At 65.1% G+C, this 106632-nt stretch carries 101 protein-coding genes, 2 tRNA genes and 3 pseudogenes (1 of these 106 running past the window's edge); 59 read left to right on the forward strand and 47 right to left on the reverse strand.

Going from position 1 to position 106632, the window contains the following annotated elements; genetic code table 11:
* The 5 genes from AC5JCN_RS24935 to AC5JCN_RS24955 form a co-directional block, all read right to left on the reverse strand.
* Positions 1–963 carry the 5' portion of an aldehyde dehydrogenase family protein gene (locus tag AC5JCN_RS24935; RefSeq protein ID WP_495757843.1) on the reverse strand. It extends 501 nt beyond the left edge of the window, so only the first 963 of its 1464 coding nucleotides appear in the window; its start codon is at positions 961–963; the stop codon falls past the left edge of the window.
* 37 nt (positions 964–1000) lie between these two features.
* On the reverse strand, positions 1001–1822 hold the full coding sequence (locus tag AC5JCN_RS24940) for an SDR family oxidoreductase (protein WP_495757844.1): 822 nt from the start codon (positions 1820–1822) through the stop codon (positions 1001–1003).
* 1 nt (position 1823) lies between these two features.
* Positions 1824–2891: an N-acetylneuraminate synthase family protein gene (locus AC5JCN_RS24945; protein WP_495757845.1), complete on the reverse strand. Its 1068-nt coding sequence runs from the start codon at positions 2889–2891 to the stop codon at positions 1824–1826.
* A gap of 129 nt (positions 2892–3020) precedes the next feature.
* Positions 3021–4946 carry a thiamine pyrophosphate-binding protein gene (locus AC5JCN_RS24950; RefSeq protein WP_495757846.1) on the reverse strand — a complete coding sequence of 642 codons (1926 nt, stop codon included), beginning with the start codon at positions 4944–4946 and terminating at the stop codon, positions 3021–3023.
* Between the two features lie 25 nt (positions 4947–4971).
* Positions 4972–5748, reverse strand: a complete 777-nt coding sequence (locus tag AC5JCN_RS24955) for an acylneuraminate cytidylyltransferase family protein (protein WP_495757847.1) — start codon at positions 5746–5748, stop codon at positions 4972–4974.
* A gap of 124 nt (positions 5749–5872) precedes the next feature.
* On the opposite strand from AC5JCN_RS24955, the gene AC5JCN_RS24960 reads away from it, so the two are divergent.
* The gene (locus AC5JCN_RS24960; protein WP_495757848.1) at positions 5873–7543 is read left to right on the forward strand and encodes a capsular polysaccharide export protein, LipB/KpsS family; all 1671 of its coding nucleotides are present in this window, start codon (positions 5873–5875) and stop codon (positions 7541–7543) included.
* A gap of 3 nt (positions 7544–7546) precedes the next feature.
* Here the strand turns inward: AC5JCN_RS24960 and AC5JCN_RS24965 are convergent, their stop codons facing one another.
* Positions 7547–8641: a glycosyltransferase family 4 protein gene (locus AC5JCN_RS24965; protein ID WP_495757849.1), complete on the reverse strand. Its 1095-nt coding sequence runs from the start codon at positions 8639–8641 to the stop codon at positions 7547–7549.
* A gap of 143 nt (positions 8642–8784) precedes the next feature.
* Here AC5JCN_RS24965 and AC5JCN_RS24970 point away from each other — a divergent pair, with 143 nt between their 5' ends.
* Positions 8785–9132, forward strand: a complete 348-nt coding sequence (locus AC5JCN_RS24970; RefSeq protein ID WP_495757850.1) for a hypothetical protein — start codon at positions 8785–8787, stop codon at positions 9130–9132.
* An 18-nt stretch (positions 9133–9150) separates the two neighbouring features.
* Here the strand turns inward: AC5JCN_RS24970 and AC5JCN_RS24975 are convergent, their stop codons facing one another.
* The 3 genes from AC5JCN_RS24975 to AC5JCN_RS24985 form a co-directional block, all read right to left on the reverse strand.
* Positions 9151–10245 (reverse strand): hypothetical protein, encoded by a 1095-nt coding sequence (locus tag AC5JCN_RS24975; protein ID WP_495757851.1) that lies wholly within the window; start codon positions 10243–10245, stop codon positions 9151–9153.
* Positions 10246–10345: 100 nt separating this feature from the next.
* Complete coding sequence (locus tag AC5JCN_RS24980; RefSeq protein ID WP_495757852.1) at positions 10346–11794, reverse strand: MBOAT family O-acyltransferase; 1449 nt, start codon at positions 11792–11794, stop codon at positions 10346–10348.
* Positions 11795–11902: 108 nt separating this feature from the next.
* Entirely contained in the window at positions 11903–12718 is an 816-nt protein-coding gene (locus tag AC5JCN_RS24985; RefSeq protein ID WP_495757853.1) for a sialate O-acetylesterase, read from the reverse strand.
* 358 nt (positions 12719–13076) lie between these two features.
* On the opposite strand from AC5JCN_RS24985, the gene AC5JCN_RS24990 reads away from it, so the two are divergent.
* Positions 13077–15629 (forward strand): M10 family metallopeptidase C-terminal domain-containing protein, encoded by a 2553-nt coding sequence (locus AC5JCN_RS24990; protein ID WP_495757854.1) that lies wholly within the window; start codon positions 13077–13079, stop codon positions 15627–15629.
* Between the two features lie 126 nt (positions 15630–15755).
* On the opposite strand, the gene AC5JCN_RS24995 is transcribed toward AC5JCN_RS24990, so the two are convergent.
* The gene (locus AC5JCN_RS24995) at positions 15756–16367 is read right to left on the reverse strand and encodes a pyridoxamine 5'-phosphate oxidase family protein (protein WP_495757855.1); all 612 of its coding nucleotides are present in this window, start codon (positions 16365–16367) and stop codon (positions 15756–15758) included.
* A gap of 363 nt (positions 16368–16730) precedes the next feature.
* Between AC5JCN_RS24995 and AC5JCN_RS25000 the strand changes: the two genes are divergently transcribed.
* Positions 16731–17642, forward strand: a complete 912-nt coding sequence (locus tag AC5JCN_RS25000) for a DMT family transporter (RefSeq protein WP_495757856.1) — start codon at positions 16731–16733, stop codon at positions 17640–17642.
* A 27-nt stretch (positions 17643–17669) separates the two neighbouring features.
* Here the strand turns inward: AC5JCN_RS25000 and AC5JCN_RS25005 are convergent, their stop codons facing one another.
* From AC5JCN_RS25005 to AC5JCN_RS25020, 4 genes are all read right to left on the reverse strand, one after another.
* Positions 17670–19301, reverse strand: a complete 1632-nt coding sequence (locus AC5JCN_RS25005; RefSeq protein WP_495757857.1) for a GMC family oxidoreductase — start codon at positions 19299–19301, stop codon at positions 17670–17672.
* Between the two features lie 72 nt (positions 19302–19373).
* On the reverse strand, positions 19374–19805 hold the full coding sequence (locus AC5JCN_RS25010) for a YccF domain-containing protein (protein ID WP_495757858.1): 432 nt from the start codon (positions 19803–19805) through the stop codon (positions 19374–19376).
* Positions 19806–19879: 74 nt separating this feature from the next.
* Positions 19880–20725 carry a sugar phosphate isomerase/epimerase family protein gene (locus AC5JCN_RS25015; protein ID WP_495757859.1) on the reverse strand — a complete coding sequence of 282 codons (846 nt, stop codon included), beginning with the start codon at positions 20723–20725 and terminating at the stop codon, positions 19880–19882.
* A gap of 4 nt (positions 20726–20729) precedes the next feature.
* The gene (locus AC5JCN_RS25020; protein ID WP_495757860.1) at positions 20730–21749 is read right to left on the reverse strand and encodes a fatty acid desaturase; all 1020 of its coding nucleotides are present in this window, start codon (positions 21747–21749) and stop codon (positions 20730–20732) included.
* 231 nt (positions 21750–21980) lie between these two features.
* On the opposite strand from AC5JCN_RS25020, the gene AC5JCN_RS25025 reads away from it, so the two are divergent.
* Positions 21981–23159 (forward strand): YbfB/YjiJ family MFS transporter, encoded by a 1179-nt coding sequence (locus AC5JCN_RS25025; protein ID WP_495757861.1) that lies wholly within the window; start codon positions 21981–21983, stop codon positions 23157–23159.
* On the opposite strand, the gene AC5JCN_RS25030 is transcribed toward AC5JCN_RS25025, so the two are convergent.
* The 5 genes from AC5JCN_RS25030 to AC5JCN_RS25050 all read right to left on the reverse strand — a co-directional run bounded on the left by AC5JCN_RS25030 (position 23150) and on the right by AC5JCN_RS25050 (position 28440).
* On the reverse strand, positions 23150–24205 hold the full coding sequence (locus tag AC5JCN_RS25030; RefSeq protein WP_495757862.1) for an acyltransferase family protein: 1056 nt from the start codon (positions 24203–24205) through the stop codon (positions 23150–23152). The genes AC5JCN_RS25025 and AC5JCN_RS25030 overlap by 10 nt on opposite strands.
* Positions 24202–25275, reverse strand: a complete 1074-nt coding sequence (locus AC5JCN_RS25035; protein WP_495757863.1) for a tartrate dehydrogenase — start codon at positions 25273–25275, stop codon at positions 24202–24204. The genes AC5JCN_RS25030 and AC5JCN_RS25035 overlap by 4 nt, the downstream gene beginning before the upstream one ends.
* A 64-nt stretch (positions 25276–25339) precedes the next feature.
* Complete coding sequence (locus AC5JCN_RS25040) at positions 25340–26665, reverse strand: TRAP transporter large permease (RefSeq protein WP_495757864.1); 1326 nt, start codon at positions 26663–26665, stop codon at positions 25340–25342.
* A 1-nt stretch (position 26666) separates the two neighbouring features.
* Complete coding sequence (locus AC5JCN_RS25045) at positions 26667–27314, reverse strand: TRAP transporter small permease (protein WP_495757865.1); 648 nt, start codon at positions 27312–27314, stop codon at positions 26667–26669.
* Positions 27315–27432: 118 nt separating this feature from the next.
* Positions 27433–28440 (reverse strand): TRAP transporter substrate-binding protein, encoded by a 1008-nt coding sequence (locus tag AC5JCN_RS25050; protein WP_495757866.1) that lies wholly within the window; start codon positions 28438–28440, stop codon positions 27433–27435.
* A gap of 127 nt (positions 28441–28567) precedes the next feature.
* On the opposite strand from AC5JCN_RS25050, the gene AC5JCN_RS25055 reads away from it, so the two are divergent.
* Genes AC5JCN_RS25055 through AC5JCN_RS25065 form a run of 3 tightly spaced genes read left to right on the forward strand, consistent with a single transcriptional unit; the run spans position 28568 to position 32382 of the window.
* Positions 28568–30550 (forward strand): two-component system sensor histidine kinase NtrB, encoded by a 1983-nt coding sequence (locus AC5JCN_RS25055; RefSeq protein ID WP_495757867.1) that lies wholly within the window; start codon positions 28568–28570, stop codon positions 30548–30550.
* On the forward strand, positions 30547–31176 hold the full coding sequence (locus AC5JCN_RS25060) for a response regulator transcription factor (RefSeq protein ID WP_495757868.1): 630 nt from the start codon (positions 30547–30549) through the stop codon (positions 31174–31176). The genes AC5JCN_RS25055 and AC5JCN_RS25060 overlap by 4 nt, the downstream gene beginning before the upstream one ends.
* Before the next feature lie 60 nt (positions 31177–31236).
* Positions 31237–32382 carry a glycosyltransferase gene (locus tag AC5JCN_RS25065; protein ID WP_495757869.1) on the forward strand — a complete coding sequence of 382 codons (1146 nt, stop codon included), beginning with the start codon at positions 31237–31239 and terminating at the stop codon, positions 32380–32382.
* A gap of 2 nt (positions 32383–32384) precedes the next feature.
* On the opposite strand, the gene AC5JCN_RS25070 is transcribed toward AC5JCN_RS25065, so the two are convergent.
* Positions 32385–33176, reverse strand: a complete 792-nt coding sequence (locus tag AC5JCN_RS25070; protein WP_495757870.1) for a DUF2189 domain-containing protein — start codon at positions 33174–33176, stop codon at positions 32385–32387.
* Positions 33177–33398: 222 nt separating this feature from the next.
* On the opposite strand from AC5JCN_RS25070, the gene AC5JCN_RS25075 reads away from it, so the two are divergent.
* The 9 genes from AC5JCN_RS25075 (at position 33399) to AC5JCN_RS25115 (ending at position 43671) form a co-directional block, all read left to right on the forward strand.
* Positions 33399–33974 carry a methylated-DNA--[protein]-cysteine S-methyltransferase gene (locus tag AC5JCN_RS25075; RefSeq protein WP_495757871.1) on the forward strand — a complete coding sequence of 192 codons (576 nt, stop codon included), beginning with the start codon at positions 33399–33401 and terminating at the stop codon, positions 33972–33974.
* 170 nt (positions 33975–34144) lie between these two features.
* On the forward strand, positions 34145–35197 hold the full coding sequence (locus AC5JCN_RS25080) for a FecR family protein (protein WP_495757872.1): 1053 nt from the start codon (positions 34145–34147) through the stop codon (positions 35195–35197).
* 95 nt (positions 35198–35292) lie between these two features.
* Positions 35293–37488: a CHASE2 domain-containing protein gene (locus AC5JCN_RS25085; RefSeq protein WP_495757873.1), complete on the forward strand. Its 2196-nt coding sequence runs from the start codon at positions 35293–35295 to the stop codon at positions 37486–37488.
* 97 nt (positions 37489–37585) lie between these two features.
* On the forward strand, positions 37586–38491 hold the full coding sequence (locus AC5JCN_RS25090) for a DMT family transporter (protein WP_495757874.1): 906 nt from the start codon (positions 37586–37588) through the stop codon (positions 38489–38491).
* Between the two features lie 306 nt (positions 38492–38797).
* Positions 38798–39088, forward strand: a complete 291-nt coding sequence (locus AC5JCN_RS25095; protein WP_495757875.1) for a hypothetical protein — start codon at positions 38798–38800, stop codon at positions 39086–39088.
* The gene (locus AC5JCN_RS25100; RefSeq protein ID WP_495757876.1) at positions 39067–40290 is read left to right on the forward strand and encodes an undecaprenyl-phosphate glucose phosphotransferase; all 1224 of its coding nucleotides are present in this window, start codon (positions 39067–39069) and stop codon (positions 40288–40290) included. Before AC5JCN_RS25095 ends, AC5JCN_RS25100 begins: the two co-directional genes overlap by 22 nt.
* 144 nt (positions 40291–40434) lie before the next feature.
* Positions 40435–41751 (forward strand): UDP-glucose dehydrogenase family protein, encoded by a 1317-nt coding sequence (locus AC5JCN_RS25105; RefSeq protein ID WP_495757877.1) that lies wholly within the window; start codon positions 40435–40437, stop codon positions 41749–41751.
* Positions 41752–41868: 117 nt separating this feature from the next.
* Positions 41869–42165 (forward strand): hypothetical protein, encoded by a 297-nt coding sequence (locus AC5JCN_RS25110; protein WP_495757878.1) that lies wholly within the window; start codon positions 41869–41871, stop codon positions 42163–42165.
* An 81-nt stretch (positions 42166–42246) separates the two neighbouring features.
* Positions 42247–43671 carry a mannose-1-phosphate guanylyltransferase/mannose-6-phosphate isomerase gene (locus AC5JCN_RS25115; protein WP_495757879.1) on the forward strand — a complete coding sequence of 475 codons (1425 nt, stop codon included), beginning with the start codon at positions 42247–42249 and terminating at the stop codon, positions 43669–43671.
* A 13-nt stretch (positions 43672–43684) separates the two neighbouring features.
* Here the strand turns inward: AC5JCN_RS25115 and trhA are convergent, their stop codons facing one another.
* Positions 43685–44350 carry a PAQR family membrane homeostasis protein TrhA gene (trhA, locus tag AC5JCN_RS25120; RefSeq protein WP_495757880.1) on the reverse strand — a complete coding sequence of 222 codons (666 nt, stop codon included), beginning with the start codon at positions 44348–44350 and terminating at the stop codon, positions 43685–43687.
* Positions 44351–44660: 310 nt separating this feature from the next.
* Here trhA and AC5JCN_RS25125 point away from each other — a divergent pair, with 310 nt between their 5' ends.
* From AC5JCN_RS25125 to AC5JCN_RS25135, 3 genes are read left to right on the forward strand one after another with little or no spacing between them, the layout of a single operon-like run.
* Positions 44661–46409, forward strand: a complete 1749-nt coding sequence (locus AC5JCN_RS25125; protein WP_495757881.1) for a sensor histidine kinase — start codon at positions 44661–44663, stop codon at positions 46407–46409.
* The gene (locus AC5JCN_RS25130; protein WP_495757882.1) at positions 46406–47317 is read left to right on the forward strand and encodes a response regulator; all 912 of its coding nucleotides are present in this window, start codon (positions 46406–46408) and stop codon (positions 47315–47317) included. Before AC5JCN_RS25125 ends, AC5JCN_RS25130 begins: the two co-directional genes overlap by 4 nt.
* 23 nt (positions 47318–47340) lie before the next feature.
* Positions 47341–47685, forward strand: a complete 345-nt coding sequence (locus AC5JCN_RS25135; protein ID WP_495757883.1) for an MmcQ/YjbR family DNA-binding protein — start codon at positions 47341–47343, stop codon at positions 47683–47685.
* An 89-nt stretch (positions 47686–47774) separates the two neighbouring features.
* On the opposite strand, the gene AC5JCN_RS25140 is transcribed toward AC5JCN_RS25135, so the two are convergent.
* A complete protein-coding gene (locus tag AC5JCN_RS25140) occupies positions 47775–47981 on the reverse strand; it encodes a hypothetical protein (protein ID WP_495757884.1) in 207 nt (68 codons plus the stop codon).
* A 570-nt stretch (positions 47982–48551) separates the two neighbouring features.
* Here AC5JCN_RS25140 and AC5JCN_RS25145 point away from each other — a divergent pair.
* Positions 48552–49013, forward strand: a complete 462-nt coding sequence (locus AC5JCN_RS25145) for a response regulator (protein ID WP_495757885.1) — start codon at positions 48552–48554, stop codon at positions 49011–49013.
* 2 nt (positions 49014–49015) lie between these two features.
* Here the strand turns inward: AC5JCN_RS25145 and AC5JCN_RS25150 are convergent, their stop codons facing one another.
* The 4 genes and pseudogenes from AC5JCN_RS25150 to AC5JCN_RS25165 all read right to left on the reverse strand — a co-directional run.
* Positions 49016–50146, reverse strand: coding sequence for a glycosyltransferase family 4 protein (locus AC5JCN_RS25150; RefSeq protein WP_495757886.1), 1131 nt, complete (start codon positions 50144–50146; stop codon positions 49016–49018).
* An 83-nt stretch (positions 50147–50229) separates the two neighbouring features.
* A complete protein-coding gene (locus tag AC5JCN_RS25155; protein ID WP_495757887.1) occupies positions 50230–52050 on the reverse strand; it encodes an ABC transporter ATP-binding protein in 1821 nt (606 codons plus the stop codon).
* A 148-nt stretch (positions 52051–52198) separates the two neighbouring features.
* A complete protein-coding gene (locus AC5JCN_RS25160; RefSeq protein WP_495757944.1) occupies positions 52199–52435 on the reverse strand; it encodes a globin domain-containing protein in 237 nt (78 codons plus the stop codon).
* A 786-nt stretch (positions 52436–53221) separates the two neighbouring features.
* Positions 53222–53407, reverse strand: a pseudogene (locus AC5JCN_RS25165) (globin domain-containing protein); the annotation flags it as partial.
* Positions 53408–53738: 331 nt separating this feature from the next.
* Between AC5JCN_RS25165 and AC5JCN_RS25170 the strand changes: the two are divergent.
* The gene (locus AC5JCN_RS25170; protein WP_495757888.1) at positions 53739–54923 is read left to right on the forward strand and encodes a DUF2778 domain-containing protein; all 1185 of its coding nucleotides are present in this window, start codon (positions 53739–53741) and stop codon (positions 54921–54923) included.
* 41 nt (positions 54924–54964) lie between these two features.
* Here AC5JCN_RS25170 and AC5JCN_RS25175 read toward each other — a convergent pair whose 3' ends face one another.
* Positions 54965–61261 carry a two-partner secretion domain-containing protein gene (locus AC5JCN_RS25175; protein WP_495757889.1) on the reverse strand — a complete coding sequence of 2099 codons (6297 nt, stop codon included), beginning with the start codon at positions 61259–61261 and terminating at the stop codon, positions 54965–54967.
* A gap of 118 nt (positions 61262–61379) precedes the next feature.
* The gene (locus AC5JCN_RS25180; protein ID WP_495757890.1) at positions 61380–63071 is read right to left on the reverse strand and encodes a ShlB/FhaC/HecB family hemolysin secretion/activation protein; all 1692 of its coding nucleotides are present in this window, start codon (positions 63069–63071) and stop codon (positions 61380–61382) included.
* 754 nt (positions 63072–63825) lie between these two features.
* Between AC5JCN_RS25180 and AC5JCN_RS25185 the strand changes: the two genes are divergently transcribed.
* The 9 genes and pseudogenes from AC5JCN_RS25185 (at position 63826) to AC5JCN_RS25225 (ending at position 71603) form a co-directional block, all read left to right on the forward strand.
* Positions 63826–64167, forward strand: a complete 342-nt coding sequence (locus AC5JCN_RS25185; protein ID WP_495757891.1) for a helix-turn-helix transcriptional regulator — start codon at positions 63826–63828, stop codon at positions 64165–64167.
* Positions 64168–64210: 43 nt separating this feature from the next.
* Positions 64211–65476, forward strand: a complete 1266-nt coding sequence (locus AC5JCN_RS25190; RefSeq protein ID WP_495757892.1) for a type II toxin-antitoxin system HipA family toxin — start codon at positions 64211–64213, stop codon at positions 65474–65476.
* 151 nt (positions 65477–65627) lie between these two features.
* Positions 65628–66890, forward strand: a complete 1263-nt coding sequence (locus tag AC5JCN_RS25195) for a tyrosine-type recombinase/integrase (RefSeq protein WP_495757893.1) — start codon at positions 65628–65630, stop codon at positions 66888–66890.
* A 23-nt stretch (positions 66891–66913) separates the two neighbouring features.
* Positions 66914–67657, forward strand: coding sequence for a hypothetical protein (locus tag AC5JCN_RS25200; RefSeq protein WP_495757894.1), 744 nt, complete (start codon positions 66914–66916; stop codon positions 67655–67657).
* 261 nt (positions 67658–67918) lie between these two features.
* Positions 67919–68068 (forward strand): helix-turn-helix transcriptional regulator, encoded by a 150-nt coding sequence (locus tag AC5JCN_RS25205; RefSeq protein WP_495757895.1) that lies wholly within the window; start codon positions 67919–67921, stop codon positions 68066–68068.
* Between the two features lie 66 nt (positions 68069–68134).
* Positions 68135–68551: pseudogene (locus AC5JCN_RS25210) on the forward strand (bifunctional DNA primase/polymerase); the annotation flags it as partial.
* A gap of 122 nt (positions 68552–68673) precedes the next feature.
* Positions 68674–69885, forward strand: a complete 1212-nt coding sequence (locus AC5JCN_RS25215) for an AAA family ATPase (RefSeq protein ID WP_495757896.1) — start codon at positions 68674–68676, stop codon at positions 69883–69885.
* A gap of 81 nt (positions 69886–69966) precedes the next feature.
* Positions 69967–70311 carry a hypothetical protein gene (locus AC5JCN_RS25220; protein WP_495757897.1) on the forward strand — a complete coding sequence of 115 codons (345 nt, stop codon included), beginning with the start codon at positions 69967–69969 and terminating at the stop codon, positions 70309–70311.
* A gap of 365 nt (positions 70312–70676) precedes the next feature.
* The gene (locus tag AC5JCN_RS25225; RefSeq protein ID WP_495757898.1) at positions 70677–71603 is read left to right on the forward strand and encodes an HNH endonuclease; all 927 of its coding nucleotides are present in this window, start codon (positions 70677–70679) and stop codon (positions 71601–71603) included.
* 57 nt (positions 71604–71660) lie between these two features.
* On the opposite strand, the gene AC5JCN_RS25230 is transcribed toward AC5JCN_RS25225, so the two are convergent.
* Complete coding sequence (locus AC5JCN_RS25230) at positions 71661–71870, reverse strand: helix-turn-helix domain-containing protein (protein WP_495757899.1); 210 nt, start codon at positions 71868–71870, stop codon at positions 71661–71663.
* An 88-nt stretch (positions 71871–71958) separates the two neighbouring features.
* On the opposite strand from AC5JCN_RS25230, the gene AC5JCN_RS25235 reads away from it, so the two are divergent.
* The 6 genes from AC5JCN_RS25235 to AC5JCN_RS25260 all read left to right on the forward strand — a co-directional run bounded on the left by AC5JCN_RS25235 (position 71959) and on the right by AC5JCN_RS25260 (position 79806).
* Entirely contained in the window at positions 71959–72240 is a 282-nt protein-coding gene (locus AC5JCN_RS25235; protein WP_495757900.1) for a hypothetical protein, read from the forward strand.
* A gap of 284 nt (positions 72241–72524) precedes the next feature.
* On the forward strand, positions 72525–72962 hold the full coding sequence (locus tag AC5JCN_RS25240) for a hypothetical protein (protein WP_495757901.1): 438 nt from the start codon (positions 72525–72527) through the stop codon (positions 72960–72962).
* The gene (locus tag AC5JCN_RS25245; protein ID WP_495757902.1) at positions 72963–74675 is read left to right on the forward strand and encodes an NACHT domain-containing protein; all 1713 of its coding nucleotides are present in this window, start codon (positions 72963–72965) and stop codon (positions 74673–74675) included.
* A gap of 212 nt (positions 74676–74887) precedes the next feature.
* Positions 74888–78799, forward strand: a complete 3912-nt coding sequence (locus AC5JCN_RS25250; protein ID WP_495757903.1) for a hypothetical protein — start codon at positions 74888–74890, stop codon at positions 78797–78799.
* A complete protein-coding gene (gene avs3b, locus AC5JCN_RS25255; RefSeq protein ID WP_495757904.1) occupies positions 78687–79436 on the forward strand; it encodes an AVAST type 3 anti-phage protein Avs3b in 750 nt (249 codons plus the stop codon). The genes AC5JCN_RS25250 and avs3b overlap by 113 nt, the downstream gene beginning before the upstream one ends.
* Positions 79437–79536: 100 nt before the next feature.
* On the forward strand, positions 79537–79806 hold the full coding sequence (locus AC5JCN_RS25260) for a hypothetical protein (RefSeq protein ID WP_495757905.1): 270 nt from the start codon (positions 79537–79539) through the stop codon (positions 79804–79806).
* Positions 79807–80313: 507 nt separating this feature from the next.
* On the opposite strand, the gene AC5JCN_RS25265 is transcribed toward AC5JCN_RS25260, so the two are convergent.
* Positions 80314–80389: transfer RNA gene (locus tag AC5JCN_RS25265), tRNA-Phe, on the reverse strand.
* A 211-nt stretch (positions 80390–80600) separates the two neighbouring features.
* Between AC5JCN_RS25265 and AC5JCN_RS25270 the strand changes: the two genes are divergently transcribed.
* Positions 80601–81287: a Crp/Fnr family transcriptional regulator gene (locus AC5JCN_RS25270; RefSeq protein ID WP_495757906.1), complete on the forward strand. Its 687-nt coding sequence runs from the start codon at positions 80601–80603 to the stop codon at positions 81285–81287.
* A 12-nt stretch (positions 81288–81299) separates the two neighbouring features.
* On the opposite strand, the gene AC5JCN_RS25275 is transcribed toward AC5JCN_RS25270, so the two are convergent.
* Positions 81300–83159 (reverse strand): AsmA family protein, encoded by a 1860-nt coding sequence (locus AC5JCN_RS25275; protein ID WP_495757907.1) that lies wholly within the window; start codon positions 83157–83159, stop codon positions 81300–81302.
* 189 nt (positions 83160–83348) lie between these two features.
* Between AC5JCN_RS25275 and AC5JCN_RS25280 the strand changes: the two genes are divergently transcribed.
* Entirely contained in the window at positions 83349–85307 is a 1959-nt protein-coding gene (locus AC5JCN_RS25280) for an acetoacetate--CoA ligase (protein ID WP_495757908.1), read from the forward strand.
* Here the strand turns inward: AC5JCN_RS25280 and AC5JCN_RS25285 are convergent.
* Together AC5JCN_RS25285 and AC5JCN_RS25290 are read right to left on the reverse strand one after the other, a co-directional pair.
* Positions 85297–87030, reverse strand: a complete 1734-nt coding sequence (locus AC5JCN_RS25285) for an ABC transporter permease (RefSeq protein ID WP_495757909.1) — start codon at positions 87028–87030, stop codon at positions 85297–85299. The two genes, AC5JCN_RS25280 and AC5JCN_RS25285, sit on opposite strands and share 11 nt — an antisense overlap.
* 3 nt (positions 87031–87033) lie before the next feature.
* A complete protein-coding gene (locus tag AC5JCN_RS25290) occupies positions 87034–88071 on the reverse strand; it encodes an extracellular solute-binding protein (RefSeq protein WP_495757910.1) in 1038 nt (345 codons plus the stop codon).
* Positions 88072–88296: 225 nt separating this feature from the next.
* On the opposite strand from AC5JCN_RS25290, the gene AC5JCN_RS25295 reads away from it, so the two are divergent.
* Positions 88297–88722: a hypothetical protein gene (locus AC5JCN_RS25295; RefSeq protein WP_495757911.1), complete on the forward strand. Its 426-nt coding sequence runs from the start codon at positions 88297–88299 to the stop codon at positions 88720–88722.
* A 30-nt stretch (positions 88723–88752) separates the two neighbouring features.
* Here the strand turns inward: AC5JCN_RS25295 and AC5JCN_RS25300 are convergent, their stop codons facing one another.
* Entirely contained in the window at positions 88753–88974 is a 222-nt protein-coding gene (locus tag AC5JCN_RS25300; RefSeq protein WP_495757912.1) for a hypothetical protein, read from the reverse strand.
* 174 nt (positions 88975–89148) lie between these two features.
* Here AC5JCN_RS25300 and AC5JCN_RS25305 point away from each other — a divergent pair, with 174 nt between their 5' ends.
* The 5 genes from AC5JCN_RS25305 to AC5JCN_RS25325 all read left to right on the forward strand — a co-directional run bounded on the left by AC5JCN_RS25305 (position 89149) and on the right by AC5JCN_RS25325 (position 91705).
* The gene (locus tag AC5JCN_RS25305) at positions 89149–89466 is read left to right on the forward strand and encodes a hypothetical protein (protein ID WP_495757913.1); all 318 of its coding nucleotides are present in this window, start codon (positions 89149–89151) and stop codon (positions 89464–89466) included.
* A gap of 233 nt (positions 89467–89699) precedes the next feature.
* A tRNA-Gln gene (locus AC5JCN_RS25310) sits at positions 89700–89773 on the forward strand.
* 89 nt (positions 89774–89862) lie between these two features.
* Positions 89863–90201: a nucleotidyltransferase family protein gene (locus AC5JCN_RS25315; protein WP_495757914.1), complete on the forward strand. Its 339-nt coding sequence runs from the start codon at positions 89863–89865 to the stop codon at positions 90199–90201.
* 418 nt (positions 90202–90619) lie between these two features.
* Positions 90620–90889, forward strand: a complete 270-nt coding sequence (locus AC5JCN_RS25320; protein ID WP_495757915.1) for a DUF6894 family protein — start codon at positions 90620–90622, stop codon at positions 90887–90889.
* Positions 90890–91489: 600 nt separating this feature from the next.
* Positions 91490–91705 (forward strand): hypothetical protein, encoded by a 216-nt coding sequence (locus AC5JCN_RS25325; protein ID WP_495757916.1) that lies wholly within the window; start codon positions 91490–91492, stop codon positions 91703–91705.
* Positions 91706–91884: 179 nt separating this feature from the next.
* Here AC5JCN_RS25325 and gp17 read toward each other — a convergent pair whose 3' ends face one another.
* The 4 genes from gp17 to AC5JCN_RS25345 form a co-directional block, all read right to left on the reverse strand.
* Positions 91885–92274, reverse strand: coding sequence for a tail completion protein gp17 (gene gp17 / locus AC5JCN_RS25330; RefSeq protein WP_495757917.1), 390 nt, complete (start codon positions 92272–92274; stop codon positions 91885–91887).
* The gene (locus AC5JCN_RS25335) at positions 92274–92444 is read right to left on the reverse strand and encodes a hypothetical protein (protein ID WP_495757918.1); all 171 of its coding nucleotides are present in this window, start codon (positions 92442–92444) and stop codon (positions 92274–92276) included. The genes gp17 and AC5JCN_RS25335 overlap by 1 nt, the downstream gene beginning before the upstream one ends.
* Positions 92441–93010: a hypothetical protein gene (locus AC5JCN_RS25340; RefSeq protein WP_495757919.1), complete on the reverse strand. Its 570-nt coding sequence runs from the start codon at positions 93008–93010 to the stop codon at positions 92441–92443. Before AC5JCN_RS25340 ends, AC5JCN_RS25335 begins: the two co-directional genes overlap by 4 nt.
* Before the next feature lie 205 nt (positions 93011–93215).
* Positions 93216–93872 carry a glutathione S-transferase family protein gene (locus AC5JCN_RS25345; protein ID WP_495757920.1) on the reverse strand — a complete coding sequence of 219 codons (657 nt, stop codon included), beginning with the start codon at positions 93870–93872 and terminating at the stop codon, positions 93216–93218.
* Between the two features lie 138 nt (positions 93873–94010).
* Here AC5JCN_RS25345 and AC5JCN_RS25350 point away from each other — a divergent pair, with 138 nt between their 5' ends.
* Entirely contained in the window at positions 94011–94517 is a 507-nt protein-coding gene (locus AC5JCN_RS25350) for a DUF1345 domain-containing protein (protein WP_495757921.1), read from the forward strand.
* Here the strand turns inward: AC5JCN_RS25350 and AC5JCN_RS25355 are convergent.
* Entirely contained in the window at positions 94412–94864 is a 453-nt protein-coding gene (locus tag AC5JCN_RS25355) for a recombinase family protein (RefSeq protein ID WP_495757945.1), read from the reverse strand. The two genes, AC5JCN_RS25350 and AC5JCN_RS25355, sit on opposite strands and share 106 nt — an antisense overlap.
* On the opposite strand from AC5JCN_RS25355, the gene AC5JCN_RS25360 reads away from it, so the two are divergent.
* Together AC5JCN_RS25360 and AC5JCN_RS25365 are read left to right on the forward strand one after the other, a co-directional pair.
* Positions 94769–94987, forward strand: a complete 219-nt coding sequence (locus AC5JCN_RS25360; RefSeq protein ID WP_495757946.1) for a hypothetical protein — start codon at positions 94769–94771, stop codon at positions 94985–94987. The two genes, AC5JCN_RS25355 and AC5JCN_RS25360, sit on opposite strands and share 96 nt — an antisense overlap.
* Before the next feature lie 432 nt (positions 94988–95419).
* Positions 95420–96109: a helix-turn-helix domain-containing protein gene (locus AC5JCN_RS25365; RefSeq protein WP_495757922.1), complete on the forward strand. Its 690-nt coding sequence runs from the start codon at positions 95420–95422 to the stop codon at positions 96107–96109.
* A gap of 13 nt (positions 96110–96122) precedes the next feature.
* On the opposite strand, the gene AC5JCN_RS25370 is transcribed toward AC5JCN_RS25365, so the two are convergent.
* Positions 96123–96320: a hypothetical protein gene (locus AC5JCN_RS25370; protein ID WP_495757923.1), complete on the reverse strand. Its 198-nt coding sequence runs from the start codon at positions 96318–96320 to the stop codon at positions 96123–96125.
* A 226-nt stretch (positions 96321–96546) separates the two neighbouring features.
* On the opposite strand from AC5JCN_RS25370, the gene AC5JCN_RS25375 reads away from it, so the two are divergent.
* The gene (locus AC5JCN_RS25375) at positions 96547–96687 is read left to right on the forward strand and encodes a hypothetical protein (protein WP_495757924.1); all 141 of its coding nucleotides are present in this window, start codon (positions 96547–96549) and stop codon (positions 96685–96687) included.
* Positions 96688–96742: 55 nt separating this feature from the next.
* A complete protein-coding gene (locus tag AC5JCN_RS25380) occupies positions 96743–97144 on the forward strand; it encodes a response regulator (protein ID WP_495757925.1) in 402 nt (133 codons plus the stop codon).
* Positions 97145–98237: 1093 nt separating this feature from the next.
* Here AC5JCN_RS25380 and AC5JCN_RS25385 read toward each other — a convergent pair.
* A complete protein-coding gene (locus tag AC5JCN_RS25385) occupies positions 98238–98459 on the reverse strand; it encodes a DUF6894 family protein (RefSeq protein WP_495757926.1) in 222 nt (73 codons plus the stop codon).
* Between the two features lie 843 nt (positions 98460–99302).
* Here AC5JCN_RS25385 and AC5JCN_RS25390 point away from each other — a divergent pair.
* Together AC5JCN_RS25390 and AC5JCN_RS25395 are read left to right on the forward strand one after the other, a co-directional pair.
* Entirely contained in the window at positions 99303–99572 is a 270-nt protein-coding gene (locus tag AC5JCN_RS25390) for a hypothetical protein (protein WP_495757927.1), read from the forward strand.
* A 257-nt stretch (positions 99573–99829) separates the two neighbouring features.
* Entirely contained in the window at positions 99830–100000 is a 171-nt protein-coding gene (locus AC5JCN_RS25395) for a hypothetical protein (protein WP_495757928.1), read from the forward strand.
* Between the two features lie 50 nt (positions 100001–100050).
* On the opposite strand, the gene AC5JCN_RS25400 is transcribed toward AC5JCN_RS25395, so the two are convergent.
* From AC5JCN_RS25400 to AC5JCN_RS25425, 6 genes are all read right to left on the reverse strand, one after another.
* Positions 100051–100314, reverse strand: coding sequence for a hypothetical protein (locus AC5JCN_RS25400; protein ID WP_495757929.1), 264 nt, complete (start codon positions 100312–100314; stop codon positions 100051–100053).
* A gap of 249 nt (positions 100315–100563) precedes the next feature.
* Positions 100564–100734: a Flp family type IVb pilin gene (locus tag AC5JCN_RS25405; RefSeq protein WP_495757930.1), complete on the reverse strand. Its 171-nt coding sequence runs from the start codon at positions 100732–100734 to the stop codon at positions 100564–100566.
* Positions 100735–101086: 352 nt separating this feature from the next.
* Positions 101087–101314: a hypothetical protein gene (locus AC5JCN_RS25410; protein WP_495757931.1), complete on the reverse strand. Its 228-nt coding sequence runs from the start codon at positions 101312–101314 to the stop codon at positions 101087–101089.
* 129 nt (positions 101315–101443) lie between these two features.
* Positions 101444–101629: a hypothetical protein gene (locus tag AC5JCN_RS25415; protein WP_495757932.1), complete on the reverse strand. Its 186-nt coding sequence runs from the start codon at positions 101627–101629 to the stop codon at positions 101444–101446.
* A 634-nt stretch (positions 101630–102263) separates the two neighbouring features.
* Positions 102264–102704, reverse strand: a complete 441-nt coding sequence (locus AC5JCN_RS25420) for a hypothetical protein (RefSeq protein WP_495757933.1) — start codon at positions 102702–102704, stop codon at positions 102264–102266.
* Positions 102705–102990: 286 nt separating this feature from the next.
* Entirely contained in the window at positions 102991–103161 is a 171-nt protein-coding gene (locus AC5JCN_RS25425) for a hypothetical protein (protein WP_495757934.1), read from the reverse strand.
* A 219-nt stretch (positions 103162–103380) separates the two neighbouring features.
* On the opposite strand from AC5JCN_RS25425, the gene AC5JCN_RS25430 reads away from it, so the two are divergent.
* The 7 genes and pseudogenes from AC5JCN_RS25430 to AC5JCN_RS25460 form a co-directional block, all read left to right on the forward strand.
* Positions 103381–103959, forward strand: a complete 579-nt coding sequence (locus AC5JCN_RS25430) for a GAF domain-containing protein (RefSeq protein WP_495757935.1) — start codon at positions 103381–103383, stop codon at positions 103957–103959.
* Between the two features lie 215 nt (positions 103960–104174).
* On the forward strand, positions 104175–105134 hold the full coding sequence (locus AC5JCN_RS25435; RefSeq protein ID WP_495757936.1) for a helix-turn-helix transcriptional regulator: 960 nt from the start codon (positions 104175–104177) through the stop codon (positions 105132–105134).
* 146 nt (positions 105135–105280) lie between these two features.
* Positions 105281–105478: a hypothetical protein gene (locus tag AC5JCN_RS25440; protein WP_495757937.1), complete on the forward strand. Its 198-nt coding sequence runs from the start codon at positions 105281–105283 to the stop codon at positions 105476–105478.
* Positions 105475–105702: pseudogene (locus AC5JCN_RS25445) on the forward strand (response regulator); the annotation flags it as partial. The gene AC5JCN_RS25440 and the pseudogene AC5JCN_RS25445, both read left to right, overlap by 4 nt.
* A gap of 115 nt (positions 105703–105817) precedes the next feature.
* The gene (locus AC5JCN_RS25450; RefSeq protein WP_495757947.1) at positions 105818–105979 is read left to right on the forward strand and encodes a hypothetical protein; all 162 of its coding nucleotides are present in this window, start codon (positions 105818–105820) and stop codon (positions 105977–105979) included.
* Positions 105980–106082: 103 nt separating this feature from the next.
* A complete protein-coding gene (locus AC5JCN_RS25455; RefSeq protein WP_495757938.1) occupies positions 106083–106439 on the forward strand; it encodes a hypothetical protein in 357 nt (118 codons plus the stop codon).
* Positions 106440–106444: 5 nt separating this feature from the next.
* Positions 106445–106632 (forward strand): putative quinol monooxygenase (locus AC5JCN_RS25460; RefSeq protein WP_495757939.1); only part of this gene is annotated, 188 nt, incomplete at its 3' end.

Here is a 106632-nt window from a genome sequence, read left to right on the forward strand (position 1 = left end):
GCAGTCATCGCCGACGCCCAGCTTCAGGGTCTTCGCCGCCGCGACGAAGGCCTCGACGAAGCGGTCATGGACCGCATCGAACACGATCATGCGGCTCCCGGCCGCGCAGCGCTGCCCGGCATTGGAGAAGGCGGCGAGACAGGCCCAGCGCACGGCATTGTCGATGTCGGCATCGTCGCAGACGACGAGCGGGTTCTTGCCGCCGAGCTCCAGCGACACCTTCTTCATGCGGCGCCCGGCACTCTCGGCGATCAGCCGCCCGACGCGGGTCGAGCCGGTAAAGCTGATGACGTCGAGCCCGTCATGCTCGACGAGCGCCCATCCCGCCTCTTGGCCGTAGCCGTGCACGACATTGAGCAGGCCTTTCGGCAGTCCCGCTTCCTCGCCCAGCTTCGCCAGGAACAGGCTGGACACCGGAGTGTCCTCGGCCGTCTTCAGCACGACGCCATTGCCGCATATGAGCGCCGGGAACACCTTCCAGGCGAAGTTGGGAGCGGGTGTATTGGCGGCAATGACAAGGCCTGCGACACCGCAAGGGCGGCGCACCGTCATGGCCCAGCGCCCGGCCATGCCGCTGGTCATGGTGCGGCCGAAGAGGCGCTGGCCCTCGCCGGCAAAGAAGCGCGCGCATTGCACGGCGGCCCCTGTCTCGCCGCGAGCGTCCGGCAGGCGCTTTCCCGCCTCGGCCGCGACGATGGCAGAGAGCTCCTCTGCGTGCTGCTCGATCAGGTTGGCATAGCGGTGCAGCACGGCGCCGCGCTGCACGCCCGGCGTCGCAGCCCAGGTGGCCTGTGCCGCGCGGGCGGACGCCACCGCCCGGTCCACGTCCGCGGCGTCCGAGCGGGCGGCCCGCGTCAGCTCCGCTCCGTCATGCGGGTTCAGCACGGGAAGCCAGCCAAGGCCCCCCGGAGCGTCTTCGCCGCCGATCAGGTTCTCGACGCGCGTCGGGATGGAGGCTGGCATGGCTGCGTCCCCGGTAACTGTGGAGGGGAGGGGCCCCTCAGATGGCGGTGAAGCCGCCGTCGATGGTGATGGTGGAGCCCGACATGTAGGCCGAGGCATCCGACATCAGGTAGACCATGGCGCCGGTGTAATCCGCGGGAGATGCCATGCGCCCCAGCGGCACCTTCGGCAGGTAGCCCTTCAGGAAGGCGGGATCCTGGTTGTTGAAGACGCCGGCCAGCGTGAGGATGTTGACCCTCACCTGCTGCTTCGCCCAGTACACGGCCAGATACCGGGTGAGATTGTAGAGCGCCGACTTCGAGATGCTGTAGGTCGCGGGCTTGAAGAAGGTCTCGCCCCGCTCGCGGCGGTACTCGTAGAGGTTCTGGTCCGGCGAGAGCACGCCGTAGATCGAGCCGATATTGGCGATGGATCCCCGCCCGGCCTTGGCCATGGCACCGCCGAACACCTGGCTCGCCAACACCACGCCCTTCACGTTGACGTCCATCACCCGCTGGAAACCAGCCTCGTCGAGATCCTCGAACGGGCCATTGTCGGCGGCGGCGGCATCGGGCGGGCTGTCGATGGCCGCATTGTTGACGAGGCCGAAGGGCGTCTCCCAGCTTCTCGTTACGGCAGCCAGCGCGTCTGCCAGCGACGCCCTGCTCGTCACGTCGGCCTGCACCGGCATGACGCGGTCGTGGAAAGCGGGCTCCAGCAGCCCGCCAAGGCTGGGATCGAAGCCGGAGGGAACGACCCGATCCAGCACCGCGACGCGCGCGCCATGCCGCGCGAGCTCGGCCGAGAAGTTGCGGCCGAGCTGGCCGAAGCCACCGGTGACGACGACCACGCGCCCGGAGAGGTCGAACAGCCCAGCCACGTCAGGCGACGAGCGAAGGCGTCAGCAGCTCGTCCTCGGCCACGGCGCGCTTCAGCACCTTGCCGATGATCTGGTCCGTCTCGAACGGGCGTAGCGTCTCGGCCGTGATCTTGCGGCCGACGGGGATTTTGAAGGCGAGATGCTCCTCGCCGATCCGTGTGCCTTCCGGCAGGTCGCGGACCGCAACGACGCGCTTCACCATTTTGCTCAGCGGCGACGTCTCGGACGGGTACGGCCGCTTGATGCCGTCTCCCAGCGAAATGCGCGTGCGCTCGAGGTCGCGGACGACGCGGCGCAGGCCGCTCGGTTCCAGCGAAAAGGCCTGGTCCGTGCCCTTCCAGGTGCGGTTGAGCGTGAAGTGCTTCTCGAACACGCGGGCGCCGAGCATGTAGCCGACGAGCGGCATGGCGATGCCGCTGTCATGCGAGGAGAAGCCGATGATGATGTCGGGGAACTCGCGCTCGAAGGTCTCGATGACCTTGAGGTTGAGCTCTTCATGCGCCGGCGGATACCCCGAGGTGCACTGCATGATGCAAAGGTTCGGGTTGATCGGCATGATCGTCTCATAGGCGCGGCGCACCTCGTCCAGCGTGCCTCCGCCGGTCGAGACGATGATCGGCTTGCCGTAGCCGGCGACCTGCTTCAGCAGACGAAGGTTTGTCAGGTCGCCGGAGGCGATCTTGTAGGCCTGGACGCCGAGGCGCTCCAGCATCTCGCCCGACGAGCTGTCGAAGGCCGTGGAGAAGAACAGCAGGCCGAGCGACTCGGCATACTTCTTCAGCTCGGTGTACTGCTCGTCGTTGAACTCCAGCTTGTCGCGATGCTCGCCATAGGTCGGCGCATACGCGTTCTCGCTGTCGTAATGGCTGTCGTACATTTCCTTGGTGAAGAGCGCCTTGTTGTCGCGCTTCTGGATCTTCACCGCATCGGCGCCGACCTCGGCCGCAGCCTTGAAGATGGCCTTGCACTTCTCGATGTCGCCCTGGTGGTTGTGGCCCACCTCGGCGATCACGAAGGACGGGCTGTCCTTGGTGACGACCTTGCCGCCGATCCTGAATTCGCGTGCCATGACGACCTCGTCCCGTGCCGGCCTCTACAACTTCTGGTCGGCATAAGAGGGTGAAGACTAAAGATCAAGGTCGGCGCGCAAAGTTAACGCGAGCGACCCTGGGGGGACTGCTCCAAACGCGGCGGCCGGTCAGTGCCGCGTCGCGAGGAAGCTCCCGAGGCTTTCCGCGATACCAGCAGCGTCGAGACCCAGAAGCGCGAGAACCTCGTCGTTCCGGCCGGACGGCGGCACGTCCTCGAGCCCCAGCGACAGGATGCGCGGCATCCGTGCGGGGTTGGCCGCGGCGAGTGCCGCGAGCACGTGCTGGCCCTGTCCGCCCAGGCGAAAGTGGTTGTCGAGGGTGATAATGGCAGGGGTTCGCTCTGCCAGAGCCTTGGCCCAGCCCGAATCGACCACGTTGAGCCAGGGCAGGTTGACCACTTCCACCTCGATGCCCTGGGCCGACAGGCGCTCGGCCGCTCCCAGCGCCTCGGCAACCATCACGAGGCCGGACGTGACAATGGTCGCGTCCTTGCCCCCGCGCACGGTCACGCCGGTGCCCCTGCGCGGCGTGTAGCCATCCGGCAGTCGCACGGCCGTGGGCCAGGGTACGGAAACGAGCCGGAGGAAGCTCGGTCCGTCATGTTCGGCCAGGCACCAGCGCAGGAGCGGCCCGACCTCGTCGGGATGGCAGGGCTCGACCATGACCAGGTTCGGAATGCCGCCGACGGCCGAGATCTCGCGCACGCTCTGGTGCGAGTGGCCGGGGCCGGCAGGCACGACGCCGGAAAGGCCGCCGACATAGACGATGCGCGTGCCCTCGGTGGCGTTGTTGTAGATCTGCTCGTTCGGCCGCGTGGAGAGGAAGCACGAGAAGGAATGCACGACGGGCGTGAGCCCCTTGAGCGCCATGCCGCCTGCCTGGCTCACCATGTCCTGCTCGGCGATGCCGCACTCGACATAGCGCTCCGGGAAACGCTGGGCGAAGTTCAAAAGCCCCATGTCGAGGGCGAGGTCGGCGTCGAGCGCGATGATGCTCTTGTCCGCCTCCGCCGCGGCCTCCAGCGCGGCCGAATAGGCCGGGAAGAGGCGCTGCGCTCCGGCAGGGGCCGGCGCCACGGTCGGCCGCTCGGTCTTCTCGACCTGCACCGGCTCGATGTTGATGGCGGCGCAGCGGCGGGCGAGGCGGGCCTCGATCTCCTCCACGGCGAGCCGGTACTCGTCGGCCTTCGGCGCGCCGGAGTGGTAGCGGAACATCTCGACGTCGCTGTCGATCGAGGTGCCCTCCATGAAGGACACGCCCTTGCCCTTCACCGTGTCGGCGATGACGACCTTCGGCTTGTCCGTGATCTCCGCCAGCATGCGGAAGGTGTGGGCCAGCGCGACCGGGTCGTTTCCGTCGATGCGAACGGCGTGGAAGCCGAAGGCGGTGAACTTCGCAACGAGGTCGCCGAGATCGGACGTGCGGGCGACCGCGAAGTCCGACTGGAACTTGTTGTGGTCGACCACGACCGTCAGATCGGCGAGTTTAGCATTGGCGGCCGAGACCAGCGACTCCCAGATCTGCCCTTCCTGCAACTCGCCGTCGCCCGTCATGACGAAGACGCGTCCGCTCTTCCCGGCGAGCCTGTTGGCCGCCAGCATGCCCTTGGCCTTGGAGATTCCCATGCCGAGCGAACCGGTGTTGGTCACGAGGCCCGGGATCGAGATGTCGGGATGCCCGGGCAGGCCGCCGAGCCGTCTCAGCCCGTGCAGCTTGTCCTCCGGCAGCACGCCGGTGGCGATCAGCACCGCGTAGAGCGCCGGAGCGTCATGGCCCTTGGAGGAAAAGAACACGTCACCCTTGCCGAGTTCGCTCAGATAGAGGTGCGTGATCACGTCGAGCGAGGAGAAGGACGAGCCGATATGGCCCGAGCCCGCCTTGGCGATCATGTAGAGCGCGTTGAGCCGCGCCATGTCGGCGGCGAGCGCGATCACTTCGGCCGGAGCGGCATTGGCGTTTCGCACGCGGTCGAACTCGCGCTTGCCGATGTAGTAGAGTTCGGTCTCGACGACGTCGCCGATCAGATCGCCCACATGTCTCTCCTTGCAGCCTGGCGGGTCAGCGGAGGCTGAACACGGCCGGATCGAGCTGGATTGCCGGGCGATCCACCGGCGGCAGAACGGCCTCGCCGCGCGCCAGCAGGTGGGTCGCGTACCACCAGTCCTTCTCGTTGTTGATGTCGAGGCCCTCGTCTCCCTGGGTGAGGAAGGGCAGCATGATCGTCCCCGCGATGGTGCCCTTCTCCAGGGCCGTGCGCGTCCATGCGATCTCGAGGCTCGCGTTCTGGACGAAGACGGTGGGCAGCGAGGCATATTGCTGGCTGTGCCAGGGCAGGTCCTCGGGGGTGAGCGGCATCAGGGGCAGCAGCCGGTCGCCGCGGATCACCCACATCTTGCCCGGGTGCTGCTCGACCTTCTCCACCGCGCGCAGCGAATCGATGCCCTCGGCCGCACAAAAGGCCGCGAAGGCCCGCCGGATGGTCTCGGCCTTCCGGAAGGGGGAGGTGGGCCGCAGGATGCTGAAAGCCTCGAAGGGCTCGCCCTCGTCCTGCAGTCGCTGCAACGTGTAGCGGATCCATTCGATGTCGGGCGAGGTGTCGCCGCTGAACTCGGGCGGGCGCAGGAACGGAACATCGGCCCCGTAGTGGCGGGCCACCTCGGCATAAAGCTCCGAATCGGTCGACACGATCACGCGCGAGAACACGCCGGAGTCGATGGCCGAGCGGATCGAATAGGCGAGTGCCGGATGACCCGCGAGGTCGCGGATGTTCTTGTGCGGCACGCGCTTGGAGCCGGACCGCGCAGGGATCAGCGCGACGCTGAGGGGAGGGGTCATCGGGTTCAACCGAGAGTTGTGACAGGCGGGGCTATAGCCGATCGCGCATCCCGCGCCAATCCGGGGCTCTCCCTCATGGCGCGGGAGGCTTGCTCCGCGCCGGGATTGCCCCTACCAGCGGCGCGTGTCCGCCGCCCGATCTCTCCTCGGCCGTGTCCCCGGCTTCGGCCTTGCCCGCCTGCTGCGCCTGAACGTGCTGGCGCGCGGGAGCGCGCACCAGCATCTGGAAAACTTCGCGGGCCGTGAGCGCCCGCCGCTCGCGCCGGGCGCGAAGCGCGTGTTGATGGCCACCAATATCGGCGGCCAGTTCGCCCTGGCCGGGATCGACAGGATGCTGGCGCTGACGCTATGCGAGCGCGGCGCGTCCGTGACGAGCGTCCTGTGCGACGCTGTGCTGCCGGCGTGCCAGATGTGCGAGATATCGCTTGTCGGCGGACCGGAGAGTATGGCTGCCAAGGGCCCACCGGCGCTGCTGTGCTCCTACTGCCATCCGCCGGCCCAAACGCGGCTGGAGGCTCTGTCGCTGCCGGTCGTCAGGCTCGGCGACGTGCTGACGGAGGACGACAGGCGCGAGGCCGCGTCGATTGCCGCAAGGACTCCGCCGCAGGAAGTGCCTCACCTCGTCTGGGGCGGCATGGCGGTCGGCGAGCATGCCTCGGCCGGCGCGCTGCGCTTCTTCGCCAAGGGCTCCCTCGCCGACGAGCCGGCCGGTCCCGCCGTCCTGCGCCGCTATGTGGAAGCCACCATTCTCGCCGCCCGCGCCTATGAGCGGCTGATCGAGCGGGAGAAGCCTGACGTCGTCGTCGCCCATCACGGCATCTACACGCCGCAGGGGGCAGTCAACCTTGTCGCCCGCAAGGCGGGCGTGCGGCTGGTGACGTGGAACCCCGCCTACCGCAAGCACTGCTTTATTTTCAGCCACGACGACACGTACCATCACACGCTCATTGACGAGGACCAGTCACGCTGGGCGGACAAGCCGCTGACGCCTGAGCAGCGCGAGCGCATTTCCTCCTACCTGGCCAGCCGCCGGGAAGGCGGAGCCGACTGGATCCGCTTCCACAAGGATCCCGACTACGCCGCCTCACAGGACATTGCGCGCTTCGGCCTCGACCCGGCCAAGCCGCTCGTTGTCGCCTATACGAACGTGTTCTGGGACGCGCAGCTGCACTACCCCCGCAACGCCTTCGCCAGCCAGCGCGAGTGGCTGGTCGAGACGATCCGCTGGTTCGCTGGACGTTCGGACCTGCAACTGCTGATCCGCATCCACCCCGCCGAAATCTCCGGAAACCCGCGATCGCGCCAGCTGGCGCAGGACGCGATCCGCGAGGTGTTCCCGGAGCTCCCGCCCAATGTGGCCGTGATCGGCCCGGAGAGCCCGGTGTCTTCTTACGTGCTGGCTGAGATGGCCGACAGCGTGATCATCTTCGCGACGAAGATGGGCGTTGAGCTCTCGGCGACGGGCAAGGTCGTGATCGTCGCGGGCGAGGCCTGGGTCCGCAACAAAGGCATCACCCGCGACGCCGCGTCGCGTGAGCACTATTTCGAGCTGCTCGGCCACTTGCCGGTGCGCGGCGGGCTCGACGAGGCGACCAGGGAGCGCGCGCTCGCCTACGCCTACCACTTCTTCATGCGCCGGATGATCGAGCTGCCCTTCGTGCAGCCAGATCCGGGCCCGAGGCGCTTTACGATCGCGCTTGAAAGCGTCGACGGTCTGAAGCCCGGGTTTAGTCCCGGCCTCGATGCTGTCTGTGACGGGATCCTGGAAGGCGCGCCGTTCGAGATGCCGGAGTAGGCGTCAGCCGAGGGCCACCTGCTCGAGGCGCTTCAGGAAGACCTGCATGCTCAGGGGTTCTCGCGTCAGCGCAATCCCCCGGCGAAGCTGCTGAAGCAGAACCGGCTCGGCCGAAAGCCTCCGCAACACAGCCGCGAACGCGCCGGGGGTCGCTGCCTCGGCGACGAGGCCGGTCACGCCATGCTCGACTTGCTCCCTCAAGCCTCCAACCGGAGTCGCGAACATCGGCATCGTGGCCGCAAGGGCGAGGCCGGCCACGCCGGACTGGCTCGCCTCGACATAGGGAAGCAGCATCGCGTCATGCGTCGCACAGAGCCGCGCGATTTCGGCTTCGTCCAGCCAGTGATTTCGGACGTTCGCGCCGAGCGCCGCCAACCGAGGAGCCAGCGCCGACAGATCGCCTTCGCCGGCCACTGTCAGCGGGAACCTGAGCCCCTCCGGCGCGAGGCTTTCGAGGGCACCCACGGCAAGGTCCAGCCCCTTGTAGGGCATGATGCGGCCGACGAAGAGCAGGCGCGGTAGCTCCCCGGCCTTCCTTTCAACGCGGCCCGTGTCCGGGTCGGTGCCCACCACGGGATGGAACAGGGTGGTGATCTTCGCCGACGGCATCCCCGACGCAACGAGGCTTTCGGTGACATGACCGCTTAGCGTGACGATCCTGTCCGCGTACGCAGCATCCCGCATCAGCCAGCGGTTCAGCTTGGCCGTCGGATCGCCGGGATGGGGAGCGGCGTCGTGCACGATGCTGACCGTGCGGACGCCCTGCCGCTTCAGGCCTGGCGTGACGAGTGGTGACCACACGTGAGGCATCATGGTCACCATCGCGCGCGTCCCCGTCTTGGCGACATGACGCGACAGATCCCTCCTGAGCGCCAGGAGCCGGTCGACGCGAACGAACGCCTCCCAGCTCCGGTCGAACGTCCCCACGGGGAGGATCGGCACCCCTGTCTTTGCAATAAGGCCGTACAGCTCATTGGAGGTGGATATGGACAGCGCCGTTCCCGTGTCGTGTCCATCCGCGGAGAGTCGGGCGATATCGAGCATCCAGCGCGCCAGCGCGCCGCGGCGCCCCCAATAGGCGAGAAGCATCACCGCCATGCGCTCCCGCAACGCCGCTCCGGGCGCGCTGCGACAGCCAGATGAAACTCAACCATTTGCGAGCCGTTGTAAGCTGAACAACTCATTCCGTTGCCGTTCAGGTTCCGCAACCTATCGTGATGGCTCAAAAGGAGTCCTGTCCCATGCTCAAGCGTAACCTCATCATTCTCCTCGGGGCCACCGTAATGGCGATCGGCGCTGCAGGTGGTGCGAACGCCGGAGCGTCGACGGGCACCTGGCAGAACTGCCGCCCCTATTGTGGCGATGGCCAATATGACGGGCGCGACGGACGCTATCAGGGCCGGGACGGCTATGGTGGCCCTGACGGGCGCTATTCCTACCAGAACCGCTACTACCGGCGCGGTCATCGCGACGGTAGGGGAGGTCCCGACGGTCTTTATGGGGGCCGCGACGGTCTGTATCAGGGCCGCGACGGTCTTTATGACGGCCGGCACCAGCCCCGCCGCCGCTACTACTACGAGGCATACTGACCTGACGGGCGGCGCGGCCTAACGCGAAGTCGGGGGGCATGTCCCCTCGGTGACGCCGGCGGCCCGCGCCGCTTGCTCATAGGCGAGGATCTGCCGGTCCGCCCCGCCCACGTCGAAACGCCGCGCGAGATCGGGCGGAAGGGAGCTTGCCACCGCCCGGATAATCCTGGCCCACCCAGTCGTGGTGGCGTGGAAGCCGTCTTCGATGAACTGACAGTCGGTCAGGCCATACCTCCCCGAGTCCATCATGTCGAACGCGAGCGGCAGCGCCGCGAGACGGCTTCTGAGCTCTGCGAGATAGGCATACTTCCGGGTGTCAGCCATGGCGGCTGCCACGCTGGGAGCCACCGGCGGAAGAATGATGACCACCGGCACGTGTTCGGCTTCCAGCCCCCCGAGCATCGCCATGAGGATCGACCATCGATGGGGATCGACGCTGTCCCCGTATTCGAACCGCTTGCGACCTGTTTTCACCCTGTCGAGCGTTTCCGAAAAGTCGTGCGAGACCGGGCCGAGCGGCTGGTCCAGCCAGGTGAAGGCGCCCTGCGCGTCGTAGCCCTGGCCTGAGAGAAGAGCCTTGAGCCCCAGTCCGGTACTGCCGACCGTGAGCGGATTGAGCGTGAGGAAGCGGACGAAGTCTCTTTTCGAGATCGTTTCGGCCGCGAGCCACGAGTAAGGCGCCAGGACTCTCCGAACGCTCCAGTGCGGCAGCCGGTTGGGAGGCGGCGCCGTGCGTGGCAGGTCGTCATAGGCCGCGTTGAACCACCAGAAATCGAGCACGAACACGACGAGCCCGGGGCGGCGAATGCGCAGGATCTCGTCCAGCAAGGCCGTGCCGTAGGATATGTAGGGCATGCTCCTGCCGAGATTCGCGAACGATCCGGCCACGTACTGCCCGGTGATGGGCAGCGGCAGGGATGATCCGATCACGATGGTATCCGCGGGGGCGCGCGCGAAGATGTCCTTCTTGTAGGTGAACTCGTCGATCTCGAAGAAGGGAAGGTAGGGAACGCGGCGATCCGCCTGAATTGTCGCGACCTTTTGGAGCGGCAATGCCTCGCCGACGTTCCACATCACCAGCGCGGCTGGCGCGGACACCAGCAAGGCCAGCATGAGAAGGATCGCGACATCACGGATGAGGGCTCTTCCGCGCCTTTCGAGATCAGGGGTGGGATTGAGCGGCACCAGCATACGCGAGACGGTCTCCAAAACGTCAGAACTGGAAGTAGATGAACTCCGTGGGCTGATCCAATGAGAACAGCCCCGCCAGCAGCAGGATCGAGACGGCAAGAGCCGCGGCCCGCAGGAGCCACGGGCTGGCAAGCATCTTGGACTGGAGTGCCGCCACCCATTGTTGCGAGTTCGGCAGGAGAACGGCGATGGCCAGCGCCGCCGCGATCCACGAGTGTTCCCCTCCGCTCAGGAGAAGACGCCAGCTTCCCGCATCGGCCACGAGCCGGCCTGCCTGCCCCGGCGATGCCATGGCAGACAACAGGGTGGTGGCGGTCGCAAAGTCGGCTGACCTGAAAAGCACCCAGGCTGTCGTCACGGCGAGAAAAGTGAGGAGCCAATAAACCGGCGTGAGCAGCCGGCCCATGCCTGGAGAGATCAGGCCGGCGGCAAGCGCGCGCCACGCGTGGGCGACGCACAGGAACAGCCCGTGAGCGGCTCCCCAGGCGACGAACGTCCACCCCGCACCGTGCCAGAGGCCGCCAAGAAGCATCACGACCATCAGGTTCGTGTATCGGCGGACGGATCCATGCCGGTTTCCGCCGAGCGGAAAGTAGAGGTAGTCGCGAAGGAAGCGGGACAGCGTGATGTGCCAGCGCTGCCAAAAATCGATGATCGACACCGATTTGTAGGGACTGTCGAAGTTGAACGGCATCCGGATGCCGAACATCAGGCCGAGACCGACCGCCATGTCCGAATAGCCGGAGAAGTCGAAGTAGAGCTGGAAGGTGTAGGCGAGCGCCCCCCTCCATGCATCGTTGAACGAGACCGGGCCGCCTATAGCTGCCGAGAACACCGGAGATGCAATCTGGGCGAGGTTGTCGGCGAGGACGACCTTCTTCGCGAGCCCGATGGCGAAGAAGGCAAGCCCGGCGGCGCCGGCCGTCCAGCTCACCTGCCGCGCGAGGTTGCGCAGCTGGGGCACGATTTCGTCATGTCTGAACAACGGCCCGGCGATCAAGTGCGGGAAAAAAGTGACGAAGAGCGCGTAGTCCCGCGGCGAGGACCGCCCGGTGCGCCGCATCGCGAGATCGACCAGGAAGGCGATCTGCGTGAACGTGTAAAACGAGATTCCGAGCGGCAGATCCAGCGGCTCTCCCGTGTAGTGCCCGCCCCAAAGAAGACCCGCGTTCGACAGGATGAAGTTGCGGTACTTGAAATAGGCCAGCAGCAGTAGGTTGGCCGTGATTCCAGCGGCCATCGCGGCCCTGCCGGGCCAGGCGACGATGGCTGCCGCTGCAGCGTAGTTCATGGCGATCGAGACGCCGAGGATCCAGAGGTTGGCCGGGTTCCAGAATCCGTAGAACGCGACGCTTGCCGCGAGCAGAAACCAGAGCGACGCCTTATTGGCCCCCATGCGCCGCATGGCGTGGAAGCCACCCAGCACGATGGGAAGAAAAACGAAGAGGAAAACTTCCGAATTGAAGAGCATCGTGCCGATTGCCAGGCTGCGGCCTCAGGCGAGCCCACGCCGCGTGTGAACGAGTTTCGCACCGTCGCCATCGCCGCCCCGGGAACCACCCGGAGCCGCGGCGAAAGTTTACTGAGTAGTCTGGGAAGGCACCCCGCGGAGCAGTTTCATCATCGCCTCGGCGTACCGCTGACCCAGAGTGAGGTAGGAGGGCGTCGTCAGGTGAACGTCCTGGTCGGCGACCTCCAGATCAGACGCCGATACCCTGGCGACACCGGCAGGAAGGCGCATGTTCCGCTGCATGTCCTGAAACGACGCCCACGCGTCGAGTGAGAGATCCGACTTCGTCGGGCCGAGCACCGTCATGACGACCGGCAGGCCGGGAACATCGAGATCCTTCCTGACATTCGCGACAAAATCGGAAAAGTCCCCGGGCCAGGTGTTCTCGATACCCGGCAGGCCGACATCGGCTTCGCCCTCATACCAGAGCAGCCCGGCGATCCGGCCATATTCGCTCGCCTCGCGCGCGCGGGCGATCATCGAGCCATAAAGGGTGGCGCGGCTCAGGTCGCGCTTCCAGGCCTCGATGCCGACCGATCCGCGGGCGCATGGAACGAGGCCGATCTCGACGCCAGGGTTCAGCGCGGACATGCGGTCCCCGAACGCCATGCCTGGCCCTACCTTCGCGGTGGGATCCAGCGATACGGGGTCCACCTGTCCGACGGGATCGTCCACTGGTTCCCAACCGCGCGTCCACTTCGCCGAATTGCGGTAGACGAAAACCATCCTTGCATTCTGGAAGTCCGGCAGTCCCTCCATGGGACCTCTGCCGGACATGTTCGACTGTCCTGCGAGAATGAAGATGAGACGCTCCCGCATCATGGAGCACGAACTGCTCATCAATGCGAAAAAGCAGATCGCGACAAAGCGAAGAGCGCATCTCATGCATGGGGGTTAATCGAAAGCGGCGCGTCGCTCAACCGGCTCGCAAAGCCTCCGCCAGCGCCGGACCTGTATTTGTTTGGCGGCAGTCCGAGGCATCATCGCCACCCTGCAAACGGGAGGTTAGCCCGGAGATGCGGTGGCGGCGAGCCCGCGAACGTCCGGTCGATCGCGTTTCCATTCCGGGAAACCTGAATTTAAGCCGCTCTCCGGGTTCGAAGGAACCACCCCTTTACGAAGCCGCGAGAAGGCAGGGTCTTTCCCCCCGATCCAAGGCCGCTGGAGACAATTTGACGGATCCGCTTGAGCTTCCGATCAGCCGGCCGATGCTGTCTGTCCGTGCGAAACAGCGGATCAGACCATGGCCAAGCCCGTCTACACCACTGCCCAGATCATTGCCCAGCTCGACAGTGGCTCCCACTGGTCGGGCAGCAGCCTGACATACGGCTTCCTGTCGTCGGCGAGCTGGTTCCCCTATGGCGAGGCCGCCGGGTTCTCCCAGTTCACGGCCTCGCAGAAGGCGGCTGCCACGCTGGCCATCTCGCTGTGGGACGACCTGATCCAGCCGGACTTCTCGCTCGCAACGAACGCACAGACCGCCAACATCAAGTATGCGAGCACGACGACCAACATCTCCTACGCCCACGCCTATTATCCCGGCGGCTGGAGCGGCGCCGGGTCGGTCTGGATGAATTCCGCCTACGGCGCCAACAGCGGGACGAACGACATCGTCACGCCCAAGGTCGGCCAGTGGGGGTTCATGACCTACCTGCACGAGACCGGGCACGCCATCGGCCTCGACCATGCCGGCGACTACAATGGCGGCTCGCCCACCTACGCGACCAACGCAGCCTATTTCCAGGACTCGCAGCAGTTCACCCTGATGAGCTATTTCACCGCGTCCAACACGGGCGCGGACTGGGTGGCCAGCGACGGCCGCACCTACTACGCCCAGACGCCGATGCTCTACGACATCGCTGCCGCACAGGCGATGTACGGAGCCGAGACGACGACGCGGGCCACGGGCACGGTCTACGGGTTCGGCGCGACCGCGGGCATCACCTGGGTCTACGACTTCACGCAAAACCAGCATCCCGTCCTGTGCATCTATGATGCCGGCGGCTACGACACGCTGAACCTGTCGGGGTTCACCTCCGCCTCCGTCATCGATCTGACGCCCGGAAGCTTTTCCGACTGCGACATGATGACGAAGAACATCTCGATCGCCTTCAACACCTGGATCGAGGCGGCGGTCGGCGGGTCGGGCAACGACACGATCACCGGCAACACGCTCGACAACGACCTCAAGGGCGGAGCCGGCAATGACAAGCTGTTCGGCGGCGCAGGCGCCGACCTGCTGACCGGCGGTGCCGGCGACGACACGCTCGACGGCGGCGACGGTATCGATGTCGCGATCTTCCAGGGCCTTCGGGCGTCATACACCATCACCTTCGACACACTCGCCGCGGTGTTCTGGGTGGCCGATCTCGTGCTCGGCCGTGACGGCACGGACACCATTTCAAAGGTCGAGCAGTTCCGGTTCTCCGACGGTCTCTTCGAGGCGGCATCGCTGGTGACGCCCGGGATCGTGGGAACCGCGGGCATCGACACTCTGCTCGGCAGCGCCGGCGCCCAGTCGCTGTTCGGCCTCGCCGGAGATGACACGCTCGACGGCGGCGCTGGCGCAGACCGCATGGAAGGTGGCGTGGGCAACGATACCTATATCGTCGACGATGCCGGCGACGTGGTGGTCGAGGCGCTCAACGCGGGCACGGACACGGTCCGCAGCACCATCGCCTACACGCTCGCGGCCAATGTGGAGAACCTTGTCCTGCTCGGCGCCGATGCGATCAACGGCACGGGTAACGCTCTTGCCAACATCATCACCGGGAACGCCGCAGCAAACATCCTCGATGGCGGTGCCGGGGCGGACCGGCTCATCGGCGGGGCAGGGGACGACACCTACTATGTCGACAACGCCGGTGACGTTGTCGTGGAGACTGCCGGCCAGGGCTACGACACGGTTTACGCCTCGGTCAGCTCCACTCTCGCCGCCAATGTCGAAAAGCTGGTCCTGACCGGCTCGGCCCTCGGCGCCACCGGCAACGCACTCGACAATCATCTCGTCGGCAACCAGTTCGCCAACGTCCTCAACGGGCTCGGCGGCGCCGACCGCATGGAAGGGCTCGCGGGCAACGACACCTATGTGGTCGACAACGCCGGCGACATCGTCGTCGAGAGCGCCGGCGGCGGAACCGATACGGTCCAGGCCGGAATTTCCTACACGCTGACCGCGAACGTCGAGAACCTCACGCTGACCGGGACCAGCGCCATCAACGGCACGGGCAACGAGCTCAACAACAGCATCACCGGCAACGCCGCCGCGAACGTGATCAATGGCGGCCTTGGCGCCGACGTAATGTCCGGTGGCAATGGCAACGACACCTACATCGTCGACAATGCCGGCGACCAGGTGATCGAAACCTCGACCGGCGGCATCGACACTGTCATCTCGTCGATCAACTACACGCTTGCCGCGAACGTCGAGAACCTGACGCTGAGCGGGACCGCCAGCAACGCGACGGGCAACTCGCTCGCCAACAGGATCATCGGCAACGACTCGGCCAACATCATCGACGGCGGCGCTGGCAACGACACGCTGACGGGCGGACTCGGCTCGGACACCTTCGTGTTCAAGAAGCTGTGCGGCCGTGACATCATCACCGACTTCAATGTCTCGGCTGCCGGACACGACGTGCTCGATGTCTCGGCCTGGTACCAGAACGCCGCGACGGCACTGGGCAGTGCGAAACAGGTCGGCGCGGACGTCGTGCTGACGTTCGACCTGTCCAACAGCGTGACACTGAAGAACATCGCCCTCGGCTGGCTCAGCCAGGACATGCTGCACGTGTGAGGCGGTCAGGTGCGAGGCGGTCGCGGCGCGGACAAATGACCCCGCCGCGGCTACTCGAAGCGGTGCCGTCCGGTGTCGTGCCGGGACCATGGATGACGCAACACCGGCCTGTCCCGTGACGGCCTGTCAGTAGAGCTTGTGGACGTAGTCCGACTCGATCGCCGCCTCCGCATCCTCAGCGGAGCACTGGCCTGTCTGCTCGGCGATGATCTTGCCGAGGCTGGGGAAGGCTTTCCGCTCAACCCGGTGCTCGGCGCTCCAGAGCTTGGAGCGTTTCAGGGCCTTGCCGCACTGAAAGAAGACTTCCTCCACGGTCACCAGGATGCCCGCCCGGGGTGCCTTGCCGTTGACCTCGGAGCCCGCCAGGAGAGCCCCGTCCAGGGTCACCGCAGCGGTGCCGTTGACCCGGAGTGTCTCGTCCAGCCCGGGGACGAAGAACAGCATGCCAATTCCAGGGCAGGCGAGCAGGTTCGAATAGCTGTCGACACGGTTGTTGCCGCGGCGATCCGGGATCAGCAGCGTGGTGCTGTCGATGACCTTCACGAACCCCGGCGCGTCACCCCTCGGGCTCGCGTCGAACCGGCCGCGGCCGTCACCTGTCGAGATCACCAGAAGCGGCGAGAGCTGGATGAAGGCGGCGCAGTAGCGATCGATGGCCGGCAGCACCTTCCGCTCGGCCAGCGGACTAATCGTCCCGTAGTGGGCGCGAAGCTCTTCAACCGTGGTGATCGTGCTCATGTGGTCCCCCGGTGAGCAGAGACTAGCACGAGAAAGGGTCTGCGTCGCATCAGGCGTCGTCCGAGAGCCAACCGGACGGCTGGCCTCGAGCGAGGTCGCTGCCGAAAGATGATGCATCCAGGGCGGGTTTGAGCGACCTTGCGAGACATCCTGCGATCCCCTTCGACGGTCCGAGTATCCCCATCAGCCGCGAAATCCCTGGCGCACCCGTCCACGTGTCTTCGGATGTCACCGCAGCCACCATGTTGCCGGGGCGCCGCGGGGTTCCGGAGCTTTGAAGGAAGCGGTTCGCAGTGGCGCCGGGAAGTGAATCGGCTGGGGAAATCTGGCCGGCCGAACAACAAGAAAAGTGGGGAGGGGGACATGGGTTCAGGCACGGTCGTCAACGTCGTCATGCTCGTAGCGGCGGGCGTCCTCTACGGCGCCATCTTTCCCACAAACCGGCTCGCCGCCGAGGCGGGGTGGCCGCCGGTATCCTTCGCCTTCCTGCAGGCGCTTGCCGGCTTCGTCGTGCTGGCGGCTATCGTGCTGGCAACCGGGCGGCGCCTCGTGCCAAGCGTGCGGCACGCGGTGTCCTATCTGATCATAGGAGCGCTCGTCATCGGGCTGCCGATCGGCCTGCTGACCAAGGCCGCCCTGCACGTGCCCGCCTCGATTCTGACGTTGATCCTGGCGCTGTCGCCCGTTTTCACGCTGGCCTTCGCCACGCTGTTGAAGCTGGAGACGTTCCGGCTGCGGACCGTCATCGCCGTCCTGCTGGGCCTTGCCGGTGTCGTCGTCATCGCCTGGCCGGGCGCCCAGTCTGGCAGCACGGGGTCGACCTTCTGGTTCCTGCTCGCTCTGCTGGCGGCGGTGATGTTCGCGGCGTCGAACGTATCGGCCCAGGTGCTGCGGCCACCGGCAACGGATTCGCTGACGATGGCGGCGGGGATTCTCGGCGGCGCCGCCGTGGTCGCCGGTCCGGTGGCCTACTTCGCCGACGGAGCGCTGCTGCCGCCTGAACCGTCGGGCATCGGCTGGCTGGCGCTCGGCGCTGCCGCAGCCATCAACGTCGTCTTCTTCATCCTCTTCTTCGAGATCGTGCGGCGGGCTGGGCCCACCTTCTTCTCCACCTTCAACTACATCGCCATCATCTCCGGCGTTGCGTGGAGCATCCTGATATTCGCGGAGACGCTCTCCCCGGTGTTCTGGATCGCCCTGGTGTTCATGCTCGCCAGCGTCTTCACGGCCGTCGGACGCTCGCCGGGTGGCCAAGCCGCGCAGCCCGCGGGGTGAAGCAGGAGCAGACGCAGACCTGCGGCCTTACGCGAGGATCAGGTCGCTCGCGCGTTCCGCGACGGCGATGGTGGCCGCGTTGACCATGGCCTGGGGGATGGCCGGGATGACCGACGCGTCCACCACCCTCAGCCCCGCGACGCCATTCACCCGCAGCTTGTCGTCCACCACCGCCCCCATGGCACAGGTACCGACCGGGTGGTGAAACGACGTCGTGGCGCGCGAAAGGAACACGCGAACACCTGCCGCACTGGTAACGGCCGGGCCTGGATGAACCTCCTCCGTGCGCCACTCCGAGAAGGCGTTCGATGCGCCGATCTCACGGGCCAGCGCGACGCCGGCCGCAAGCCGGCCTACGTCGGTCGGCTCTGCCAGGAAATTGGGATCGATCACCGCGGGCGCCGTCGGATCGGCCGATGCAAGCCGGATCGAACCGCGGCTTTCCGGCTTCATCAGGCAGGGCACGAGCACATAGGCCGGGGCGGGCAGGGGGCCGACGGTCGGCAGCACGAAGGGCAGGGACAGGCACATGACGAGAATATCGGGGCTCTCGGCGGCATCGTCGTGCGGCACGTAGAGAACCGCATCGGCATGGTTGTAGTGGGACCGCGGCACCGGCTTGCGCGCTGCATAAGCGACACCGGCCAGAAGCGGATGGTCCTGCAGGCTGGCGCCGACATCCGGGAGATCGTGCGCGACGGGAACGCCCACCTCATCCAGGTGCTCCGCGGGCCCGATGCCGGAAATCATCAGCAGCCGCGGCGAATCGACGGCTCCCGCGCACAGCAAAGTGTCGCTGTCCGGCCGGACCACCCGGCCCGGCAATCGTATACCGAGGCATCTCCCCGCCTCGATCTCGAGGCGCAGCACGGTCGCGCCTGTCAGCAGGTCCAGGCCCGGAGCGTCGAGATCGGCCAGATAGGCTGTTGCGGCGTCGTCGCGCCGGTTCCCGCGGATGCTGAGCTGGTTCCAGCCCACGCCAACGGGTATCTCGCCACCGAGATCGGGGGTCATGGCAAAGCCGTGCTCCCGGCAGGCCTCGACGAACGCGCCCGCGACCGGCGTCCGGTCGTCGACGTCCGCCAGCGAAAGGACATGCAGCGGGCCGTCTCCGCCGCGCCACGAATTGCCGCCTCCCGAGAAGGTTTCGGCGCGCCGGAAATAGGGCAGGAGGTCGTCGTAGCGCCAACCGGCAGGCCATCGGTCGTAGGCCGCCCGGTGGCCGCGCTGGTAGGCGAGTGCGTTGATGGCGCTCGACCCGCCCACAACCTTGCCGCGGGGATAGGGGATCACCCGGCCGCCGAGATGGCGCTGCGGCACGGTGGAGTACCGCCAGTCGACCGCGCTGCCCTGCAGCTCAGGCCAGTCCGGCGGATCGAAAATGGCCGGCAGATTTGCCGGTCCCCCGGCTTCGACGAGCAGGACACGGCGGCCTCCCTGAACGAGCCGGTGCGCCAGCACGCAGCCGGCCGAGCCGGCGCCGACGATGACGTGGTCGTAGCGCGGCGCCATCTGCTCCGCCGATGCGAGCACACGGACGCTGCCGCTGGCGAGCGCCCCGCGCACTGCGCCGGACAGAGCCAGGCTCCCGCCCAGCGTGGCGGCAATCGCATGGCGGCGGGTGATGACGGAGTGCTGCGGGGGCCGGCGGGAGCGCATTCCGGGTTGCTTCCGGGAGGGACTGGCCACCGATTGTAGGCGAGCGCCGGCTCCACGCCAGCGCGCAGCGGCTCAGGCCAGCCTCAGCCGTTCCGCCTCCTGCTGGCTGATCACCGTGCGGCCCACCGGCCACAGCGAGAAGCCGGCGAGCTTCACGTGCGCCCAGGCGAAAGGCAGGCCGACGATGGTGATGGCGAGCCCCAGCGCCGTCACCAGATGGCCGATCGCCAGCCACCAGCCGGCAAGGACCAGCCAGATCAGGTTTCCGATCATGCCCAGTGCCCCCGTGCCGGATCCCGGCACGCCGTCGACACGATCACGCGACACCACGGTTTGGCCGAAGGGCAGGAGGGTGTAGGCCGCCATCATCAGCGCGGCGCGTGCCCAGGGCAGGCCGATGATCGTGATGGCCATGATGATCGCCGCCAGCAGCCATCCAGCCGCCATCCAGGCGCCGCCGAAGACGATCCAGAGAATGTTGAGCAGCAGGCTGACCGGGGACATCGCTTTTTCCTCAGCGGCCTCTCCGGCCGCACCCAGAGGATGTGGCCCTTGCAGGCCGGGGTATCAATGCCACCTCAGCCGCCGGCCTGAAGGGTCTTCCACCGCTCGCGCACCATGGCCCTGATCGCCTTCGCCTCTTCGCGCCGGTCGGAAAGCTCGTTCCCGTCCGCGCCGGTGATGGCGTATTCCGGCGGCCCGAGTTCGCACAGGAAGATGGCCGTAGCGTCCGGGCCGGATCGCCGGCTCCACGAGGCGAGCCCCTGTGTCCACCAATCCAGGAAAGTCTGCACCCACTTGGCGTGCTGCGGAAAACCGATGGGCAGCTGCACCTGGTTGCGCGAGGCGACCCGGCCCTGGAAGCTGTCGGACCGCTCGAGGATCCGGGCGACAAGGGCCTGATACTCCGGACGGATCGGGTGCAGCATCTCCCGGTCGACGACGTAGTGCGAGAGGTCGGCGGCCATGCGCATCTCCGGCACGGCGTCGAGGAGCTGGATGGTGGCGAACAGATCGTTGGTGATGCTGTCGCGGTGCGTCTCGAACTGGATGGGCACTCCCTCCTGCCGCGAGATGGCCAGCCATTCCCGGATGACGGGCACCATGCCCGCGACGCTGATCGGCATCACCTGCCCGACGACGACGACGAAGGGAGCTCCGATGTCCTTGGCGAGGTGGAGCGCGGGCCGCAGGTCCTCGATCGAGCGTGGGAACGCCGTGAGCAGGCCAGCCAGCCCGGTGCGCCGGAACTCCGGCACGGTGGCCCGGGCGGCCTCGATCGTCATGGCCCCGAGGTCGACCGCCATGCCCTCGTAGCCGTCCCCGGCGACGAGGTCGAAGCGCTCTTCCACCGGGCGCTCGGCGACGCCGGGCCTGCGCATCTCCGTCGCCCAGAGCGACTGGTAGAAGTGCAGCTGCTGCATAGCCTCAGGCCTTCAGGCGCAGGCCGGTCGGGTCGTCTGGAGACGCGGGAGCGGACGGGGAAAGATCCGTCTCGTCGGAGATCCACACCCGGTCGTCGGGATAGTCGCGCTCGCTGCGACCCCCGCGAAACGCCTTCAGGACGGCAGCCTGGAAGCCGAGATAGGTCATCTCCGGCGGCCGGCGCCCCTTGGATACGAAGATCGTCCTGTGCAGGTCTGGCAGGCGGTTGAAGGGCACGCCGGGGAAGGCATGGTGGGCGGTGTGGTACTGCATATTCCAGCACAGCCACCGCATCAGCGCGTTCGTCCGGGTCGAGCGCGTGTTCAGCGTCACATCGTCGACATGCGGCAGGCCGAGATGCTCAATCGTGTTCTGCAGCTGGTGGACGACTTTCGTCACCATCATCGGCGCCAGCCAGTGCGTGACAGCAAACCAGCTGCCGGCCGCGACCGAGACGGCCGCGATCGCGCCGTAGCCGGCAAGGTGCCAACGTGCCTCGCGGATCACGTCCGGCTTGCGGGCGTCGGGGATGTAGGGCTCGGTCACGATCCCGGCCGAAAAGCGCAGGATCCGCCGGATCCGCGTGTACCAGTAGGTCGGACCCGCCATCCACAGCAGGTAGGAGGCAAGCGCATAGGGCGGGCGCTGCAACTCACCGTCCTTCTCCCAGTCGTTCGTATAGCGGTGATGGGCGAAGTGCTGGATCTGGTCGAAATCGCGGGGATAGAACAGTACGAAGCCGAAGAGGCGCCCGAAGATCTCGTTGAGCTTCTTCGTCCTGAACACCGTCCAGTGGCTCATCTCGTGCTGGCCGGCATAGAGGAAGTTGATCAGAATCCCGTGCACCAGGAAGACGGGCACCGCCACCCACGTGCCCCAGGTCAGGCTGAGCAGGATTCCGGTGACCACGATGGCGCCGACATGGGTCCCGAGCTGGACGAAGCCCGCAAGGTCCGACTTCGCCGTGAGGCCGCGCAGTTCAGCCGGCGTGATCATCTCCCTGCGCCCGAACACCTCGTCCATGCCGTCCTCTCCGTCCCGATGCCGCCGCCGAAGGGCTAGCAAGATACACGCCGCTCCCGATGGCGCGACAGGAAAGGGATGGGGATGGCGCGGCCGGCCATGACGGTCATGACGGCCACCGCATGGACCGGGAGCCTTCCCAATGCTTTCCTGCACACCATGCGGCGAGCGGAGGAGCGCGTGCAAAGGGCAGGGCCTGCGGAAACGGCGTCGCCGGGTGACGCGGGGGTCATGCGCGAAGCGATCGCCATCCTCGTGCTCGCCATCGCGCCCGCGGTCGGCCTCGGCATTGGCCGCTTCGCCTATGCGCTGATCCTGCCAGACATGAAGGCGAGCCTGGCCTGGAGCTATTCCCAGGCCGGCTTCATGAACACCGCCAATGCCGCCGGCTACCTGCTGGGCGCCATCGCAGCGGCCTGGACCGCACGGCGCGTCGGCGAGTTCGCCTGCGTCATGGGCGGCACGCTCGCCTGCGTGGCGGGACTTGCCGTGTCATCCGCCACAGGTGACTTCGTGCTCCTCACCGCGGCTCGGCTCATCACCGGCTCGGGAGCAGCCATCGCCTTCGTCTCGGGGGGCGCGCTCGCGGCTGCCATCGCCCAGCGCAGGCCGAAGCGCGCGGCATTCCTGCTCGGGCTGTTCTATGTCGGTCCGGGGATGGGCATCGTTGCGTCAGGCGTGCTGACCCCGGTGCTGCTGGGCATGCTCGGCCCGGGCTCGTGGTGGGCGGCCTGGGCCATGCTCGCGGCGGTGGCGGCCGCAGCAGCGTGCCTCCTGCCCTTCGCCCGCAACACGGCCGGCTTGAACGCCACGTCCGGCAACGGATCGGGGAAGGCGTTTCCAATCCTCGCCGCGCTCCCCGTTCTCGTCGGATATGCGGCGTTCGGCGTCGGCTACATCGCCTACATGACCTTCATGATCGCCTTCGTGCGGGACGGTGGCGCCGGGCCGGCATTGCAGGCGGCGTTCTGGGCCGTGCTCGGCGTCGGCGCGATCGCGTGGCCGTGGGTCTGGTCCTGGGCCATCGCGCGGATGACCGGGGGCAGGGCGGTCGGATTTCTCACGGCGGTCACCGCTTTCGGTGCGCTGCTGCCGCTGGTCAGTCTCGCGATCCCGATTCTCTTCCTGTCCGCCCTCGTCTTCGGGAGCGCCTTCTTTGCGGTGGTGGCGGCGACAACCGCCTTCGTGCGCCGCAACCTTCCGCGGCAGGCCTGGCCTGCCGGCATCGGCATGATGACCGTGAGCTTCGGGCTGGGGCAGACGTTCGGTCCCGTCGGGATGGGTGCGATCACCGACCTGTCCGGCGGCCTCTCCGCCGGCATGTGGGCCTCGGTGGCGGTGCTGGCACTCGGCGCCGGGCTGGCCGCTTTGCAGCCCGACCTTCCCCGCGACGACGCCGGTCAGCGCTGACTGAACCTTCCCGCAATGCTGCGGGCGGCGCGGATGCCGGGCTTTTCCACCACGCGCCACGCGACCTCCGCCGCGGCCATGAGCACGGCGAGGTAGACACCCGTGAACACGATCAATCCAGAGGAGGACTGCAGGACCGGCAACCGCCGCAGAACCTGCAGGAAGGCGATCAGAAGCGGCGCGTGCAGCAGGTAGACCGAATAAGAAACCTTCCCCAGCCATGCCGCGGCGGAATGGGCAAGGACCCGCCCGGTCGCGGTTGCCTCCGGAGCGGCAAGGCCGGCCACGAGCCCCACGATGGGCAGCACCGCCGGCCCCGGCAGGTTCATGGCCAGCAGGGCGACGATCGCGAGCGCGCACAGGCCCGGCGCCCGGGCCAGCCGCCCGATGCCGCCCAGCTTTAGCGACGCGCCGGTGGCGATCCCGAGAAAGCCGCGCAGCAAGGCCGGCGGACCCTCGTGCGGCAGGTCGTAGACGTGCACCACCAGCGCCGTCGCGACCGCCAGCACGCCGGTCAGGGCCGGGAGCAACCGGTCTGGGAGGCGCATGAGGCCGGCCATGGCCAGCGGAAACAGCAGGTAGCCGGCGAACTCCACGCTGAGGGACCATGTCGGCGCATTCCACCCGATCGGCAGACCGAACCATATGAAGGTCAGCGTCGCGTGCTCCGGCAGCACGCGGAAGTCGAAGAACGACATGTCGCGCGTCTGCACGCCCGCGCGCAGCATCGCCCACACGCCGATTGCCATGCCCGCCAGCACGACGAGGTGGAGGGGGAAGATGCGGCCGATCCGGCGGATCCAGAAGGCGGCGACAGGCTGGCCTTCCCGCCACGTCAGCGCCAGCACGTAGCCGCTGAGCACGAAGAAGACGTCCACGGCAAGCTCCCCGCCGCGGAGCAGGTTGCGCAGAAGGCCGTCCGAGAGGGAGACGAAGCCGGAGAGATCGAGGTTTCCGGCGAGATGCAGAGCCACGACCCACAGTGCCGCGATCCCGCGCAGCGCCGTCAGCGGTACGATCTCGCCGGGCTGTGTTCTCGCCTTCAATCGTTGGCGCCGCGGATCGCCGCGACGACGGCGCCGGTCACCTCCCGGGTGGTCGCTGTGCCGCCGACATCGGGCGTCAGCACGCCCGCCCCGGTCACGTGCTCGACCGCCCGCATCAGGCGGGCGGCGGCGTCGGGCTCCCCGAGATGCTCGAGCATCTGCGCCGCGGTCCAGAACGTGGCGACGGGGTTGGCGATGCCCTGTCCCGCAATGTCGAAGGCCGAGCCATGGATGGGCTCGAACATCGACGGAAAGCGCCGCTGCGGATCGATATTGGCCGTCGGCGCAACGCCGATGCTGCCCGCCAGCGCCCCCGCGAGGTCGGACAGGATGTCCGCGTGGAGGTTAGTCGCGACGATGGTGTCGAGGCTCTGCGGCTTCATCGTCATGCGCACGGTCATGGCGTCGACCAGAATCTTGTCCCACGTCACGTCGGGGTAGTCGCGCGCCACCTCGGCGGCGATCTCGTCCCACATCACGAGGCCGAAGCGCTGGGCGTTCGACTTGGTGACGACGGTGAGCAGCCTGCGGGGGCGCGAGCGGGCGATGTCGAAGGCGAAGCGCATGATGCGCTCCACGCCGGTGCGGGTGAACACGGCCACCTCGGTGGCGACCTCCTCGGGAAGGCCACGATGGACCCGGCCGCCCACCCCCGCATACTCTCCCTCGGAGTTCTCGCGCACGATCACCCAGTCGAGATCGCCGGGCCTGGCATTGCGCAGGGGCGAGGGAATTCCCGGAAGAATGCGCGTCGGCCTGACGTTCGCGTACTGGTCGAAGCCCTGGCAGATGGCGAGCCTGAGGCCCCAGAGCGTGACATGATCGGGCACGTCGGGGGCTCCGACGGCGCCGAAGAAGATGGCATCGAAGCCGCGCAGGCGGTCGAGCCCATCCGCCGGCATCATCACGCCGTGCCGCCGGTAATGCTCCGAGCCCCAGTCGAACTCCGTGAAGTCGAACCGCACGCCGGGCAGGCGCTCCTGCAGCGCCCCGAGCACGTTGACGCCCGCTGCGATCACCTCCGGCCCGATGCCATCGGCGGGGATGACGGCGATCCTGTGCGAACGCATGTGCTTCTCCTTGCGCCGCCTCCGCCGCGGACCCGGAGCACCGCACCGGACCCGCCGACGCGGTTCACATCATGCCGAGAAGCCGCGGGAGAAACAGCGAGATTGCCGGAATGTAAGTGACGATGAGCAGGAAGGCGAGCATCGTCAGCAGCCACGGCATCACCGCGATGGTGAGCTCGGTGATGCCCATCCGCGTGATGCCCGAGGCGACGTAGAGGTTCAGGCCGACAGGGGGATGGCACATGCCGACCTCCATGTTGACCACGATCATGATGCCGAAATGCACGGGGTCGATGCCGAGCTTCACTGCGACGGGAAACAGGATCGGCGCCATGATCAGCACGATGGAGGACGGCTCCATGAAGTTGCCGGCCGCGAGCAGGATCAGGTTCACGGCGATCAGGAACATCCACCAGGACAGCCCGGTCGACACCATCCACTCGCCCAGCGCCTGCGGAATGTTCTCGTGCGTCATCAGGAACGAGAACAGGACCGCGTTGGTGATGATGTAGAGCAGCATCGCGGACATGTTTGCCGAGGAGAGGAGCACCTTCGGCACGTCGGCCAGCCCCATGTCGCGGTAGACGAACACGGCGATGACGAAGGCGTACACCGCGCTCATCGCCGCCGCCTCGGTGGGCGTGAACACGCCCGTGTAGATGCCGCCAATGACGATGACGATGAGCAGCAGCCCCCAGATCGCCTTGCGGAAAGCGACCCAGCGCTCCCGCCAGCTGGCCTTCGGCAAGCGCGGATAGTTGTTGACCCGCGCCCGCCACCACGTCGTCAGGCCCAGCAACGCCGCCAGCATCAGGCCGGGGATCACGCCTGCCATGAAGAGCTGCCCCACGGAGGCGGAAGAGACGACCTTGCCGTCGGGCCCGGTGACCTGCATGCCCGAGGTCGCGACGGCATACATCACCATCACGATCGAGGGCGGGATGAGGATGCCCAGCGCCCCCGACGTCGTGATCACGCCCGCCCCGAAGCGCTTGGGAAACCCCTGCGCCACCATGGCCGGCAGAATGATCGAGCCGATGGCGACGACGGTGGCCGGCGACGAGCCCGACACTGCTGCGAAGAGGGCGCAGGCGATGACACCAGCCAAGCCCAGCCCGCCATGCAGATGCCCCACCATCGACGTGGCGAAGTTGATCATCCGGCGGGCGACGCCGCCATGTGTCAGGAAATTGCCGGCGAGGATGAAGAACGGGATCGCCATGATCTCGAACTTCTCGATGCCGGTGAAGAGCTTGAGCGCCACCGTGTCGATGGGCACGGACGTCATCGTGAAGAGGAAGGCGAGGACGGTCAGGCCGAGCGCGATCGAGATTGGCATCCCGGTCAGCATGAGGGCGACGAGGCCGCCGAAGATGAGTGCGCCGTTCATTTCAGGCGTCCTTCGGCGTGAGCGGGCTGTGCGCGATGGCCGCCGCCGCGGCGTCCTCGTCGACCCCGTCGACATGGCCATGGTCATGGTGCGGCAGCTCGCCCGTCCTGACGAAGTGCCACGCCACCTGCAGGAAGCGGAAGCACATCAGATAGGAGCCGAGCGGGATGGCGAGGTAGACGATCCACATCGGCAGCTCCAGGTCGGCCGAGGTGGCGTCGGTATGGGCCATGTGCCAGACGAAATTGGCACCCAAAGACCCGATGACCCCTGTGAAGAAGGCACCCGCGAGCAACCCGAAGAGGACGAACGCCTTTCGGCGGCGGGGCTCCATACGGTTGATCAGAACGTCAACGCCGACATGGATGCCGGTGCGCACCCCGTAGGCTGCGCCGAACTTCGCCATCCAGACGAAGAAGATGATGCAGAGCTCCTGCGCCCAGACGAGGTTGACGGAGCGCAGCGCAAAATAGGCCGACCGGCTCGGCGCCATCAGCCATGTGATGTCGTTCTTGCGCGAGATCGAGACGAGGTCGGCCAGCAGCCCCAGCGCGTAGCGGTGCGTGACGGCCACGAAGATGATGAGGGTCGCCGCCGCGATCAGCGTCGCGATCAGCACCTCCTCCATCCTGTCGAGGAAGCGGAGCATCGTGTGTTCCTCCGTGGCGCACGCAAAGGCTCGGCCCCGCGCCGCGGGCCCTTCGTCCGGCCAGAAATCGTCGGGCAGAAAAAGAGCGGCGGCTCGATGGGCCGCCGCAGGGGGAGGATCAGTTGACGCCGGTCGCGGCGCGCACCTTCTTGATGAGGTCGGCGCCGATGCGCGATGCCATGGCGTCCTGGACCGGCAGGAGCGTTGCCATCCAGGCCTTGCGCTCGTCAGGCGTGAGCTCGTGGAACTCGGTCTTCCCCGCGGCCTTCATCGCCGCGAGCGCCTTCTCGTTTTCCTCATTGGCGATGCCGTTGGCGTACTCGGTCGCGTCGGCCATCGCCTTCTCCAGCTTGCCGCGGATGTCAGCGGGCAGGCCGTCCCAGAATTTCTTGTTCACGATCACGGCGTAGCCGAGATAACCGTGGTTGGAGAGCGTGGCGTGCTTCTGCACCTCGTGCATTTTCTGGGTGTACATGTTGGATGGCGGGTTCTCGGTGCCGTCGACGACGCCGGTCTGCAACGCCTGGTAGACTTCCGAGAAGGCCATCACCTGCGGAACTGCGCCCAGCGCCGCCATCTGTGCCTCCAGCACCTTCGAGGACTGGATGCGCATCTTCAGGCCGAGGAAATCGTCGGGCGTCTTGAGAGGCGAGTTGGCGCTCATGATCTTGAAGCCGTTGTCCCAGTAGGCGAGGCCGGTGATGCCCTTGGCCTCCAGAAGCCCGAGCAGGTCCTTGCCGACTTGCCCGTTGGTGACCTTTCGCAGCGCCGCCGCATCCGGGAAGATGAACGGCAGGTCGAAGACCTCGAACTCCTTCAGGCCGAGCGGCCCGAACTTGGCCAGCGAGGGCGCGAGGATCTGCACCGCCCCGAGCTGCAGGGCCTCCAGCTCCTCCTTGTCCTTGTAGAGCTGCGAGTTCGGGTAGACCTCGATCTTCACGGCGCCGCCCGTGGCGGCCTCTGCGAGTTCCTTGAACTTGAGCGCGCCCTTGCCCTTGGGCGTGTCCGGCGCGACGACGTGGCTGAACTTGATCACGACCGGATCGGCCGCGAGGGCTGCCCCGCTCGCCAGGGCGAGGGTGCCGGCCGCGGCGAGACCCGTGAAAATGCGGCGGTTCAGGATCATCTGTCGTCCTCCCTGTCCGTGCGGCATTGCCGCTTCGTTCCATGCCCAGGACTAGCTGCCGGCGGCGTGCCTCCGCTATTGTGGATTTCCGAAATGCCGGGTCGGCATCGCGACGAACGAGGGTGGAGTGGCGCTCGGGACACTGGATCGCGGCGCTGGGACGTTGTCGGCGGGCTCTCGCCGGCGCGACGTCCTGTTCGCCGCGATGCCGGCTGCGGTCGTCCTGCTGCTCGTCTCCTCCATCGGCCTGCTGCTCTGGCTCACGGCACGCGACGCACGCGAGACGGCACAGACGACGCTGATCGGCGATGCGCTCTGGGTCGAGCAGACGCTGCGCTTCCAATTGGCGACCGACGAGGACACGGTGGCCCGCCTCGCCTATGACGCGGGCCAGGATGCGGGGGACACGCGGGCCTTCCTCCAGCGCGCCCAGCTTTTCATTTCCAATAATCCGGAAGCCTTGGCGGTCTCCTGGATCGCGGCCGACGGGTCCGCGCTGGCCTCCCTGCCGCACGGGGCGGCGCTGCCGGAGGCGGGGAAACTGCGGGCCCTCGCTCTGGCGCGCCGCTCGGCACGGCCTGTCTACGGCGACCTGCGGCACGGGCCGGACGGCGCCCTTCTGGTCGATCTCGCCGCTCCGCTGCCGGGCCCCGGTGAAACGGGCACCGTCATCGCCACACTGTCGCTTGCGACTCTGCTGGCGCGTCACGTGCCATGGTGGATCGCCGAGAAGCACGCGGTGCGCATCGTCGATGCCGCCGGGGCCGTTCTCACCGAGAAGGCCCATGTCGATCCGATCGACCCCGGTCTGGTCCACCGCATCGCCTTCGATCCGCCCATCCGGGGCACCCTGCTGGAGATCGCGCCCTACAAGCCGCCTGTCGCGCGGGGGCCGGGCCTCGTCACCGCGGCGATTATCGGCCTTTCCGTTCTGGTCCTCGCGTCGCTTCTGGCCCTCCAGCGCCACGTAAGCCGGCGCCGGAGGGTTGAGGAAATGCTGCGTACCGAGACGGCCTTCCGGCGGGCGATGGAAGACAGCCTCACCGTCGGCATGCGGGCGCGCGACCTCGACGGCCGCATCCTCTACGCCAACCCCGCCTTCTGCCGCATGGTGGGCTTCGAAGCGCCGGAACTGATCGGCCGCGCTCCCCCCATGCCGTATTGGGTGCCCGAGCGCCTGGCCGAGACGACGGCGAGGCACGACGCCTTGCTGCACGGCGGCAGGAAGCCACACACGTTCGAATCGCGGTTCCGTCGTCGCGATGGCAGCGAGTTCGACGCGCTGCTCTACGAAGCGCCCCTGGTCGATGCCGACGGGGTGCATTGCGGGTGGATGGGCTCGATCATCGACATTACAGACCGCAAGCAGGCGGCTGAACTGGCCCGAAGGCAGGCGGACTCCCTGCAACGCACGGCACGCCTGACGACGTTGGGCGAGATGGGGTCGACGCTCGCCCATGAGTTGAACCAGCCCCTCGCCGCGATCTCCAGCTACGCGACGGGATCGCTCAACATGCTGCGGTCGGGCGAAGCGGACACCAGCGCGCTGGAAGACGCGCTGGAGCGCATGGCGACGCAGGCGAGGCGCGCCGGCCTCGTCATCCGCCGCATCCAGGATCTCGTCCGAAAGCGCGAACCCCGCTTCGGGCCGGTCGACATGCGGGACGTCCTCGCCGACGTCGCGTCCTTCGCCGCGGCCGAAGCGCGGAGCCTTGGAGTGCGGATCACCAGCGAAAACGGCGCTGCGCCGCCGCCGGTCGAGGCCGATCGCATCCTGCTGGAGCAGGTGCTCCTCAACCTGGTTAGGAACGGCATGGAGGCGATGGCGACGAGCCCCGCCGACCAGCGCGTGCTCGACCTGTCGCTCGAAGCCATTCACGGCACTGTCTGCGTCCGGGTCGCGGACCGGGGTTGCGGCATCGCGCCCGACCTCGCCGACCGCCTTTTCGACCCCTTCGTCTCCACCAAGGCGGAGGGAATGGGGATGGGCCTGAACATCTGCCGTTCCATTGTCGAACTGCACAAAGGGCGGCTGTCGCATGCGCCCCGCGAGGGCGGCGGGACGGTGTTCACGGTCGCGCTCCCCGTCCGCGAAAGGGCGGCGGCATGAGCGGGTGCCAGGACGTGCCGGACGGTGCCCGCGTTCACATCGTCGATGATGATCCGGCGATAAGGGACTCCCTGGCCTGGCTGTTCCGCTCCCGCGGTGTGCGGCCTTGCCTGTGGGAGAGCGGTGAAGCCTTCCTCCAGGGCCGGCCGGAGCCAGCCCTGTCCTGTGCCGTGCTCGATATGCGCATGGAAGGGATTTCCGGCCTCGAAACGATGGAGCGGATGCGGGCGGTGGGCTTCGATATTCCGGTCATCTTCCTCACCGGCCACGCCGACGTGCCGCTGGCGGTCGAGGCGCTGAAGCGGGGTGCCGTCGACTTCGTCGAGAAGCCCTTCAATGACAACGCCCTCGTCGACACGGTCGTCGCCGCCATCCGCGTGGCCGAGGCGGCACGGTCTGCGACGCGGGGCAGGGCTGAGCTTGGCCAGCGGCTAGAAAGCCTTACCGCGCGGGAGCGGCAGGTGCTGGATCTGATGCTGGACGGCCGCCTCAACAAGCAGATCGCCGACGACCTCGGCGTCTCCATGCGCACCATCGAGGTGCACCGCTCCCGCGTGCTGGAGAAGATGGGCGCGCGCAATGCGGTGGAACTCGCGGCGGCCCTGGCCGGGATTAGCTCGCGCTAGCCCGAGCCAGGATTGCCAGCGCGCGGTGCGCGGGTAAAAGGAACCGCTTTCCCGGACAGCGTGCAGGACCAGGTGGCGGGCGGACCGAAGCTTCTCTACGTCGTGACGGAAGACTGGTTCTTCTGCTCGCACTTCCTGCCGATGGCGCGAGCCGCGCGGGCAGCAGGGTTCGACGTCGCCGTGGCCTGCCGGCTGCGCGAGAAAGAGGCGGTGCTGCGGGCGGAAGGGCTGCGGCCTATTTCCGTGGAAGCCGAGCGCGGCGACAAGGGCATCGCGTCGCTGGCCAGCAACGCCCGCCAGCTTGCCGCGGTGTTCGCGGCGGAGAAGCCGGACATCGTGCATTTCATATCGCTGCGTCCGGTCCTGCTGGGCGGCCTCATTGCCCGGCGCGCCGGAGTGCGCCGGCGGGTCTATGCCGTCACCGGGCTGGGGCCGCTGAACGGACCGGCTACGGCCGCCCGGCGGCTCGCTTTTGCCGCCGTCAGGGGCTGCATCCGCCTGATCGGGGGGCGCGGCTCGCGCTTCCTGTTCGAGAACCGCGACGATCCGCCGAAACTCGGCCTCGACCCCGACGATCCCGCGGAAGTGATGGTGATCGGCGGCGCCGGCGTCGACCCCGACCTGTTCGCTCCGTCGCCGGAGCCGCCTGCACCACCCCTGCGGGCCGCCATCGTGGCGCGCATGCTCTGGACCAAGGGCATCGATGCCGCGGTCGAGGCGGTCGGCCGCGCCCGGCTGGAGGGGGTCGACGTCGAACTGTCCCTCTACGGCGCGCCCGACCCGTCGAACCCGGCTTCGATCCCGGAGGAGGTGCTGGCGGAGTGGGCGTCACGCCCCGGCATCTCGCGCCACGGACCCACGGCTGACGTGGCGTCCGTCTGGCGGACGCATCACCTCGCGGTGCTGCCCTCGCACGGCGAAGGTATGCCGCGCATGCTGGTCGAGGCGGCGTCGAGCGGCCGTCCTATCGTCGCGACCGACGTTTCGGGCTGCCGAACCCTCGTGCGCGACGGTGTCGAGGGCTTCCTCGTCCCGGTCGGGGGCGTGCAGGCCATCGCCGAGGCGCTGTCCCGGCTTGCCGCCGATCCCGCGCTGCGCGCCCGGATGGGCGCCGCCGGACGCGCCCGGGTGCTGTCGGGTTACACCGAGACACAGGTCGGCGACGCCGTCGCCGCCCTTTATGCCGCCCTGATGGCCGAGGACTGATTTCAGGCGACGAGCTTCCGGTAGAGATGCCACGTCGCGTGGCCGAGCACCGGGAGGACCACGGCGAGGCCGATGAAGAAGGGCAGGGAGCCCAGCATCATCAATGCCGCGATGATCACCGCCCACAATGCCATTGGCGCAGGATTGGCGAGAACGGCGCGAAACGAGGTGGCGATCGCGTTACCGAGACCGGCGGGACGGTCGACGAGGAGCGGGAAGGATACCGCACCCAGGCAGAATGCCAGCGCGGCGAACACCAGGCCGACGGCATGCCCTGCCACGATGAGAGTCCAGCCGGGGGCGGTCGTGAGCACCTCGTGCACGAAGGCCGGGATACCGCCGTCCGGCGCCTCGCCGATCGTCAGGCGGTAGATGGCCATCGCGGCCACGAGCCAAGCCACGAACAGTAGCGTAAGCAGCAGGGCCAATTCCGCGATCGCTCCGATGGACGGCGACCTCAACACCTGCAGCGCCTCACCCACCCCCGCCTTTTCGCCTCGCTCACGCCGGCGGCTCACCTCGTAGAGCCCGATCGCGGCGAAGGGCCCGAGGAGTGCGAAGCCGGCGACGAGCGGGAAGAACAGCGGCAGCAGGTCCGCCTGGGCAGAAACTGCGCCGAGCAGCAGCCCGACCAGGGGATAGATCAGGACGAGGAAGATGACGTGGCTCGGTCGGGCCATGAAGTCGCGCCAGCCGGACTTCAACGCGTCGATCACGTCGCTCGTGCCGATGCGGCGGATTGCGGGTGCTTCGATCCTGGCCGGCTGCGCCGGAATTTGGGCAAAGTCGGTCATCGCTCCGTCTCCGGTTTCGATGCCCCCGTCCCCTGGCTACTTTCCGCGCCGTTGAGCGACGGTAGCCCCGCATGCCGGGTCTGTCTTCCCGCCGTGCTACACGATCCCGCGATTCGGGGTTCGTCCCGGTTCGGACGAAGGGTCGGCTGCACGGGTCCAACCTTGCCATCCCGCCATCACCGCACCAGTCTCGTATCGCTCGCCACTGACTTGGGAGCCGTCATGCCTGCCGCCCACTACGCTTTGTTCGACACGTCGATCGGCGTCTGCGCACTGGCCTGGACGGGGCAGGGTATCTGCCGGGTCTGGTTGCCTGAAGGAGATGCGGGTGTCGTCGCCCTGCGCGCGTCACGCGGCATTGCGGGAGAAGGCGCCTCGCACTGGCAGGGCAGGCCGCCCGGCGCGGTGGGCCATGCCGTCGAGGCCATGACTGACCTGCTCGGAGGCGGTTCGCCGGACCTGGACGGAGCCCCGCTCGACCTCGGCGGCTGCGAGCCGTTCGAGATGGAGGTGTATGCCGTCACACGGGCTATTCCGCGTGGCAACACTCTGACCTATGGCGAGGTCGCCCGCCGGATTGGCGCGCCGGGTGCCGCAAGGGCCGTGGGGCAGGCGCTCGGCCGCAATCCCGTGCCGATCATCGTGCCGTGCCATCGTGTCGTGGCCGCGGGCGCGGCGAGCGGCAAGCCCATTGGTGGCTTTTCCGCCCCGGGCGGGGCAGCGACGAAGAGGCGCATGCTGGCCATCGAGGGTGCGCTGCCATCTCCGGAACCGGACCTTTTCGGCCTGCACTCCTGACCTCACGAGACGTTGCACGCGCAAAGCCGCGTTTCCGCAGTCGACCGGCCCTGGGCCGATTCACGCTGATTCCGAGTTTGTTTTGCGTCATTCGTTAATATTGCGTTACCGTACTCAATCAGGTTTTCCAGGCGGGCCGCGCGCGCGGTCTTGCGTGTCCGGAGTGAGTCATGCGTACGCAGTTCGGTGCGCGGGGCGCCTTCGCGGCCTGCGCCTTGGTCCTCCTTGCCGTGTCGGGCGGGTGGCCGGGAGCGGTTGGCGCGGCCCGGGCCGCAGGCGAACCCAGCGGTAAGGCTCTCGCAGTCGATCCTGAGGCGGACGCCCTGCGGGATGGCAATGCCACGATGCTCGCGCCGGAACAGCCGGTGTATATGGGCGACCGGGTTCGCACCGGTCCCAGGGGCAAGGCCCAGCTGGAATTCAGCGACGAGACCAAGCTCGTCGTCGGCCCGTCCTCCAATCTGCTCATCGAACGCTATTTGCTCAAGAACACCAACACGGTGAAGAGCTTCTCGGTGACGGCGCTGCGCGGGACGTTCCGGTTCATCACGGGCGACAGCCCGAAGCCCGCCTACGCCATCAAGACGCCGACGGCGACGATCGGTATCCGCGGGACGGAGTTCGACCTCACGGTTCAGCCCGACGGCTCCACCGAGATGGTGCTGCTGTCCGGCGCCGTCCGCGTCTGCGGCGGGGGAGGGTGCATCTCCGTTGGCGACCGCTGCTCGCTCATCCGCGTGCCGCGTTCGGGATCGCCGTCGCTGGCCGGCCCCTCCGAGAGGCAGGCGCGCATCCAGGCGGCCTTCCCCTATGTCAACAACCAGAGCTCGTTGAAGCCCGACTTCCAGGCTTCCACGCAGGGCTGCGCGCCCTCGATCGAAGCGCGGCGCGACAGCAAGACCCAGCCGGTGCAGGCGGCCGCACCCCAGTCACGCCCGCCCGCCCCGCCGCCCCCGCCGCCCCCACCTCCTCCGCCACCGCCGCCATCTCCACCGGCCTGCGGCCACCAGCAGGGCAGGCATCACGACCGTGACGGCGGCGGCGTGCAGGGCCGCAACTCCGAGGTGCGCGGCGGCATGAGCCCGCGCGGCGGCGCGACGCAAGACGGCGGCCAAACAGGGGGCGGTCAGATGGGCGGCACGTCCGACGGAGGCGGCCCGACGGGCGGCAGGTCCGAAGGAGGTGGCAACCGCGACTCTCGACGCGGCGGCCGGAACAGCTAGTCTCGACGAGGCGGAGCACGACCGAAGCAGGCGGCGACGCGAAGGGGCGGCGTGCGAACGTGGCGGCGGACAGGACCGGCAGGCGCTTCTGGCACATGGAACGTTCGCGCGCCCTCGCGCTGGCGGTCGGCCTAGCGTTTGCCTTCGCCATTGCCGCCCTCAGAGTGTCCGACCCGGCCCCGTTGCGCCTGGCTCGGGAGCTCGTCTTCGATACCTACCAGCGGCTGGAGCCACGGCCCTACACGCCGCAGCCGGTGCGCATCGTCGATATCGACGAGGCCTCGCTGCGTTCCTTCGGCCAATGGCCCTGGCCCAGGAGCCTGCTCGCCCGCCTCACCGAGCGCCTGACTGAGCTCGGCGCCGCGGCGATCGCCTTCGACGTGGTGATGCCTGAACCCGACCGGATGTCGCCAACCGCGATCATGCGCGCTCCCGGCGTCGCCGAAGCGCTGGGCGAGAAGACGGCGGCCGAGGTGGCCGAACGCCTGCCCGACACCGACCGCGTCTTCGCCGAAGCGATGAAGGGCCGCCCGGTGATCCTCGGCTTCGCCATCCGCCCGGCCGCCGACGGTTCCCATCCGCAGCCCAAAGCGGGGTTCGCCTACACCGACATCGACCCGCAGCCGGTGATTCCGCGGTTCGGCTCGGCGGTGGTCAGCATCCCCGAATTGGAGGCGGCCGCATCGGGGCTCGGCGCCATCAGCATCGCCCCGCAGGACGACGAGGGGATCCTGCGCCACCTCACCCTGGTCTGGAGCGACGGCCAGAAGCTGCTTCCCAGCCTGGCGCTGGAAGCTTTGCGCGTTGCGCAGGGAGAGAGCACGATCCTGCTGCGCTCCACGCCGCAACCGCCCCCGGCGGTAACCGACATCCGCATCGGCGCCCTGGAGTGGCCGACCACGCGCACCGGCGAGATGCGGCTGCGCTACACGCACGACGTCCCCCAGCGATACCTCTCCGCCGCCCGCGTGCTTCAGGGCGACGACGAGGAGCTCCGCCCGCTGCTGGAAGGGCATATCGTCTTCATTGGAACCTCCGCCGCCGGACTTCTCGACATGCGCGTCACGCCCCTGCGCGAGACGGTGCCCGGCGTCTCCGTCCACGCCCAGGCCGTCGAGCAGATCCTCACCGGCGACCATCTGCTGCGACCCGACTGGTCTGAACCGCTGGAGACCTATGTCGCCTTCGCCATGGCCGCCACGGTCACGCTGGCCGCCGTCATGGCTGGGCCGCTCACTGCCTTCCTCATCGGCGGCCTGCTCGCCATGGCGCTGATCGTGGGATCATGGCTCGCTTTCGAGCGGCAAGGTCTCCTTCTCGACCCGCTTTTCGCCGTAGGAATGGGCCTCGCGCTGCATTTTGCGCTGACCAGCTTCCGCTACCTCGTCACCGACCGCGACAAGCGCTTCGTCCGCCGTGCGTTCGGGCGTTACGTCTCGTCGTCGCTGCTGGCCCAGCTCGAGCGCGATCCCGCCGCCCTGCGCCTCGGCGGGGAAGAGCGCGAGCTGACGATCCTGTTCATGGACATTCGCGGCTTCACCACGATCAGCCATGCGCTGTCGCCGACCAGGCTCGTGGAGTTCCTGAACCAGCTGCTGGGCCGCCTCTCCGACGACATCGTGGCTGAGCAGGGCGCCATCGACAAATACATCGGCGATTCCATCATGGCGTTCTGGAACGCGCCGCTCGACGTCCCCGACCACCCGAGGCGGGCCTGTGTCGCCGCCTTGCGAATGCGCGCGAGCCTTGCGGAAATGAACGCCACGGATGCCTTCGGCCTGAAGGCGGAAGGTCACGCCGGTGTCGCCGTGAAGATCGGGGTGGGCCTGAATGTCGGTTCAGCCTGCGTCGGCAATGTCGGGTCTCAGGAGCGCTTCAACTATTCGGCCGTCGGAGATGCGGTGAACGTGTCAGCCCGCATCGAGAGCCTGTGCAAGGAATTCGCGTTCGATATCCTGGCTTCCGACAGCATGGTGGCCGCCGTTCCCGACTTCGCCTGGCTGGAGGGCGGCTCCGTGGAACTTCGCGGCCGCAGTGGAGAAACCGGTGTGTTCGCCCTGCTCGGCGACGCCGGTGTCGCTTCCGCTCCCGCGTTCGGCGCACTCGCGGCGCGCCATGCGGACCTTGTCCAACTGGCCCGGAACGAAGACGGCGAGGGGTTTGCAGCAGCCCTCGATGACTGTCGCCGGCTCGGAGAGGCTTTCCCCGTGTTGGAAAGCTTCTATACCAGCCTTGCGCGGCGCATCGCGCCGGAGCACGGGCAGAGGCAGCGCGCGGCGGAGCACGCCTGACCGCGCGAAGACCGGGAAATTGCCGAGTTGCTGCTTGCGCGGAGGACCGATAGGCCCGACAAGCGGCGCCTGATTCCGCCTTCCACCCGGACCTCTCATGCCCGCGGCGCTGCGCCACGACACGACGGCCTTGCCCATGCTGCTGGCCATCGCGGGAATTGCCCTTCTCACCGGCATGGACGCGGCGGTGAAGATTCTTTCGCAAGGGCACGGGCCGATCGACCTCGTGGCAGGACGTTTCCTGGCCGGCACGCTCGTTTGTGCCCCCTTGCTGTTGCGGGTACCGCGCTCCGCTTTCCGCCCATCCGTGCTGCGGGCTCATGCGCTGAGGACGATGCTTGTCCTGTGCACGTCGACGCTCTTCTTCTTCGCCCTGTCACGCTTGCCGCTCTTCGAGGCGATGGCTCTCACCTTCTTGTCGCCCATCTTCATGGCCCTGCTCGGCCGCATGATTCTGGGCGAGGGCGTCGCCCGGGGCACCGCGGCAGGCATCGCGCTGTCCTTTGTCGGCGTGCTCGTCATCGCGTGGGGACGGGGAACCGAGGGCGCGCCGGAGACACGCGACGTAGCCGGCATGGCCGCCGCAGTCGCCGCCGCACTGTCTTATGCGCTCTCCCTCGTCCTGCTCCGGCAGAGAACCGGCAGTGACCCGGTGACGCTGATCATCGGCCTGCAGAACGTCATGGCGGCTGTGGTCATGGTGCCGGCCGGGCTCGCCTTCGGCAATCTGTCGGGCCTCGTGCGCGAAAGCTGGCCGCTCCTGCTGGCCATCGGCGTGCTGGGTACCGCCGGGCACCTCGTCTATGCCAGCGCGTTCGCGCGGGCCGCGGCTGCGAAGGTGGGAACGGCAGAGTTCACCAGTCTCGTTTGGGCGTTCCTGCTGGGCTGGCTGCTGTTTTCGGAGATCCCCGCAGCCTCTGCCATCGCGGGAGCCGGGTTGATCGTTGCCGGTTCGCTGCTGGTGCTTCTCCTGCCTTCACGGACCGCTGCCGGGCACGCCTGACCCTCTCTCTGGGTCCTCGCCGACGGCCGGAATGCGGACTCGATTCGGGCTCGCGCCGAATACGTTTCGGCATGCTGCATTCGTGCAACGCATTCTTGTCATTGCGTGTTCACGCGGACGCTTCGCCGTGAGTCTCGTTTTCAGAATTTTCCTGAAGATACAGAGGCTTCTCTGTTAGTAACGGGTTGTTAATGATTAACCATTTCTCTATGGATTGATTTGACGTGAATAACAAAAGAATTTAAAGATCAATTAAAGGTTGCCGGTCGTCCCAAGCCGGCTTGTAAGCGTGCCGCGAGGGGCAGAATGGCCGATACGCAGGTCCAGGATACGGTACCGGACATCCCGGCCGCAGATACCTCCGGCGTCGAGCGCTCGATCCGCGACATCATTGGCCGCGGCGTTGCTTCCTGGATCGGGATCAACGCCGCGCTGTGCGACTTCCTCGTCGTCGGCGGCCTGCATCTGGCCGCCGCGCTCACGTACAATCGCGTCTTCACCAGCTCGTCGCCGTTCCTGCCTATGTATGTGGCACGGCGCTCGCATTCGCCACGACCGTCTGTGCGCTGGCGGCGATGCAGGGCCGCTACACGTTGAAGGAGCTGGAGTTCGCGACGCGCTCCTCCCTCGGGGCGCTGAAGCTTTTCAACGTCGTCTTCGCCATCTTCGTGTGCCTGCTGTTCCTGACGAAGGGCACGTTCTACTACTCGCGTGGCAGCTTCGTGCTGCAGTACGTGGCCGTCTCCATCGGCCTCATCGGTTCGCGAACCGCCATGGCCGTGCTGATCCGCGCTGCCACCCGGCGCGGGCGCATCGAGGCACGGCGCATCGCCGTGATCGGGCCGCGTGGCGCCTGCAACACCTTCGGAACCGGCCCAACGCTCCTCAATCGTGGCGTCGTCGTCGCGCACGCCTTCGCCATTCCGGAGTGGAAGGACGAGGGCTTCAGTGACGCCGCCCGCGCCGAGATGGAGGCGATGGCAGCCCGCATGACGGGCGCCCTGCGGCGTAGCACGGTGGACGACATCGTCATCCTGATGCCCTGGCGCGCCGCGCCGGTAATCGAGATCCTGGCGCGCCGCTTCTCGGCCCTGCCTGCCCAGGTGCACCTCGCCTCGGACCCCGAACTGACGTGGCTGCGCAATCCCGTCATGGCCGAGATCGGCGACGAGGTGACGCTGAGCCTGTCGCGCCCGCCGCTCACGGTGCTGGAGCGTGCCGCCAAGCGCGCCATGGACGTGACGCTGGCCTCTTTGATCCTGCTGGCGACGACGCCGTTGATGCTGGCCATCGCCATCGCCATCCAGCTCGACTCGGCCGGTCCGGTCCTGTTCCGCCAGCAGCGCCACGGCTTCAACCAGAAGCCGTTCCGCATCCTGAAATTCCGCACCATGACGACGCTCGACGACGGGGCCGTCGTGAAGCAGGCCTGCAAGGGCGATGCGCGGGTGACCCGCGTCGGGCGCATCCTGCGCCGCACCAGCCTGGACGAGTTGCCCCAGCTCTTCAACGTCATCCGCGGAGACATGAGCCTGGTCGGACCGCGGCCGCATGCTCTCGCCCATGACCGGGAGTACGAGGACAAGATCGCCCTTTATGCCCATCGCCACAATGTCAAGCCGGGCATCACCGGATGGGCACAGGTGCATGGGTTCCGCGGCGAGACCGACGTCGACTGGAAGATGCAGAAGCGTGTCGAGTTCGACCTCGCCTATATCGACAACTGGTCTCTGATCCTCGACATCCAGATCCTCTTCCTCACCCTCTTCTCCAGGAAGACCTTCTCGAACGCGTATTGACGCGTCAGTGCAGGGTCTGAGACAGACGGGCGGACCGGCGACGCCGGGTTGCAACGTCACGCCTGTCCAGCGTTCGCACTATCGCAATAGGCGCCGCGCCAGTGTAGGGACACGCAGGTCGTCCCGGCGGGCAGGAGTAACCCCATGCATGTCACGATGATCGGTTCAGGGTATGTCGGGTTGGTGTCCGGCGCGTGCTTCGCGGACTTCGGACACGTCGTTACCTGTGTCGACAAGGACGCCGCCAAGATCGCCGCGCTCAACTCCGGCGTCATGCCGATCTTCGAGCCCGGCCTCGACGATCTCGTCGAAAGCAACGTGGCGGAAGGGCGCCTGTCCTTCTCGACCGAGCTCGCGCCCTCGCTTGCGCATGCCGATTGCGTGTTCATCGCCGTCGGAACGCCATCTCGCCGCGGCGACGGCCATGCCGACCTCAGCTACGTCTACGCCGCCGCCCGCGAGATCGCGACGCTCACGGCGGGCCCCATCGTCGTCGTCACGAAGTCGACCGTCCCGGTCGGCACCGGGGACGAGGTCGAGCGGATCCTGCGTGAGACACGGCCGGACGGCCAGTATGCCGTCGTCTCGAACCCCGAATTCCTGCGCGAAGGCGCCGCGATCGCGGATTTCAAGCGTCCCGACCGCATCGTGGTCGGCACCCACGACGACCGTGCCCGGGAAGTGATGTCGGAGCTGTATCGCCCGCTCTACCTGAACCAGCCTCCGCTCCTGTTCACGTCCCGCCGCACCTCCGAACTCATCAAATACGCCGCCAACGCGTTCCTGGCGGTCAAGATCACGTTCATCAACGAGATGGCCGATCTCTGCGAGACCGTAGGTGCGGATGTGCAGGAGGTCGCCCGCGGCATCGGCCTCGACAACCGCATCGGGTCGAAATTCCTCCACGCAGGGCCGGGGTATGGCGGATCGTGCTTCCCCAAGGACACGACGGCCTTGGTCAAGACCGCGCAGGACGCCGGGACGCCTTTGCGCATCGTCGAGACCGTCGTGTCCGTCAACGACCAGAGAAAGCGGGCCATGGCGCGCAAGGTCGTCGCGGCGTGCGGCGGCTCGGTGCGGGGCAAGACCGTGGCCCTGCTCGGCCTTACCTTCAAGCCGAACACCGACGACATGCGCGACGCGCCCTCGCTGGCGATCGTCACGGCCCTGACGGACATGGGCGCCCATGTGCGGGCCTATGACCCCGAGGGAATGGAACAGGCAAAGAAAATGCTCGACGGCGTCGAGTATGCCGCCAACGCCTATGACTGTGTCGAGGGCGCGGACGTACTCGTGATCGTGACGGAATGGGACGCCTTCCGAGCCCTCGATCTCAGCCGGGTGAAGCGGCAGATGAGGAGCCCGGTCGTGGTCGACCTGCGCAACATCTACCGTCCCGAGGACATGCGGAAGCGCGGTTTCTCCTATACCGGCATCGGCCGTAGCCTCTCCGACGCGTGAGTCAGGATCTGTCTGGGGCAAGGTCCACCTGAGGCAAGTCAACGCCGGGGGCAGGGTCCACACCTAGGGTTGGCGGTGCGCAAGCGCGGCGCGCGATCCCGGCGGGGAGAGTGGACCATGATCACCGGGGAGGACTGCATCGCCCTTGCGGGCCTGACGCAGGAGGAAGTGGATGCCGTGGCCGAGCACGAGCATGTCGGCGACATCCAGGCCGCCGCTCTCGCCAACATCCTGCTGCACAGCGACAAGGGTGCGGATGCGATCCGTCGCATGATGGTCGATGACATTCGCGCAGCGCTGGCCGGAGGGCGGCCCGCCCATGCCGCCCAGATCATTGGTGCACTGCGGCATTTCCTGTACGAGCATCCCGAGGGGCGTATAGGTCGCCAGCGGCCCGGGTTGAGCCGAGGGTAAACCTCGTTCACCCGCAGGACATGCCTCGGGCGTCGAATTGCTGTAAAACGTTCTCCATCGAAAACGTCCGGAGAAGCAGCAATGGCAGAGCAGGAACAGCGGCAGATCATCCCGGTCATCATGTGCGGAGGCGCCGGGACGCGGCTGTGGCCTGCATCGCGTGAGACGATGCCTAAGCAATTCATTTCGTTGCTGGGATCGCGCTCGACCTTCCAGGGCACGCTGGAGCGCGTTTCGGCCGGAGCTCTTTTCGCACGACCCATCGTCATTGCCGGCAACGAACAGCGCTTCACCGTGGCCGAGCAGATGAGCATGCTCGGGATCGAGGGCGACATCGTTCTCGAACCCGCGCGGCGCGACTCCGCGGCCGCGGTCGCCGTCGCTGCGACGATGGCAGCGCGGCGGGATCCGAACGCGATCGTGCTCGTGATGGCGGCCGACCACGTCGTCAACGAACCGGCTGCCTTCATCGAGGCATGCATCGAAGCGGCCACGGCCGCCGCCAAGGGTTACATCATGACCCTCGGTATCAATCCGACGGGACCGGCCACGGGTTATGGCTACATTCGCCCGGGAACGCCTATCGAGGGTACCACCGCCCTGCGGGTGGACCGGTTCGTCGAGAAGCCCGACCTCGAGACCGCCGAGCGCTATGTCGCCGAGGGATACGTCTGGAACAGCGGCAATTTCCTGTTCCGTGCCGACATGATGATCCAGGAATTCGAGAAGCACGCGCCGGAGATCGCCTCCGCCGCTCGTGAGGCCATCGACAAGGCGGTCGTCGATCTCGACTTCCTTCGCCTCGACCCCGAGGCCTTCGTCAAGGCGCCGAAGATCTCCGTCGACTACGCCATCATGGAGCGGACCGCCCAGGCCGGCGTGCTGCCGATGAGCTGCGGCTGGTCTGACGTCGGCACCTGGGGTGCCCTGTGGGAGGTCAGCGAGCAGGACGGCGAGGGCAACGTCGTGCGCGGTCGCGGTCGCCTTATCGACACCCGCAACAGCTTCGTCCACAGCGAGGACGTGGTGACGGGCGTCGTTGGCCTCGATGACGTGGTGGTCGTCGCCACCAAGGACGCGGTGCTCGTCTCCAGCCGCGAAAAATCCAACGGCGTGAAGGACCTCGTGGCGCTCCTGAAGAGCGAAGGCGAGGAATCGGCGGAGGCCCACCTGCGCGTGTATCGCCCCTGGGGCTGGTACGAGCGCATCGAGATCGGCCCGCGTTTCCAGGTCAAGCGAATCCAGGTGAAGCCGGGCGCCCGGCTCTCGCTGCAGAAGCACATGCACCGCGCCGAGCACTGGGTGGTCGTGCACGGGACCGCCGAGGTCAGCGTCGACGAGCGCACCTGGCTGATGCAGGAGAACGAGGCGGCCTACCTGCCGCTCGGCTGCGTCCACAGGCTCGCCAATCCCGGCAAGATCCCGCTGCAGATCATCGAGGTCCAGGTCGGCAGCTATACCGGCGAGGACGACATCGTTCGCATCGAGGATGTCTACGGGCGCTGATGCGCCCGGGATGTCACACGCGGGACAGCACCATGCAGTCCAGCACCGCGCCATAGTGGCAGGCGGCGGCGGCCAGCACGAAGACGTGCCAGATTGCATTCTGGAACGGCAGGCTCTCCCAGATGTGGAAGAGCACGCCGACCGTGTAGAGCGCGCCGCCGGCCGCCAGCAGAGCCATCGCCGAGGTCGGCAACGCTTCCATCAGCGGACCCAGGGCGACCACGATGGACCAGCCGAGCCCGAGATAGAGCAGCACGGCCAGCCGATCGAAGCGGCCGGGAGCGAGAACCTTCAGCGCCACGCCGGCCACCGCTCCCGCCCAGACCCCAGCGCCGAGGCCGATGGACAGTGTGGCGTCCCCCAGCTGCGTCATGAAGGGCGTGTAGGTGCCGGCGATCATCACGAAGATCGCGGAATGGTCCAGCCGCCGCAGCCATCCCTTCATCAGCGATGGCTTCCACATGTTGTAGGCTGCGGAGAAGCCGAGCATGAGGATCAACGCGCAGGCATAGACGACGACCGAGCCGACTTCCCAGGTCTTGGCGATGCCCGCCGCCAGAACCACGAGGAAAACGGCGCCCACCGCGGCGGCCGGTACGCCGACCGCGTGCACGCAAGCGTCCGCGACGCTCTCCCGAAGTCGTTGGGCCCGACCGATCTGGCCGTGGTGGATGTTCATGGCCCGCCCGGAGTTAACTGCGTCAATGATGATGGTTCAGGAGTGAACTGTAAACAGCCGGCCGGGTTCCAGGGCTGACCCCGACACCGTGAGCGCTGCGGCGGAGAAAGCTAAGTTCCTCCTTTCGCGCGACAATCGCGGGTCCGCCGGGTGTGCGCGCGCACGTTCAGAAACCCGTCGCATGCATAAGGTCCACGCCTCATTTGTGCATTCGGGGCTTGATGACACCTGCGATAACTGAAACGATCGCAGATCGGTTTACTGGATCACGCCCTTTCCCGCACGGAGGCTGGCCGGCGGTACCCTGAGCATGGCGAGACCCGACGACATTTTGGTGCTGCTGGATGATCCGCAGGCGCCCGATGGACCGCCGCCGCGGACATGGAAGATCGCGGTGATCGATGACGATCGCGCTGTCCACGAGGGCACGCGATTCGTCCTGGCCGGCTATTCGCTCAACGGCAGCGGCATCGAGTTGATCTCCGCGAACTCGGCAGCCGAAGGGCGGGAGCTGCTGCGCCGGCATCCCGACGTCGCCGTGGTCCTGCTCGACGTGGTGATGGAAACCGAATCGGCGGGCCTCGATCTCGTCGAGTTCATCCGGCGCGACCTCGGCAACGACCTCGTCCGCATCGTTCTCCGCACCGGCCAGCCGGGACAGGCGCCCGAGCGCAACGTCATCGTCGACTACGACATCAACGACTACAAGGCGAAGACCGAGCTCACCGCCGACAAGTTCTTCACCACCATCACTTCCGCTCTGCGCAGCTATGAGCAGCTGGCGCGCATGGCCGAGACCCGCAGGGGGCTCGAGATCGTGCTGGAAGCGTCGTCACGGTTCGCCGGTCATCGGTCGCTTCAGCATCTCGCGGCCGGCGTGCTGTGCCGGATCGCGGACATCCTTGGCATCGACTGTACGGGTGCCGTCGCGGTGCGCGAGGCCGATGTGGGACCAGCCGACTTCTCGCTGCTGGCGGGCCCCTGCCGCTGCTGTGATGCGCCGTCGGCGCGCGGCGGCGCGCTTTCGCCTGAGGTTCGGGAGCAGATCGCCGCCAGTTTTGCCGCGGGCCGCTCGGTCTATGACCGCCAGGTCGCGACGCTGCTCGTTTCGACCGAGAGCGGTCGCGGCGTCGTCGTCGCGATCGAGACCGACCAGCCCCTCAGCGATACGCATCTGAGCCTGGTGGCGATTCTCTGCGACCGGCTCGGCGCGGCCTTCGACGTCGTTTCGTTGTATGAACAGCTGCAGGCGGCCAACGCACGGCTGGAGCGCCGCGTCGAGGAGCGCACCGGCCAGCTGGAGGCCGCGAACAGGCGGCTCGAGGCCCAGTGGCAGCGCGCCCGGCGGGCAAACGCCTTCCAGAGCGAGGTGCTCGGGACCGTCGCGCATGACTTGAAGAACCCGCTCAGTGTCATCCTCGGGCGCACGGAGATTCTCAACGACCTGCTCGCCGCCGGGCCAGTACCGGTGGAGCAGGCGAGGGCCCAGCTCGGCCATATCCGCGAATCGGCGCGCCGGCTGACCGCGATGTCCGACACGCTGATCGCTGACGCGATGGCCGATGCGCTCGACATCACTGTCCGGCGCGAGCCGGCCGACATGGTGGAGCTCACCGCGGACGTGGTGGAGGCCAACCGGCCGCTCGCCGACCGCAAGCAGCAGGTCGTGGCCTTTTCGGGATCCGGACCGCTGCCGGTGGGCGCCGACCATGACAGGATGCGCGAGGCCGTCGACAACCTCGTCAGCAACGCCATCAAATACTCGCCGGTCGGGGGCCGCATCGACATCGTGGTCGACCGGGCCGACGGACTGGCCAGGGTGCAGGTGATCGACAGCGGGCCGGGATTGCTGCCGGAGGATCGCGCGCGGCTGTTCGGCAGGTTCCAGCGCCTCTCGGCCCGGCCGACGGCGGGAGAGAGCTCGACCGGGCTCGGCCTGTCGATTGCCAAGAAGATCGTCGACCTGCACGGCGGATCGCTGACTGCGGAGGAGGCCCCGGGCGGCCGCGGGACCAATTTCATCCTGACGCTCGCCATCGAGGAGGATGGAAGCCCGTGAGCCAGGGCCAGCATATCGTCGTCGTCGACGACGAGGCCGCGGCGCGGGAAATGGTCGGCGACTACCTGCAGATGCACGGGTTCCGGGTGACGCTCTGCGACGGCGGCGCCAGCCTGAGGGCGGCCATCGGCAAGGAGACGCCGGATCTCGTCGTTCTCGACCTCAACATGCCTGAGGAGGACGGCCTCTCGATTGTTCGCTACCTGAAGCAGGTATGCCCCGTGCCGGTGATCATGCTCACCGCCACGGCGAGCGCGATCGACCGCGTCGTCGGCCTCGAGATGGGCGCCGACGACTACGTCGCCAAGCCCTGCGAACTCAGGGAGCTTCTCGCCCGGATCCGCTCCGTCCTGCGTCGGCTCAAATGGACGGGGCCGAAAACCGCCGAGCGGCGGCTTGCGGCGATCCTGTCGTTCGACATCGTCGGTTTCGCGCGCTTCGTCCAGCAGGACGAACCGGACACCCTGAACGCGCTCGATTCGATCTTTGCCGAGATCATCAACCCGACCCTGGCCCGCCATCACGGAACCTTGTTCAAGATGCTGGGCGACGGTGGTCTGGTCGAATTCGCGAGCGTGGTCGATGCCGTGGAATGGGCGGTGCTGTTCCAGCAAGCCATGGCGGAAAACCCCGTCGGCCAACGGCCGGCCGGCACGATCCGGTTCCGGCTTGGGATCGCGGTGGGCGATATCGTGGTCAACCAGAACGACCGGTTCGGCGAGGGCGTGACGCTGGCCGTTCGTATCCAGGAATGCGGCTTGCCCGGCGGTGTCACGTTGTCCGACTACGCGCACCAGTTCGTGCGCGGCAAGACGGCAGCGCGCTTCCAGGACGGCGGGCTGAAGGACCTGAAAAACATCGCCGTACCCATGCGCCTGTGGCACTGGTCTCCCCAGCACGAGGCGTGACGGGCTGGGCAAGGGCGATCCGGATGGGTGTCACCGAGCACGAAGTCCGCCGGGTTGCGCTGTCCCTGCCGCACTCCGAGGAACGGCAGCACATGGGAAAGCCGGACTTTCGCGTGAGAGGCAAGATCTTCGCCTCGCTGCCCCCGGGCCAGGGCATCGTGGTTCTCAAGCTGGCACCGGATCACCAGACGGTCTTGCTCGAGGCATCACCGGCGCTCGCCACCCCCGCGGCCGGCGCGTGGGGCCGTCAGGGATGGACACGTATTCAGCTTTCCGAACTGGAGGAAACGGGCCTGAGAGGCGTTCTCGGCTCGGCTTGGAGAACCGTCGCCCCCGCTTCGCTCATAAAGGCTCTGCCGCCGGCCTGAGTGGTGCGAGGCCGTCCCTTCGGCGTGGGCCCGAACGAAAACGGAGCCCCCGAGGGCTCCGCACGAACTGTTCTGGTGGTGCCCGGCTGTCAGGCGACGCGGGTCTCCATGCGAAGCGATGCGATATGGAGCGTTTCGTCGTTCCTCAGCCCCATGCGGCGCCGGCGGATGCGGTCTGCGACTTCACTGAAGAGCTGCCGTGCATCTTCCGGCGCAATCCTGTCGCTCTTCATCAGCATGAGAATGATCGGGTCCCTGAAGATCTCGTCGTAGCTCTTCTCGTGCTCGCCCGTCATCACCGCATCTCCTCTGTTCGCGCCAACTCCCGCCTACTCGTTTCGTTGATCGGTGCTCGTTCGCGGCACCACACACACCATACGTGATATGTGTGACCTTGGCGAGACACCCAAGCGCAAATTTCGAGCAGCGCGTCCGGATTGTCGCGAGGGGAGCTGGAGTGCTCCCCCGATCGGGGGCCTCGTAGCATGCGAAGTCCGGCAGTTTGATGAAGGTGAGCCTGGCCGGACCCTCATCCCGCTGCGCGTCCAAAGGCGGAGGCACCAAGGCGGGAGATCCGGATGAGCTGGAACGCCACGCTCTGGACCAACGCAGCCATGAGCGTTCCACTCACACTTGGGCTGGCGCTAGCCTTCGAAGTGCTGCGTCGCAAGTGGCGCCGCAGGGTGCCGGGTCACGAACAAGTAAGCCCACAGGTGAATCCGGACAGCCAGCGTTGCGCATACCGCATCACGCTTCATTCATCGTCAGGCAAAACTTGCCGGGCGGTGCCTAAACGTTGAGCGAATTCGGTCCGCGGCCGGAAACATGGCTACGCGCATTCAGGGGTGAGATCGAGGTGCCCCGTCATGCAGCGTCCCCAGTTTCCCAGCGTGCCCGTACTCCTTGTCGAAGACTCGTCCCCGGTGCGCAGCATGATCCGCAGGATGCTTGCGGATGTCGGCATCGAGACCGTTGTCGAGGCCAACTCGGCCTCCGAGGCGGAACGGGCGCTGCAGCAATTCTCCCCCGGCCTGATCATCCTCGACTGGTACCTCCCGCATGGAACCTGCGAGGATCTGCTCGACCTCGTGCGGGATCCTGAGCGCAGCGCCGCGCCGAATGTCCCGGTCATCGTGATGTCGGCGCGTCCGACCCTGCCCGTCGTCGTCCGCGCGCAGGACATGCAGGTGAGGCTGTTCCTGCGCAAGCCCTTCGGCCCGCGCAAGCTGTGGGAGCGCATCTGCGCCGCAATCGAGCCGGTCGGGTATGTCGAGGAGACCAGCCGCGGTCCTCGCAAACGCACCAGTTCGCGCAAGCTCGACAGCTGACGTCAGATCCGCACGGCTTCCGCGATCACGCCCTTCGGCAGAGACAGCGACCGTACCCGGGCGCAGAAGCCGTCGAGCCTCTCGGCCACGGACGAAACCGTATAGAGCGCCGTCACCCGCTGCATGGCGGCCTGGGACATCCGCTCGCGCCCGGCCGGATCGGCGATCAGCCTGTCCAGCGTATGCGCAAGGCTGGACACGGATACCTCGGCCAGGTAGCGCGCACAGTCTCCGCTGATCTCCCGCAGCCCACCCGTGCCCGAGGACACGAGGGCCGCGCCGCCGGCGTGCGCCTCGAGCGCCGTGCGGCCGAACGGCTCGATCCATCGCGACGGGACAACGGCGATGGACGCCCGCTCATTCAGTTCCCTGATCTCTGAAAAGGGCCGGTCGAAGCGGACGCTTGCGCGATTCCCGAGCGGCTTCAGCGCAGCGACGATACGGGCAGTCTCGCCGGGCGACGCAGCCCCCTCGGACACTACGAAGGTGGCCTTCCAGTCCGGGCGGGCAAGAAGCACGGCGGCGACGGCGTAGGCAGCCTCCGTAAGCCCTTTCTCGGGCGCCGCGCGCCCGATGCAGACGATCTCCAGGGCACGCTGCTGGCGCGGACGCCAGCCGGAGGGGTCGAAACCGTTCGGCACGACGGCCGTGGGGATGCCGATGTCGGGCCAGTGCGCGGCGAAGCGCTCCGCCGCCACCTCACTGACGAAAGTGATTCCGGCGAGGTCCCGCAACTGCCGCGCTTTCCTCCTGCGGTCGAGGTCGCCCACCAGGCCTTTCCGGCGCTGCCCCTTGGGCATATTGTGGGTTTGCGCGATGACCGGCACGCCGGGCAGCAGGCGGGCCAGCCAGGCTGCGGTGGGAATGTGCTGCTGCACGACGACAACGTCCGGCTGCAGGCGCCGCAGCCGTGCAACCAGTTCGAGAACGCGCCAGGCTGATGCCCTGCCGGCGGCGGGGCTGAGCCGGACGAGGGTTGGCGCGGGCAGCGGATCCGCGCCGGCCTCGGCCAGCACCACCGTTTCGCCTGCGAAGCGGCTGGCACAGCTGAGTTCGCTGACGCAGAGATCGATGGAGGTGGCGCACGCGCGATCAAACCGCATGTTGCGCGGAAGGACGTGAGCAATCTTCACGGCACGGCTCCAAATGAACGTGAGAAAATGGCGTCAAGCACAACTGATGGTTGAACAAACAGGCTATCTGACCGGGCGTTTGGTCAGTCCGCCTCCACGAGCTCGGGGATCGGCCTTCCGCCGCCTGCGCCGGCAAACTGCAGCGCGAACAGCCGGGCATAGCGGCCGGCCCGCGCCATGAGCTCGGCGTGCGTGCCGCTCTCGATCAACCGGCCCTCATGAATCACGTGGATCAGGTCGGCATCGGCGACTGTCGCGAGCCGGTGGGCGATGACGAGCGTCGTGCGCCCGCGGCTGAGGCGGCGCAGGGCGGCCTGAACGGCCGCATCGGCTTCCCCGTCGAGAGACGACGTGGGCTCATCCAGCAGCAGGATCGGCGCATCCTTGAGGAAGGCCCGTGCCAGAGCCACGCGCTGCCGCTGCCCACCCGAAAGACGGCCGCCATGCTCGCCGACCTGCGTGTCATAGCCCTGGGGAAGTTTCTGGATGAAGTCGTGCGCTGAAGCTGCACGCGCCGCTGCGAAGACCTCCTCCTCGCAAGCCTGTGGCCGCCCACGCAGGATGTTCTCCCGCACGGATCCGGTGAAGAGGAACACGTCCTGGCTCACCAGAGTGACGGATTCGTAGAGCGACCCCAGGGTGACGCTCCTGAGATCCTGCCCGTCGATCTCGACGGCGCCGGAGTCAGGCTCCCAGAAGCGCAGCGTCAGGTTGAAAACGGTGCTCTTTCCTCCGCCCGACAGGCCAACCAGCGCGGTGCGCCGGCCGGCCGGCACGAGCAGGTCGAGATTCTGCAGCGTCGGCCGATGCGGGGTGTAGCTGAAGCAGACATCCCGGAAGCGGATCTCTCCCCCGGTGACCGCAAGCAGCTTCGCACCCGGCGCGTCGACGATTGCCGGGCTGCGGTCGAGGAGGTCGTACATCATGCGCACGCCCGTGGCGGCGGTCGCCAGCGTGAGATGCAGCCGGGCGAGGCGGCGGATAGGGTCGGTCGCCAGCAGGAGCGCCGTGATGAAGGAGAAGAACTGGCCGGGCGTCGCGTCGTAGTAGATGACCCGCCAGCCCCCGTAGAGCACGATGGAGGCAACCGCGATCCCGCCCAGCATGTCGATCAGCGGGTTGGCAGCCGCCTGCAGCCGTACCATGCGGTTCGACAACTGCTCGACGCTGCGGACCGCCCGGTCGAGGCGGTCCAGCATGGCTTCCTCGAGCCGGAAGGAGCGGATGAGGCGGAACGCGTTGGACGTTTCCTGCACCACCGCCACGACGTCCGCTGCCGACGCCACCTCCCGCCCGAACAGCTTGCGCACCTGCTTCAGCAGGCGCCCGAGGCCGACGAACACCAGCGGCGAGCCGATGAAGGCGATGACCGTCAGCAGCGGGTCCTGGATCAGCATCACGCCCATGAGCCCCGCCACGGTGAGCGCGTCGCGGCCGAGGCTGGTGACGATCAGGTTGAGGGCCGAGCTGACGGCCTGGGCATTGAAGGTGAGCTGCGTGACGAGTTCGGCCGAACCGCGCGACTGGAAGAAGCCGGGCTCAAGCCGCAGCATGTGGGCGAAAAGACGCCGCTGCGTGGAGGCGACCAGCCGGTTGCCGACATGTGACAGCGTGATCTCCTGGCCGTAGGCGGCCAGTCCCTTCGCTACGAACAGGGCGACGATCAGGCCCGAGATCCAGGCCATGGCAACGGCGTCGCGATCGATGAAGACGCGGTTGACCAGGTCCTTCATCACCCACGCGCTGGCGCCGGTGGTGCCTGCCACGACAGCCATGAGCGCCACGGCGACTGCGTAGTGTCGCCAGACCTCCGGAAACGTGTCGGTGGCGAGGCGTCGCAGGATCGTGAGATCTGCCGGAAGCCGGCGGGACACGACCCGGAGCATGGCCCGGGCAGACGGCAATGTGTTCGTCCTGAAATCAAATCACCGGCGAACCGGCGGCAATAGCCAGACCGTAGCGCGTACGCCGGGGCTTGGCTAGCGCGGGCCGGCCGCAGCGTTGACGAAACGTCGAGGCCGGCCGGAGATTTGCCGGAGAGATCTATCCCGGCTAATTCCGCATATGCCGGGCCAGCGCCTCGATCCGCGGCAGGACGGTCGCGGCCGCGCCGGGATGATCCAGCGTCTGCGCCCAAGCCAGACGGAAGCAGGCCAGCCAGCCCTCGATTTCGTCATCGCCGATGGGTGCGTGCAGGTGGCGTGCCCGCAGCATCGGCGGCCCGTGCCGCTGGACGAACAAAGGCGGCCCTCCGAGCCATCCTGAGAAATGCGGTGTCCAAACGGCGATGTCTTTGTGAACGCGCCTCCAGGATTGTACTCAGTCATTATTCGACTCCGCTATGCTCTATAACGATTCTTGAAATGAAGTCTTTGCGAAAAAACAATCGCAAGGCAATTGAGTCGCAATTCAGTTCGCGCCCGTTGGACAAGATGCTGGTCAACCCTAGCATTCTGACGATCCTGGCTTTTCTGGTAAATTCCTCATCAAGTGGATAGGTCCATTCGAGGCTCAATACCTTTATTCTTCTCTCAAATAGTGCCACAGTTACTTTGAGCATAGTGTCAGGACGCCCTAATCCAGACGGCCACTGCAGTGATATAGATTTTGGTTTTGGTTTTGACGTAGCCATCACTTCAGATAACGCATCCCGACCAAATGAAGACGAACTCAGATTTTGAATAGCAGACTCTTCTCGTGCAGCTATGTAATCGCAGACAGCATGCATATCATAATCTTCAAAGGATTTAGCCTGCCGAGGAAAAAAAATGAGAGGGACGACAAGTAGAAAAAGGATCGAAATTTTCGAGTTGAAATTGTGAATAGGTGCCATATCTGCACAAGCGCCTCGGATTAGAAGTATTATGTCCAACATGTTCTCACATGCTCTTGTATGCGTCCTCATAGTTCGCATCAATAGAATCGAAGTGAACAAGCATTGTGAGACAGCAACAGCCGCAGCAGGTTCTCGCTGAGTTCGCTCACTTCGATGCTCCTCGGCGCCGACAATCAGGCGTCCGATTCCTAGCGAAACACAGACACGAGTTCATTCACAGGTCATAAAAGTTGAATCTGAAGGTACTCGAACAGCTTCTGGCGGCTGCCGGAAAGATCCTGCGGGTGAATGGCCCAGCATTCAGCCGCCTCGGGCAGCGTGTCCATTAGCGTGTAACAGCGCTGAGTGAAAGCCTGGATCGCTTCTTCCCCGCCCAGAACCTCGTAGAGCGTGGCGGCCCCGCGCCCATCCGTCCCGTCGCTCATCGGCTCAATCCACCTGTACTGAGCGTCCGGATCGGTCCCCCAGAGCCGCCTGTCAAGCCCGGCAGGGCCGGGCGGGGATGCGCGGCGCGCAGCCCGCGGGCCGTAAACGCGTCCAAGTTCACCGGCAGTTAACCAAGATGAGGGTGAATGGAGTGGCAACCCTGTCGGACGGACCTTCCACCAGGGCGTGTCGCAGACATGGACGAACGGGTTCGATCGGCGCCGCACGGCGCAGCGACCCCGACGGCCGGCCAAACCGTTGCCGAGAGCGTACCCGATGAGTGTTGCCAGCCACCCAACCCCCATCCGCCTGCGAAAGCGCAGGGCCTCGGTGCTCCCCCCGCTGCTGGTGCTTGCGGCGGCGGCTGGTGCCGCCCTGTGGATGGCGCGCTCGGGGCATGACGGCCCGGACGACCCGGCCAGCGCGGTTGTGTTGGTCGGGCAGGGCTCCGCGGCAGGTCTCCAGACGTCCGCCGACCCCGCCATGCAATCGAGGGCGCCTGCGACCGGCGCAGGCGTGCCGACCCTTCCGCTCTACGGTTCTCTCGCCGCGCTCGACCGCGCGCTGTCCGGCGGGTACGCACCGCGCCTGCTGTCGCTGAGCGCGCCGAGGCCTGCCGGACTGCATCAGGACCCGGTGATCGCCAACGCTCCCGGTCCGCTGCCCGGCCCCAACTACACGCTCCCTGCGCAGGAGCCGATCGACGCGGCGCTGGCCGCCGAGGCAGCCCGGCCCGACGAGCCCGCCACGATCGTCGCCGCCCTGCCGCAGCAGCAGGCGGCCGCCCTCGACGGCGAAGCCGGAGAAGACGCCGCGATCGCGGCAGCCTCCGCCGGATCCGTTGCCGCCCCGTTGCCGCCGCCCCGGCCTGCATGGCTCGCCGCCCCCGCCGAGCCCGCGCCGTCCGCCCAGGCGGCCATCGCCCCGCAAAGTGCACAGCCGGCGCGCCGGGCCAGGCTCGCCCAGCCGGCGGCTCCGGTCGTCGCGACGGACAATCGCAGTTTCCTGCAGAAGCTGTTCGGCGGCGGTGCCACGCAGGGCGACGCTCTCGCCTACGCCGCGCCGCAGGACGACGCGGCGCCACGGGCCGGCGTGCCGCGCCTGCTTTCGTCCCCGGGCGGGGAGGGGGCCGACGCGATGACGGCGGTCTACGACATCGCCGCGCGCACCGTGTACATGCCCAACGGCGACAAGCTCGAGGCGCATTCCGGGCTCGGCGAGCACCTCGACGATCCCCGCGCGGTGCATGTGCGGATGAAGGGGCCCACGCCCCCCCATCTCTACGAGCTGCGGGAGCGCGAGGCGCTGTTCCATGGCGTGCGCGCCATCCGCCTCAACCCTGTCGGCGGCAGCGGCGCGATCCACGGCCGGGCCGGGCTGCTGGCGCACACCTTCATGCTGGGCCCGCGCGGAGACAGCAATGGCTGCGTCTCTTTCCGCGACTATGAGCGTTTCCTTCAGGCCTATCTGCGCGGCGAGGTGAAGCGGCTGCTGGTGGTCGCCGGACGCGGGTGAGGTGAGGGGACGCGCGCTGCCCGCGCGCCCCCATCGCGCCCTCAGTTGGCGGCCGGCGCCGCCTGGCGCTGCTGCCGGCGGCGGCGCTCCTTCTCGTCGTCGCGCCCGTCGAGAGAGCCTTCGCCGGTCTGCTGCGTCTCGAGACCGGCCCGCTGGCGGCTGCCGTCCCGGCGCACCGTCTGCGGCTCGTTGCGCGCCAGGATGAAGTAGAGCTGCCCGGTGAACGGCGAGGCCAGCGCGCTCATCTCGGTCGTCCCCCACACCGCCCCGCCGGACGTGCTGCCCTGCGCGTTGTCGGCAATGGCGAGCGGCGTCTTAATGACCTTGTCGAGGTCGAGCTCCGGCGTGGCCGGCGCCTCGGCGGCCGGCGCCTGGTCGGCGGGGGTCTGTGTGGGCGGGGTTTGGGAAGGCGGCGTGGATGGCTGCGCGGTGATGTCGGCGTAAGCTTCGCCCTGCTGGCCTGCCGTCGCCAGTTCGTAGTTGCCGCCCCCGTCGTTCACGAGCGTCAGGCCAGTGATGGTCACCGTCTTGCCAGTGCCGACATCCGGGCTGTTGAAGGTGCCGGTTGCGGTGACGCTGACGGTCACCTTGCCCACGTCACTGCTCACCAATCCCGCATAGGTCGCGTTCGCCAAGCCGAGCGTGGCCGTCGTCGTGCCGTCATAGGTCTTGTTGCTTGCGGTGATGTTGGAGACGGTGAGCTGCGCCTTGTTGATGGTGCCGGTGGCCGTAGTCTGCTGCTGAGGCGTTGTCACGAATTCGTAGTTTCCGGAGGCGGAGCTGTTGTTTGCCAACACGAAAGTAAGGCCTGCGACACTTCTGGGGCCCGCGTTCGCGCTGGAGAAGGTGCCGGTGCCGGTCATGGCCGAGATGAGGACCGAATCGGTGAACGTGTTGCCGTTGACGTCTGTGAACGTCGCCGCGTTCATGGCGAGCGTGGCAGCCGTCGTCCCGTCATAGGTCTTTGTCGCCGTCGCACCGCTCGTCACGGTGAACTGGCGCTTGTCGATCACGTAGGCGCGCGCGTCGACGATGTACCCAAGAGCCTTGGCGTTATCCGCGGTGGTGGTGTCGATCGAGTAGGTGCCGGCGTTCTTTGCTTCGGTGGCGGTCTCCGCCGTGCCGCCGCCGGCCGCGGTGCGGCTGAAACCCGCCGTCAGGTCACCGCTGTTTGCCACCGTCGCGCTCAGCTGGGTGGTGATCGTGGAATCATACGTCCGGCTTTGGCCGGCATTGGCCAGCGCCAGCGTCGGCTGCTGGCGATAGATCACATATTTGGCGGTAGCAGAAAGCGCGCCGTATCCCGAGTAGCTTGTCGTTTGCACGCCATTGTACCGGAATGACTTTGGACCCCAGCTGCCCGCCATCGTACCGACGCCGGTCGATCCATTGATCGATCCCGTGTAGAGCCGCGCTCCGCTGCTCGCGACGACGTTGATCGCGGCGCCGGTACCGGCGGTGATGTTTCCGCCGGTCGCCGTCCCCGCGGCATCGTTCGATCCGGCGACGATGAGGACGGCATCGGCCGTGTTTGCCTTGGTCGATCCGACCGCAGCGTTCAGGGCGACGTTCCTCGTGGCGATAATCTGGATGGAGCCGGAAGCGTTGATCCCGCCGCCGATGGTGATGTCCTTCTCGTCTCCGGTGGCCGACAACCGCACGTCGCCGCCCGCGGTGATGGTCTTGGATGTCTCCACGACGATGTTGCCTGCCGAATTGAGCTTGAGCCCGCCAGCCGTCGAGATGGCGCTGCTGACGGTAATATTTCCGCCCGTCGTCGTGACTTCGATGTCGCCTTGCGCCGTTGCCCCGGCGTCCACGTTGAATCCGCTGGCATTTGCGAGCAGCAGCCGGGTGCCGGTGCCGGACACCGAGACTGCGGGCTGGCCGGAGCCGATCGGCGTCGTGTAGAGCACGTCGTCCCCGGCAACCGTGCCGACTGCGGCGGCCAGCAGAGTCCGGACCGCGGACATCGAGGCGAGCCCGTCCACCGACACGGCGCCGGCAACGAGGCCGGGCGCGCCGGCCACTCTGACCGTTGCCATGTTTGAGGGGAGGTAGAACGCCCTGTTCCCCGTGGCCACGGTCGGCGTGTCCGACGCGCCCGCGAAATACGTTCCAGACATCGTCACCAGCGCCGCGACGCCGTTGGGGATGGCGTCCGTCATCAGCATGTAGCTTCCAGTGGCGCCGACGCTCGCCGTGCCGTCGCTGCGGACGCCGTTGGCGATGAGCCCCACGGTCGCTCCCTTGGCGAAATCATTGCCGGCCGTGGCACTGCCCGTGACGACGGCCGGGCCATCCGGAAACCGCCAGGTCAGATAGGGCAAGGACACGCCGTCCCGGCGGCCCCAGACACCCGTGTCGAAGCCGAGGCTCGTGAGGGCATTCGGGTTAGCGCCCGTCAACTGTGCGAAGGTGACCCCGGTGCCGCCCGCCGAGCTTTGCTGCCCGGTGGTGTCAGTCGCCCACCAGGAGAAGTTGGCAGTCATTGCACCCGAGGTATCTCCAACAAGGCCTCCCGCCCAGCCGCCTGCGGCGTCGTGGACATGTCCGGTGGCATAGGTCTGGTTCAGGGTCGAAGAATTGGAAAATCCGATCAGGCCGCCGACCGCAAAACCTCCGCTGACGGAACCTGTCGAGTAGGCAGAGGAGACCTCTGCAGAGGCCAGATACCCGATCAGGCCGCCGACGACCTCGCCCGATCCGGAAACGCCGGCCGTTGAGAATGATCCGGTGACTTTGCTGTAGCCTACATAGCCCGCGAGCCCGCCGACCCAGCTTGAGCCGGACACCAGCCCCGAGACGGACGCCTCGGTTATCGAGCCGCGGTACATGTATCCGACGAGCCCGCCAGTGTAGGCACTGCCCGCCACATTGACATTGGCGAGGATGACGCTGCGCAGTGTAGCGCCGTCGGTCGCCCCGAACAGGCCGACATTGTCTTGCGTACCCGCCGAGATCGTCAGCCCGGTGATCGTGTTGCCTAGGCCGTCGAACGTGCCGGTGAACTCAGAACCATCCGTGCCGATCGACCCCCAGTTGGTGTAGCCGGACAGGTCTATCCCCTGCCCGAGCACATAGCTCTTGCCGAGATTGTTGCGGATTGCATCGAGCGCTGCGGCCGTGCGGATGACGGTGTAGTCCGTTCCGTCCACATTGTACCCGGTGACAGCGGTATTCAGCCCGATGGCGACCTTGTTGGTGACCGAGTAGAAGTTCGAGTAGTTCCATAAACGTGCGCTTGCCACCGCAGCCAGGATGGCGCGTGGCGTCTCGTCAGCGCCACCGGTGCCGACGCTCACCGTGCTTGGCCGCACCAGCACCGTGCGCAGGTCTCGGTTTGCATTCGAGCGTGCGACAGCAAGGCCGCCGGTGGCGGTGGTGCCGGGTGCATCATACCTCACCAGCGTGCCCTCGGCAGGCATGGTGGACGTGTCCACCATGTCGAAGAAGCGCCCGTTGGCCATGGTGGTCAAATTCGCCAGCGAGGTTCCACCCTGAGTGACGGCCGACACGGTGGCCCCGGCCAGGCCTTTACCACTTGAATCCTGCACGAAACCGTTGATCACCGAAGGGCCGGCCGTGCCGAAGCGCCATGTGAGATAGGGAAGCGAAACCCCGTCGCGCCGGGCCCAGCCTTCGGAGGTGAAGCCGAGGGCGGCGAGAGTTTTGCCACCCGTCAGTTGGTCGAAGGTAATCCCCGTGACCCCGGCGATCGAGGTGGACCCGCCTGCGCCGTTCAGCTGACCCGTGGTATCGGTCGCCCACCATGAGTTCGCGGCGGTGACCGAAGTCGGAGTATTCACCAAGCCAATGAGGCCACCTGCCGAAGTAGATCCGCTCACTTGGCCTACAGCGAATGTCTCGGCGAGTGTGGTTACGCCGCCAACCTCTGTAGCTGTAGATCCGACGAGACCTCCTGCGACCGATCCCTTCACCGAACCCATTGCAAAGGCTTGTGAGATGTCGGCGCCCGAGGCCTTACCCACTAGGCCGCCCGAAGTGGCGCCGATTACGTTGATGTTGGTGTAAGAACGTTTGATTTTCGCCGTCTCAACAATAGTCCCCGCGTCATTCTTGAAAGCATACGCGGCGCCCACGAGTCCACCCACCGACCCCTGACCGCCTTTTACGCTGCGGGTGGCGTAAACATTCTCGAGAATGCCGCCTCGCATGTAACCAATTACCGCGCCAGTCCCCAAAGCGGATCCGGAACCATCTCCGATATCAATAACAACGTTGACCAAGCCTACGTTTCGGATAGTTGCACGCTCAGTATTTCCAAATAAACCTGCATTAAAAGATGTGTTATAATTGGCTATTCTCAAATCATATATGGATCGGTTCAGTCCATCAAAATTCCCTTTGAATGGATTCAAGAAATATCCACTTCCAATTGGACTAAAGTCCCCTAAATTCCACTTAATGTCGGCTGCTAAAGCGTAGCTGCCGTTCATGTTACTCTTTTTAATATCCTGCAATTCTTGAGCTGTCCGGATCAAGTTATAGTCATCACCCGCGATCCTCAGCGTAGAATTGCCCTCAAAAGTAATCCGCGCGGAGCCGACAAGGCTGTACGTCGCCCCCGCATTGCCGATCGTCAGCCTTCCCGTTCCCCCCTGCTTGATGTCGGCGGCGATGATGACCCTCGGCGATAGCAGCTGGATGTTGCCACTGGCCTCGATGACGCCGCCTACCGTGATCACGCCAGAGACCGCATTCAGCGTCACTCCCCCGGACCCGATGGTATTCCTGATTGATCCCGACGCACCGATGGTGATATTTTTCGCTGCGGTAAGCGTCAGGGTATTATTGGAAGACCAAGTCACGGCCGTGGAGACTGTGATGTTGCCATCCTGTGTTCCACTCGTGCCGGTCGAAACCGTGACGTTGGTCGTGGCGAGAAGATTTGTCAGCGTGGTGACGTTCAATTTTGAGTCGTTCGCAGTCGCGACGAACGGTGAGGACGCTGTGCTCACGCCGGAGCTAGCGCCGCTGACAATCTCCAAATTGTACGGATCCAGCAGCAGCGAGCCCCCGTTCCCCTTCGGTGCCCTCGTGTCCACGTAGCCGTCGAATGCGAGCACGGCCTTGCCGGAGACTTCCACCTGGCCACCGTCGCCGCCCTGGTCGCCGCCGCGGGCGAGTACGAGGCCGCGATAGTCGGTGAGGCCGTCGGCCCACACGACGGCTGTGCCGCCATTGCCATTCTGCGTGGCGGAGACGTCGATGCGCGTGGTGGCGTCGACGCTCGTTTCCTGCGCCGCCGCCAGGCCCTCGCCGCCCTGCCAGCCGCCGCCGATGCGAACCGTGCCTCCCCCCTCGGTGCCCTTGGCTTCCACCGTGGCGCCGGCCAGCTTGACTTTGCGGCCGGTCACCTGCACGCGTCCGCCCTTGCCGGCGGCGGCATTCGCCTCCAGCCGGCCCCTGACGGAAACCTCGCCCTGTCCGCCGTCCAGCACCACGCTGCCGCCCGGGCCCTGCCGGGCGGAGGAGGCGCGCGTCACGCCGGTCATGGAAATGGACTGGCCGACGATCTTCGCGGCCTGCGCCACGGACAGGCGCACCGTGCCGCCCGCCGCGTCCACCGTGCCGGCCTGGTCCACCAGCGGGCCGGAGCGCCCCTTGCCCGCCGGCTGCGAGGCCGCGAAGCTGACGAGCCCGTCCCCCGCGAGGTCGACGGTGGCAACCTCGCCGGCGGCCAGCGACACCTGGCCGAGGGTGGCGGTGATGACGCCGCGGTTGGCCACGGACCCGCCGGTCAGCGCCACGATGCCCGCCTCGCTCGCCGTGATGGTGCCCTCGTTGACGACGTCGCCGGCCCCGCCGTCAGGCTGCGACAGGCGCAGGCGGCCGGAGTTCATGGCCTCGTCGACGTCGGCGTCGGCGAGGCGGTGAGCCGAGGCGACGAGCCCGCCGACATTGATCGTGGCCCCCGCGCCGATGATGACGCCGGCCGGGTTGATGATGGCCACCGTCCCGTTTGCCTTGAGGCTCCCCATCAGCTGCGAGGCCTGCCCGCCGGTCACCCGATTCACGGTCAGCGACGACGCGCCGGGCTGTACGAACTGCGCTGTCTCCGTCGCCGTGAGCGAGAAGGACCGCCAGTCGATCAGGGCGCGGTTGCTCATCTGCGTGATGACGGTGGTCGACGTGTCGGGCCGGGTCACCGTGGCCTGGCCGGCGCGGACCGCTTCGCCGTCGGGGCCCGCGAAAGCGGATGCCGCCGGAAAGACGAAAAGGGCGGTGCCAAGGGCCGTGCGCGCGAGAAGCGCGGCGCGGCGGAGGCCGGCTGAGCGGCGGGGAGACGCGAGTACGGAGGGGGCGAAGGTCATGGAACGCTTCCTGACGCACGAGTGACAAAGGAATGAACGGAACACGCGGGGGCGGGCGGCCTCCAACCCGCCCCTGCGTCATGCAATCGTTTGAAAAAAGCCTGTGGCGCGGGGCCTCCTACCAGTCCCAGCGGAGCGCGAAGAACAGTCTCGGATCCCGCGACCCGTTGGGGCGCGCGGGATCGTCCACGAGCGGTTTTGACACCTCGACGCCGCCCGAAAGGCCCGCCGCGGCCCACAGGCGGATGCCCGCCCCGACGCTGGCGAGCGTGCTCGCCGAGTCCTGGCCGGCGATCGCATCGCGCAGGAACACGCGGCCCCCGTCGCCGAAGACGTAGATCTGGAAGGCTGTCAGGCCCGCGACGTCCGCCCCCTGCGTGTAGCGGAGCTCGCCCACGCCGGCCGCCCCGGAATCGCCGAGGATGGCGGAGGGGTCGAACGCCCTGCCGAAGCGGCTGCCGCCGAGGCCGAACTGCTCGGCGGAGGGCAGGGGCGCGCCGCTCCACTGTCCCGTCACGCCCGTATAGGCACTGAAACCCGCACCCAGCGGCTGCTCCCGGCCGAACTCGCCGGACGTCTTCCAGAAGTCGAAGCGTGCCGGCTGTCGCGCCCGGCCATCGGCACCCGAGCGCGATGCGCCGAGCCCGTCCAGTCCGTGCGAGATGTCAAGGCGGGCGGTCCACACTCCTGACAGCGCATCCCGCGCCTCGATCCGTGCGCCGAGGTCGAGGCGGCGCACCTGGTCGTCATAGCGCTGGAGCTCGGAAAGCTGCGTCTCCGTGCCGCCTCCGGCCAGCCTTGCGTCGATCCACAGTGAGAACGGACGGGCGCGAAGCACGGGGTAGGACAGCGTGGACGCCGCCGTCCAGGTGCGCCCGTGAATGTCGTAGATGCTCGAGGATGCGCCGGGCCGCGTGCGCCCGTAGTAGAAGCTGTTGCGCAGCGAGAGCCCGTCCTCGCCGAGCAGCACCGTCGTTTCGGCGGTGCCGGCATGCAGTTCGTCGGAGGGTGTGGAGACCGCGGTCGCGCCGATCGATTCGCCGTATCCCAGATTGCCGTTTTCCGTGACGCCCAGCGAGCCCTGCCAGGGCCCGATGGCCTTGCTTCCGCGATTGTCGACGGACGCGAATGCGTCGATCGCCTTGTGCTCGGCGATGATGGTGAGGATGGTCGCGCCCGCCGGCGCGCCGGCCGGCGGCGGGACGAGGATGCCCCGGGCCGTGATGCCCGGCGCGTCGTTGAAGAGCAGCAGCGCCCGCTCCAGCACGGCCGCGGTCAGCGGGCGCGCCGCGAGCAGCCTGCGGGTCTGGCCCTCCTTCAGCGTGCCGGGAAGCTCGCCACCCTCGTAGCGGACCTCCGATGCGTAGCCCTCAACGGCGCGCAGGACGAGCCGGCCGGTGGCGATGGTCTGCTTGGGGACGGTGACTTCGGAGATGATGTAGCCGTCGCCCCGGTAACGGGCCGTCAGCCGGCGTGCCAGTTCGAACACGTCGGCGACGCTGACCGTGGTGCCGACGAGGCCGGACCACTCGCCGTCGAGCGCGCCGGGCGCATAGGCCGTGACACCTTCGAGGACGACTTCCCGCAACGTGAACCTGATCTCGGCCGCCCCGGGCGGGGCGAGGGCCTCGGCGCCGGTCTCCGGCAGTGCGATGGGGGTTTCACGCTGGGGTGCAGGCGCTGCCGGCGAGCGCAACGGAACGCGGGCCGCATCGGCGCCGCCGGGGATCGTCTGTGCCGCCGCTCCCGAAGAGTAGAACCCGGCCATGGCCATGGCGAGAACAACGACGTGACGGTGCAATGGCGTCATATGAAATTGCCGCTGAAACAGAATGGAGAAATGGAAAGTACAAAAACGGAAATACAACTAGAGATTGCAGGCGCAGGTCACGAATAAAGAAACGTTTAAACGAGTCTATCTTGAATTGGAATATTTCAGGACGGCAGGATTTGCAAATCCGGCTCGAACCGTACGGTAAGGTTAGCGCCGGCGGGCGTGCTACGCCGGCTCCGGAAGCGGGAGAGGCATCGGAGCGGTGAATGCGCCCCGCAGGAATCCGCAACCGGAATGAGCGGGTAACGTTGCGACCGCCGGTCGGGCGTGTGCGCCAAGCCGTGAGCCACGCGGTTCAGGGCCAGCCGCTCAGCGAGACCGTGAGTGCGCGGTCCGATCGGGAAAAAATGGTGCCCAGGGGCGGAATCGAACCACCGACACTGCGATTTTCAGTGAGGTAGGAAGGTATTCAGTCTCGTTAGTACTCGTTAAAAGTGTAGCCATAGCAACGACAAGGGCGTGTTCGGCCATTTCGTTCCGTGAAGCTCCGTGAGAACGAAACGTGTTTTCTGAAACCCGAGTCGTTACCCCGGGTGGGTGCGCTCGCGGAATTATGACGATATTCCCGTTCCGATCCGGCGAGAGTATAGAACGTCAGTCTGCTACGGCGTCTTGAAGTGCCATGAAAGGCAGTATTGGCCTCTTGAGACGCCAAACGTTGAACTTTTAGGGATTCTGTGTTAGGCGCCTCAAGGTGCCGTTACTTCGAACGATGGAGCCTTGAGCCGCCATGGCCGCCCGTAATTCCCTGCTTGCCGCTCCGCCCTACGAAGTAGAGCAAACGCTGAAGACTCTTGGGGCGAACATCCGCACCGCGCGGCTGCGGCGCAACCTTTCGACTTCCGAGGTGGCAGCCAAGATCGGCGTCCATCGACATGTCATTGGCGACGCCGAACGTGGCAAGCCGTCCACGGGAATCGCTATCTATGCCGGGCTCCTTTGGGCAATGGGGCTGGCCGATCAGTTGGGACGTGTCGCTGATCCGCTCAGCGACGAGGAGGGGCTGACGCTGGCCAACGCGCGTGGCCGCAACAAGGCCGGCAGCCGGAAGGCGCTCGACAATGACTTCTAATGCATCGGACCCGAAGAGGGCTCCCCGGTCCGGAAAAAAGCCGGTGCGCGCGGCCACTCCTACAGGCGCGGATGAGTGCTTCGTCTATGTCACTCTGCCGGGTGAAACCGAGGCGGTGACAGCTGGGCGCTATGTCCGCGAGGCGAACCGGCAAGGCGTCGCCACCGGGCGCTTCGTCTATGGCCGCAGCTATCTCGCGCGGCCCGATGCTGTCGAGATCGACCCGGTCGAGTTGAGGCTCAGTGCGCAAACCTACGAGACGGTTCTGATGAAGGGCCTGTTCGGTGCGCTACGGGATGCCGGCCCGGACTATTGGGGGCGACGCGTCATCGAGAAGCACGCCGGGCTGACCGAGCTTGGCGAACTCGGCTACCTCCTTCACTCGCCCGACGACCGCGCCGGAGCGCTGGGTTTCGGACTGGGACAGACGCCGCCCGCACCTGTGCGCGCCTTCAATCGAACGCTCGATCTCGCCCGGCTACAGGAGATCGCCGACCGGTTGTTGAGCGACGAACCGCGCGCCACGGACACCGAGGCGGCGCAGGTGGAAGAGTTACTGCTGCTGGGTACCTCGATGGGAGGCGCGCGCCCGAAAGCTGTCGTCGAGGACGCGGACGGACTCTGGCTCGCCAAGTTCAACCGCGCCGATGACAAATGGAACATGGCGCGGGTCGAGCATGCCATGTTGCTTCTGGCGCGGGCCTGCGGCCTTCTCACGGCCGAGAGCCGTATCGAGACGATCGGCGACCGGGACTTGCTGCTGGTCAAGCGCTTCGATCGGGAGAAGGTCGCGAACGGCTATACGCGGGCCCGGATGATCAGCGCCCTCACGCTGCTGCGCGCCGACGAGACGCAGCGTGAACGCTGGTCCTATGTGGTGCTCGCCGAAGAACTACGCCGGATCAGCGCCGACCCACGGCGGGATGCAGCCGAACTCTTCCGGCGGATGATCTTCAACGCCTTGATCTCGAACATCGACGATCACCCGCGCAATCATGCCGTGATCGCGCCGCAACGTGAATGGCGCCTCTCGCCGGCCTATGATCTCACGCCGTCGGTTCCGGTGAGCCCCGAACATCGCGACCTCGCGATGTCGGCGGGCGATCTCGGCCGCTGGGCCAATGCCCGCAACATCCTTAGCCAGGCGCCGCGCTTCCTCCTCGATCCGACGGAGGCAGCCGTCATGGTCGATGCGATGGAAGAGGCCATCAAAGGCGGCTGGTATGCCGTCGCGCGCGGCGCGGGCGTCTCCGAAGCGGATTGCGCGACCATCGCCAATGCCTTCGCTTATCCCGGCTTTCGTCTGTAACGGACGGGCCGTCAAGCGCAGCCGAATTCGCAGGCGAAGCAAATCGACCTGTGAGGAGCTCGAAAGTCCGGCAAGACCTTGGCAGAGCTTGCCACCTCTTCACGAGAACGACGGGACTGACGGAGCTGCTCCGTCGTCTTATGCGTCGTTCATGCGCAAGAGGCTCACAACCCGTTTCGTTGAGACGTTCCCACGACCCAAGGTGAAGCGGGTCGAGGTGTGGGACGAGGTGCTCACGGGTTTCGGCATGCGTGTCTCGACCGAAGGCAAAATCAGTTGGTTCGTCTCGGTCCGAGTCAACGGCAAGCCTGTGCGGCACACGATCGGGCGATACCCCGCCTTTTCGCTGGCGGAGGCACGTGAAGCAGCACGCAAGGTGCAGCGCGACGTTCAGGGGCAAACTTATCGCAAGCCGAAGGATGTCAAGCCGCCTCCCAAGCCGGTCACCCTCGGCGACGTGGTCCCCCACTTCATTGAACTGCACGCCAAGCCGAAGAACCGGACATGGCGAGCGCAGGAAGCGACGCTCAACAAATTCAAGTGCCTGTTCGAGACGCCGATCAAGGAGATCCGGCGAAGCGACGTGGCCAACGTTCTCGACCGCATCATGAAGCAAGGTGCGCCCAAGGGGGTGAACACGGCGCTGGCCACGCTCAAGACGTTTTTCGGCTGGGCGCTGGATCGCGGGATCGTCGACATTCATCCGCTCGCGGGCATGAAGCGGCCGGCGAAGCTGATCTCACGCGACCGCATTCTCTCCGATACGGAGATCCGGGCCTTCTGGGCCGCAACCTTCCAGCTCGGGCCGATCTTCGGGCCGATGTACAGGCTCCTGCTGATCACCGGGCAACGCCGCTCGGAGGTGGCAGAGATGGAATGGGCGGAGATCGACTTCGAGCGGCGGCTCTGGACCATCCCGGGCGCACGCGCCAAGAACGGCCGCCCGCACGATGTGCCGTTGCCGGAGTTGGCGCTCGACGAGTTGCGCAGCGTCCCGCGCTTCATGCGCTCGACCTTCGTCTTCACCACCTGCGGCGAGACGCCCGCCTCCGGCTATGGGCGCTGCAAGACCGCACTCGAGGAAGCGGTGAACGCCTCGACCCCGTGGCGCATCCATGACCTGCGCCGCACGGCCGCTTCGGGCATGGCGCGGCTCTCCGTGCCGCCTCACGTGATCGAGAAAATCTTGAACCACCTCACCGGGCAGATCTCCGGCGTCGCAGCCATCTACAACCGCTACGGCTACGAGCGCGAGAAGCGCGACGCCATGGAGCAATGGGCCGACTTCCTCGCGCGGCTGGCCCGCCAACCCGTGCCCGAGGTCAAGACGGCAGCCGGCACGGCCAAGCGCACCGAGTTCTTCGCCCAATTGCAGGAGAGGGCGCAGCCTGCGAGACTCCAACGCATTCGCTGACAGTCGTTCTTGCAGGCTTTTCGATGCGGTATTGCAGCCTTCCCGAGCGGGAGGATGAGCCTTGGGAGCAGAGCCGCTCGCTGGCCGAGGCCACTCCCGACGAACTTGCCGACTATCTGCCGGACTGCCTGATCACAGACCCGGCCCGCACCAGCGGGCGGCACGCTTATTCCGACGAGCAGGTCAGTCAGGTTCGGTTGCTGTTCCGCCTCGGCGATGATGTCACTGACGGCTGCCTACACCTGCACCTGGACGAGTTCGCCATCACCATAGGCTTGCAAGCCCGCATCGAACCGAGTGGACGTCCCGCCGAAATCCGCGATCGAATCGAGCGTGACCTCATCGCCCCGGTGGCCTCCCTCAAACGCGCATTGGAAGCCTTCGGCCTCCGGCGCAAATTTCTCGTCGGGTGGGGCGTGCTGAGGGACTTCGACCTTCCGGCATTCGAGGACCAGCTCGCCGAACTCGAACGTCTCGCGGCCCTCCATATCGAGAGGCAACGCAAGCGCAGCCGCAAAGGGAGAGGAGCGAGCACCTTGCTTAAGGCCCATCACGTCGAGCGAGCCTATGACCTCGCCTGCTATCTCAATCCGAGGTTTCATCCGCAGAGGCCAGTGAAGCAGTTTCTTCACCGAGTTCGTCGAATTGCTTGCGGAGCCGATCTTTCCGAAGGGCGCCCCATTCGTCGCAGCGGTGCGCAGCTTCGTGGCCGAACTGGATGCCGCCTGCCAGCACTTCGCACAGGAGCAAGGCCTCCCGCCGCGTAGCTGAGAAGACCCGAACCGCCACGCATTCTCGGCCACCGCAACTTTCCCAAACGTCCGGGAGATGTGCTGATTAGGAGACCTCGTCACGCCAACTCACGAGGTCTCACGATGATATCCCTTCGAACGAATGCCGGTTGCGCTGTCGCCAAGGTACGCCCACTGAAGGAAAGCGTCGCTTCCTTCAACGCGCCGAAGCCGGCCGACCCGGCGCGCCTGCCCGATATGCAACCGGTTCTGTTGAGCCGCGAGGATCTGCGGGCGATGGGCATCCACGCGTCGAATCCGACCCTGATCAAGTGGGAGAAGGACAAGACCTTCCCTGCAAGAATCCGCCTGTCGCCCGTCAAGATCGCATTGCGGCGCGACGAGGTGTTGGCCCATCTCGACGCGCTCGCGCTGCGGCGCATGTAAGCACGCTTCTCTCCCTCTCATTTCAGGACCACTCCCATGCGAAAGCCCTTTCGCCTGACGGAAGCCATGCGCTCGCGCATCAAAAAGACTGCGGCGCTGGCATATGTCGAAGCAGGCCATCCCATTCTCGCTCTGTTCGGCGTCACCGATGGCGCCTGCGATTGCGGCACCCCGAATTGCCCCAGCGCCGGCAAACACCCGATGACCCGCCATTTCCCCCACGGGTTCAAGGACGCCACCACCAACGTCGACACAATCGAGCGCATCTGGACCAAGCACCCCAACGCGAATATCGGCCTGGTTCCAACCGGTGACCTCCTGATCGTCGATATCGACGGCCCGAAGGGCGAAGCATTCGTGGCCGGTTTGAACCTCCCGGAGACGCTGGCGCAGCGCACGGGTAAAGGCCGCCACGAGGTCTTCACCTGCGAGGGTCTGTCGGGATGGAAAGCTTCCAAGTTCGAAGGCGTCGATTTCCGCTTCAACGCCAACGGCTATGTCGCGGTGTCGCCATCGACCCATGTGTCGGACGCTCCTACCGCTGGCGTGCGGGACCGAATCGACCGGCCAAGCTCGACTACCGCATCTTCAAGGCTCCCCGCCTGTTGCGGATCGATTTCGGCGCGACGACTGAGACGATCAAGGAAGGCGGGCGAAACACGCGCCTCGCCAGCATCGCCGGGGCGCTGCGCGCCAAGGGTGTGCCGGAAAAGGCCATCGCGGAAAGCCTGGCGACGATCAATCGCGAGGTCTGCGATCCGCCCTTGCCGCCGCACGAGGTGCGCAAGATCGCCAAGAGCATCGGTTCCTATCCGACGCCGAGCGAAGAGGCCTTCGGCGACCTCGCCGACGTCAAGGTCGAAGAGGTGGCTTGGCTCCTGCGGCCCTACTTCCCGCGTGGCGTCGCCAGCGTGATCGAAGGCGATCCCGGAATCGGGAAATCCAACTTCACCATGGCGCTCATCGCCGCCCTGACGACTGGAAAAGGCGTGCCGTGGTCGCCCGATACGCCACGCGGTGTCGTGTTGATCCTCAGCGCCGAAGATGACCCCGCGCGTGTCCTCAAGCCTCGCCTCATCGCCAACGGCGCGGACCTCTCGCATGGACGCGTCTGGTTCGCGCAAGAACTCTTCACGCTGGACGAAAGCGGACTGGACCTGCTTCGGCAGAAGATCGCCGAGGTCAGGCCGGCGCTCGTCGTGATCGACCCGCTCGTCGCCTATATGGGCGCGGGGGCCGACGTCCACAAAGCGACCGACATGACGCAGTTCTTCGTCGGGTTGTCTCGGATCGCCCGAGAGAATGATTGCGCCATTGTGGTCGTCCGCCATCTGCGCAAGAGCCGGCAAGGCGATGCGCTGATGCAGGGACACGGGTCCGTCTCCATCATCGGCAGCGTGCGTTCGGCCCTCGTGATGGCCCGGCACCCCGACGACGGCGACGTCCGCGCGGTGGCGCATTCCAAATCGAACTACGGCCCGTTGGGGCCGACGCTCACTTTCACACTGGTGGCGACCGGCAGCGTTCCCGCTGTGAAGTGGCTCGGCACGGACGAAAACCTCACATCGGATCGCCTGTTGCAACCCGCGACGGGGCAGGGACCAGGACGCCCCACGCGCGAAGGCGACGACGTTCGGGCGTTCCTCTCGGCTTACCTCGCCAGTGGCGGCCGTGACTCACGCGCCGTGCGCACCGCCGCCGAAGCCCGCTCCTTCGCCTGGATCACCGTGCGCCGGGCCGCGAAAGCTCTTGGCGTTCTCATGATCCGCGAAGGTGCGTCTTTCATCTGGACACTGCCTCGCAAGGCCGAAGCCTGAGCAGTGCTCATTATTCATAGCCTAGGGCTTTTGAGCACCAGCTCGGACCGCGCCAGCCCCGCCAAAGCCCGACCTAAAAAAGTGCTGACCTACAACCGCGCCCACGCGGCGAAAGAGGAGATTGCCATGACCATTCCATTCGACAGCCAATATCGCGACCGTGTCCGAGACGCCGTCTGTGACGCCATCTTCAAGGCGTCTCACGATCCAGCATCCGGCGGGGTGATCCTTCGTAGCGGCGAAGTGATCGACAGCGTCTTGACGGCTATGGCGATGACGATCGCATATGCTCGGCGGGACGACACCGACGCTGTGATCGCTCGCATCACGGTGCGCATCGCGCAGGACCTAAAATTCCGCGAGCGGGCATTCCGCCGTCACCTCGACCAAAGCAACGACGGCCACGTCGTCCGTGATCTTCACTGAAGCAACAGCCGATTCAGGGCAAACCCGAGGCGACGCGCGATGCTCATCGAACAGCGCGCAGCGCCGTCCCGGACCGCCTCCAGAACCGCAAACACCGACACTGCGAATGCCGATCGGACTGTCGGTGCGGCGGGCTTTTGCGAAAGGTGAGCGAATTGAAGCTGGTGCATCTGTTGAACCGAGCCGAACCACGATCTTGGGTTTCAATTTGCGCTCCATGACGAAAATCGACGCGACTCGCGCGCTACAGGGCGCGTGTAGGCCGCCGATCGCGCTCGCGCCGCAGGTATACCGCCCGGCGAGCAACTCCCGGCGAAACTGGCCGGTCCTTGACCGGCGCAAGCCGGCCGGGATTCACTCCCGACATGACCAAGGCAGTGCTCACCACCAAAGTCGACCCGACCTACGATGATAGGCCGGAGGAGCGCTACCACTTCCCCCGTACCTACCTACGTCAGGTTGAAGCCGCGGTGGGAGACCGGATCGTCTATTACGAGCCGCGCCGCACCACGGGCGACGTGCTGAGCAAGGGCGGTCGCCAAGCCTATTTCGCGACGGCGAGGATCGACCGGATTATCCCCGACCCCGCGCGGGCGGACCACTTCTACGCGCTGGTGAGCGGCTACCTTGAGTTCGAGCGGCCCGTCCCGTTTCGCGAGAACTTCGGTACCTACGAGAGGTCGCTAACGAAGGAGGACGGCTCCACCAACAAAGGCGCGTTCGGCCGCGCGGTGCGCAACATGACCGATGAGGAGTACGACCTCATCCTCATGGCGGGCTACTCCCACACGCTCGGTCTGGCTCCTCGGCAAAGACCGATTGGCGAGGTGCCTGAGGAGATCCACCTCGGCTTTGGCGAGAGCGCCCAAGCGCCCTACGAGGTCGATCGCCGTATCGTGGAGCAACTGGTCTCGCGCCCATTCCGGGACCGGGCCTTTTCGGCGGCTGTGAAAACCGCCTACGCCGATACCTGCGCCATGACCGGGCTACGTATCATCAACGGCGGCGGCCGCTCCGAGGTGCAGGCCGCCCATGTCCGCCCGGTGGCGGATCGTGGACCCGACGCCGTGTCCAATGGCATCGCGCTGTCGTCAACCGTACACTGGATGTTCGACCGGGGCTTGCTGTCGGTGGACGCGAACTACGACCTCCTCATCGCCAAGAGCACTGCGCCTGACACGCTGTCCCGGCTTATCGTCCCCGAGCGCAAATTGAGGCTGCCCCAGCGTGCTGAACTCTGGCCCGCACAGACGTATCTCGACTACCACCGCCGGCAGGTTTTCAAGGGCTGAAACGGGCGCGAAGTTGGCACAGCTTCGGGCTCGGAAAACCCCTTCGCAAGGCGTTGCTTACTGGCGGAGCAAGTCCGCCGTCGTCACGCCTAACGCCTCAGCCAACCGCACGACGATCGTAACAGTGGGATTGCGCACGCCGCGTTCGACGCCAGACACATAAGTCCGGTCAATTCCGGCTTTGTCAGCCAACGCCTCCTGGCTCAAGGCCGCCGCTTGGCGAGCTTCCCGCACGTTCCGGCCGACGATCTTCCGAATGTCCTCCATGGGCGAAGAACGCCGCGATGTGGACTAATCGTCCACGGACTATCGTCAACATTTCGGTTTGGACTTGGCGACGTAGACGATAGTCATCATGTCGAAGGAGGGCTTCGGCATGTCGGATTGGCTGTGGTGGGTGATCGTTGGTGTAGCGACGGCCCCGATCTGGGGCACATTCCTCTGGCACACCTACGAGTTCCGCGTGCGCCCGCTGTTCATCCCGCCCGAGGAGATCGACCGGCTGGTCGCCGAAATGCTGAAAAGGGACAACCCCGAGGAAGCCGCGTTTATCGAAGAGCATTCCGCTTGGTACCGGAGCGACCCGTTTGAGCAAGGCAAGTGGCGACGGGTGAGGCGAAAACTGGAATATCGGTAAAGCAGAACCACTTTGTCGGGACGAGCGACGCTTTGATCCTCATCCGAAGCTAGCTACCGTACGAACTCCGAGCGATTCGTAGCTTAGATCGTTCCTTCTGGGTATTTTCAGAATGGCGCAGATTAGAACCTGTGTACAATCCAATGCATAGAAGTCCCAAACCCGACTTCCGCGGTGCCCGCGGTTCGAACACTGGGGATGACTTCCATGAGCTTTGGGCAATGCGTCAAGCTCTGCGACTATTGGAGCAACGAGGCGAACTAACGGCCCTCGCGCTGGAGGGGATGACCTCCGAGCTAGACAACGGAAGCGAGTGGGATGGCGTCGACTGTTTGTTGTTGTTCGGGGGAACGAAAGCGACCACCGCGGCGAAGGTGGAACTTCAACAGCTGAAGTACTCTGCCGCCAACCCAAGTTTGGCTTGGACGATTGGGAGAGTCACGGCAGCTCCGAAGGGAAAAAAGGACGCGTCGGTCATCGGCCGGCTAGCTGATGCATTTCACAAACTCAAGGCAGAGCGCCATACAGCTGAAGTCTCGTCGATATCGATTAAGTTGGTCTCTAATCAGCCCATTGGCAGCAGGCTAGAGAAGGCGCTTCTCGATGCAAAACAGATATCTCGTAACGGCAACGTAGACATATCGGCCGCAAGTGAAGACCTTCGAAACTTGCGTGACGCCACAGGATTGGCAGAAGGGGAATTCTTCCAATTTGCAAATTGATTGGACCTTCATGGTTCCACAGGCTCACGCTTCGCGCTCGAAGGTGAGGTTCTGAAGAAGTTTGCCGAATGGGATGGTGTCGAATTCACCGCTATTGCGGACTCGGTGCGCCGTTACCTCCACGATATGATGTTGCCAGAGCGAGCAGGGGAGGTCGTCACCCGAGAAGACATGTTGTTAAAAATCGGCGCGGGCGACTACCGGAATCTGTTTCCAGCGCCAACGGCGTTCACAAGATTGGCTCACGTTGTCCATCGTCCAAGTATCACTGATTTGATTTCAGTACTCGGAGCCGGACAACAATTTATATGCCTCCATGGCGCAGGCGGACTCGGCAAAACATCAGCAATCCGGCAAATCGAAGAGTGTCTTCCGAGCGGATCGATATTTGTGTCTTTCGATTGCTATGGCGGCGGATCCTATTTAAATGCTGAACAGTTTAGGCATAGACCACAGGATGCTTTCGTTCAATTGGCGAACGAGCTAGCGGAAGAATTACTCCTGCCCACCTTTGTCATACCCAAGCCCAATCTGGACTATCCACGACAGTTTATGAGCATATTGAGGCGTGCCGCTGGATTGCTGGCGGCTACGCAGCCAAGTGCATATGTCGTCGTGGCGCTTGACGCCGTGGACAACGCCATCACTGCTGCAGCACGAAGGCAGCCATCGGATCCTTGCTTCGTACGCGAGTTCTTGACGTTCGACGAACTGCCCAAAAATGTCCGCTTCATTGTAAGTTGCCGAACAAGCCGACTTGATGAGGTGCAGTTGCCTGGCCGGTATCGTCAAGTCGCGCTTAAGCCTTTTGAGCTTTCGGAGACGGCTTCGCTTGTCCGACGATACTGGCCGGCTCCAGACACATGGCTGGCCGAATTCCAGACGTTGTCCCGCGGGGTACCAAGGGTCCAAGCGTATGCTCTGGAAACGGCAGAACCGAGCTACGAGGGGGCTCTTGATGCCCTGTTGCCGCACGGTAAAGGGCTCGATCAAGTTTTTGCCGATCAGCTGAAGCTAGCTTTTCAAAAGCACGGGGGCGAGGAACTGGTTCGGCAGTTTTGCGCAGCCGTTACGGACCTACCTCGCCCGGTGCCAGCTGATGTTCTAGCAAACCTGCTAGGCGTAGGGCCAACGGCCATCTCCGACATTCTGTCTGACTTAACGCCGGGGTTTGCTGTATCGAACGGCCTTGTGAATTTCGCTGATGAAGATTTCGAGGGCTACACGCGTGAACAGGGCGCCACGATGTTGCCCATTGTCCGCGATCGGGCCGCCAACCATTTTCTGTCGTCAGCATCCAGCAACTCGTATGCTGCTCTCGCCGTCGCGCCTGCACTATTTTCGGCGAGTAAACATTCCGATCTTTTAACTTTCGTTGAAGGGCAGCCGGAACCGCCTCCTGGCCTGATGCCGGATGTAGCTCAGAGGCGGGAAATTGGTTCGACTCGGCTGCGGCTTGCTATCCAAGTTGCGAGACAAGCTGGTGAAACCAGCAGGGCATTACGATTCGTTCTTCTCGGCGCTGAAGCGATTAGGAGTAGTGAAAATCTGCGAACTTTTCTTGTTGAGCAACGGCGGCTTTCAGTGCGGTTTGCAGAGGACGTCGTCAACCGGCTGATCCTGAGGGACGCGACGCTCATTGAGGAACACGGCCCAATTCTCGCGCACATGATCGGGAGTTTGTCTGGGAACAAACACGTCTCTTCCGTTTGACATGTGCAGCGAAGGCTGCAGTCCTGGCTCAAGGCTCGCTGGGCCGATTACGAGGAAAAAAAGGAGCCACGTGGGAACACGCGCGAGCTTGGGAGTTCGACGACGAGGATTTCAGTCAAGTCCTCTACGCAACCGCTGTCATGCGGGGAGCCCGAGCCGCCGTCGACCACCATCTGACGCAGCGGTGGCAGTTCGCCATGCCTGCAGGCTTGATGGCGATCGACCATTTGTTGGCCGAGGGGAGAGCGGATCTTGTCAAAGAAATAGCCGAGGCTTTGCCAGGTCACCGGGCTTCGCTTGTGTGGGTAACACTGGCCATGTCCGGATCGCCCGTCGATCTCGGAAAGCTCGAAGCCTCGCTCCGCGCTTTGCGCAGGTTGATCAAGCCGACTGCGGACACGCTTAAGCGATATGGTCCCGATGAAAAGCTCGGACAAATCGCCGTAGATCTACTCTTGGGGGGTATAGAAATCTTGGTCTTGAGAGGAGCAAGACCACCTGACTTGAGCAAATGGCTGGCTCCATTTTTAGAAACAGAAGTCCGCCGCATAGACAATCGTTTTGCGTCGGAAAGTCAGCTGCTTGATGCGATCATGCGCAGCTACTTCCTTAATGAGGCGGTCAATGCGCGCGAGGGAGACCCAAGTGGACTGCTCATTGATCGCCCGAAAGGAGACCACAACAACGCTCAGAACAGCCATCGTGACACTTCTCAGCACGACAGAGAACTGAAAGAGGTCATAGGTGCGGTCGCGACATTCTACAGTTGGCGCGCTAAATTCATTGCCGCAGGGCGGAATGTTGACGGCACCAAGGGGCTCATCGAGGACGGCCTAAAGCACCTCAGTAAAAACTCCTGGTCAATTCGTCGACGCTGGGACGCGGTCGGGATGAGAGCCAAGGCGGCTGAGAGTCTTGCGGTCTTGGCTGCCGACCCGCGAGTTAGTCCGTTGATTTTGGAGACAGCGGTCAACGTCAGAGACGGCTGGTCGCCGTACTCCTCTGCTAGTGCGGACAAATTGTTTCTGAGATTGCGCAATGTCCTATCGCTTCACGGCAGATTGCTTGAAATGGTTTGTAATGAGGCCGTTGAGCGTCGTCGCGACAGGATCGGCGCAAAGGATAAGTCGAACGCCATTGCGAGGCTGGCTGACTGGATTGTCTTCCTCAGCCCAGAGGATGCTCGCGCGCTATTCCAAACAGCGATCGGTGTTGCGCAGGAACTCGATGACGAAATTGTTGACCAAATCAGCCTCTTGGGTGCGCTAGTCTCCCGCTGGCGTTCTGAACACGACCAGGAAGAGGTCGAACTCGCTTGCTGCTTTGCCGACGTTGTTGAAGACGCGGGTACACGCTTGTCTGATCTCGAACGCTTTCCCTGGCCCGAAGCGCTTGAAGCTTTGGCTCAATTGAACTTCGGTATGGGCCTTGCGTGTTCTGCGCGGTGGCACGACGCAGATGTCGTTGATTTGAACCAGACGCTTGGTGCAGTCATCGCGGCCGGCCTCAGACGACGAACCCTGACGACAGCCGAAGCGGCAGCACTTACCCAGCTCTTGCGCAGTGCCCCAGACGATGTCGTTGAAAAGCTCATAGCTGGAGCGACGGGCCAAAAAGCGGATCGCGATGCGCTTGCAGAGTTTTTTGCACGCAATGAACTCCTCGATCGCACTGGCATGCCTAAGATTGCATCGACCTTTTCGCGATCGGTGGGGACCGGCTATTGGGCTGAGACTTTAAGGAAATCGCTTAAGTTTGAGGAGGAGCTTGCGGCTAGGCCGCCGGATGCGGGCGCGCTTGAAAAAAGGGACGCTCTGACGGAGGGAATTGGCCACCTTGAATGGCTTCCCGCCGAACTCGTTGACCCGGCAATACTGCAGGCGAAGACTGCTGCTGTCCTGGCCGAGGCCCGAAGTCGGAATGCGTACGTTTCAACCAGTTCGGTGCTCCAGCAAGCCCGACGGTTTGTTCACGTACGCGACAGAACAAAGCACCTCGACGCTCTTCTGGCTTTGCTAGCTTTGGACGATGGCGATGACGGGTTGAGGGCGCTAATGGCGGCGCTAGCCGAATGGTCGACCCAGCCTGCAGTTTCAGCATGGTCGAGAACGCGGCTACCCGATTTGATTGCGACTTATCTCCCTTTCTTCAGTCGGTATTTCCCTCGCGACAATGGCCTTTTGGACCGTGCGCTGACGTTCGCAGACGCTACACCAGAGCGCGCTGTATGGGTTCTCTTGGAAGGAGTTGAAAGGAACGTTGGTCGCCTATCAGGTGGAGCAATCTTGGCGATCGTGGGTAGGATCGCAAGTTCGATTACCCCCAGTGAAGCTGAGGAGCTTACAAGGTGGTATGTTGCCCGCCTGGTGAGCCGGTTGCCGGAAGATGCGCAGAGAGCCGATCAGAGCGATGTGGCCGGACCTCCGATTGAGGCACTTGCCCGCTTTTTCTTTGCCCTCCTTGGCGACGTCGATCTCCATCTGAGATGGCGCAGCGCTCATGCACTCCGCGTTCTGGCCGAACTCAATGGCTCAGACGCAATCAGCGCAATCTGGCTTCAGCGTGATCGCAAGAGCGATAAGTCCTACCGCCAACCGGATGCGCCCTATTATTGGCTCGCCTCCCGCTTGTGGCTGCTAATTGCGATAGACCGCATTTCCCTGGACAGGCCACATTTAGTAGCGCCAATCGCGGAGGATCTATTCGAGGTAGCGACCGACGAACAACTGCCACACTTGCTAATGCGTGCTTATGCCGCCGAGGCTCTTCACAAGGTCCGTGATGCCGCTGAAATCCGACTTGATGCCAAAAAAGAAAAAGACCTCGCGCGCGTGAATAAATCCCCGCTTCCATTTTCCGAGAAGGCTCAAGGGTGCTATGGTAGTTATGATTTTTATGATCCAAAAAAAGAAGCAAACGTCAAATTTCTTTTCAACGGTATCGATACGCTGCGATATTGGTATTCGAGTTGGTTGACGATTTTCGCCGATGTTTCGAAAGCTGAATTCGTACAGACTGCGGATGCGTTTATTTCTGAACGATGGGGCGTCGTAGATGATCCGCCCTACGGGTCTATAGAGCGGCGCAATGGCCGATTCACCGATCGCAATTGGCAACGCTCACATAACGGACATGGCAGCCTTCCAACTCTCGAAAGGTATCAGCAACATCTGGAATGGCACGCAATGTGGTGCGCCGCAGGCGAGCTATTGAAACACCGACCATTGGCGAAGCCTGAGTATCCCAATGACTATGGTTCGCTGGAGTACGAAATCGCCGTCGATCGACTTACATGTCCACCGATTTGGCTTTCCGATCTGCTGAGCGCACGACCAACGAAAGAGAGTTACTGGAGGGAGCCATCCAAGCCCGTTAATGAGTGGTTTGGCGAACTCGTCGATACGGAAATTCATGACGTGATTTTCGCCGGAGACAGGCCAGGATATATCGTAGTTGCGCAGTCATCGACGACACGGTCCTCCAAATTCCGAAGCCATGTTCACGTGACGACGGGCTTAGTTCTCCCAGCTAATGCGTTGGCATTGGTGCGCGCGCTGCAGACTACACGTAATCCCTTCGATTACCACATTCCACCTGAGGACCATGATCACGAGATCGCACATGGAGAATTCCGCCTTAGGGGTTGGCTTCGGCGCGATCACGGAGATAGCCGGTTTGATCGATTGGATCGGTTTTCTAATGGAGTAAGGCGCATTGAAGCAGCGCCAGGGACTGCAGTTACCCAGTCTTTGGGATTGTCCTATCAGATTGCCAACGGGGCAAAATGGTTTCGCCACGAGGTCACGAAGCCTTCAATGATCTATGAAGCGTGGGGGCATCCCGAAGTGGAGAACGAACGTGATGACTATGTGGGCGAGCGTGTTGTGTCTGAGGGCTATCGTCTAATTATAGCTGCGGACGACTTAGCAGTATTTCTGACGGAACAAGGCATGGACCTTATTCTAGAGGTGGGCTTTCAGCGTGACAAAAATGGAAACAGAACCGCTTCCTATGGTGAAGAAAGTTCGACCCAAGTGGAACTCGAACGTGTCCTCATCCTCAGAGCGGACGGCTCCATACGAGCTGCCGAACGCGATTTTGGAACTTGGCGACAAGTTAGTTGAGGAGTTGGACTTACAGGTTAGTGTCAATACGCTTGGACGGTGGATGGCTCATCACGTCGCCGAGCTTATAGACGACGTGCGCAATGCACCCCCCGCGTCCAGACAAGAGAAGGGCGAAGCTTGCCGCAGGGCCATTCTTGAGCTTTGGGAGCACCTTAACTGTCTTCCCTCAGGGAGCCGGCCATTCAGCGAGCTTGAGCCCGTGATGAGGGCGATCAAAGCTCTAGATCCGAACAATTCTGCACCGCGGTACTATCTATCGGCTTGGCCCGTTCAGGGGCAAGAGGAAGGAGAAGCGAGTCAATGGCTGCAAGTGGCGAAGAAGATTGACGAGTGTGCAAAGATACTAATTGGATTTTCTCTCAATCAAGCGGCAAAAGAGGCTGCCGATAAATCGCGAGAGTGGGTAAGCCTCGCAGAGATTGCCGGGGCGGATTCTGGAATTCCCGGTATCGTGCTTCGATTTGTTTCCGACCCCGCATATGAGCCAGAAAGTTCGGATGAAGTTGATGAGGTCAGGCGTATACGGTCCGAGCGACTGGGGCGGCTGAAAGAATTTGCAGGCCTCGCAGCGGCGGTGGCTGCTGAACTGGACAACAAGCTTTTCCGTCAAGTGGACGGTGATCAAGAACTATAATCAGGGATTTGAAAACTTGTTGTTTTGGACCGGGATTTCCCCTGACACACCCGCAATGCTAGTCTTATTGGTCTGATCGTCCAACGAAGGAGGGACGATCATGACGACGATGAAGGCTGTTTCCGCGAAGCCGATTTCCACCGCCAAGCCCGAGGTGAGTGCGCCCAAGGTCACTGATACGGTGAGCTTCAAGGCGATCTGCACAGAGCTGAAACTCGACCCGCGTCTTGCGCGCGAGAAGTTGCGGATCGCGGTGCGGGAGGCGAAGAAGTTTCCGGAGCTGGCGAAGGCGCACAAGCCGAGGTCGGCTTGGGAGTGGCCAAGGGGATCGGAGGCAGAGCAGCAGGCGATGGTGGCGCTCACCTCGTAGCGCGGTCTCACCGTCCCGCGTGACGGATGGGAGCCATCGTCGGGATTGAGGCGCTTATGTTGGCGACGGGCAAACGACAGGGGCGGGGAGTGATCCTCGCCCTTTCTCACGCTTATGATTCCCAGTTTGATGATTATGAGCACGAGCAGGGGGCCAGCGGGCTTCGATTGCGCTGCTGCTCTTGAAGCGCACGCAACCGCTCTCCGTCTCTTCAAGTGCGCCAAGGGCTCCCGACATGCGGCCCAACATGTCCGCAAGCCGCTGTCAGGGCTTTATCTCGCACGTGTGCATTCGGCTCCGTTCGCCCAAGGCCCACACGATGAAGCGGAGAGAATGGCCGGCGTTTGCGCTGCTTTCGCGCGCGAACCTATTCAACCCGTTATGTCCCGTGAGACGCCATTTCGTTCAAGAAAGCCGTTCTCAACACCCCAGCGAAACCCGAGGCGCACGGGGCGGGCTTCGCCCAAACAAGCAAGAGGCTCAAGTTTCTAATGTAATGAAGGAAAATGGTGCCCAGGGGCGGAATCGAACCACCGACACTGCGATTTTCAGTCGCATGCTCTACCAACTGAGCTACCTGGGCGTGCCCCGACCCGCGGCGGGCCGCGGCGGACACGAGGCTTATAGGGGGTCGCGCGGAGCCTGTCCAGCGCTCCCGTGACGACGCCGCCAGGCACCGGTCAACCTCGTTCCTGCGCGATTTCCGGTACTTAATCGACGACAAGTCCAGCATTCAGCTTGACCGCGGGCCGCCCGCTCAACAGCATGGCGGAGGGCGAGGGAGGTGGCGCGCCATGCAGACACTCGCGCGGCATCCGTTCTTCAAGGATGCCGGCATCGACTTCGAGAAGTTCGACCGGCGCTGCGCCTGGAAGCGGTTCGACGAGGACGAAGTCGTGGTCGACTTCGAGGACACGTCGACCGACGTCTACTTCCTCATCGTCGGCGAGGTGAGGATCCTCATCCGCACCCAGTCGGGCAAGGAGGTGATTCTCGGGGAGATGCGCTCGGGCCACTTCTTCGGCGAACTCGCGGCCATCGACGAGATCAAGCGTTCCGCCAACGTCACGGCGCTGACGCGCGCTGAGATGTGCATCATGCCTTCGTCGGTCTTCCGCGAGGCCGTGCATTCCTCACCGGTGCTGACAGACCGCCTGCTGCGCCTGCTGACCAGCCGGATCCGCGAGCTCAATGCGCGGGTCACCGAGCACGCCGTGCTCGACCTCAAGCACCGTCTGTATTCAGAGCTGCTGCGCATGTCGACGCCCCGGCCCGGCCACGCCGGCGAGAGGGCGGTGTCACCGCCCCCCTTCCATCATGTCATCGCCGCGCGCATCGGATGCCGGCGCGAGCAGGTCACGCGCGAACTGTCGACGCTGGCGGGGGAGGGGCTCGTCTCCAAGACGCGCGGCGCCCTCGTGATCCACAGGCCGTCCGTGCTGGAGACGCGCATCGCGACCGCGCTGCAGAGCGACAATTAGGAGCAGCGAGGGCTATTGCGGCAGGGGCGCCGAGGCGGGGGTCGTGCCGCTGGCCACGGGCGGCTCGGCCAGCACCGGCCGCTCGCCGAAGAAGGGCGCCGCAGCCCCGGAGCGCCGGATCAGGCTCTTCGCGTCCGGCAGCAGGAGCGGCTCGTCGAAAGTGCCCGTCAGCTCGAAGGGCAGGCTCGTCGGCTCGACTGCCGACACCTGCGCTCCCACCGCCTGCGCCGTGCCGCGGATGTCGAAGCTCCGGTCCCCCAGCCCTATTCCGCCTGTGGCCGTGACCTTGGTCGCGGGTGACACCAGCACGGCCTCGGTGAGGTCGAGGACGCCGCGGTCGATCTTCCCGTTGAGCGAGACAGTGCTGTAGGGCGTGCGGCCGCCGCGCGCGTCGAATGCGGCCAGGAGAGGCTTGCGCTCGATCCGCTTCAGAAGCTCCGGCACGTTGACGCCCACGACTTCGCCCTGCTTCAGCGTCGCGCTCGCCTTGCCTGCCAGCGAGCGGAACAACGCCGACGGATTGTCTCCCGATCCCTCGACGGCAAAGGATGCGGTCACGGTGCCCGTCACCTTCTTCCCGAGCCCGAAGGCGGGAAGGGCCGTGGCGAGGTCGGCGCGCTCGAGGCCGCCCTGCAGCTTCACGTCGAAGCCGCCTTCGCCATTGGCGACGGCAGTCGCGCGCCCGCGCAGCGTGCCCTTGCTGAAGTCGGAATCACCCAGCGCGAGGTCGATCCGTCCTGCATGCGCCATCACCGAGAAGGCGGCATTCTCGAGCAGCGCGTTGCCGATGGTCAGCCGTGCGGCGGAGATGCGCAGGTCCACGTCGCCGTGCGGCAGGGCCTGCCCGGGAATCGGATCGCGAGACCAGCCGCCATCGTCCGACCGCCCCGGCGAGAGCGGACGCATGGCGTCCGTCAGGTTCAGCTGGTCGGTGGCGATGGTTCCGCCGATGGCCAGCGCCCCGTCCTGCACCTTGGCCGAGAACACGCCGTCGAACTGGCCCCCGCTGAGCTCGATTCGCGCATTGGCGAGTTCGAACGTCGAGGGCTGGATCCGGGCCGTCCCGCTGACATCGAGCGGCCCGGCGAGCGGCAGCGGCAGGCGGAACCCGAGCCAGTCGGCCGCGCCCCGCAGGTCGGGGCTCTTCAGCGTCAGCGCGCCGTTGACCTGCGGCTTGCTGCCTCCCGCCACCGCGCCGTTCAGCGCCATGTCGGCACGGTCCGACTTGAGCTTCAGCGACAGCGGGCCTGACGCGCCGTCATGCAGGATGGCGGCGGGATCGGCGCTCGCCTCCGCCTCGACCCGTTCGCCCCGCCAGCTGAAAGTGGCGGAGGCCTCGATGTCGCGGCTGAGCCGCGCCCGGGTGAACACGGCATCGACATTGCCGAACAGCACGGTCCGGAGACCGTCCGGGCCGATCAGCCCGACCTCGCCCTCGAGGATCTTGAGGCGGCGCAGGTCGGGGGATGTTTCCGGACCCTCGCCGAACAGCCGTGCCAGGAGCCCCGTGAGATCACTCTCATCGAAGTCGCCCGTATTGAAGACCGGCCGGCCGAGCGCGACCTCCGTCAGCTCGATGCGGCCGGTCACCAGCGGAAGCAGGCGCAGCGTCGCGCGCAGGGAATCAGTCTCGACCGTGACCTTGCCCGCAGCGTCGGCCAGCTGCACGCGGTCGACCACGAGCTGCGGCAGCGGAAGCGCGGTGAAGCGAATGGAACCGTGGCCCTTGACGCCGAGGCCGGTGAGCGCGGTGAGTTGCTGGGCCAGGGGCGCACCTGCCGCTCCCTCGCCGAGGGTCCAAGGCGTCAGCGCTGCGGTCGTGATCGCACCAGCTCCCACGAGGGCGGCCGCGATGAAGAGGCGAATGTGCATGACGCTCCGCTGCACGCACCCCGGCACGCGGGGCAAAGGAAACGGGATGGAAGACCGCCTCCGGCCCGCGACTATAGCCACATCGTAAAGGCGAGCAATCGCGTGTCGCGGGAAGTGATGTGGATCGAGCCTTCCGTCGCGCGAACGCATTCGCTATCAGCGTGTGTGCAGTGCAATGAGGGCATGAACATGACCAAGTCGAGCGGGCCACTCTGGACACCTTCGCCCGACCGGGTGGCGGCGAGCCGAATCGTGGCCTTTCGCGACAGGTTCAACGCCCGGGAGGGATTGTCGACGCGATCCTATGCCGATCTGCACACGGCGTCGGTGGCGCGTCGGGAGGCTTTCTGGTCGCTGCTCTGGGACGAGGCCGGCGTGAAGGGCGAGAAGGGCGAACGACTGCTCGCCGACGACGCCATGCCGGGCGCCCGCTTTTTTCCCGACGCGCGGCTCAACTTCGCCGAGAACCTCCTGGCCCGGGACGACGACGGCGAGGCCATCGTCTTCCGCGGCGAGGACGAGGCGCAGGCCCGCATGACCTGGCGCGAGCTCAACGCGCTGGTGTCGCGCCTGCAGCAATGGCTCGAGGCGCAGGGCGTCGCCGCCGGCGACCGTGTCGCGGCGATGATGCCGAACCGGCCCGAGACCGTCGCCCTGATGCTGGCCGCGGCCTCCATCGGCGCGGTTTTCTCGTCCTGCTCTCCCGACTTCGGCGTGCGCGGCGTGCTCGACCGTTTCGGGCAGATTGAGCCGAAGGTGTTCGTGGCCGTGGACGGCTACTGGTATGCGGGCAAGCGCATCTCCATTGAGGCCAAGCTCGGCGAGATCGTGCCGGCCTTGCCCGGCCTGCGGGCGGTGCTGGTGGTCGACTATCTCGGCGAAGCCGCCCAGGTCGCGGCGTCGCTGCCCAGGGCTGCCACGATGACGGATGCGCTGGAGGGGTTCGCGGCCAAGCCCGTCCGCTTCGAGCGGCTGCCATTCGGCCATCCGCTCTACATCCTCTACTCCTCGGGCACCACGGGCGTGCCGAAATGCATCGTGCATGGGGCCGGCGGAACGCTTCTGCAGCACCTGAAGGAACACCAGCTCCAGAGCGACGTCCGCGCGGGCGACAGGGTGTTCTACTTCACGACCTGTGGCTGGATGATGTGGAACTGGCTGGTTTCCGCGCTCGCCAGTGGCGCGACGATCATGCTTTACGACGGATCACCATTTCACCCCGGCCCGGAGGTACTCTGGGATTTCGCCCGCGACGAACGTTTCACGCTGTTCGGCACCTCGGCGAAATACATCGACGCCAGCAAGAAGGCGGGCATACGTCCCCGTGACACGCACGACCTGTCGAGCATCAGGCTGATCGCGTCCACCGGATCGCCGCTCGCTCCCGAGAGCTTCGAGTGGATCTACGATGCCGTGAAGCCCGACGTGCACCTTGCTTCGGTCTCCGGCGGCACGGACATCGTCTCGTGCTTCGTGCTGGGCGATCCGACCGGGCCTGTCTGGAAAGGCGAGATCCAGGCGCCGGGGCTCGGCATGGCCGTCGATGTCTGGAACGACGCGGGCAAGCCGGTGCGCATGGAGAAGGGCGAGCTCGTCTGCACGAGGGCGTTCCCCTCGATGCCGGTGATGTTCTGGAACGATCCGGGCGGAGCCAAGTACCGGGCGGCCTATTTCGAGCGCTTCCCCGGCGTGTGGTGCCACGGCGACTTCGCCGAGTGGACCGGGAACGGCGGATTGGTGATCCATGGCCGCTCCGATGCCACGCTGAACCCCGGCGGGGTCAGGATCGGCACGGCGGAGATCTACGCCCAGGTCGAGCAGATCCCGGACGTGGTCGAAGCCCTCGCGATCGGCCAGGACTGGGACGGCGACGTCCGGGTCGTCCTGTTCGTCCGCCTGCGCGAAGGAGTCGTGCTCGACGAACCGCTGCAGAACGCCATCCGGAACAAGATCCGCACGGGTGCGAGCCCGCGCCACGTCCCCGCCCGCATCGTGGCCGTGGCCGATATCCCGCGCACCAAGTCGGGCAAGATCACCGAACTCGCCGTGCGCGACGTGGTCCACGGGCGGGACGTCAAGAACAGGGAGGCGCTCGCCAATCCCGAGGCTCTCGACCTCTACCGGGACCTGCCCGAGCTCAAGGTCTGATCGCGGAGGGCTCGTCGACGGCGGCGGCCTCGGGCGGGGAGGCTTGTTCCCCGGAGCGCAGCAGCATGGCGACGGGCACCAGACCGACCAGGACGATGGTGAGCGCGGCCAGCGCGCCATCTTCGAAACTGCCGCGCGAGGCCTGCGCGTAGACATAGGTCGCGAGCGTGTCCAAGTTCAGCGGCCGCAGCAGCAGCGTCGCCGGCAGCTCCTTCATCGCGTCCACGAAAACGAGCAGCCCTGCCGAGACGAGCGCCGGGCCGCTGAGCGGAAGGTGGATTTCCCGCAGCAACTGCCCGGGCCGGCGCCCGAGCGTGCGAGCGGCATCGTCGATCCGCAGCGAAATGCGCGCAAAGCCGGCCTCGATCGAGCCGATGGCGATGCCCAGGAAGCGGATCACGTAGGCGATCACCACGGCGGCGCCGGAGCCCATGATGAGCAGGCCCGGCGAGGCCCCGGTGAGCGCCCGCCAGCCGTCCGCGATCATGTTGTCCAGCCCTGCAAGAGGCCAGAGCAGGCCGACCGCCAGCACTGTTCCGGGCAGGGCATAGCCGAGGCTCGCCACGCGTGCAGCGGCGGAGGTGCGCCTGCGCCGCGAAAGCCGCACGGCGACGGCGACGCACAGGCCGAGCGTCACGATGAGCACGGTGGCAATCGCGGCCAGCGACAGCGTCGCGCCGAGGAGCCCGGGATAGTCGGGGTCGATCCCGCTCGCCAGCGCGCGCGACAGAGCGTGGCGGACCAGCCATCCCACCGGGACGAGAAAGCCTGCCGCTACCGGGAGCAGGCAGGCCAGCAGCGCCAGGACCGCGCGGGCGCCTTCCAGCCGGACCGGGGCCAGTGGCCGCGGGCGCTTCAGCGAGCCCGAGAAGCCCCGAGCGCCCCGGGCCCGGTGCTCGAGGACGAGGAGAACGGCGACGACCGCGAGCATGACCATCGCGATCTGGGCAGCGCCCGGCAGGCTGTTGCGGTTCACCCAGGTGGAGTAGATCGAGACGGTGAGCGTGCGAACGCCGAGATACTCCGTCGCGCCGATGTCGTTCAGCGTCTCCAGCAGAGCCAGCGACAGGCCGAGCGCCACGGCCGGACGCGCCAGCGGCAGTGCGACCCGGAAGAACAGCTCTGCCGGCCGTGCACCCAGGAGGCGCGCTGCCTCGATGAGGTTGGCGCTCTGGACTGCGAAAAGGGCGCGCGTGGTCAGGTAGACATAGGGGTAGAGCACGAAGCCCATGACGAGGATGGCACCCGGCAGGGAGCGGACCTCTGGAAACCAGTAGTCGGCCCGGCTGCGCCAGCCGACGAGGCCCCTGAGCCAGGACTGGACCGGCCCGAGCGGGTCCAGCAGCTCGACATAGACATAGGCCACCAGATAGGGCGGCACCGCGAGCGGCAGCACGAGGGCCGCCGAGACGAGCTTGCGGCCGGGGAACCGGTATGCCGTCACGAGCCAGGCCGTGCCGATGCCGGCGAGAGAAACCACCACTGCCACGCCTGCCAGCAGCATCGCGGTTTCGCGAAGCGCCACAGGCAGCACATTGGCGGCGACGTGGCGGGCCGTCGAGGCGTCGCCCTGCAGCGCGATCAGGAACAGGCAGAGGATGGGCGCGCCGACGAGGGCCGCCGCGGCGATGCTGACCGCTGCGGGGCCACCGGGAGCCGGCAGGGGCGGCCCGGGCCGCCCCGTCAGGCCGGCCGGAGTGCCGCCTATGCCCTCCGCTGCCATGGATCAGTTGTCGAAGCCGGTCTTGTCCACCAGCTCGCTCGCAGTGCGCCTGTTCCCGGCAATCTCCGCGAGGCCCAGCGCGTCCGGCCGGATGGGACCGAAGAGCTGCTCCGTCTTGCCGTCGCCGATGCTGGCGCGGATCGGATATTCGTAGTTGGTGTCGGCCTGCAGCTTCTGCGCGGCATCCGAGGTAAGGAAGGTGATCAGCTTGACCGCCTCGTCCTTGTTGGGCGCGTAGCGGGCCACCGCCGCCCCCGAGATGTTGACGTGGGTGCCGCCGCCGGCGAAGCGGCTGTCGAGCACCTTGATCGCGTCGCCCCAGCTCTTCTGGTTGGCGTCGGCCGAGTTGCGCATCAGCCCGACATAGTAGGTGTTGCCGACGCCGATGTCGCAGACCCCGGCGAGGATGTCGCGGGCCACCTCGCGGTCGCCGCCGGAAGGCTTGCGGGCGAGGTTGGCCTTCAGCCCTTCCATCCACGCCGCGGCCTTCTCCGGCCCGAGATGCGTCACGACGGCCGCGAAAAGCGATACGTTGTAGGGGTGCTGGCCCGAGCGGATGCAGATCTTGCCCTTCCACTTGGGGTCGGCCAGTTCCTCATAGGTGATGCTGTCCTGGCCGACACGCTCCTTGGACGCGTAGACGACGCGCGAGCGCAGGGTCGTGGCATACCAGTGTCCGGCGGGATCGCGAAGGTTGGCGGGTACCGCGGCCTTCAGCTCCGGGGTTTCCACCGGCTGTGTGATGCCCATCTCCACCGCACCGGCGAGGCGGGCGGCATCGACGAGGATGAAGACGTCGGCCGGCGAGTTCTGGCCCTCGGCCTTGATGCGCTCCTCCAGCCCGTTCTGCAGGAACACGGCGTTGACGCGGATGCCTGTGTCGCGGGTGAAGGCGTCCAGCGCCGGCTTGATCAGCGCGGGCTCGCGGGAGGTGTAGACGTTCACCTCGGCCGCGCGCGCCGCGGCTGCGGGCGCCAGCGAGGCGGCGAAGGCGAGGAGAATGGCCGCCGGGCGAAGCGCCGGCCGGTCAAAGCAGGTCATGGGGCGTCTCCTGTCGCAGGGGTCAAGGCCCTGCCATGAGCACGGGTACGCGGTCGTGTGGCCTCTAAGACTGCACGCGTCAAGAAAAAACGGTGCTACTTCAACAATTTATAGACTTTCTAAAGTGTGCGGGGCCTTGGCGTCTCACCCGGTCCAGTTGCGCAAGATCAAGGACGCTCGCGCTTGCGACCGGGATCATGCCCCGCACCTTCCGGAGGACATCGCATGCCCGCCACCGCCACAGACCCTGCCGCGAACGCTGCCCAGCCCATCGCGATGAAGCGCATCCTGCTGACCCTGGCGCGCAGCAAGGAGCACCCGGACGGGTCGTCCCGTCACGGCTACGAGATCGTCGCACCGCTCGATACGGCTGGCCGGCTCGATCCTCTGGCCTGGAAGCACGCCCGCCAATCCTGCTTGGTTCGCCGCTTCTGGGCCGGCGAGTCCGACGACACCGGGCATCTCGTGCACCGCCCCGGGGGGGCCGGCGGCGCGACATGGACCTTCGACTACGACCAGACGACGCTGGACGACGACGAGGCCGGCTTCCGGTTGGGCGAGCACGTGTTCGCGCCGGGAGAATATGTCTCCATTCGCGACGACGACGAGGTTTGGCACACCTTCAAGGTCGAGTGGGTCAGGGATGCCTGATCGATGCCGGATTAAGGCAGCCGACGTATCTCAGCGGCGCAGTTCGACGGTCGTCTGGTCGCCGGTGAGATCCTGGAAGGCGGACTGGCCGAGGACAATCCCGGTGACGCCGAGCATCAGGCCGAGAAGAAAGGCCGCGAGCCCCTTGCCGATCCGTGTCGAGCGGGGCGATGCGTCGATCCGTGCGCCGGCCTGCACCGTTTTCGGCTGGCGGCTGCTCGAAACGGCCTGCTGGAGCGGAAGACTGGGCATGGGAACGCAGCTACCTCGTGAACCTGCGTCCAAATGTGCAGGTCGCGGCTGGTAACGCAATATTTGGCTTATCGAACGGTAAATGCGACATTTTAGGCATTAACATTCTGTTTACTTGTCGGTCGAAAGTGTGTCCCGTAGCTGTTGACTGGAGTGATCTTGCAGGAGTGGACAATGGCGGCAGTTCGATGTGGAACGTCCCGGGCGGCAGCGCTGGCCATCGTTCTGTTCCTGGCGGGCGCGGGCGCTGTCGCGGCGAAAACCGTGGACCAGATGACCTGTGCCGCCGCGATCCGCCAGGCCCTGACGACAGGCAGGTACGAGAAGCAGACCTCGTTCGGCGTGATCCCGATGTTCGGCTTTTTTCCGAATGACGGCGGACCCAACCGCTGCCCGCGCAATACCGACCAGAGCTGGAACGTGGAACGCACGCTCGACAACCCGCGCTGCCCTGTCGCCTACACCTGCAACGAGCGCATCCGCTTCCGCTGAGGCGCAGCTGGACATGCTTGCCTGCCGCGTGTTGCCGGATCCCTGCCGCTCTGGGCTTTGCGGCTTCCGATCCGCATTCCGCCATCGAGCCCGCGGGAACTCACGGGCGGATCTCTTGCGGCCCGGCCGTGTCGTCCGGGCCCGGCCTCGACAGGGCTTGTCATCCTCGGCCGCTTTCGCTATCTGACCGTGCGTCGGGGCCAGCAGCCCCGCCACTGGGCTTCCAGCCCCGGTGGGGGATAGTTCAACGGTAGAACAGCGGACTCTGACTCCGTTAATCTTGGTTCGAATCCAGGTCCCCCAGCCAACCTAAAGCGTTGAAATCACTACATTCTCCGGCCTCGTGTCACATACCTCGAAAGTCGTGTCACTGTGGTGTCACCGCCTGAAGAGCTCGTGTCACTGGCCAGGACGGTCGCCGATTGGGCGGATCGGTTCGCCGCGATCGAGTCCGTCGTCATTTTCGGCAGCCGCGTTCGAGGCGACTACGGGCCCGAAAGCGACTTGGATGTGTGGATTGAGGACCGGGGAGACGTGCCGGCCGAGGCAGTCGACGCCTGGTGTGACGAGCTCGCCGGTGAAGGCCTGGCAACTCTGAAGGCCGCAACGGGGCTCTTCGTGCATTGGCCGCGAGACGACGAGTCGGTGAGGATGGTTGTCCGTTACCACCGCGACAGGGCAATCCTGACGGATCGCAAGGTGGCACGCGTGCCGACGCCGAGGTGGAAGCCCTGAGCGCTTGTGACACGAGGCTGTGACACGGGAGGGAATGATGGAGTTCGGTCGCCACGTGTCGGAGCACGCTCCTGCCTCCGACAGTCCGTCCGCGACGGTGATCCGGGGTCCGACTAGCTGGACAAGCCTCTATGTCCTGCTGGGCATTGTGCTGAGTATCGAGTCCACCCTCATCACGATGATCCCGTCTCGCACCTGGCAACTGTGGACCTACCTGGTCGCGCTCGGTCTCACGCTCGGGGTCTTCCTCTGGTGCAAGCGGTGTCAGGAGCGATTGCTCCGCCTGATAGCGTCGTGGGAGAACAGGCCGCGTTGACACCGGACAGGCCTCGCGGCCGTTCTGGGGCTTCTGCCGGGCGGGGCGGGAACTATTCCACCCGCCGCGACGTTATCGCCTTCAATCTTCCGGGTGCAGTTGATGGCGCGCTACTTTCTCGAAGTCAGGTATGGCGCTTTAACTACCCTCGACGAAGACGGGGTCGAGCTTCCCTCAGATGCTGCTGCGATTGCAGAGGCTGAAGAAACGGCTCGGGATATAATCGCGGACGGAATCCGCCTCGGTGCTCGTTCGCGGTCTGGCGTGATCACGATCTATGATGAGAGGGATCGGACGGTGGCGCTGGTCGACTTCGGCGGATCTGTCTCTGTCCGCTCCGGCGACTCGCAGGATCACATCCCGGACGTGTAGCGGCTCACCGCAGCGCCGCAGCGGGATCGAGCGGCCTACTGCTTCTCCACCACCTGCTTTGGCACCCAATAGCAGTTTGGCTTGCCTCGCGGGCGGACGCAGACCTGCGAGTGAACGAAGCTCACGTCTTCACCTTTCCGAGGTCGCCAGGAGTGGGAAGGATGCACCCGCCCGACTGCGCTGCCAGGTTAGCTGCGGCCTCCATATCCTTGTCCTGGGTGGCCAGATCGTAAGCGCGTGCAGCAACCTTCAGGTCGCGGCAGGCGGGCCACTGAGAGGTGAACTTGCCGGTCTGCCCTATGAGGGGGGGACTCGGCGAATGCTGGCGCCGCAACCACCGCCACGATCGACGCCATTAGCAAAACGCGCATGTTGCTCTCCGAACGGTCGCCGCCCTTGAACTATGCCGTGCTCAGCGGAGCTAGGTCTAGTTGCAATGGAACTCTAGGCCGCCGAATGAATCGACTCGGCGCGGCGCCGGAGTTGATCACATGCGTTCCCCAGAGGATGCGCGCGCCGCCTTGCGCGAGCTCGCCGCGGGGACAAGGCCCAAGCCGCCGGCAGGGCGCAAAGCCCGGTCACGCGCCGGAGAACAGCCCCATGCCCGAGAGCAACCCGCCAAGGCCGATCCCGTCCCTGTTAGGCCCTGGCCCCGCTGAGCCCATGCCGTCGGCTGCCGCGGTGCCGCAGCTCAGGGTGACGCTGGAAGAGATTGCCACGCTCTCGGCTCAGGCCTGGGCCAGCGATCCCGAGGCCCAGGCCGAAGCGCTGTTGCGGATTAATGAGGCCGTGTTGCGGCTGCTGTCCCGGTGCTAGGCCACCGCCTGCTGTTCGGCACCCGTAGCTGACGAGCACGCCGGGTCGGTTTGGTCAGCTGACAAACCCGGCAGCTGGTTTCGTACTGCTACGAAACCGATGAGGCCGCCCTAGGCCACCGCCGCGCCGAGCGTGGCGAGGAAGGCGAGGAGCGTGAAGACGATCACCCGCAACATGGCCTAGCTCCTGTAGTGCACCCGGAACCCGAGCGTGCGCCGGAAGGCGTTCTGCCCTTCGACGTACTCGCTGGAGTCCACGTCCTCCCGGACGATCTGGACCTGTTGCCCGAGGAGCGTCTTCCTGCCGCTCAGGGCCGCCACCACGGCGTCCCCAAGGGTGATCACGTCCAGGGCCTTCGGCGAGTGGCACACCACCGCCAGGCGTGCCTCTGGCAGGTTGTCCGCCTCGCCGGTCAGCACGTTGCCGTCCGACCCCGAGAGAGGCACCATCACCAGGTGCGGTGCGTCTTCTCCCTGAAGGTTGCGGATCGGATGGATCCGATCGCCCACCATGGCGGTGATGCTCGGCGAGGCCTTCAGGCCCGCAACGAAGAGAGGGATAGCGCTCATCACAGTTTCCTCCGGACGGTAGCCTCACCAACGGCTTGCACCGGGACTTGCTTCATCGTGGGCAGGAGCTTGGCGATCTGCGTTGCATCGCTACCTGCCTGAAAATGATTGTTCTGCACGACGGTGACGCCACCTCCGCCGCCGGCCGCGTCTGCCAGGCCGCCGATCATGGCAATCTGGTCCGCCCGCTGGCGACGGGAGAGCACCTCCTCGCCGCGTTGCAGAACGGCCGCCATCTCGTCTGTACGAAGGCCAGAATGGAACCGTGGCGCACCGGCGAGGGCCGCCGCAGAGATCCGCACCGGCCGCCCTCCGGCGCCCACGGTGCCGCCCTCATGGTAGAGGAAGGCGCCCAGGTCGACGGGAGCCGCCGCTGCGCCGCCACCACCGGCGCCGAGGAGGCCCTTGACCACGCCGCCGAAGAGGCCACCGCCTCCGCCGAGGAGGCCTGCCAGCGGGGCCTGCCCAAGAGGGTCGCCTGGAGGGCGGCCTTCGCAAGCTCCTTCGCCAGGTTCTTGACCACCTCTTCCAGTCTCCGGCCTTCAACGATCGCGTCGGTGCATGGATCGGCAAAAGTGCTGTTGAAGTAGTCCGCCGCCTCGGTGGTCGCGCGCTGACGTTTCTTAAGCTTGTCCAGCGCGGCCTTGTGCTCTTCGACCCTCGTCACCAAGGTGGCGATGGCCTGCCCCTCGCGTGACGTAACGTTGATGGGCGCGTTCGCGGGCTCGGTGAGCATCTGCTTTTCCGCTCGGCGAGCGCAGATACGCCATACGCACGTCGGGCCGACGTAATCGACTACCTCAAGCGGTGCTATAATGCCGTTCGAAGGCACTCGACGATCGGCTACGTGAGCCCGGTCGAGTTCGAGAAGCAGGTGGGATTAACCTGACCGGCTTCCATAGAACCGGCAGCAGCTCAGACTTCAATTGGCACCTTCATACTCAGCCCCGCGGCGCAGCTCCCTGGAACACCTTCAGTTGCGCGTTCAAAGCGCGCTCAAACGCTGGGCGGGCAAGGCAGCGCTGGAGATAGCTACTGACAACGGGAACGCGATCCAGTTCGCCCGTGTCCTGTAGGTTGCGAAGGACTGTTGCCATCATCAGGTCGCCAGCTGTGAAGCGATGTTCGAGCCAATCGCGGCCGTCGAGCACGGCAGAGAGCGACGCGAGGCGTTTGCGCACGAGTTCTTCAAGTTGCGGCCTCCGGGCCTTGGCCCAGTCCTCGTCGGCATAGAAGGCGTGGAGCATCGCCAAGTCCTGCGCGAAGGGCTCAACCGAGTTCAGCGCAGCCAGCACCCAGGTTGTAACGCGGGCTCGTCCCGCAGGATCGGAAGGAGCCAATGCTTCCGAATGGTCTGCCAGATGCAAGACGATTGCGCCGGATTCGAAGATTTCAACTTGGTCGTCACGGTATGCTGGCACCTGACCAAAGGGTTGCCACTGCTGATATTCCGGCGATCGCTGGATTTCCTGGTCGATGAGCTCGACCTTGTAAGGCAACCCGGCCTCCTCGAGAGCCCACCTGACGCGCAGGTCACGGACATAGCCTTGGGCGAATGGCGGTACCCAGCGGAATGCGGATAGGGTGGGGGTCATCATCGCTACTCCTCCGGCCGGATCAGACGGGCCGTACCAAGGACGCGTCGTGAACTGCGACCCCGACACTGTTGAGCGAACCCGCTGCAACTGAATTGGGCCCGATGGAATTTCCTTGCACTGACAATGCGGAGGTGCAGCTTGAACCCGTTCAGCGCTCTTTGGCTTCGTCCTTGGCTTCTCACCGCTATCGGTATCGGCGCTGCTGCTGCGTTTGCGGTTCCCGGAGCTCTCACGACGCGATTGCTGTCAGGCTGGTGCATCGGCGTGATCGCCTACATCGTCACCATGACCAACATTGCGGGCCGGCAGTCCATCGACGATCTCCGCGCAAGTGCCTCACGGCTGGATGACAGTGCGCCTGTCATCAGCCTGCTGGCCGTGGCCGCCACTGTGGCCTGCTTCGGGGCCGTCGCCGCGATCGTGCTCAGTCCCTACCAGTCCGCTGAAGGATGGATCGATATGGGATTGGCGGCGATCACTCTCGTTTGTGCCTGGGCCTTCATCCAGATCGTCTTCACCATCCACTATGCCCACGTGTATTACGGCGACGACGAACCTGGTCTGTCCCGCGAAGGGCTGGAATTTGGGGGCGAGCGTGCGAGCTTGCGGGCGATCGCCACCATGTCCCGGTCGCGTTCCGCATAGTTCTTCCGGCCGCCGCACTTGCCCGTGGCGGCCTTCTTGCGGGCCCGGGCGCCGGCGAGTTTCTGCACTAGCATCGCCTTCTCGAACTGTGAGACGGCGCCGAGCACCTGGCGAATCAGCCTCGTGGTCGGGATGTCGTCTACGAAGGCCTGCGGGCTGTCGCAGGCGATCAGGTCGATGCCCTGTGACTCTAGCATGCGATGCCCGACCTCTTGAGTTATGAGATCGCGCGAGAACCGGGAGGCGGTCTCATGTCGATGCTGCGGCTCGCCGCGGCTGACACCGGCCAGATCTCGGTCCCGCTGCTGCTGGGCTCGTTGGCGCCACTCGACCCCTTCGTCGCGCAGCTCCTTGTGGCCGGGTACATCCACCCGATAACGGCCTACGAGTCAGACGCCCTCCCGCCGGAGAGGCTGGTCTACGAAATCACCCAGCGCGGGCACGAGGCGCTGGCGGCGTCGAGCGGGTAAGCGCCGTGCTCCCATCATTCCTGCTGTTTGCGATTGGAGCGTTGGTGCTCGCACTAGGCGTGCTGCTCGTCACCTGGTAACGGCGGCGTAGATCCCGACCAGCGGAATGGCGATCCGCACGCCGAAGTACATCTCCATCGTCGCTCCCGCAGGGGTGCCCGGTGGGCTTCACGACCGGGCTGCATCTCGGGGGATTGTCTAGTCGGTGGAAGCGCGTGACCGGCCGTCCGTTAGCGCCCAATCCGTCTCACATTAATATACACAGTGCATCTGTAAAATTCCGTAATGGCGCAGCACGCGTTTGGCAGCCATGCAACCTATACCTCTGCCGTACGAAGTGTTCCGGATTGCTGGATACATTTTGCAGTGTTCATTCATGAACGACAGGACGCCAGCCTGTAAGGACATTGTTCTAGGAGCGGAGAAACGTCATTGATCATCTCAGAAGGCATGAAACCGAAATTCGCTTCATTCCCGCTCATCCGCTCACTGGGCGCCGCTGCAGTCGATGATCTTGCGCGGGTATCGCATTTCCAGCGTTTTCCACCAGGAACTATTCTCTTTCGTGAGGGAGATCTTCCGAGTCTTCTCTTTATAGTGGAGGATGGACTTATTGTCGCACGTCGTCAGGCCGGAGGAGTGTCTACCACAGTCAGTGCATTGGAAGCAGGTTCGATCTTTCCGCTCGGTCCAATCATCTCGGACAGGCCATGTATCCTCACCTGTGAGGTAACTGCCTCGTCGGAAATCTACATGCTGCCTGCAGCGAACATCCGAACGCTGGCCGAGACGAACCTTGCCTTCGCCTATGCCGTTTCAGTTGAACTCGCCACCGGGTACCGCAGCCTGATCAGCGAAGCGGCCGCGCAGAAGGTACAATCTGTTGCCGAGCGCGTGGCAACTTGGATCCTGGCGAACGCTGACGAGAATGGGCGCATAGACCTGAAATTGTCGAAGAGCGAACTTGCTTCCCTGCTAGGAATAAGTCCAGAAACCCTCTCACGAAGCTTGCAATCCCTCGCCAATGAAGGCGTCGCAATATCGCGCGCGTCAATGACTGTGACAGATCGGCAGTCTCTTGCAAGGTACCTGAAGACAACTTCGGCTCGTGCAGTAGCCTAAGCCGCTCGCTTTTTCAGTGTTGGGTGAAACTCTCGTTCGATATGCCGAGTGCCTCGCAGACATGCTGAGCCCAGCGCGCGGCCTGATTGGTGTCAGCTCCGTCCAGGATGAGCGCAACGATGAAGGCGTCGAGAAGCTCGCGAAAGTGGTTCTCGTCCTCGGATCCGACGGCCGCAGCAAGCTCTCCGATTGTGATAGTCTTGTGCTCCATGTAGCAGCAATATCACACAGCCCGCGCTGCGAACTCAACCGGCGCCCGATTGCCTGCCGAGGCACCCTCCCGCAGCCGATCCTAAATCGCGAAGCGAAACGCCGCGCTTGAGGCAATCGGAGCGGCTCCGAAGGTTGCTGCACCCCAACTCGTGACCGAGGCACCCCGGCAGGTGATGGCGCCCGTGCCCAAGCCGTCAAAAGCCCTGTCGAAGGTGTTAATCTACATGCCCGCGAAGATCGCCCGAAAGTTCAAGGAGATCGCCTTTACCGAGGACCGGAAGGCGAATGATGTCTACCTCAACGCCCTGGACCTCTACCTGAAGCAGCAGGGGCATGGCGGTACCAAGGGCGTGAAAGAGCGCTAGCACAACAGCATGCCAGGATGCTGTTAAAGTAGTGCGGCAGCGCAGGAAGTGACCGATGGCTAAGCTGACCAGAAAGGAAGCCGCTGATCTGCGGCTGTCAAACATGCGGGCGTTGGTTGTCGAAGACGAGCCGACTATCTCGCTCGAGCTGAGCGCCATCCTTGAGGGTCTTGGTGTGCACGTCATGGAGACGGACACGGTCGCCGAAGCGGTCGAACTTCTCCGCGACGAAACATTCGATCTCATTGTCGCCGATTTCAGGCTTGCAGACGGAAACAGTGACCTCCTGCTCGAAAGCGTGAGGGCGCTCTACCCCGATCTGCCGATGCTGATTGTCACTGGACTCTCGCCGAGCGACCAAACGGTTGATCTCAGCGGAAAGGTGCTCTGGCTAAGTAAGCCGTTCTCGCTCGAAGCGGTCCGGGATGCGGTGACGTATCTGCTTAACCGGACCTAATGCAGCCCTCTATGCATATCGTCACTTGAGACGCCGATAGATCTGCAAATCTCGGAGCAGGTGTCCCTTATGATGGATTCCGGCATTTGCTCTGATACCATTTCATCGACCACCTGAGCCATGAACTGGGCAACCTCGATGCGGTCCATTGACCGTAGGGTCCGAAGCAGCTTGGCCAAATCCCGCTTGTCACGTTCAACCCGCATGACGAGCCCTCCTGCACCGATGGAACGCTCCAAAGGTTAACGCGTCGTTCACCAATGCCCTGGTGTGCCCCCGTTCCCGTTCATCGCCGCCGTCCCCAGCCGTCCGGCTTCATCCTCCCGTGCCAGCCGAAGCTCGTCGCAATGCCGGCGGAGGGGCCGCTCTGGCAGTGCGAGGTAAAGTACGCAGCACCCTGCGCCTTGGGGCTGGAGGGCATGTCTCAAAGCGGCTGGACCAGCCCGAATCGGTCGGAAAGGGCGCTAACTTGGCCCGAGACGAAGTGCGAGGGGTACGAGCGCGCTTGAGGAGCTGTCACATCGCGGTCCGAGGTGGATCCGCAATTCATCTGCCTCGGCGAACAGGCCAGCACGCGCCATGGTGCACCCGCCGCGCAGGTCGGTCTTGGCTTTGACCGATCAGAAACCTGCAGGACAGAGCGCGGTCGTCGTGAGCCCACCGCGCGAACCCAAAATCTTGGGAGGGGTAAGGCGACGGCAGGGTCGGGGGCGACCTGCCGCAGTCTTTGGTTCGGCCAACGGCCTGATTAACTTGGACGCAATCGTGCAACATCTATTCCTGTCGAAACGGAGGGTGCTGGTCATGAATGCGGATGCAAGTGGGTCAAGGTTGAGGCAGGGCTTTGCAAGTGTCTCTCCCGAGCGACGGCGCGAAATCGCTTCAATGGGTGGAAAGAACGTTCCCAACAGCAAGCGAAGCTTTTCCAAGAGCCCCTCGCTTGCTGCTGCCGCCGGCCAGAAGGGCGGTGCTGCGGTGAGTCCAGACAACCGCACCTTTTCCCGATTTCCGGAACTTGCGCGAGAGGCGGGGCGAAAGGGCGGCCTGGCTGGAAAGGGCAAGTCGCGTTCGAGCGACTGATTGCCGGCCAAGCTCACTCCTGCAGCGGCACGGTCCCGAGCACAGCACCTGTTTCGTCGAGGACGTCAATGTCACCGACGAGGAAGGCTCCTCCTTGTGTTTGGTTGTTGCTGCTCAGAATTTTTGCCTCTTCCCGCGCACTTTCGATGGCGGACATGAGGTCAGGAAACTCGGACCCATCTGGATCCACCACGACCCGATCTGCATATCGAATGGTCAGGAAGTAACGCGGCATCTGTAATCTCCTACGCGACACTCCTGAATGCGCCGCAAGCCGCAATAGATCCAGTTCTTTCGCCCTTCGAAGACAGAATACCTCTGTTCCGGCGCTCAGCTCTGTCGCGATGACCACACCATCAGACATTCAGAAAGCTCGGTTGCTCCTCGGCTGGTCCGTGTCGGATCTGGCGCTCTACGCCCGCGTTTCAGCGGACTGGGTTAAAGCGGGCGAGGCAGGAACGTCTAGGTGGTCAGCAAATGCGAAACACCGTCTTTTGGTAGCGCTGGAACAAGGCGGGATTGCTTTCACGCTGCGGGGACCAGAACTCGTTGGTGAAAGGTCGGCCAAGGCTACCGTCGTACGCCCGCGGATCGGACGCCCGCGCCGATCCGAATGAGCTATGTGCCACTATAGCGATGAGGCGGCTACAGGATCGGGTAAGCTCGCGCGTCCGATCCGCGAGTGTCAGGCCAGCCAGTAGACCAGCACCGCAGAAATGACGGCGAGCGTAAGCCCATAAAAGAGGACATACCGGACGCCGTGTCCCGTAACACCCTGCCGGGCCTCAGTCGTGCTCAGGATCTCTTGAGGAGGGTCTTGGTCAGACCCTGGATACGGGCTCATGATCCCGCCTCATCGGGCCGCTTCCACTTCGGCCGATGAAGCCAAACCCTATGGTGGGCGCCAAGACAATCCAGAGAAAAATCAGGAACCCGAACCAGCTCTCGCTCATGGCTGTTCCTCCATCGGACCAGGGGCTTGTCCGTCAACGGCTGTGATCGAGATTGTTTCCCTCGTGCCATCCAAATGGGCCGCCCGAGCGTAGCAGGGATCAGACTGCCTGCGCAGGGGGCTTCCATGGACGGGTTCCTGGACCACGAGAAACAGAGACTGCGTGTCGTGTCTGCTGCAAGCCGGCGTTTTCCGACACCCTGGCGCGTCCGCGAGCTGTGCGAGGCCTTCGTTGTCGAGGATGCCAACGGGACGCCGATCGCCTACACCTACTTCGACACGAACCGAATGCCGTCAGCCTCCACTTCGGACAAGCTCACGCAAGACGAGGCGCGTCAGGTCGCCGCCAACATCGCGAACCTGCCGGAGCTTGGCGGGAAAGGGAAAGCAGGCTGACTGCTTGCGCCAGATAAAGGTCGCTAGCGCTCAATCGTGTAGCCTGCTGGGGCCGGTCAGGCTGATCGCGGTCCCCATTAGCGTCTGACAGCCACTACCTGGCACATCGCGCGGTCATGTGGGCCCACCGCGCACCATAGTCCGTGATGCGACTGATGCCCGAACAGGCACCTGCGAAGCACAAGCCAACACCGTCCCTCCTCGGGGTGCGCGGGTCTGACTGCGCTGAGCAACGCGCCCGAGACCTGGCTGGCGCTGTGACACCCAGACCCGGCGCCGAAAACCCCCTGATCGTTGCCTGCGAGGCGCTGGCCACCATCAGCATGCTCTCGGCCAAGGCGTGGGGCTCTGACAAGGAGCGGGACGACGCGCTGCGTCGCATAAACGAGATTGCGCTCGGGGCGTGGACGCAGATGCGGGGGCGGTGATCAGTTCGGAACGGAGAACAACTATTGGAGGCCTGGATGGGCAACCTCACTCAATGCCTGCTACGCCAGAGTTCGTCAGGATCAATGCCCAGGTCGTGGCAGACGACTCGAACGGCCGCCCACACATCGTCGATCGATATTCCCTCGTCGAGCAGTTCGGCAGCGTAGTCGGCCAGCGCGCGTACAAGCCGTTCACGACTGACCTTGCCGGCCATCCGCTCTAGCTTGTCGTGTTGAGGTTTTTCGCCGGTCATGGGCGGCCATGGGTCGCGACGCACTGTTGGGATCAAGCCATGGCTGAAGCGCAGCGGCAAGGGGCGCGTGCCGTCGCAGGCTCATCGCTGATGCGGTGGGGAAGCTACCAAAGCAAAAGGAGCAGGGCATGCGTGTCAGGGGCAGCGAAACTTGCTGCCTGAACGAGAAAGCCCCCGCCGGTGTCCACGATCCGGCAGGGCTTAAATGTGCTGGAGCGGGGTGCTCACTCGACCAAGCAGTCTACCCGGGGGACCGGGTCGTGTTCCTTACACCATCCCCGCTAACGTGGAGGTAGACCTCCACAAAACTCAGTTCGCGGTGTTCACCGCGTTGGAGACCTTGTTGAAGGTCGCGGCGAGGTTGCTCTTGAGCGAGCTGAGGGCACCAATCAGGCCGACAGCGATGATGGCGGCGATCAGGCCGTACTCGATCGCGGTGGCGCCGGACTCGTCGTTGTAGAACTTGCGAAGCAGGGTCATGGGAAGCTCCTTGTGCAATATCGCCCTGCCTTTCTCGTCCCTAAACGTGAATGAGTGACTTATTCAATTGTAGACCTGCCGTTCGATTCCTTTGATGGTTTCTAGACATTCAATAAAATGCTCCACGAACTTTCTTCGCCAAAGGGCCGAGAAATACTCAGTGTGGAAAGACCAGCCTGCCCATATACGGGGGTGTGAAGTGGAGTAGCTCCTGCTCACCTGAAAGAGGGCCCTGCCGGAGTAATCCGGCGGGGCCTTTGTTTTTGCTGTTGCGCTGATCAAGGTGGTGAGGCGTCTGTCATAGGGTGACACCGCCCGCCCGCGGGCCGGACCGGTGGGGTGCTGGGTTTGGTTACGCCACGAAATTCAGGACCAGGTCCACGTCGAGGTCGGCGGCGGCTTCGCGCACCATCTGCTCAATCCTTGCCGCGGGGAGCTTCGTCGTCTTCGCGACACGGATGGCAACCGTGAAAACTTCGCGTTCTGAGCCCGCGGATGCCTGCGCTACCGCCGGGTCCGTGATGACGCCTTCCTGCACCAGCGGAACCAGGCGTCGGCGAATCATTTCTACGGTCGCCACTGTCGCCTCCTTGGCTGGCATGCAGGCGCACATTGTCGGAGAGACGTCCTACGCTCCCCGCGCTCGATAGCGGGTTGCAACGCCCCCTGCCGGGCGCGGCATTGAGTGATACCACGGGAGACGCGCCCGCTATTGGTTCAACTCGATCCCTAATCGCGCACGTATTCGCTCGAAGGTCTCGCCTGCGACATCGCGCGGCAGTCCATTGATGATCATTTCGGCAAGAACGAGTTGCAGCGAATGCAGGAAAGGAACGGCGCCCATCTCCTCAGCAACTTCGGCAAGCTGCTCGTAATCAAACGCGCTATCCGGCATGCAGTCTCCTGAGGCTTTAGCGGCCTCAAGACGTTTCTTTCTCGGCTCGCGGCAGTAAACATGCAACTGCCATTCCGCGTTGCATCGCTCGGCTCTGCTTTGATGAGATTTTCTGAACCGTGCCGCCCCTGTAAGCCAACGGCCATGGCACAGGGTCGATCAGGGACACTAAGTTCCGATTAGCATCGCAAGTCGGAATGCTGCCACAAGCACTCTCTCGTGATCACGGACGATGACCGTCCAGTCGCGCCATCCGCGCCCGATTGTTCCGCCAGTGCTGCAGCCCTCTTGCCGTGATCGAGTGCCATCCCGATGAGGGATTTTGAGTTGGACGCGTACATGCCAACCAGGTCGACGCTCACTTCGCCATCACGGAGCAAGTCGAAGAAATACCGGTTCGACATGAGATGCCCGGAACAGGAGATCCCTGCCAGGGGAGGTTCATCCGGCGGGGAAGTTGAGGGTAGTTCGCCGCGCTGAGCGGCCAGACCAGTCTAGCATGAGCTAGACGGAGCGGCCTGCAATCGCGCGCAACGCCAGCCGCAGCTTTTCCAGGGCGTCGACTTCCTCGAAAAAATCAACACCATTGCGCTCGGAGCGTGGGCTCTGATCCGAGGCAGGTGAGCGTTTGCGTCTACTTCGCGCTGGGCTGCTCCCACAGCGTCATCGGAAGCTGGAGCCCTCCTTGGCAGTCGGCGAACACATGGTCGTCCTTGGTGAGGCGGCCTGTGTAGACGCAGTCCAGGGCGCCTGCCTTCATCGACACACTGGCGCGGCCTACAGCGCTGATGCGCATGGTCATGACACCAATGTCGTCCGGGACGCCGTTGGCGCTACACAGACCCGTGTGCCGCGTCCGCGCCGTTCCGGACCATTCCCGGGATCCATACCACGTCTGCGCTGTCTCGCTCAGGGTCGCCTCCAACGTCCATTCCCCGGCGAAGCCGTACTGGCCAATGATGTCCTTGGCCTGGGCCGCTGTTGGGAGCAAGGCCAGACACAACACGCTCTGGATGCAACACCTCGTCATCGCCAGCATGTCGCCGTCGTGCTCCTGGCAGAAGCGCTTAGGCATTTAAGCGCTCGAGAGCGCGGCAGATCAATCCTGCTCAGAGTTCCGGTGGAAGCGGCGTTCTTGCAAGGCCGGCCCTGTCAGATGCACGGGTGGGCAGAATGGCTTCCACTCGCATTAAAGAAGGCCCTGCTGGAGAGATCTGGCGGGGCTTTTGTCTATTACGGGCTGCTTAAAGAAACCCCGCCAGGGAGGTTCTCTCGGCGGGCAAGTCCGGTCTAAGAAGCGGGGTGAGCCCGATCATCGCTTGAAGTGCAGCAGCACGACCACGGCGTCGGCACTCTGCGCGTTAGTGCTTTGCAGGCTTTTGACTGACCAACTCCGCTGCCGCAACCGCGCGCTCATAGGCAATGCGGATGCACTCGTCCGGCGCTTGGGCTTCAATCACGCGGATCAGCAGGTCGATCGCACAGGACAGGGCCTCGCGCTCGTAGCACGCGGTGGCAATCTGCCGGAGCATGGTGACTTCCCGGTCTGACACCCTGCCCCCGCTGGTCGTACCGCGAGCGCGACTGTGCGCTTCCGGTCGTGCAGGATCAACATTGTTCTTCACGGAAGCGTGAGGTGAAGTCCGGCGCTGTAACTCTTCGGCGAGTGGTGCGGAGCGACGACCTCAATCGAAATCGCTTACGCCTTCGCAACCAGAGAGGGAGCAAGGATCTGCTGCGAGGAGCGACCGATGCATTCCCCCGATGCAGACGAACGCCGGCGGGTATCACGCCTGACGGCCTTACAGGCACTCAACCGAGCGCACCCGATCGACTTCGCTGACGTGATCGCGTTGGGCAAGGTCGCGCTCCGGATGCCGATTGTGGCGGTCTCCCTGCTGGACAGCGACTACCTGCATGTGATCGCCGTCGAGGGCGCGGACCTTACCTGCGTCCCTCGTGAACAGACATTCTGCACCTACGCCATCCGATCTGATGCAGTGATGGTGGTCAACGACACCCACCTTGACGAGCGCTTCGTAGCTCATCCCTACGTCGTCGAAGCGCCGCACCTGCGCTTCTATGCCGGCGCCCCGATCATCTACGAGGCCGGAATTCGGCTTGGCACGGTGTGCGTGGCCGACGCTCGACCCCGCCAGGTGAGCCCCGGCGGATTGCTCATCTTGGAGCATCTCGCCGCGCTGGCCGTTGAGCGATTTCGCGGACTTGCCGGCGACAGCGCTCAGGAGTTCGCCAACATCTCCACGCAGGCTTTGAATAGATCGGCTCTGAATCCCGATACCGCGCCTCGCGTTGTCCGGTGGGGCTGAAAGCGAACCGGCCCCGCTCAATTGATTCAAGGTCGATCATTCTGCTGGTGGGCGTTGCTATCGTGGTCCTCGCCTTGATCCTGCTCGCTGCCGCGCTGGTCTAGACCCAGGCGTCAAGGTTCGCCGCATCCACGTGCGAGGGAAGTATATTCTTCCGTGCTTGATTGTGATATTCATATTATTTATCAATTAGTGAGGCGCGGAGGTATCCCTCCATGGAAAATCCTCAATTGGGACTTCAGCCTCGAAGTTTTGAAACCGGTATTTACCATCCACGCGATCAGTTCGACGCTTGGCGTTCCTATCTATCTGAAACCATCGAAATCTCACCTGATGGAAAACCTCTGGTTGGTTTCTTGGCCACAGCGGAGGATTGGATCTTCGACGACGTTCGGATTTCTCGCTATTTCCTGTCCCAAGCTCCTGCTCGCCGATGGCGCCATCGGCCCGGAGTGCACAGCGATGACTGGTGCCTGGTGCTAGACTGGGGCAGAGAAGCAGCCCCCATCGTGGCATTCCGTTCTTTGTCGCTTCCATTCGACGGCAGAAGTTGCGACTCCCATGTGATCGCCCTCAGATTTCCCCGTTCGAGCGATGACCGCCTGAACGCGATGTTGGACGCAGCGCACGGAAGAAGCCTTATTGGCCCCGTTGCAGAGCTGCTGGCGTCGTTCGTGGGCAGCTTTGTCAAAACTCTTCCGGACATGAGAAAGGAACAGGTGGATCGACTCGCGGTCCCGCTGCGATCGATCGTCATGGGTTGCGTCGCGCCTCAGCTGAGTGCTCAGGACGCCGGCGCTGACGATCTTTTCTCGTCCATTTTCCTTAGCCGAGCCCGCCATGTCGTCCGCCAGAACCTGGCATTCCCGGAGTTTGGGCCAGCGCAACTATCTCGCCTACTCGCGGTGTCGCGATCGAAGCTCTATCGCAGCATGGAGGCTGCCGGTGGTGTGGCGGCGTTTATTCAACGAGAGCGCCTTGAGCAGGCGCGCCGGTACCTTAGCAATCCGCATGAAACTCGGTCGGTCCAAGTAATCGCCACGGAAGTCGGTTTCCCGGACCACTCGACCTTCAGTCGTTCCTTCCGCCGGGAATTGGGGCAGCCGCCGAGAGAATACCGCGAGACCGCGTTGAGCAACCAGGTGACTCCCTGGCGAACTGGCTCGGCAGGATAACCAGCCCTGCCGACGGTAACTCCTGTCTGAACAACGATAGAGAGTATAGCTACGGTCGACGGGTTGGGCCGCCTAGGTGTCGCTCACCCAAACTGTGACGATCTGCAAACCCTCTCTTGGCAGTATGGTTGGAGAGGTGACCCCCGATGAACCTTTCCACCAATGACAATGACCCGCTTGCGCCAGTGGTGGCGAAGCTTGAAGAAATCGCGGCTCTCTACGAACAGGTCGAAAAGCTGACAAAAGCTGTCGAGCTACACGGTCGCGCGACCATGGCGGCATGTCAGGCAGCTCTGCTTTCCGACGAGACCGCAAAGGGATGTCAGCCGGAGCAGGTGTCATGAACCTACGCGGCCCGCTCCTCGTCGTCGACGATTACAAGGTCATGCGCGAGATCATTTCCAGCTTCGCGAGGAAGCTGAACTTTGATCCGACCGTTGAGGCGGCCAGCGGCGACGAAGCGCTGACCAGAATGCGCGGCGCCTACTTCGGCCTGATTGTCTGCGACGCAAACATGAAGCCCATGGGCGGGGTTGAACTTGTTCCGGTTATGCGTCGCGACCCCTCGCTGACTTCCGTCCCCGCCGCGCCTTCGAATGCGGCGCTCCGTCGCTCCGCCAGGAACTATCACGGACTTTACAAATGCAAGCTCTGCCGCTGCCATAGCTCCGGGAGGGTATGTTGTGGCGGCAATTATGGACTGGGGATGCACGCTCTTCGGCGACGCCTCGTGCGACGATGCGACGTTCCTGGCAAAGAGCATGGTTGTGGCGGGAATCATCGCGGCGATCTGGCTGGCACTGTCGGTTGGGATCGGCTTGGTGGTATTCGTGATCAAGGGGTGAGCGCCCTACCACGACCGCAACGGATGCCCCGCTCCCCACGACCGAAACCCCCTTCGAAGAGATGGGCCGGAGCGAAAGGCGTGTCCGCGAGGAGATCCATGACGTGAGCGATGATCGCCCGCCGCCCAATCCGCAGGCCGAGCGTCTCCGGCTCTCGTCGGAGGCCTACGCGCGACTGCTCCGGTGGCTTGTTACCGAACGCTCGGTCATTCGTGCCTGGATCTACGGCTCGCGTACAACGGGCATCCGTCGCGAGCCGGTTAAAGTTGGGCTGCCTGACATAGACATTGTCGTCTCGATCGCAGCCGAACCCGTCGATGAGATCACGGAGCGGTTCCGCCTTCGCGATACCATCGCTCTGATCGGCACCGAAACCGAGCGCTTCCATCTGGGGTTCGACCAGGAGGGGTCGCAGGTGCGGGCGTGGCGCACGGGTGGGGTCATGATTTTCCAGAGATAGCGACCATGCTCCTGATCGTCGGCACCTTTCGGCTCCCGCCCGCCCGACTGCTGCCGGCACGCGCGGCGATGGCGCGGATGATTGAGGCCAGCCGGGCCGAGGATGGCTGCAATGAGTACGTCTATGCGGAGGACGTGCTGGAGCCTGGCCTCGTGCACGTGAAGGAGCTCTGGCGTGATCAGGCTGCCCTCGA

The organism is Alsobacter sp. (assembly GCF_059501845.1).

Bases quoted from the DNA above. Each gene is read 5' to 3' on its own strand.
- AC5JCN_RS24980 (WP_495757852.1), bottom strand. From the start codon at position 11,794: ATGCTCTTCAATTCGGAAGTTTTCCTCTTCGTTTTTCTTCCCATCGTG.
- AC5JCN_RS25335 (WP_495757918.1), bottom strand. From the start codon at position 92,444: ATGATCGGCGGCCTGGCAGACGCGGCCGGCGGCGGAGGTGGCGTCACC.
- AC5JCN_RS25390 (WP_495757927.1), top strand. From the start codon at position 99,303: ATGGACGGGTTCCTGGACCACGAGAAACAGAGACTGCGTGTCGTGTCT.
- gp17 (WP_495757917.1), bottom strand. From the start codon at position 92,274: ATGAGCGCTATCCCTCTCTTCGTTGCGGGCCTGAAGGCCTCGCCGAGC.
- AC5JCN_RS25430 (WP_495757935.1), top strand. From the start codon at position 103,381: ATGCATTCCCCCGATGCAGACGAACGCCGGCGGGTATCACGCCTGACG.
- AC5JCN_RS25425 (WP_495757934.1), bottom strand. From the start codon at position 103,161: ATGCTCCGGCAGATTGCCACCGCGTGCTACGAGCGCGAGGCCCTGTCC.
- AC5JCN_RS25015 (WP_495757859.1), bottom strand. From the start codon at position 20,725: ATGCAGCAGCTGCACTTCTACCAGTCGCTCTGGGCGACGGAGATGCGC.
- AC5JCN_RS25035 (WP_495757863.1), bottom strand. From the start codon at position 25,275: ATGCGTTCGCACAGGATCGCCGTCATCCCCGCCGATGGCATCGGGCCG.
- AC5JCN_RS25325 (WP_495757916.1), top strand. From the start codon at position 91,490: ATGCCCGAGAGCAACCCGCCAAGGCCGATCCCGTCCCTGTTAGGCCCT.
- avs3b (WP_495757904.1), top strand. From the start codon at position 78,687: ATGGTGAAGAAAGTTCGACCCAAGTGGAACTCGAACGTGTCCTCATCC.
- AC5JCN_RS25185 (WP_495757891.1), top strand. From the start codon at position 63,826: ATGGCCGCCCGTAATTCCCTGCTTGCCGCTCCGCCCTACGAAGTAGAG.
- AC5JCN_RS24985 (WP_495757853.1), bottom strand. From the start codon at position 12,718: ATGAGATGCGCTCTTCGCTTTGTCGCGATCTGCTTTTTCGCATTGATG.
- AC5JCN_RS25005 (WP_495757857.1), bottom strand. From the start codon at position 19,301: ATGCGCTCCCGCCGGCCCCCGCAGCACTCCGTCATCACCCGCCGCCAT.
- AC5JCN_RS25195 (WP_495757893.1), top strand. From the start codon at position 65,628: ATGCGCAAGAGGCTCACAACCCGTTTCGTTGAGACGTTCCCACGACCC.
- AC5JCN_RS25200 (WP_495757894.1), top strand. From the start codon at position 66,914: ATGCGGTATTGCAGCCTTCCCGAGCGGGAGGATGAGCCTTGGGAGCAG.
- AC5JCN_RS25060 (WP_495757868.1), top strand. From the start codon at position 30,547: ATGAGCGGGTGCCAGGACGTGCCGGACGGTGCCCGCGTTCACATCGTC.
- AC5JCN_RS25225 (WP_495757898.1), top strand. From the start codon at position 70,677: ATGACCAAGGCAGTGCTCACCACCAAAGTCGACCCGACCTACGATGAT.
- AC5JCN_RS25320 (WP_495757915.1), top strand. From the start codon at position 90,620: ATGGCGCGCTACTTTCTCGAAGTCAGGTATGGCGCTTTAACTACCCTC.
- AC5JCN_RS25275 (WP_495757907.1), bottom strand. From the start codon at position 83,159: ATGCACATTCGCCTCTTCATCGCGGCCGCCCTCGTGGGAGCTGGTGCG.
- AC5JCN_RS25280 (WP_495757908.1), top strand. From the start codon at position 83,349: ATGACCAAGTCGAGCGGGCCACTCTGGACACCTTCGCCCGACCGGGTG.
- AC5JCN_RS25285 (WP_495757909.1), bottom strand. From the start codon at position 87,030: ATGGCAGCGGAGGGCATAGGCGGCACTCCGGCCGGCCTGACGGGGCGG.
- AC5JCN_RS25080 (WP_495757872.1), top strand. From the start codon at position 34,145: ATGCGTACGCAGTTCGGTGCGCGGGGCGCCTTCGCGGCCTGCGCCTTG.
- AC5JCN_RS25125 (WP_495757881.1), top strand. From the start codon at position 44,661: ATGGCGAGACCCGACGACATTTTGGTGCTGCTGGATGATCCGCAGGCG.
- AC5JCN_RS25340 (WP_495757919.1), bottom strand. From the start codon at position 93,010: ATGCTCACCGAGCCCGCGAACGCGCCCATCAACGTTACGTCACGCGAG.
- AC5JCN_RS25420 (WP_495757933.1), bottom strand. From the start codon at position 102,704: ATGCCTAAGCGCTTCTGCCAGGAGCACGACGGCGACATGCTGGCGATG.
- AC5JCN_RS25435 (WP_495757936.1), top strand. From the start codon at position 104,175: ATGGAAAATCCTCAATTGGGACTTCAGCCTCGAAGTTTTGAAACCGGT.
- AC5JCN_RS25140 (WP_495757884.1), bottom strand. From the start codon at position 47,981: ATGACGGGCGAGCACGAGAAGAGCTACGACGAGATCTTCAGGGACCCG.
- AC5JCN_RS25085 (WP_495757873.1), top strand. From the start codon at position 35,293: ATGGAACGTTCGCGCGCCCTCGCGCTGGCGGTCGGCCTAGCGTTTGCC.
- AC5JCN_RS25000 (WP_495757856.1), top strand. From the start codon at position 16,731: ATGGGTTCAGGCACGGTCGTCAACGTCGTCATGCTCGTAGCGGCGGGC.
- AC5JCN_RS25345 (WP_495757920.1), bottom strand. From the start codon at position 93,872: ATGATGACCCCCACCCTATCCGCATTCCGCTGGGTACCGCCATTCGCC.
- AC5JCN_RS25095 (WP_495757875.1), top strand. From the start codon at position 38,798: ATGGCCGATACGCAGGTCCAGGATACGGTACCGGACATCCCGGCCGCA.
- AC5JCN_RS25235 (WP_495757900.1), top strand. From the start codon at position 71,959: ATGTCGAAGGAGGGCTTCGGCATGTCGGATTGGCTGTGGTGGGTGATC.
- AC5JCN_RS25025 (WP_495757861.1), top strand. From the start codon at position 21,981: ATGCGCGAAGCGATCGCCATCCTCGTGCTCGCCATCGCGCCCGCGGTC.
- AC5JCN_RS24990 (WP_495757854.1), top strand. From the start codon at position 13,077: ATGGCCAAGCCCGTCTACACCACTGCCCAGATCATTGCCCAGCTCGAC.
- AC5JCN_RS25100 (WP_495757876.1), top strand. From the start codon at position 39,067: ATGCAGGGCCGCTACACGTTGAAGGAGCTGGAGTTCGCGACGCGCTCC.
- AC5JCN_RS24970 (WP_495757850.1), top strand. From the start codon at position 8,785: ATGCTCAAGCGTAACCTCATCATTCTCCTCGGGGCCACCGTAATGGCG.
- AC5JCN_RS25380 (WP_495757925.1), top strand. From the start codon at position 96,743: ATGGCTAAGCTGACCAGAAAGGAAGCCGCTGATCTGCGGCTGTCAAAC.
- AC5JCN_RS25090 (WP_495757874.1), top strand. From the start codon at position 37,586: ATGCCCGCGGCGCTGCGCCACGACACGACGGCCTTGCCCATGCTGCTG.
- AC5JCN_RS25375 (WP_495757924.1), top strand. From the start codon at position 96,547: ATGCCCGCGAAGATCGCCCGAAAGTTCAAGGAGATCGCCTTTACCGAG.
- AC5JCN_RS24955 (WP_495757847.1), bottom strand. From the start codon at position 5,748: ATGACCCCTCCCCTCAGCGTCGCGCTGATCCCTGCGCGGTCCGGCTCC.
- AC5JCN_RS25050 (WP_495757866.1), bottom strand. From the start codon at position 28,440: ATGATCCTGAACCGCCGCATTTTCACGGGTCTCGCCGCGGCCGGCACC.
- AC5JCN_RS25070 (WP_495757870.1), bottom strand. From the start codon at position 33,176: ATGACCGACTTTGCCCAAATTCCGGCGCAGCCGGCCAGGATCGAAGCA.
- AC5JCN_RS25180 (WP_495757890.1), bottom strand. From the start codon at position 63,071: ATGACGCCATTGCACCGTCACGTCGTTGTTCTCGCCATGGCCATGGCC.
- AC5JCN_RS25175 (WP_495757889.1), bottom strand. From the start codon at position 61,261: ATGACCTTCGCCCCCTCCGTACTCGCGTCTCCCCGCCGCTCAGCCGGC.
- AC5JCN_RS24945 (WP_495757845.1), bottom strand. From the start codon at position 2,891: ATGGCACGCGAATTCAGGATCGGCGGCAAGGTCGTCACCAAGGACAGC.
- AC5JCN_RS25205 (WP_495757895.1), top strand. From the start codon at position 67,919: ATGGGCATCCACGCGTCGAATCCGACCCTGATCAAGTGGGAGAAGGAC.
- AC5JCN_RS25370 (WP_495757923.1), bottom strand. From the start codon at position 96,320: ATGGAGCACAAGACTATCACAATCGGAGAGCTTGCTGCGGCCGTCGGA.
- AC5JCN_RS25230 (WP_495757899.1), bottom strand. From the start codon at position 71,870: ATGGAGGACATTCGGAAGATCGTCGGCCGGAACGTGCGGGAAGCTCGC.
- AC5JCN_RS25240 (WP_495757901.1), top strand. From the start codon at position 72,525: ATGACCTCCGAGCTAGACAACGGAAGCGAGTGGGATGGCGTCGACTGT.
- AC5JCN_RS25075 (WP_495757871.1), top strand. From the start codon at position 33,399: ATGCCTGCCGCCCACTACGCTTTGTTCGACACGTCGATCGGCGTCTGC.
- AC5JCN_RS25440 (WP_495757937.1), top strand. From the start codon at position 105,281: ATGAACCTTTCCACCAATGACAATGACCCGCTTGCGCCAGTGGTGGCG.
- AC5JCN_RS25270 (WP_495757906.1), top strand. From the start codon at position 80,601: ATGCAGACACTCGCGCGGCATCCGTTCTTCAAGGATGCCGGCATCGAC.
- AC5JCN_RS25405 (WP_495757930.1), bottom strand. From the start codon at position 100,734: ATGACCCTGCTTCGCAAGTTCTACAACGACGAGTCCGGCGCCACCGCG.
- AC5JCN_RS25105 (WP_495757877.1), top strand. From the start codon at position 40,435: ATGCATGTCACGATGATCGGTTCAGGGTATGTCGGGTTGGTGTCCGGC.
- AC5JCN_RS24995 (WP_495757855.1), bottom strand. From the start codon at position 16,367: ATGAGCACGATCACCACGGTTGAAGAGCTTCGCGCCCACTACGGGACG.
- AC5JCN_RS25010 (WP_495757858.1), bottom strand. From the start codon at position 19,805: ATGTCCCCGGTCAGCCTGCTGCTCAACATTCTCTGGATCGTCTTCGGC.
- AC5JCN_RS25045 (WP_495757865.1), bottom strand. From the start codon at position 27,314: ATGCTCCGCTTCCTCGACAGGATGGAGGAGGTGCTGATCGCGACGCTG.
- AC5JCN_RS25115 (WP_495757879.1), top strand. From the start codon at position 42,247: ATGGCAGAGCAGGAACAGCGGCAGATCATCCCGGTCATCATGTGCGGA.
- AC5JCN_RS25360 (WP_495757946.1), top strand. From the start codon at position 94,769: ATGTCGATGCTGCGGCTCGCCGCGGCTGACACCGGCCAGATCTCGGTC.
- AC5JCN_RS25145 (WP_495757885.1), top strand. From the start codon at position 48,552: ATGCAGCGTCCCCAGTTTCCCAGCGTGCCCGTACTCCTTGTCGAAGAC.
- AC5JCN_RS25020 (WP_495757860.1), bottom strand. From the start codon at position 21,749: ATGGACGAGGTGTTCGGGCGCAGGGAGATGATCACGCCGGCTGAACTG.
- AC5JCN_RS25385 (WP_495757926.1), bottom strand. From the start codon at position 98,459: ATGCCGCGTTACTTCCTGACCATTCGATATGCAGATCGGGTCGTGGTG.
- AC5JCN_RS25260 (WP_495757905.1), top strand. From the start codon at position 79,537: ATGACGACGATGAAGGCTGTTTCCGCGAAGCCGATTTCCACCGCCAAG.
- AC5JCN_RS25415 (WP_495757932.1), bottom strand. From the start codon at position 101,629: ATGCCGGATAGCGCGTTTGATTACGAGCAGCTTGCCGAAGTTGCTGAG.
- AC5JCN_RS25135 (WP_495757883.1), top strand. From the start codon at position 47,341: ATGGGTGTCACCGAGCACGAAGTCCGCCGGGTTGCGCTGTCCCTGCCG.
- AC5JCN_RS25110 (WP_495757878.1), top strand. From the start codon at position 41,869: ATGATCACCGGGGAGGACTGCATCGCCCTTGCGGGCCTGACGCAGGAG.
- AC5JCN_RS25040 (WP_495757864.1), bottom strand. From the start codon at position 26,665: ATGAACGGCGCACTCATCTTCGGCGGCCTCGTCGCCCTCATGCTGACC.
- AC5JCN_RS24965 (WP_495757849.1), bottom strand. From the start codon at position 8,641: ATGGCGGTGATGCTTCTCGCCTATTGGGGGCGCCGCGGCGCGCTGGCG.
- trhA (WP_495757880.1), bottom strand. From the start codon at position 44,350: ATGAACATCCACCACGGCCAGATCGGTCGGGCCCAACGACTTCGGGAG.
- AC5JCN_RS25295 (WP_495757911.1), top strand. From the start codon at position 88,297: ATGCCCGCCACCGCCACAGACCCTGCCGCGAACGCTGCCCAGCCCATC.
- AC5JCN_RS25300 (WP_495757912.1), bottom strand. From the start codon at position 88,974: ATGCCCAGTCTTCCGCTCCAGCAGGCCGTTTCGAGCAGCCGCCAGCCG.
- AC5JCN_RS25250 (WP_495757903.1), top strand. From the start codon at position 74,888: ATGGCGATCGACCATTTGTTGGCCGAGGGGAGAGCGGATCTTGTCAAA.
- AC5JCN_RS25290 (WP_495757910.1), bottom strand. From the start codon at position 88,071: ATGACCTGCTTTGACCGGCCGGCGCTTCGCCCGGCGGCCATTCTCCTC.
- AC5JCN_RS25305 (WP_495757913.1), top strand. From the start codon at position 89,149: ATGGCGGCAGTTCGATGTGGAACGTCCCGGGCGGCAGCGCTGGCCATC.
- AC5JCN_RS24975 (WP_495757851.1), bottom strand. From the start codon at position 10,245: ATGCTGGCCTTGCTGGTGTCCGCGCCAGCCGCGCTGGTGATGTGGAAC.